Origin of the sequence: Microvirga soli, assembly GCF_016734765.1 — a bacterium.
Classification (GTDB): Bacteria; Pseudomonadota; Alphaproteobacteria; order Rhizobiales; family Beijerinckiaceae; genus Microvirga; species Microvirga soli.
The window spans coordinates 1-98,862 of sequence record NZ_JAERQE010000018.1; the positions used below are offsets into that span (position 1 = coordinate 1).

Genomic DNA, 98,862 nt, shown 5'->3' on the forward strand with positions numbered 1-98,862 from the left:
CGGCTTCGCTCATGGAGCGCATGGAGCAGGAGGGCATCGTCGGTCCCGCAAACCACGCCGGGAAAAGAGAGATTCTGCTTGAATCTCATGGGGCGGGAGAGGATTAACGTCTCGTATCCGGAACCTTGGCCACGCCCCTGCGTCATTGTTGAGCCCTATGCAATGGCCAAGCCGCGGTCATAATCGTTCCGGTCAGGAGATTCTTCGGATGCGTCCCCTCCCTGTTGTCGCTTTGGCCTCGGCCTTGTCCGCGTGTGCGGGTATCCTGCCGGCCATGGGGCAGATGCTTCCGATCGAGATGATCCTCCCACCCGTGCGGCCCGCCGCTCAAGGCTTCAGCCGCACGGCCGCGCCCCTGCCGACCGCCTCCTTCCGTCACGCGGGATCCTCGCACCATGCGGCTCAGCCGGCCCGGCCGCTGATCCCCAGGCCCGCCAACGCGGAGCAGGTTCTCGCCATGACGGCCCCCCTGCCCCCGAGCCGTCCGGTCATGGAGGAGCCCGAAGCGGCTCTTGAGCCCATCGCGATCACGCCGAAGCCCATCGTGACCGCCTCGGCGATTCCGGTGGCCCTCAACCAGCCGCTGCCCAACAGCGTCGTGGTGGAGCGGGCCAATGCGTTCTTCACCAACTTGAGCACCATGGTGGCGGACTTCACGCAGGTCGGCGGCGACGGGCGCCGGCAGGGCGGCACGCTCTATCTGCAGCGGCCCGGCAAGGTGCGCTTCGAGTACGATCCGCCCGCCACCCTGCAGGTGGTCGCCGACGGCCGCTCGGTGGCGGTGCGCGACCGCAAGCTCGCCACCCAGGACCTCTATTCCATTTCGCAGACGCCCCTGAAATTCCTCCTGCGCGAGCGGGTCAATCTCGGCCAGGACATCAAGATCACCGGCATCACCAACGACGGCAACGCGGTGCGGATCAACCTGGAGGATACGTCGACGCTGGGCGGCACCTCGCGGATCACACTCTACTTCGACCCGCAGGTGGAGAGCCTGAACCAGTGGCGCATCATCGACGCGCAAGGGTTCCAGACCGTGGTGGTGCTGGGCAAGGTCGAGCGCGACCGACGCATCGACCAGGACCTGTTCAAGATCCAGTACGAGGTCGTCATCGGCGCGGGCAACAACCGGTAGCCACCGTTTGAAGCGTTATACTTTCTTGTCATGGCCGGGCTTGTCCCGGCCATCTCGATGAGACGAGTGTTGCGCTTGAAGCAGTCGGGATCACCGGCACAAGGCCGGTGATGACGTGAGAAGACTGTATTAATGGATCCTCTTCCCGGTTCTCAGGAACGCCCGGGATGACACGGGGTACCCTTCCCTCCGGGCCGAATCTGTCGTAGCCGAACAGGGTCTTCCAAGGGGCCTATCTCGTGCAACTGACCGTCTCGACCTGGAACATCAATTCCGTTCGCCTACGCATCGATCAGGTGGGCCGCTTCCTGAAGGAGCGCCGCCCCGACATCCTGTGCCTGCAGGAGACCAAATGCCCGAACGACAAGCTGCCCCTGAAGGACCTCCAGGCCTTCGGCTATCCCTTCGTGGTCCATATGGGCCAGAAGGGCTATAACGGCGTCGCCATACTGTCCCGCTATCCATTTGCCGAGACCAGCGTGATGGAGATGTGCGGCCGCCAGGATGCCCGCCACATCACCGTGACCCTGAGCCGCGAGGCCAAGGCCGCCGCGGGGCTGACCATCCATAACTTCTACGTCCCTGCCGGCGGCGACATCCCGGATCCCGAGATCAACGAGAAATTCCGCCACAAGCTCGATTTCATGGCCGAGATGCGCGCATGGGGCAGCAAGGCGAAGCCGACCTTAGGGCCGTCGATCCTCGTCGGCGACCTCAACGTGGCGCCCCTCGAACACGACGTGTGGAGCCACAAGCAGCTCCTCGACGTGGTAAGCCACACCCCGGTGGAAACCGAGATGTTCGAGGAGCTGCGCCAGGAGGCGGAGTGGATCGACGCCATGCGGATCCTGCGCCCCGAGCCCGAAAAGATCTATTCCTGGTGGAGCTACCGCTCGCCGGACTGGGCCGCCGCCGACAAGGGCCGCCGGCTCGACCACATCTGGGTGTCGAAAGGCCTGAAGGATACCTTGCGCACCATCGACGTCACCCGCGACACCCGCGGCTGGGAGCGCCCCTCGGACCATGCCCCCGTGACGGCGGTGCTGGAGCTGTAGGCCACGCGTCCAAACCTCACACCCTCCTGGCGGATTCTTGAATATGTACGGCATTGGAATTGTCGGCCTCGGCACGATGGGGCGGCGCCTCGCGGAAAGCATCAGGGCCAATCCCGCCTTCAGGATCGTGGCCGCCTACGATCCGGCGGCAACGGACATGATAATCCCGATGGCAGGCAGCGTCGCCGAACTCGTCGGCAACCCGTCCGTCGGCTGCGTCTATGTGGCGACGCCTCCCGCGACTCACGAAGAGATCGTCAGGTTAGTAGCGGATGCCGGCAAGGCGCTCCTGTGCGAGAAGCCGCTCGCCGCCTCGCCGGAAGCGGCCCGGGCCTGTGTCGATGCGGTTGCGCGGGCGGGCATTCCGGCCGCCGTCAACTTTCCCTTCGCCACCGCTCCAGCGGCTCTCCGCCTCAAGGAATTGGTCGACACCGGGGCTTTTGGCGAAAACCTGTCGGCCCATCTGACCCTGCGCTTCCGCCAATGGCCCAGGGAGTGGCAGCAGGGCGCCGCCTCATGGCTTGCCGGCCCCGAGCAGGGCGGGTTCACCCGGGAGGTCGTCTCCCATTTTGCTTTTCTGGCCGTGCGCCTGTTCGGCCCGGGGCGCCTCGCGGAATGCACCGTCGAGCGCGGACCCGTGGGCACGGAAACACGGGTCCATGCCGTGCTCCGGTTTGCCTCCGCGACCATGACCATCGACGCCGCCGTGGACGGCGACCAGGACGAGTTCAACCGCTTCGAGGTGAAGGGCTCGAAAAGCGCGGCCGTCATGAGCGAGTGGTACCGCCTGACTCACGAGAGCGGCGACATCGCGCCCGCGCGGGCCGATGCCAACCAGATCGCGGAGCTTGCCCTGCTTCTGGAAGGCCGGCCCCATCGGCTGGCGACGTTTGAGGAAGCAGCCCAGGTCGTTGCGCTCATCGAAGAGATCCTGGGATCGTAGGGTTTCGCGTGCGGTCGCCTTTGACAGGTTATTAACCTTCATTTGCGAAACACGCTGCACAACTTTCCCTAAGGTCAATAGTCGTGCAGTTCCTCGCCAACCGGAAGCTTTCCCATCTCACCACCGCCGCCATGGTGGCCTTCGTCGTGATGACCGCCGCCGCTCTCTTTGCGGTCGTGTCCCTTCAGACCCGCTCTGACGTCCAGAGCAAGGCGCTGGCGCAGCTGCAATCCAATGTGCGGACTTTCGTCGGCATCCTGCGCGGCTCCATCGACAGCCTGACGGTCAAGAAGGACGCCACCGGCGCCGTCACCGGGATCACGGTGAAGGACGATGCGGTGTTCTACAGCGATGAGCTCGCCGACCGGATCGCCGAAGCGACCCAGGCGCCCGCGACCCTGTTCGTGAAGGACAAGGCGAGCGGAGACTTCATCCGCCGCGCCACGAACATGCGCAACCCCGATGGAACGCGCGCGGTCGGCACAGCCATGGACCGCAAGGGCGTGGTCTTCCCCATCGTGTCGGGCGGCGGCACCTATGTGGGCCAAGCCAAGATCCTCGGCGGCGATTACCTCCTGGTGAACCTGCCGGTCTTCGGTCAGAGCGGACAGGTTCTGGGCGTGCTCGGCAGCGGGTTCCAGGTCACGGCGCTCGAGGCTTCGGCCAACCGCCTCATGTGGCAGATGGGCATGGTGTCGCTCGCGGCCGTTCTCGTGCTGACCCTGGCGGCGATCCTCTCGGCCCGGATGCTGTTCCGGCCGATCCCGAAGCTCGCCGCGGCCATGAACGATCTGGCCCATGGCGATACCGCCGTGACGGTGCCCTACCTCGCCTCGAAGAACGAGATCGGCGAAATGGCTCGCGCGGTGGAGGTTTTCCGCGAGAACACGGTCGAGCGTCAGCGGCTTGCGGTTGAGCAGGCCGCCGAGAGCGATGCCAAGATGCAGCGCGCTTTGAGGCTCGATGGCCTGACCCGTCAGTTCGAATCCAATGTGTCGGCCCTGACGCAGGGGCTTGCCGCCGCCGCCTCGCAGATGGAGGCCACTGCCCAGACCATGACGGCCACGGCCGAGCGGACCAACCAGCAATCGGTCAGCGTCGCGGCCGCGGCCGAGCAGACCTCGGGCAGCGTGCAGACGGTGGCGGCCGCCACCGAGGAGATGTCGATCTCGATCCGGGAGATCGCCCGGCAGGTCACCCAGTCGTCGCAGATCTCATTCGAGGCCGTGGAGAGCGCCAAGCGCACCAACGGCATCGTGCAGGCGCTCGCCGACGGCGCGCAGAAGATCGGCGAGGTCGTCGCCCTCATCAACACGATCGCGAGCCAGACCAACCTCCTGGCCCTCAACGCCACCATCGAGGCGGCGCGCGCCGGCGAGGCCGGCAAGGGCTTCGCGGTCGTGGCCTCCGAGGTGAAGAACCTCGCCACCCAGACCGCCAAGGCCACCGAGGAGATCGGCTCGCAGATCGCCCAGATCCAGGGCGCCACGCAGGAAGCCGTGGATGCCATCCACGGGATCCAGACGGTCATCGATCAGATCTCCAACATCTCCACCGGCATCGCCGCCGCCATGGAGCAGCAGGGCGCGACCACAAGCGAGATCTCACGCAGCGTCCAGGAGGCGGCTCATGGCACCGGCCAGGTGACGCAGAGCATCGATAGCGTGAAGCACGGTGCAGGCGAAACCGGCGCTGCGGCGGTTCAGGTGCTGGACGCGGCGCAGGAATTGGCCCGCTACGCCGATAAGCTGAGCCGGGAAGTCGACGTCTTCCTGTCCGACGTCAAGGCGGCGTGAGGGGGGATAAACCCCTTACGCCTCGTCCGGCTGCTCTGGCGGGGTGTTGTCCCCGCCGTCGATGGCGAGAAGCTGCTGGCGCACGCGCTCCAGGCCTTCCGTGAGGCGTGTCAGCTCGTCGGCCATGGCCTCGTGGATCGCCGCGGCGGCGTCCGGGAACTCCTCGAGCACCCGGCGCATGAGGCTGGGCGTCACGCGGACGATCGTGGAGGGCTCCTGCGCGGTGGCGGTGGCGCGGCGCTCGATGCGGGCGAACAGGGCCGCCTGCCCGACCAGCGCGCCGGGTCCGGCCACGAAGGCTGCCGGCGAGCCATCCTCGGCGGCATCGAGCGCGATGGCTCCACGCGTCACCACATAGCCGCCGTCGGAGCGGTCGCCCTTCTTGAACAGCACATCGCCCTCGCGATAGCTGCGGGTTTCCGACGCGAAGGCCACAAGGCGCAGGGCATCCTTCTCCAGCAGGTTGAACAGCGGAGCCTGGCTTAAGATCGCGATGTCGTCTTCGAGCGCCATGGTGGTTGTTTTACGGGATCAGCTTATAGCCGCCCGGCTCCGTCACCAGGATGCTGGCATTCGAGGGATCGGTCTCGATCTTCTGGCGCAGGCGGTAGATATGGGTTTCGAGCGTGTGGGTGGTGACGTTGGAGTTATAGCCCCACACCTCGGTCAGCAGGGTGTCGCGCCCGACCACCGCCTGGCCGGCGCGGTAGAGATAGCGTAGGATCGCCGTCTCCTTTTCCGTCAGCTTGAGCTTGGAGCCCTTCTCGGTGGTGAGCATCTTGGAGCCGGGGCGGAAGATGTAGGGCCCGATCTGGAACACCGCATCCTCGCTCGCCTCGTACTGGCGCAGCTGCGCGCGGATGCGGGCGAGCAGCACGGCGAACTTGAAGGGTTTCACCACATAATCGTTGGCGCCCGCCTCCAGGCCCATCACGGTATCGGTTTCGGAGCCTTGCGCGGTGAGCATGATGATCGGGCTGCGGAAGCCGTTCTGACGCATGAGCTTGACGGCCTCGCGGCCATCCATGTCGGGCAGGCCCACATCCATGATAGCGAGATCGATCCGGTCGCCCTTCACGGCCTCGATGGCGCCATTGGCCGTCTCGGCGATGGTGATCTGGAACTCGTCATGGAATCCGAGCTGTTCGGCTAGGGTGTCGCGCAGATCCTGATCGTCATCGACGACGAGGAGGCGGCTGGCATTCGACATCTGAAACCCTTCACACGATGAACCGCAAAATGGCAGAAGCGGCCTTCCGAAGACGAAAACCCTCAAGCCTGAAGCCGGTTCGTTCGCCCCCTGTCGCCGCTCATGATCCGGATCGAATATCGCCGCCTTGGCTGAATGCCGGCGCGAGCCTTGAGCTGCGGATCATGCTCGACGCATAAGAGTAGTCATTCCCAGCTTGACAACAAGGGGCGTCCGAGGCCCTTCCACTGCCGATGAAACACTCTCGCGTCAATGTTATCCGTGTTTTCCGCTCCCCGCTCGACCACCGGCGCGGACGCCTGCAGGCGGGCAACCTCGCGATTCCTTGCGCGCTCGGCCGCTCCGGCACGCGCCATGCAAAGCGCGAGGGCGACGGCGCCTCGCCGGTGGGACGGTTCAAAATCCTCCAAGCCTTCTACCGGGCCGATCACGGCCCCCGCCCCCGCACCGGCCTGCCCCTGAAGGCGATCCGGCCCGGTGACGGCTGGTCCGACGACGTGCGGGACCGCCGCTACAACCGCCTCGTCCCCCTGCCCTGCCCGACGAGCCACGAAAAGATGTGGCGGGACGACCACCTCTACGACGTGGTGCTCGACATCGCCTGGAACCGCCGCCCCAACATCAAGGGCCGCGGCAGCGCCATCTTCCTGCACCTCGCCCGCCCGGGCTTCCTGCCCACGGAAGGCTGCGTGGCCGTGGAGCGCCGCATGATCTGGCGACTTCTGGAGCGGATCGGGCCGAACACGCGCATCGAGATCGTGGGCTGACCGCATGATACTGGTCGCCACCTGTTCCGAGTACCCGCATCCGACGCCAAACCTTGAGGCCCTGGTGAACAGCTTGAAGGCACAAGGCATGGACGCGGCCTATCTGCCCTGGAAGACGACGCCACTGGAGACCTTCATCGCAACCGACGCGGTGCTTCCCCTGTGCTGCTGGGATTATTACGGCGATCCCGGGCGCTTCCTTGCCTGGATCGATGCGCTGGAGGCCGAGGGCGCCAGGCTGCTCAATCCTCCCGAACTCCTGCGCTGGAATTTCCGCAAGACCTATCTGCTTGAGCTGGCTGCGGCGGGGTTGGCCGTGCCGAAGACCTTCCACTTAGCCGACGCCAGCCGTGAGACGATCGCGCAGCGGATGGAGTCTGAGGGCTGGGGCACCGCCGTGCTCAAACCGGTCTCCAGCCAGAACGGACACGGCATCCAGAAACTGGATCATGCGGAGCGGGCCCAATGGTCGCTCGAGAGCATGCCCGGCGAAGTTCTGCTGCAGGAATTTCAAGCCGATATCGGGGCGCTCGGCGAGACGACCATGACCTTCATCGATGGCGCGTTCTCCCACGCGGTGCGTCGCGTGCTTAAAGCCGGCGAATGGCGGGCCAATCCGCAATACGGCATCACCTATGAGCGCGTCGCGGTAAGCCGCGAGGTGATCGACGCGGCACAGGCCTATATCGATTTTCTGCCGCAAACGCCGCTTTACGCCCGCGTCGACGGGCTTGTTCGATCCAGCGGTTTCACACTGATGGAATTGGAGCTGATCGATCCGTATCTCTACCTCGAATTCGAGCCCGGCAGCGCGGATGTGATGGGGCGGGCAATCCTGCGGCGACTTCGATAGATACCGCATTTCGGTTCGCCATAATGGCCGGACTCGTTCCGGCCATCCACGTTTTAGGAAACACTCACCTGATCCTGAGGAGCCGCTGTAAGCGGCATCTTGAAGGAGGCTTCAGTACACCCTGGATGCTCCTTCGAGACGGATTGCTCACGCAATCCTCCTCAGGATGAGGCCAGAGGGAGACTTGATGGATCCAAGACGTGAATGCCCGGCGCAGGGCCGGGCATAACGGGTTGTGTTCAGTCGCCGTCGATCACCCCTGCATGCTCTCGTAAAACGCCGCCGGCCCGTCGATTTCCCGCAGTCTCCCCTTGTCGATGAGCAGGAAGCGGGTGCCGATGGCGTTGACGAAGCTGCGGTCGTGAGAGACCACGATGCAGGTGGCTTCCGCGTCGAGGATCTCGGCCTCCAGCTGCTCGCGCCCTGGAATGTCCACGTGGTTGGTGGGTTCGTCCATAAGGTAGAAATTCGGCTCGGACAACCGCAGCGCCAGGAGCCCGAGCCGCGCCTTCTGGCCCGGCGACAATCTGGCGATCGGCAGCCCCTGCCGCTCGATGGAAAAGCCCGCCTCCGCCAGAACCGCGCGGCTGCGCTGATCGCCCAGGCGAAACCGCGACAGGATAAAGTCGTGCGCCGTCGCCTTGTCGGGCAATTGCCGCATGTCCTGATCCACGTAGCCGAGAGCGAGGCTCGGGCTCACCCGAATGCCGGGCGAGCCGTCGGGCAACCGCATCGCCCGGTGCAGCAGGCCGATCAGCTGCGACTTGCCGGCGCCGTTGCGGCCCAGCACCACGATGCGGTCGCCCTGCGCCACCTCGAGCTTGGGGATCGTGAAGAGCTTGCGCGCATCGGGCGTGTGCACCGTCACGTTCTCCAGCGCCATGAGCACCCGCGCATGGGTGCCGCGATTGCCGAGCCGGATCTCGCCCGACCGTTCCCTGTGCAGGGAACGCGCGGTTTGCTCCAAAGCGTCGGCCCGGCGCTTGATCTGCGCTGACTTGATCTGCGCAGCATCGCTGCCGCTGTTGATGCCGACATTGCGCAGTTCTTGCGCGCTCTGGCGCAGGCGCTTGACCTCGCGCAGGGTCTTCTCCCGCTGCGCCTGCGCTGCCGCATCGTGCGCCTCCAGCAGATCGCGGGCGCGTCGGTAGGGATGCGCGAAAGCAATGGATTCCTCCGGCCGCACGAAGAGCGTCTTGCTCGTGCAGGCATCGAGAAAGTCGCGGTCGTGGCTCGCCACCACGATGGGCGCGGTATAGCCCGCATTGTTGATCCAGGATTCGAGCTTGAACAGCTTCTCGAGGTCGAGGTGGTTTGTCGGCTCGTCGAGCAGCAGCATGTCGGGCTGGGTGATCCAGGCCCTGGCAATGAGCGCGAGCCGCTGCCAGCCGCCGCTGAGCGCCCGCATGGGGAGGCTGCGCAGATCGGCCGGCGTATCGAACTCGTCGAGCACCATGTCGACGCGCCATTCCTGGGTGACACGCTCATCCGCTGGAAGCGCGGTGAGCAGCATATCGTGCAGCGACAGGTCGAGCAGAGCGGCGGGAACGTCCTGTTCCACCAGCGCGACGCGCAGGCCCCGGGAGCCGATGATGTCTCCCTCGGTCGGCTCCATGTGGCCGGCGAGACATTTGAGAAGCGTGGATTTTCCGGCGCCGTTGGCGGCGACCAGCCCAAGGCGGTCGCCCTCGCCGATGACGAGGTTCAGGTTCTGGAACAGGGGCGTGTGGGCAACGACGCCGACATTGCGAAGGTTCAGGGAAGTCATGGATGGGGTCTCTGGTGCAGCGCGCTCGGGCCTTGGCCTCAAGGAGCGCGAAAATCGTGAACGTGTCAGACGCGCCGGATCCTTGCGGATGTTAGGCACGGAAAGCCGTTCAGAGCTGACCAGAAGAGATGGAGGCGGTGGTTTGAGAGACCGTCAGATCCGTTCGATGGCCGGCCCTGCAACAAGCTGCTGCAGGGCGTGCCCAGGGCCGAACGTGCGTTGATGCATCGCTTCAATCATGCAGCCCTCCCTGGTTCGAACGCGGATCAGTACGTGAGGCTTAATCGGAAAAGGCCGCGGATGCAACGGGAAGCCACCGACTATGCTTTCAGTCCGGTCGGGTTGTGCGCCATCTCACGCATGCCTCCATGTTGGTCGTCTATATTACTGGATAGATTCCTATCAGAGGCTCTGTCCTGATCATGAAACCTCGCACCTTATGTCTGCACGCGTTCCTGAGCATCGGTGCTTTGGGAATGGATGGCTCGGCAGCCCTGGCCCAGAACCTGGGGAATTGGCGCGCACTGACGGCCGAGGAGGAGAAGGCCCGTATTGCGAATGTATCTCCTGAATCGGTCGATCCCGCGATGATCGAAGCCGACTTCGATGGCGATGGACGGAAGGACAAGGCTTTGATCGCTGTCAGGAAATCCGACGGGGTTTTTGGTCTGATCGCAATCCTGAAGGGCCGAATTCATGTGCTCGACACAGATTTGGTGGAGGCATCGGACGGCCTTAGATATGCCGAACCACGCACTTGGGATACCATTTGCGGCATGCCTGCTAGTGCCAACGATGCAAGTTGCGACGAATATCCCAGTCGCGTGATATTGAAAAATCCGGGAATTTTGTGGATCGGCAATGGCCGAACGTCCCTCTATTTCTGGAGCAGGAAAACAAAAAGCTTCGACGTCGTCTTGATGGTTGACTAGCGCCGCCTCAAAGCCCCGGCCGACTCCCGAAAATCGCGCTGCCCACCCGCACATGGGTGGCTCCTAACTGGATCGCCGCGTCGAAGTCCGCGCTCATGCCCATGGACAACAACTTCAAGCCATGACGCTGGGCGATGGTGTTGAGGAGGGCGAAGTGGGGTGACGGCGGGTCCTCGGCCGGCGGGATGCACATGAGGCCCTCGATCGCTAGGCCGTATTTCGTGCGGCAGGCCTCGAGGAAGGCATCGACCTGGGTGGGGATCACCCCGCCCTTCTGCGGCTCCTCGCCGGTATTCACCTGCACGAAGAGGCGCGGCTTCTTCCCCTGCTTGGCGATTTCCTTGGCCAGTGCCTCCGCCAGCGATGGGCGGTCGAGGGTGTGGATCGCGTCGAAGAGCTCCACCGCTTCCCTGGCCTTGTTGGACTGGAGCGGACCGATCATGTGGAGCTCCACGTCCGGGTAACGCTCACGCAGAGCGGGCCACTTGGCTTTGGCTTCCTGCACGTAGTTCTCGCCGAACACCCGCTGGCCTGCGGCAAGCACCGGCTCGATAGCCTCGGCTGGAAAGATTTTTGAAACAGCCACGAGGGTGATGGAGGATGGGTCGCGGTCGTAATCGGAGGCGGAGCGCCGGATGCTCTCCTGCACCTGCTTTAAGCCTTCGACTGCGTCGTTCTCGCTCATGGGACCCTCTCTCGTTCTGCCCTGTCATCCCCGGCCGGAGATGGCGATAGCCATGGCAGGGGAAGGGAATCCACGGTCAGGCGCCGCGCTATGGATCCCCTTCCCGGCCCTTTCGGGCCGCCGGAGATGACACCAGAGCAAAACCTGATCGTCTCCTACACGCGAAACCGTTGACCGCGCGGGAGAGCTGTGTCCTAGTCCGCCGCAACGTGGCGGCGCAAGCCGCTTGAATCCCTAAACGACGGATGATTTGAGAAAAATGAGGCCCGAGCGCTACAACGCCAAGGAAGCCGAGCTGAAATGGCGGAAGGTCTGGAACGACCGCGACCTGTTCAAGACCAACAACGACGATCCGCGTCCGAAATACTACGTGCTCGAGATGTTCCCCTATCCGTCGGGGCGCATCCACATGGGCCACGTGCGCAACTACACCATGGGCGACGTGGTGGCGCGCTACAAGCGCGCCCGCGGCTTCAACGTGCTCCACCCAATGGGCTGGGACGCCTTCGGCATGCCGGCCGAGAACGCCGCTATGCAGAACAAGGTCCACCCCAAGGAATGGACCTATGCCAATATCGCCACCATGCGCGCCCAACTGCAGAGCATGGGCCTGGCCATCGACTGGAGCCGCGAGATCGCCACCTGCGATCCGAGCTATTACCGGCACCAGCAGCGCATGTTCCTGGATTTCCTGGAAGCCGGCCTCGTCGACCGCAAGACCGCGAAGGTCAACTGGGATCCGGTGGACCATACGGTGCTCGCCAACGAGCAGGTGATCGACGGGCGCGGCTGGCGCTCGGGCGCCCTGGTGGAGCAGCGCGAGCTGACCCAGTGGTTTTTGAAGATCACCGATTTCGCCCAGGATCTCGACGAGCGGCTCGACACGCTCGACCGCTGGCCCGAGAAGGTGCGCCTGATGCAGCGCAACTGGATCGGTCGCTCCGAGGGCTTGCTGGTGCGCTTCGCGTTGAAGCCCGACACCGTGCCGAACAACGAGACCGAGCTGCAGATCTATACGACGCGCCCCGACACCCTGTTCGGCGCGAAGTTCATGGCGGTGGCACCCGACCATCCGCTGGCCCGGGCTGCGGCCGAGAAGAACCCGGAGCTTGCCGCCTTCATCGAGGAGTGCAAGCGCGTCGGCACGGCCCAGGAGGCCATCGACAAGGCCGAGAAGCTGGGCTTCGACACCGGCATCCGGGCTGAGCATCCGTTCGACCCGAATTGGACCCTGCCGGTTTACGTCGCGAACTTCATCCTGATGGAATACGGCACCGGCGCCATCTTCGGCTGCCCGGCGCATGACCAGCGCGACCTGGATTTCGTCAACAAATATGGCCTGGGCAACACCCCGGTGGTGTGCCCGCCGGACCAGGACCCGGCTGCCTTCGTGATCACCGACGTGGCCTATGACGGCGAAGGCCGGATGATCAATTCCCGCTTCCTCGATGGCATGACCATCGCCGAAGCCAAGGAGGAGGTCGCCCGTCGCCTGGAAGCCGAGACCCGCGGCAACCGTTCCGTGGCTGAGCGCAAGGTGAATTTCCGCCTGCGCGACTGGGGCATCTCGCGCCAGCGCTACTGGGGCTGCCCGATCCCGGTGATCCATTGCGATGCCTGCGGCGTCGTGCCGGTGCCGAAGGATCAGCTGCCGGTGGTGCTGCCGGAGGACGTGTCCTTCGACGTGCCGGGCAATCCGCTCGACCGTCACGCCAGCTGGAAGAACGTGAGTTGCCCGCAATGCGGCGCCAAGGCCCGGCGCGAGACGGACACCATGGACACCTTCGTGGATTCGTCCTGGTACTTCGCGCGCTTTACCGACCCGACCCTAACCGATCAGCCGACGGATCGCGCGACCGTCGATTCCTGGCTGCCGGTCGATCAGTATATCGGCGGCATCGAGCATGCGATCCTGCACCTGCTCTATTCGCGCTTCTTCACCCGCGCCATGAAGAAGACGGGCCATGCCGGCCTCGACGAGCCCTTCGCCGGCCTGTTCACGCAGGGCATGGTGGTGCACGAGACCTATAAGGACCAGAGCGGCGCTTGGGTGCTGCCCTCCGACGTGCGCTTCGAGACTGAAGGCGGCACGCGCAAGGCCTTCCATGTGGAGACCGGCGCCCCGATCGAAATCGGCTCGATCGAGAAGATGTCGAAGTCGAAGAAGAACACGGTCGATCCCGACGAGATCATCGCGTCCTATGGGGCCGACACGGCCCGCTGGTTCATGCTGTCCGACTCCCCGCCGGAGCGCGACGTGATCTGGACCGAGGAGGGCGTGCAGGGTGCAGGCCGCTTCATCCAGCGCGTGTGGCGCCTGATCGGCGAGATCGCGGACCGTATGGGCAGCGGTAAGGGTGCTGCGGCCGAGGGGCCGATTGCGCTCGCCGTGCGCAAGGCCGCCCACAAGGCGCTCGCCGCCGTGGAAGAAGATGTGGAGCGCTTGCGCTTCAACCGCTGCGTCGCGCATCTCTATGAGCTGGCCAACGCGCTGCAGGATCTGGCGAACCAGGCCAAGAGTGCCGACGAGCCGGGCGTCGGCGCAGCCTTTGTCGAAGCCGGGCGCATCTTCGTGCAGCTGCTCGCTCCCATGATGCCGCATCTGGCGGAGGAATGCTGGGAGGGCTTAGGTCAATCCGGCCTCGTGGCCGATGCCCCCTGGCCGCAGGTGGATCGCTCGCTGCTGGTCGAGGACACGGTCACCCTGCCGGTGCAGGTGAACGGCAAGAAGCGGGCCGACGTGACGGTTGCCCGCGACGCGGATCAGGCTACAGTCGAGGCTGCCGTGCTTGCTCTCGAGGCCGTTCAGAAGGCCATGGAGGGCAAGCCCGCCCGCAAGATTATCGTCGTTCCCCAGAGGATCGTGAATGTCGTCGCTTAACCTGAAGGGCCTTGCCCACTTCGTTGTCGTGGCAGGCCTCTCTCTGGGCCTGTCCGCCTGCTTTCGGCCTCTCCACGGCCCGACGGCGTCCGGGCAATCGCTCCAGACGGAGCTTGCCTCCATCGACGTGCCGGAGGTGGAATGGCCGCCTCAGCTGGCCAATGCGGGCCATTACCTGCGCAGCGAGCTGATCTATGCCCTGAATGGCTCGGGCTCGGCGACACCGAAGCGCTACAACCTGCGTCTTGCCTTCACCAAATCGCAGACGAGCCCGGTTGTCGACACGCAGTACGGCACGGCAAGCTCGGTGATTGTCGGCGGAACGTTGACCTATACGCTCACCAGCCTCGACGGTGCCACGGTGATCACCCAGGGCACCGCCACCTCCAGCGCGAGCTTCGACCGCTTCCCGCAGCGTTTCGCCAATATCCGGGCGGCGCGCGATGCCGAGATCAGGCTGACCAAGGACTTGGCCGATCAGGTGAGAACCCGGCTGTCGGCGGTGCTCGCCACCCGAACCTGACGTCATGGTGGCGGTGAAAGCCGGCGACGTGGAAGGGGCGCTACGGCGTCCCGATCCGCGCATCGGCGTCTTCCTGTTCTACGGGCCCGACATGGGCCTCATCAACGAGCGCGCCCGGATGGTGGCCGAGCGCTCCGTGGACGACGCGTCCGATCCGTTCCAGATGATCCGCATCGACGGCGATGACATCGCGGCCGATCCCGGACGTCTGGCGGACGAAGCCGGCACCATGGGGCTGTTCGGGGGCAAGCGCGCCATCTGGGTGAAATCCACCTCGCGCAACATCGCGCCGGCCGTCGACGCGGTTCTCAAAGGCGAGTTGCAGGACACGGTGATCGTCATTGAAGGCGGCGATCTGCAGAAATCGTCCCCTCTGCGCACCCTTTGCGAGCGCTCTCAGAAGGCACTCGCCCTGCCCTGCTATGCGGACGAGGCGAGAAATCTCGGCGCGGTCGTCGACGAGGCCTTGAAGGCAGGCGGCTTTTCGATCCAGCGCGACGCACGCACGGCCCTGATCGCGAGCCTCGGCGGCGACCGCCTCGCCACCCGCGGCGAACTCAACAAGCTGATGCTCTATGCCCATGGCCAGCGGGAGATTACGCTGGCCGATGTGGACGCCATCATGAGCGACGTGTCGAGCCTTGCCATGGATGCGGTGATCGACGCCGCCTTTGCCGGTGAAGGCACAGGCCTCGAGACCGGCTCCCGTCGTCTCGCGGCCGAAGGCGTGAACGCGAGCGTGCTGCTCGGCGCGGCGCTCCGCCATGCCATGATGCTGCTCACGGCCCGCCTCTCCGTCGAGGAAGGACGCCCGATCCCGGCCGTCATGGAGACCATGCGCAGCCTGCATTTTCGGCGAAAGCCCCTGGTCGAGCGTCATCTCCAGCGGTGGACTGGCGACAGCCTGAAGAACGCGATCACGCTTCTGCAGGCCAATCTGCTCCAGACCCGCCGCATGGCCGATCTCGGCGACACGATCGCGGCCAAGACCCTGCTCGACATCGCCCGAACGGCGCGGCGGTAGATCTGAGCGACTTCTCTTTACAGAAAGTATTGTCCTCATCCTGAGGAGGATTGCGCTAGCAATTCGTCTCGAAGGAGCGTCCAGAGTACACTGGAACCTCGTTCGAGAAGCAGACTGATGTCTGCTCCTCAGGTTGAGGTTGTGCGAGAGAAGGCCGTGTAACAATTACGGATTCAACCGACGGCACAGACCGTCGAGCTGGTCCAAGGTCTTGTACTTGATGCGCAATTCGCCGCCCTGGCCTTTGTGATCGATGCTGACGGTCAGACCGAGCACGTCCTGCAGGGCCTTTTCGAGAGCGCGAGTGTCGGGGTCCTTCTCCGTCGGGCCGGGCTTGGCCGCCTTCGCGGCAGCCTTCGACGCGTTGCCTGAATCTGCCTGAGCGATCTCCTCGACTTGGCGCACGCTCATGCCCTCGTCGACGACGCGCTTGGCCACTTGGACCGGGTCGTTGACGGAGAGCAGGGCGCGGCCGTGGCCGGCGGTGATCTGCCGGTCGATCAGCAGCTTGCGCACGGTCACCGGCAGCTCGGCGAGGCGTAGCATGTTGGCGATGTGGCTGCGGCTCTTGCCGATGATCTTGGAGAGGTTTTCCTGCGTGTAGGAGAACTCGGCCATCAGGCGCGAATAGCCTTCCGCCTCCTCGATGGGGTTGAGGTCGGCGCGCTGGACGTTCTCAAGAATCGCGTATTCGAGCGAGGTCTTGTCGTCGATATGGACGACAACCACCGGAACCCGGTGCAATCCAGCCTTCTGGGCCGCGCGCCAGCGGCGTTCGCCGGCGACGATCTCGTATTGGTCGATGCTGTTGGGGATCGGTCGCACGACGATGGGCTGGATGATGCCGCGATCCTTGATCGACTGGGTCAGCTCGCTCAGATCCGTATCGTCGAAGACCTTGCGCGGGTTGCGCGGGTTTGCGCGCAGGAATTCCACGGGCACGGATTTCGGCACGAAGCCCTTGCGCTCGAGATTGCCCATCTCCTCCCCGACTTCGCCGATGAGGGCAGCCAATCCACGGCCCAGCGATTTCGTCTCTTTAGCCATTGTGGTCTCTCAAGCTCTCAAGCGGCGCGCAGCGCGCGTTCGCGCTGGATGACTTCGGAGGCCAGACGCAGATAAGCCTGCGAGCCGGCGCATTTCAGATCGTAAAGCAGAACCGGCTTGCCGTGGGATGGCGCCTCGGACACGCGCACGTTGCGCGGGATCATGGTCTCGTAGACCTTGGCACCCATGAACTGGCGCACGTCGGCTACGACTTGGCCCGACAGGTTGTTGCGCGGGTCGAACATGGTCAGCACCACCCCGTGAATCGTCAGCTCCGGGTTGAGGGCTGAACGGACCTGTTCAACCGTCTTGAGCAGCTGGCTGAGGCCTTCCAGAGCAAAAAATTCGCATTGCAACGGCACTAGAACTGCGTCAGCAGCGGTCAAGGCGTTGATGGTCAGAAGATTAAGCGATGGCGGGCAATCGATCAAAACATAGGTAAAAGGTTCGCTTACCTCAGAGGCTGAAAGTTCCTGAATGGCCGAGCGGAGGCGGTGAGCCCGGTTCCGCTCGTTGGCGATCTCCAGTTCGATGCCGAGGAGGTCGAGAGTCGACGGTGCGACCGACAATCCGGGCACCACTGTCTCGGTGATGCTCTCCTCTAGGGAGGCTTCGCCGGCAAGCACATGATAGGTCGAGGTCTGCCGGTTCTTCCGGTCAATGCCGAGGCCCGTCGAGGCGTTGCCCTGCGGATCGAGATCGATGATCAGCACCCGCTCGCCGATGGCGGCGAGCGCCGTGCCGAGATTGATCGCCGTCGTGGTCTTGCCGACGCCGCCCTTCTGGTTGGCGAGCACGAGAACGCGCGGCTTCACCCCACGCGCGCCTGCTTCGGGTCCGTTGCGGTCGGTCATCATGAATGGCTCTCAATGGAGGTTATGCGAAGAATCCTGGCGCTGGAATCGGTCGAGCTCGGCAAGGTCTCCGCCTCGAATGTCCACTTTTTCCTGGCCTCGGTCAATTCGATCTCGGCGTCGCGACCCTTGGGAAAGAGGCCGATTGTCCCCGCTTTCAACAACGGCGCGGTCCAATCCAGAAGCTGATCGAGCGCGGCCAGGGCGCGGGCCGAGACCACATCGGCCTTGCCGACGAAGCCTGGAATGACGGTCTCCAGCCGCGCTTCGTGCACCGTCACGGCAGAGCCAGTCAGGCGCGCAATCTGGCGAAGGAAGGCACATTTGCGCGAATTGCTCTCGACGAGATGCACCTTCAGGCCCCTCTCCACCCCCGCAATGGCAAGGACGAGACCCGGGAATCCAGCCCCGGAACCGAGGTCGAGCCATGTCTTCGCCTCAGGGGCGAGGTCAAGAAGCTGGAGCGAATCGACGATGTGACGCTCCCAGATCTGATCGAGCGTGGCTGGGCCGACAAGGTTCTTGATCCCCTGCCAGCGGCGAAGCTCCCGCTCCAGCAGCTCAAGCTTCTCGAATGTTTCACGTGAAACATTCAGGTCAGATGCCGATATCCGGGATGTCATGCCTACACCGGATTGGAAGAACGGGCCGCACGGCCGGGTGCCTTGCGGGCATGGGCAGCCAGGAGAGTCAGAGCTGCGGGCGTGATCCCCTCGATGCGGGCTGCCTGCCCGATGGTTCTGGGACGAACCCGGTCAAGCTTGGCCTTGATCTCGTTCGACAGGCCGGGGAGACCCTGAAAATCGATGCTTTCCTCCAGCACTACACTTTCATCGCGCCGATAAGCGGCAATATCCGCCTGCTGCCGGTCGAGATAGACCGCATAGGTGGCGTCCGTCTCCAGGCGATCGCGAACGGGAGCGCTCACCGCAGCCAGATCCGGCCAGATCCGCCCCAGGTCGGACCAGCCGATGCTGGGATAGGACAGGAGCTGATAAGCTGAGCGGCGGATGCCATCCTGGTTCAACTCCAGCCCATGCCGCGCCGCCTCCTTGGGGGTGAGGGCGAGGGTCTGAAGCTGCTGCCGGGTCTCCCGGATCTCCTCCTGCCCGTTCCGGAAATGCGCCTCGCGTCCTGAGCCGACGCAGCCGATCTCCAGGCCCTTGCCGGTCAGGCGCTCGTCCACATTGTCGATGCGCAGGCTCAACCGATACTCGGACCGGGACGTGAACATGCGGTAGGGCTCGCTCACGCCACGGGTGATCAGGTCGTCGACGAGCACGCCGATATAGGATTCGGCCCGGTCGAATATGATGCCGTCCTGGTCGCAAGCCCGGCGGGCGGCGTTGAGGCCGGCCACCAGCCCTTGAGCGGCCGCTTCCTCATAACCCGTAGTGCCGTTGATCTGGCCGGCGAGAAAGAGCCCCTGCACGGCCTTGGTCTCAAGCCCGGCCGTGAGATTGCGCGGGTCGACATAGTCATATTCGATGGCATAGGCCGGCTGGAGCATGTGCACCTTCTCCAGGCCGGGGATGTGCTTGAGGAATTCAAGCTGCACATCCTCCGGCAGAGAGGTGGAGATGCCATTGGGATAGACGGTGATGTCGTCGAGACCTTCCGGCTCCAGGAAGATCTGGTGGCCATCCCGGTCGCCGAATCGCACCACCTTGTCCTCGATGGAGGGGCAATAGCGCGGCCCGATCCCCTGGATCTCACCCGAATACATGGCCGAGCGGTGCAGATTATCGCGGATTAGGGCGTGCACCTTGGCGGTGGTGCGGGTAACGCCGCATTCGATCTGCGCGTTGGTGATGCGTGTGGTGAGCAGGGAGAACGGCACCGGCTCGTCATCGGCGGCCTGCTTGTCGACACCGGCCCAGTCGATGGTGCGGCCATCGAGGCGGGGCGGGGTTCCGGTCTTCAGGCGGCCAAGCGTGAAACCGAGCCGGGCGAAGGTTTTTGGCAGGCCTAGTGACGGGCGCTCGCCCATCCGTCCGGCCGGGATCTTCTTCTCGCCAATATGAATCAAGCCGGACAGGAAGGTGCCGGTGGTGATGACCACGGCGCCGGCCCCGAGCTGCCGCCCGTCGGTGAGCAGCAGGCCGGCGATCCGGCCCTCCTGAACGACAAGGTCGTCGGCCTCACCTTCAACAATCGTGAGGTTCGGGGTGTTCAGAAGCTCCGCCTGCATGGCGCGGGCATAGAGCTTGCGGTCGGCCTGGGTGCGAGGGCCACGCACGGCTGGGCCCTTGCGGCGGTTGAGAAGACGGAACTGAATTCCGGCCCGGTCGGCGATACGGCCCATGATGCCGTCGAGGGCATCGATCTCACGGACAAGATGACCTTTACCGAGGCCGCCGATGGCCGGGTTGCAGGACATGGCGCCAACGGTCGAGACCTTGTGCGTGACAAGAGCCGTGCGCGCGCCGATACGCGCTGCAGCCGCGGCCGCCTCGGCGCCAGCATGGCCGCCGCCCACGACGATCACATCGAACGAAGAACTCATGATGGTTTCCATGACAAGGGGTCTACGCAGCGCCGGGCACAAGGTCAAAAGGGCAAAATGTTTCACGTGAAACATTTTGAGCGATCCCCAGTCCTGCACAGCTGGTCCACAGCCTGTGCAGGGCGGATTCAGCACCCTTCCACCGATTCGTGAACAGCCGAAATCGGAGGTCTCACAGATTCGCGAAAAGGTTACCGCGCCGGATTACTTGGAGATTTTACTTGCCGATGCAGAAGCTGGAGAAAAGGCGGTCGAGCACATCCTCCACATCCACCCGTCCAGTAATCTCCCCAATGGCACGGACGGCGAGCCTGGCCTCTTCCGCGGCAAGCTCCAGAGGTCCCCGGCTCGTCAGCATATCCCGTGCGCGGATCAGGCATCCTTGGGCGCGGTCCAAGGCTTTTCGATGACGCTCGCGGGTGATCACCGCATCCCCCTGTCCCATCAGGCTCGCGGCTTCCGTCTCAAGGCGTGCGATCAATTCCGGCAGTCCCTCCCCGGTCGCGGCCGCGATCATCACGTCGCAGTCGCTCCGGGCGCCGCCCATATCCGCCTTGGTCCCGACCCTCACGAGGCGCCGCGCCGGAGGAGGTGCACTCTCCTCCCCGTCCGGCGGCACGAGCCACAGCACGAGATCAGCGTCATGTGCGCGGGCGCGGGCGCGGAACACGCCCTCCTGCTCGATCAGGTCGGCGCTTTCCCGCAGGCCCGCCGTGTCGACGATAATCACCGGCAGGCCGCCGAGATCGCAATGGACCTCGATCACGTCCCGGGTGGTGCCGGCGATCGGCGACACGATGGCGACATCCCGTTGGGCGAGCGCATTGAGGAGCGTCGACTTACCGGCATTGGGCGGGCCGGCGAGCACCACGGTGAGACCCTCACGCAAACGCTCGCCGCTCCGGTTGGCCAAGGCCCGGCTGATCTCCCCCTGGATCCGGTCGATCATCCGCAGGATGTCGGCCTCCAGATCCTCCGGAACATCGCCTTCGTCCGAAAAGTCGAGGCTGGCTTCCAGCAGCGCCAGAACCTGCAGGATGTTCTCGCGCCACCCCTCGGCGGCATTGCCGAGACGCCCGCCGAGCTGGAGCATAGCCTGACGGCGCTGGGCCTCCGTCTCGGCATCGATGATGTCGGCGAGCCCCTCCACCTGGGAGAGGTCCATACGCCCATTGAGGAAGGCCCGGCGGGTGAACTCGCCGGCCTCGGCCGCACGACAGTTCTCGATCGAAGAGAGGGCCCGCAGCACGGCGGCCCGGGTGGCGAGACCGCCATGGATGTGCAGCTCGGCCTGGTCTTCGCCGGTAAAGCTCCCCGGCGCCGGCATCCAGAGCACGAGAGCCTGATCGAGAGGATCGCCGGTCCTTGGATCGCGCAGGGTTCTCACCACGGCGCGCCGGGGCTCCGGCAACCCGCCTGTCACCTGCTCAAGGAGGTTACGGCTCTCAGGTCCGCTGATCCGGATCAGGCACACGGCGGACCGGCCGTGACCGGAAGCGATGGCGAAGATCGTATCGTCGGAACGCATGGGCGTGAACCTCGTGAGGAGAACAGGACTTAACTCCGGCAAAGCCCTAACAACAAACAGGCATCCGGAACACGGATCGATCAGCCCGGCCGAGTTACCCCGGAATCAGGAGCAGGATTCATGAACCGCCTCAAGGACGCTTCGTCCCCCTATCTCCTGCAGCACCGGGACAATCCTGTCCATTGGTGGGAGTGGGGACCTGAAGCTCTGGCCGAGGCCAAGCGACAGGGCAAGCCGATCCTGATCTCCATCGGCTATGCCGCCTGCCACTGGTGCCACGTGATGGCGCACGAGAGCTTCGAGGATGCGGGCGTCGCCGAGGTCATGAACGAGCTCTACGTGAATATCAAGGTCGACCGGGAGGAGCGGCCCGACGTCGATCATGTCTATATGAGCGCCCTGCACCTTCTGGGCGAGCCCGGCGGCTGGCCGTTGACCATGTTCCTCACGCCGGAGGGCGAGCCGTTCTGGGGCGGCACCTATTTCCCCAAAGAGCCGCGCTTCGGCCGGCCGGGCTTTGTCCAGGTGCTGCGCGAGATCAACCGCCTCTATCATGCGGAGCCGGAGCGGGTTTCCAAGAACCGGGATGCCATCAAGCAGCACCTCGCCAAGGTCGAGGTGGGCGATGGCGGCGTGCTCGTTCTTGCCGATCTCGACCGGATGGGCTTACGCCTGACGGAGCTGATCGACACGGAACATGGCGGGCTTCAAGGAGCGCCGAAATTTCCCAACCCGCCGATCCTCGAATATCTCCTTCGCTATGCTGGCCGCAGCAATGACGGCGCGGCGCGGCATCGCTTTCTCCTCACCCTGGAGCGCATGGCGCTCGGCGGCATCCAGGATCATCTCGGCGGCGGCTTTGCCCGCTATTCCGTCGACGAGCGCTGGCTCGTGCCGCATTTCGAAAAGATGCTCTACGACAATGCGCAGCTGCTGGAGCTCTACGCCCTGGGGTTTGCGGAGACCGGCCGCCCCCTCTTCCGGCAGGCGGCCGAGGGCATCGTCACCTGGCTCGAGCGGGAGATGGTGACGCCCGAGGGCGCCTTCGCGTCCAGCCTCGATGCGGATTCGGAAGGCGAGGAAGGCCGGTTCTATGTCTGGAGCCTGCCCGAGATCCGCGAGACCTTAAGCGAGGAGGATGCCGCTTTCTTCGCGAAGGTCTACGACATCACGGAAGCGGGCAATTTCGAAGGCCACAATATCCCAAACCGGCTCATCTCCGGCGAAGCGCCGCCCGCGGTCGAAGAGCGAATCGCCGCCATGCGGACGAAGCTGCTGGAGCGTCGCGAGGCGCGGGTCAGGCCCGGCCTGGACGACAAGGTGCTGGCGGATTGGAACGGGCTGATGATCGGGGCTCTCGTGCGCGCCGCTCCCCTGTTCGACCGACCGGATTGGGTCGTCCTTGCGCAACGGGCTTATCGGTTCGTGGCTGAGTCCATGAGCCGGAGCGGTCAGCTCGGTCATTCCTGGCGCGGCGGTTCCCTGATCTTTCCGGGCTTCGCCCTCGACCATGCCGCCATGATGCGAGCCGCGCTCGCGCTCTTCGAGGTGACGTCGGAAGCCTCCTATCTCCGGGATGCGCAAACCTGGCGCGACGTCCTGCTCAACGAGTTTATGATGGAAGAGACCGGCTGCCTCGCCATGACCGCCCAGGGGGCGGACCCTCTCGTTGTGCGACCGCAGCCGACCTATGACGAGGCGGTCCCGAACGCCAACGGCGTCTTCGCCGAGGCCCTCGTCCGGCTGGCGCAGATCACCGAGGCGGCCGACGACATCGAGCGGGCGAGAGACGTCCTGAGCCGGCTCGTGAGCATGGCCCGCGCCTCGCCCCTCGGCCACACCTCGATCCTTAACGCCCTCGACCTGCACCTGAGGGGCTTGAGCATCGTCGTCACGGGAAACAACGCCGAAGCCCTCCATGAGACGGCCCTGCAGATCCCTTACCCGGACCGCAGCGTCCGCCTCCTGCGTGAAGGCGAAGCGCTGGACGACAACCACCCGGCCAAGGCGCTTACCGCTTCAGGCGCGGACGCCCAAGCCCTCGTCTGCGCCGGTCAGCGCTGCTCGTTGCCAGTCAAGGACACGGAAGGGCTGAAGGCGCAGATCCGGAAGATGCTGGCACCGCAATCCGGCAGTCCGGCATGAGAGCCCTGCCTCAGCAATCCGGCTCCGGCTTTGCCCCTTCCCGCCTCAGATGAGTGAGCGGCAGGGCCGCGTCGGATTTCACCCGGGTCAGGGCAAAGTTGGAGCGGATGTCGCCGATCATCGGCAGGGTCAGGAGCTTCTCGGTGAGCAGGCGTTCATAGGCCTTGAGGTTCGGCACCACGATCTCGGCCATGAAGTCGGCGCTGCCGGACACCATGTGGCAGGCGACCACCTCCGGCAGGGCGGTGAGCGCCTCCTGCAAGCCTTTCGCATTCTCGCGGGAATGCTTTTCAACCTTGATGTCCACGAAGACGGTCAGCCCGAGACCGACGGATTCCCGGTCGAGCACCGCCCGGTAGGTACGGATGAAGCCATCGCGTTCGAGGCGTCGCACCCGGCGCAGGCACGGTGAGGGCGAGAGGCCGACCTGATCGGCCAGTTCCTGATTCGTCAGCCTGCCATCGGCCTGCAGGGCCGAGAGGATCCGCAGATCGATACCGTCGAGATCGATATAGGGCATGGACTCACCACAGGGTTACTCTCGCGCAATCTTCTGCCAAGAACAGGCCTCAAGCAAGCTGAACTTCGCAAGGACATGCCCTGCCCCGCAAGCCTATGCTCAAAGGCATCGAAGGAAGCTTGCCATGTCCGATCTCGCCTGCGCATCAGCACGTCCCTCCGCCCGTCCCGCTCTCGTCGACTGGCTGGCGGCGCTCGCCACCGTGACGATCTGGGCCCTGTGGGCCGTCGCCACCCGTCATGCGGTCACGCACGATCTGCCGCCCGCAGCCGTGGGCCTGCTGCGCTTCGGGGTCCCGGCCCTAGTGCTGGCGCCGGTGGTCTGGCGCATCGGTTTCTTCCCGAAAGGCTTGAGTCTGCTGAAGGGCCTTAGCCTTCTCGGCTCCGGTGCTCCGTTCTTTCTCATCGTCGCATTCGGCATGCAGTTTGCGCCTGCGGCGGAGATCGGTCCGCTCCTGCCGGGCACCATGCCGCTTTTCGTGGCCCTCATCGGCTGGCTGGTTTTCGGAGAGCGGCTTGCGGGCGTCCGGATCCTCGGCTTCGCCCTGATCCTGATCGGCATCCTGTCGATCACTGGCTACGGCGTGCTGCTTGCGGGCAATGGTGCCTGGCGCGGCCATCTAATGCTGCTCACCGGCGCTTGTCTGTGGGGTGTCTACACCCATGCCTACCGCCGCTCCGGCTTGTCGGCCCTGCAGGCCGCTGCCCTGATCGGTATGTGGTCGTTCCTCATCCTCCTGCCCCTCGGTGTACCGCCTCTAGTCCACGCGTTCGGCAAAGGTCTGGCGGGGCCGATCATTCTGCAGGCGCTTCTTCAGGGCCTCCTGTCCGGGGTGGCGGGGATCGTCCTCTATGGCATCGCCATCGATCGCCTTGGCGCCTCGCGTGCGGCGGCCGTGTCGCCCCTGTCCATCGTGCTTGCGGCCCTTCTCGCCATCCCGGCTCTGAACGAAACCCCCAGTCCCGCCGCCTGGATCGGTATCATTCTGGCGACCTCAGGCGTTGTGCTGGCGAGCGGCATTCTCAAGCAGGGCGGATCCACCGTCGTGAGATGAGCATGCACGGGTTTCCGTCTGCACAGGAGCGTGGATGTTCTTTTTCTTCTCGAACCGCCTGGGCTGCGGGGGCTCGCTTCTGATTTCCGCCGTGCTGACCGTAATCGTACTGGCGCTCATGGGGGTGTTCTGAGCACAAACAAAAACCCCACCCTCTAGGCCGCAAAGCGGCACCGAGAGGATGGGGCTGATGTGAGAGGCTGCAGACCAGCGACTACGTGTTCATCGAATCGAAGAAGTCGCCGTTCGACTTGGTCTGACGCAGCTTGTCGAGCAGGAACTCGATGGCGTCCACCGTGCCCATCGGGTTGAGGATGCGGCGCAGCACGTACATCTTCTTGAGCGTGTCGGCCGGAACCAGCAGCTCTTCCTTGCGGGTGCCCGAGCGCGTGATGTCGATAGCCGGGAAGGTGCGCTTGTCGGCGACCTTGCGGTCCAGGATGATTTCCGAGTTGCCGGTGCCCTTGAACTCCTCGAAGATCACCTCGTCCATGCGCGATCCGGTGTCGATCAGCGCGGTGGCGATGATGGTGAGCGAACCGCCCTCCTCGATGTTACGCGCCGCACCGAAGAAGCGCTTCGGGCGCTGCAGGGCGTTGGCATCGACACCGCCGGTGAGCACCTTGCCAGAAGACGGCACCACCGTGTTGTAGGCGCGGCCGAGGCGGGTGATCGAATCGAGCAGGATGACCACGTCGCGGCCATGCTCCACGAGGCGCTTGGCCTTCTCGATCACCATCTCGGCCACCTGCACGTGGCGGGTCGCCGGCTCGTCGAAGGTGGAGGCCACGACCTCTCCCTTCACGGAGCGCTGCATGTCGGTGACTTCCTCCGGGCGCTCGTCGATGAGCAGCACGATGAGGTAGCACTCGGGGTGGTTGGTGGTGATCGACTGCGCCACGTTCTGCATCAGCACGGTCTTACCCGTGCGCGGCGGCGCCACGATCAGGGCGCGCTGGCCTTTGCCGATGGGCGACACGATGTCGATGATGCGCGGCGAGAAATCTTTGCGCGTGGGATCGGCGATTTCGAGGTTGAAGCGCTCGTGCGGGAAGAGCGGCGTCAGGTTGTCGAAGTGAACCTTGTGCCGGATCTTCTCGGGATCCTCGAAATTGATCGTGTTGACCTTGAGCAGCGCGAAGTAGCGCTCGCCCTCTTTCGGCCCACGGATCGGGCCGTCCACCGTGTCGCCGGTGCGCAGGCCGAACTTCCTGATCTGCGAGGGCGACACGTAGATGTCGTCGGGACCGGGCAGGTAGTTCGAATCGGCCGAGCGCAGGAAGCCGAAGCCGTCCTGCAGCACCTCGACGACGCCGGCGCCGATGATCTCGACCTCGCGCGCCGCCAGCTGCTTGAGGATCGCGAACATGAGCTCCTGCTTACGCATGGTGCTGGCGTTCTCGACCTCGAGCTCCTCGGCGAAGGCGATGAGTTCGGTCGGCGTCTTGGATTTCAGGTCTTGAAGTTTGATTTCCCTCATCGGGGAACACTCTCGGGGTAAGGTCGCGGGCAGGTTGGGCTGTACGCGGGAGGAGACAGGGAAAACGTTCGACAGGGCCGCCGGGTTCACGAACCGTGACTGAAGAGCCCTGAGGGCCCGTGCAGCGCACCTGACTTGGAGGAAGGAGAATTCTTATTTAGCCGTTTTCTCCGGCGATCACAAGAGCCTTCGTCCCCTGTCTCTGGAACGGAAGGTTCCGGAGGGAGGTTATTGCTGGCCGATTAAGGAGAAAACCGCTGTGAGCCAGCTGACCCTCGCCGACCTGTCCGACAAGATGCGCGACATCGACTTCGCCATGCTCTCCACCCATGCCGAAGGCGGCGAGATCGCGGGCCGGCCCATGAGCAACAACGGCGATGTTGCCTACGAGGGCGATTCGTTTTTCTTCTCCTACGAAGACACGCGGACCGTCGACGACATCAAGCGGGATCCGAAGGTGTCACTGGCCTTCCAGGGCAGCAAGAGCCTCCTCGGCAAACCCCCGATCTTCATTGCCGTCGAAGGGCGCGCCGAGCTGATCCGCGACAGGGGGACCTTCGAGCGGCATTGGACGAAGGATCTCGAAATCTGGTTCAAGGACGGTGTCGACACACCGGGCCTCGTCCTGATCAAGGTTCACGCAACCCGCATCCATTACTGGCACGGCATGGATGAGGGTGAGATCAAGCTCTGACCGGCGTCAGAACGGCTTCACGATCACCAGGATCACGATGCCGATCATCAGCAATGTCGGCACCTCGTTGAGGATGCGATAATATTTCGCCGGGCGCGTGTTCTTGTCGGCGGCGAAGTCCTTCAACCGGCTCACGTAGACGCCGTGCAGGCCCGACATGATCAGCACGAGGGCGAACTTGGCGTGCATCCAGCCGGAGGTGTACCAGCCGCCGTCCCAGACGAGGTAGAGGCCGAGCACCCAGGTGACGATCATGGCCGGGTTGATGATCGCCTTGAGCAGGCGCCGCTCCATGATCTTGAACGTCTCGGACTGGATCGAGCCCTTGGGGGTCTCGCTGTGATAGACGAAGAGACGCGGCAGGTAGAGCATGCCGGCCATCCAGGCGATGACGGCGATGACGTGGAACGCCTTGAGCCACAGATACAACATGTCGTTTAAGCCCCCCGCACGCGGGCGATCATCTGCGCCACGTGCTCGACCGGCGTCTCCGGCAGGATGCCGTGCCCGAGATTGAAGATATGCGGGCGGCCGCGCACCGCGTTCAGGATGTGATCGATCCCCTGCTCCAGCGGAGCACCGCCGGCGATCAGGGCCAGCGGATCGAGGTTGCCCTGCGTGGCAAGCGTATTCGGCAAGGTCGGGAGCACGAGGGCCGGATCGAGGGTCCAGTCGAGCGCCAGCCCGTCGCCGATCCCGGCGGACGCGAAACGGTGGAGATTGGCACCGCCGCCGCGCACGAAGACGATCACCTTGGCGTCGGGCCGCGCCGCTTTGAGACCTTCCACCATGCGGCGGATCGGATTGAGCGACAGCCGGTCGAAGAGAGCGGGCGGCAGGGCGGAGCCGAAGCTCTCGAAAATCTGCACGGCTTCGGCGCCGGCATCGATCTGGCGGATGAGATAGGCCGTGGAGGCCCGCACCAGCCGGTCGATGAGGGCGTCCATGAAAACAGGATCGCGATAGGCGGTGATCCGGGCGGGCGCCTGATCCGGCGTGCCCTTGCCGGCAATCATGTAGCTCGCCACCGTCCAGGGCGCGCCGCAGAAGCCCAGCAGCGTGGTCTCCTTCGGCAGGCTCTTGCTCAGACGATCGAGCGTTTCGAAAACCGGATCGAGCCGCTCCAGGGGCAGCTCGTCGGCAAGCCTGGAAAAATCCTTGTCTGACGTGATCGGCTCGAGCTTGGGTCCCTCGTTCTCGACGAAGCGCACATCCTGGCCGAGCGCGTGGGGAATGACCAGGATGTCGGAGAACAGGATCGAGGCATCGAACCCGAAGCGGCGGATCGGCTGAAGCGTCACCTCCTCGGCGAGCTTCGGGTTGTAGCAGAGGTCGAGGAAGGAGCCCGCCTGCTTGCGGGTCTCCCGGTATTCCGGCAGGTAGCGGCCGGCCTGACGCATGATCCAGATCGGCAGAGGCCAGACCGGCTCGCCATTCAGCACGCGCAAAATCGCCTTGGTGGAACGTGTGCTCACAGGCCCTCTCTTAAAAGAAGAATCTTTGAATCTTAGAATCTGATGTTTCTCTTGGGCCGTGAATCACGAAGCCGCAACCCCGTCCACAGACGGTCCACACACCTCAAGGCTTTAAGGGTTCATTAAGGGATGGGGCGGGGGCGCCACAATCCTTTCCGAAATCTTAAAGCTTAACAGCCCGTTAACGAAGGTTAACCAAACCTGAATCAAATCCTTGGCCCTGATTCGTGCCTGATTCTCCCAGAAGGCTGATTCCAAGCTCACACAACCGGGAGCCCTGTTGATGGTTCGGCCTGAATCCCACAGGGGCTTTTGCTGGACCTCTGACTCCAGGCGTTTTATCCACACTCATCGACTCCCCGTGCATCGGACCCAAAAGTGGTTTCCACTTTTGGGATCCATTCGATGCACTACTCTTAAACGGCACATCGTTCGGAGCGGAAAACCGGGTCCACTTTTCCGCACGATGGGCCAGACGTGGAGACATCGGGCCGTGGGACGCAGCTATTTTCATCTCCATCTCGTCTCCGACTCGACGGGTGAAACCCTGATCACCGTCGCCCGCGCGGTGGTGGCGCAATACGAGGGCGTGGCTGCCATCGAGCATGTCTATCCGCTCGTGCGCTCCAACACCCAGTTGGAGCGGGTGATCCACGAGATCGAGACCGCGCCCGGCATCGTGCTCTACACCCTGGTGGAGCAGGACCTCGCCAGCCGCCTGGAAGAGGTCTGCCGCGCCACCGGCTCGCCGCATCTCTCCGTGCTCGAGCCGGTCCACGCCCTGCTCTCCTCCTATCTCGGCACGCACTCGACCGCGCGGCCCGGCGCCCAGCACATGCTGAACGCCGAGTATTTCAAGCGCATCGACGCCATGAACTTCACGCTCCTGCACGATGACGGACATTTGCCGCACGATCTCGACGACGCGGACGTGATTCTGGTGGGCGTGAGCCGCACCTCGAAGACGCCGACCTCCATCTATCTCGCCAATCGCGGTCTCAAGACCGCCAACATCCCCCTCGTGCCCGGCGTGCCGCCACCGGCGATCCTGGAGACGGCCAAGACCGCGCTGATCGTCGGCCTCGTAGCGACGCCCGAGCGCATCGTGCAGATCCGGCAGAACCGGCTGCTCAGCCTGAACGCCGACGACGACACCTCTTACGTGGACCGCGAGGCCGTGGCCGAGGAGCTGGCGGCCTCCCGGCGGCTCTTTGCCCGCAACGGCTGGCCGGTGATCGACGTGACCCGCCGCTCCATCGAGGAGACGGCGGCCGCGATCATCGATCACTACCGCGACCGCCGCCAGCGCCTGAACGCGAGTTGAGCCATGCCCGCCCTCTGGACCCACTCGGACAAGCTGCTGCTGGCCTCCACCAGCGCCACCCGGCTGACCCTGCTCGTGAGTGCGGGGCTTTTCGTCGAAACGCAGAATTCCAGCATCGATGAGCGGGCGGTCGAGGAGGCCGCCGCGCACGAGGGCCTCGACCCGCCGTCGCTCGCCGCACGGCTTGCGGCCGAGAAGGCCCTGGCGGTCAGCCGCCGCCATCCGGACAGGGTGGTGCTCGGGGCCGACCAGGTGCTTTCCTGCGACGCGCAAGTGTTTCACAAGCCGGCTGATCGCGACGCCGCGCATGCCAAGCTCAAGCGCCTCGCCGGACGGCGGCATTCTCTTCATTCCGCCGGGGCGCTCGCCATCGGCGGGCAGGTGGTCGAGCGCTTCTCAGGCACCGCCCATCTCACCCTGCGGCCCCTGACGGACGAGGCCATTGCGCTCTATCTCGACCTCGCCGGTCCCGATGCGCTCAAAAGCGTCGGCGTTTACCAGCTCGAAGGGTTTGGCATCCATCTGTTCGAAGCGGTCGAGGGAGATCACTCGACGATCCTGGGACTCCCCCTGCTGCCGCTTCTCGCCGCCCTGCGCCGTCTCGGCTGCCTGGCTCTTTAGGACTTGAGAATTCATGACGAAGGCCTTCGTCGTCGGCCACCCGATCAAGCATTCGCGTTCGCCCCTGATCCACGGCCACTGGCTTAAAGCCTACGGTCTCGACGGATCCTATGAGCGCATCGATGTGGCGCCTGTGGATTTCGGGGATTTTTTGACAGGCTTCCACGCGCAGGGCTTCGCGGGCGGGAACGTGACGCTGCCGCACAAAGAGGCAGCCTTCCTCGGCGTCGCCCGCAGGACCGAGCGGGCGCAGCGCGTCGGCGCGGTCAACACCCTCTGGGTTGAGGATGGCGTGCTCTGGGGCGACAACACCGATGCCCTCGGGTTCATCGGCAATCTCGATGCCAGTCTGGGGACAGGCTGGGAACAGGATGTGGAGACCGCCCTCGTGCTCGGCGCCGGCGGTGCCGCCCGCGCCGTGGTGGCGGGCCTTCAGGACCGGCCCCTCAAGCGCATCTTCGTGGCCAACCGCACTGGGTCGAAAGCGGAGGACCTCGCCCGCGATCTCAGGCCGGGCAGCTCGGTGTTGATCGAGACCGCCGCATGGGAAGCGCTCGGGCGCGTAGTCCCCCATGCCCAACTCATCGTCAACACCACGTCGCTCGGCATGGCCGGCCAGCCGCCGCTGGCCATCGACCTGTCCCGCGCGCCCCGCAATGCCGTGGTGACGGACATCGTCTACGTGCCCCTGGAAACCCCTCTCCTGGCTGCCGCTGCAGCACAGAACCTGCGAACCGTCGACGGTCTCGGCATGCTGCTGCACCAGGCCGCCCCCGGCTTCCGGCGCTGGTTCGGCGTCACGCCGGAGGTCACGCCTGCCTTAAGGGCCCTAATCCTCGCCGATATCGAGGGCGCCCGATGACCTTCGTGATCGGGCTCACCGGCTCCATCGGCATGGGCAAGTCGGCCACGGCCGATCTCTTTCGGACACTGGGTGTTCCGGTCCACGATGCCGACGCCACCGTGCACAGGCTCTATCGCGGCCGGGCCGTGCCCCTCATCGGGAAGGCGTTTCCCGGCACGGTGGCGGACGGTGCCGTCGATCGCACCAAGCTCGGAGCGGCGGTTCTCAACAGCCCGGAGCGCATGAAGCAGCTCGAAGCCATCGTGCATCCGCTGGTGCGGGAGGAAGAGGAGAATTTTCTCGCGCGCGTTTCGGCTTCGCCCATCGCCGTGCTCGACATTCCCCTGCTGTTCGAGACCGGAGGTGAAACGCGCTGCGACACCGTCCTCGTGGTCACGGCACCGGCCGAGGTTCAGCGCGAGCGCGTGCTTGCCCGACCTGGCATGACGGCGGAGAAATTTTCTGCCATCCTGGCCAAGCAGATGCCCGACGCGGAAAAGCGTCGGCGCGCACATTTCCTGGTCGACACCAGCCGCGGCTTTTCTTCCGCCGAGGTCCAGGTGCGTTCCATCCTTGCATGCCTCGCCGGCCGTCCCGGACGGCGGCACCGTTTTTGATGAAGAGTTTTTGATGTCACGTGAAATCGTTCTCGATACCGAAACCACCGGCACCAGTCATGCAAGCGGCGACCGGGTGATCGAAATCGGCTGCGTGGAGATGCTCAACCACATCCCGACAGGCAAGAGCTATCACGTCTACATCAACCCGGAACGCCCGGTCTCGGCCGGCGCTTTCGCGGTGCACGGGCTCTCGGACGAGTTCCTGACCGACAAGCCGGTCTTTGCCACGATTGCGGATGAGTTCATGGATTTCGTCGCCGATGCCCGGCTCGTCATCCACAATGCGGCCTTCGATGTCGGCTTCCTGAATGCGGAACTCGCCCGCACCGGGCACCCGCAGTTCAACCTCGCCGACGCAATCGATACGCTCTCGATGGCTCGGCGCAGGCATCCGGGCGCGGCCAATAACCTCGATGCGCTGTGCACCCGCTATGGGATCGACAATTCCCGGCGCACCAAGCACGGGGCGCTCCTCGACGCCGAGATCCTGGCCGAAGTCTATATCGAGCTGATCGGCGGTCGGCAGGTGGGCTTCGACCTGTCGCTACAGCCCTCGGCCCGCCGCAGTGCCGCGGCGGCGGAACGGGCCGCCCGCAATGCTCAGCCACGCACCCTCATCTCCCGCCTGACGGAGGCCGAGCGCGCCGCTCACGACGCCTTCATCCAGTCCATCGGGCCGAGCGCGATCTGGCGCGAGTACCTCGGCGAGACGAAGCCGGAAGCTTCCTCCTAAGAGGATAAAAATCTCACGGCGTAGAGTCACAAAAAATCGGGCGAAGCTTTCGCCTCGCCCGATCTGAAAAACCAATGCTCGCGCGTCAGCTTACGACAGCGTCTGACCGGCGCCGTTCTCCTGGCCCTGCACCTCGGCGGCGCGCTGGCGGTAGAGGGCCACGAAATCGATCGGGTCGATGTAGAGGGGCGGGAAGCCGCCGTTGCGCACCGCATCGGCCACCATCTGGCGGGCGAAGGGGAACAGCAGGCGCGGGCACTCGATCATCACCACCGGGTGCAGCTGCTCCTGCGGGATGTTCTGGATGCGGAACACGCCCGAATAGGTGAGCTCGAAGGCGAACAGCACGTCCTTGCCGCCGATCTTGGCATCGCCCTCGAGGGTGAGGTCGATCTCGAAATCCGCCTCAGCGAGCTGCTTGGCGTTCACGTTGACCTGCAGGTTGATCTGCGGGCCTTCCGTCTGCTGCTGCAGGGAGCGGGGGGCGTTGGGGTTCTCGAAGGAGAAATCCTTGCAGTATTGCGCAAGGGCGTTCAGCAAAGGCGCTGCGTTGTTTGCCGCATTGTCGGCCATGGTGTGGTGCTCCCTAGGGGTGTCTCGTCGGGCCCGGGCGGAACGCCTCGTCAAGCGGAGCGTCTGCGGCGGCGGGCCATGGATCTTCGCGCTACCATGCTTCTCATGAGGGAAGCAAGATTTTGAGCCAACTCATTCGCTTGTCGGGGGCAGAGGTGGATGTTACGACCTCAAGACCCCATATGCGAAGGATGACACCTTCACCTCCTCGACACAACGTCCGGCAGCAACCGGGCGCGGGCAGGCTCACAACGGATCGACGATGCAGGATTCCTTCGACATCACGACCCTCATTTTCATTGTTCTTGCCGTATTCGTAATCTGGCGTCTCCGCTCGGTGCTGGGACAGAAAACCGGAAGCGAACAGCCGCCCTTCGATCCCATGTCACGCCGGGATGCCCCCTTACGCCCAGGCAATGCGCCGGCCGAGCCCGATCACAATGTGGTGCGCCTTCCCGGAGCCAATGGCCCCCGTCCCGCCGCCGAGGTTCCTCCAGCCGAGCGCTGGAAGGGCATTGCCGAGCCCGGCACGCCCACGGCCCAGGCGCTTGACGGCATCGCTCGTATCGAGCCGGCGTTCGATGCCGCCGAATTTTTGGAGGGGGCCAAATCCGCCTACGAGATGATCGTCACGGCTTTCGCCCAGGGCGACCGCAACACCCTCAAGGATCTCCTCTCCCGGGAGGTCTATGAGGGCTTCGAGCGGGCGATCACCGAGCGCGAGCGCCGGGGCGAGACGGTGGAGACCACCTTCGTGTCCATCGACAAGGCCGAGATGGCCGGGGCCGAGCTCCAGGGCAAGAACGCCCAGGTGGTGGTGCGTTTCCTGTCCAAGCTGATCACCGCCACCCGCGATACCTCCGGCGCTGTCGTGGATGGCAGCCTCGAGACCGTGGCCGACGTCACCGACGTGTGGACCTTTGCCCGTACGCTGGGCAGCCGCGACCCGAACTGGCTGCTTGTTGCGACCGAAGCGGGGCAATGAGGGATGCCGGGCGGGTCCTTGTCGCCTGTCTTGCTGCCAGTCTCCTCACCTGGACGCTGAGCATGTCCGATGCCGTGGCCGGACCGTCCCTGAAGGATCACGCGCGCCTGGAGCCCCTCGCCTTCCAGGATCTCTCCGGCTGGGAGGCGGACGATCACGCCGCCGCCTTTCAGGCCTTCCTGCGCTCCTGCCGGGCCCTTGAGGCCGCGTCCGCCGAACTGCGGCCGGCGCAATCGCCTCAAAGGGACCTTCTCGCAGTCTGCCGCGAAGCCCTGAAGACGCCCGAGGCCGGAAAGGCCGAGGCGAAACGCTTCTTCGAGACCTACTTCAGGCCCCATGCGGTGGTGCCCCATACCGGTCAGGGCTTTCTCACCGGCTATTACGAACCCGAGTTTCAGGGCTCGCGCACCCCGGATGCCACCTACCGGGTTCCCCTCCTCGACCGGCCGCAGGATCTCGTCACCATCCCGCAGGGCGAGACCCTACCGGGGATCGAGAAAGGCCTCCAGGCGGCACGGCGCAAGGCCAAGGGCTACGAGCCCTATCCGGACCGCGCCGCCATCGAGGATGGTGCTCTGGGCGATCTCGCCAAACCCATCGTGTACCTTCGCGAGCCGGGCGAAGCCTTCATCATCCATGTGCAGGGCTCGGCCCGCATCCGCCTCACGGACGGCTCCGTGATGCGCGTGGCCTATGCCGGGCGCAATGGACGGCCCTACACGTCCATCGGCCGGGTGCTGGTGCAGCAGGGCGCGATGGACCTGGAATCCATGACGCTCGCAAAGCTCATGGGCTGGCTGAAGGACCATCCGGAGCCGGCCAAGGCCCTGATGCGGCAGAATCGATCCTACATCTTCTTCCGCGAGGCCACGGAGCTGGCGCTCGAAGATGGCCCCATCGGCGGGGCAGGCCACCCGCTCGTGCCCGGCCGGAGCCTTGCCGTCGACCGCTCACTCTGGGCCTATGGTCTGCCGGTCTGGCTCGACGGACAATTGCCCATGACCCTCGACGAGGCGGAGCCGCTTCAACGGCTCATGATCGCCCAGGATACAGGCTCGGCCATCGTCGGGCCGGCCAGGGGTGATTTCTTCTTTGGCAGCGGCGAGGAGGCGGGTCGCCGCGCTGGGCTTCTGCGCCATTCCGTGCGCTTCGTGGTCCTGCAGCCCAAACCCCGTTCATGACCCGCAAAAGCCGCACCCGCCAGCTCAGCCCCGAGGAGAAGCGGCTCTGGTCCCATGTGGCCCGGCATGTGAAGCCCATGCAGGGCAAGGCCCTGCCGCCGGAGCCGGAGCCTGAGGCAGCGCCCGCTCAGCCCCCTGCCCCGCCGAAGACGAAACTCCCACCGGCTCTGCCCCCTCTTCCCCCATCGAAACCTGCCGTGCCGCCCATGGCTCCGGTGGAGCGCAAGACGCTTCAGGCCCTGCGCCGGGGCCGCAAGGATGTGGACAGCGTCATCGATCTGCACGGAATGCGCCAGGAAGAGGCGCATTTCGCCCTGCTGAGCTTCCTGCATCGCGCGCAGGGCTCCGGCCATGCTCTCGTTCTGGTGATCACCGGCAAAGGGGGTGCTGCGGTAAGCAATGGTTTATTCGAGGAGCGCGGCGTGCTGCGGCGCATGGTGCCGCACTGGCTGCGCCTGCCCGATCTGCGCCATCTCGTGATCGGCTTCGAGGAGGCCTCTCCTCAGCATGGCGGATCCGGTGCACTCTATGTCAGGCTCCGCCGGCGGCGGAGTGTGGGGTAAACCAATGACTCCCTTCGGTGAACGGGTGCGGCAGCTGCGCCAGGAGCGCGGACGCATGTTGAAGGACATGGCCGCGCATCTCGGCGTGTCGAGCGCCTATCTCTCGGCGCTGGAGCGCGGCGAGCGCGGCAAGCCCACCTGGACGCTCATCCAGGGCGTGCTGCAGTACTTCCACATCATCTGGGACGAGGCCGACGAGCTCACGCGGCTGGCCGACCTCTCCGATCCCCGGGTAAAGATCGACACGGCCAACACGGATCCCAAGGCCACGCTCCTGGCCAATCGTCTTGCGCGGGAGATCCGGGGCCTGACCCCCGATGAGCTTGATGAGATGCTCGCCGTTCTCGATCGGGTGCAGGAGGGAAAAGTCGCTTGCGCTGTGCCGAGCGATGCCCAGGCACCCGTCTCGCCGCGGTAGGAATCCCATCTCTGAAAGTGGACGGCACTTTCAGGATCCATTTGATGCTCAAAGCCCTAAGAGCTTGACCTCCCCTGCCCCGGATGCGAAAGCGCCCCGTCATTTCATAACCCCGGTGGCTCATGTCCCAGACCCGCATCGACGTTCTTACCCTCGGCAACGCCATCGTTGACGTGCTCGCCCATACGGACGAGGCCTTCCTGCTGCAGAAGAAGGTCCACAAGGGCGCCATGCAGCTCATCGACGAGGCGCGGGCGGAAGAGCTTTACGGCGACATGGGCCCGGCCATCATCGTGTCGGGAGGCTCCGGCGCCAACACGGCTGCGGGCGCGGCTTCCTTCGGGGTAAAGGCGGGCTTCATCGGCAAGGTGAAGAACGACGAGACGGGCCGGCTCTTCGCCCACGACCTCAAGGCCATCGACGTCCATTACGACGTGACACCGGCACAAGAGGGACCGGCCACGGCGCGCAGCTTCATCCTGGTGACGCCGGACGGCGAGCGCACCATGAACACCTATCTCGGCGCCTGCCAGAACCTCACCCCCGACGACGTGAACCCGGACACGGTGCGCGCCTCTCAAATCGTCTATCTCGAAGGCTATCTCTGGGATCCGCCGGCCGCCAAGGAAGCCTTCCGCAAGGCCGTGAAGATTGCCCATGAGGCGGGAAACAAGGTGGCGCTCACCTTGTCCGACGCCTTCTGCGTCGACCGCTACCGCGACGAGTTCCTCGGCCTCATGCGCGACGGCAGCCTCGACATCCTCTTCGCCAACATCCACGAGCTGCAGAGCCTCTACGGCACATCGGATGCCGACACGGCACTGGCGGCGCTGCGTGAGGAAAACGTGCTCGGGGCCATCACCCGCTCAGCCGACGGCGCGCTGATCGTCAGCCGCGGCGAGACGAAGGCCGTGCCGGCCTTCCCCGTGGAGCGCGTGGTCGACACCACCGGCGCCGGCGACCTCTTCGCTTCGGGCTTCCTGGCAGGCCTCGTGAAGAACCTGGATCTCACCGACTGCGCCCGCCTCGGCGGCCTGGCCGCTGCCGAGATCATCAGCCATCTCGGCGCCCGCCCGCAGGTGAGCCTCAAGGAGATGGCTGAGCAGCAGGGACTGTTGGGCTGATACTCACCATCATTCCGGGGCCGCGTAGCGGAGCCCGGAATCCATAAACACGCCAGTCCCGGAAGACGTGAAACTCTGGTCACCTCTTTCGGGACTGGTGTGTTTATGGATCCCCGCCTTCGCGGGGATGACACCGGAGGATAGCGTTGCGGCTCAACCTCCCCCCGTCTGCCCGAACCACAGCCCGAACAGAGCCGCGAGCGAGACGAGGGCGAGAAACCCGTTGAACAGCACGAGCAGGAACGGCGGGATGCGCTGCACGTCCGGGTGCGGCGGCTGGGAGCCGGTGAAGATCTGACGCCAGACGGCGGATGCGAAGCAGAAGGCGCTGAACAGGATCAGCACCGAGCCGGTGGAGATGATCATCCAACCCGGCACCACACCCGCGAGCAGCTTCTGCGCGCCGATGCCCGAGGCAAGCGAGGCTAGCCCCGTACGTACCCAAGCCGCATAGGTGCGCTCGGCGGCAAAGACCGTGCGGTTGGCAGCCAGTTCCGTGCGCCGGTCGGCGCTGTCCTTCAGCTGAACGGTGGCCTTGGCGGTTGTCCTGGCTGCGGTTTGCGTGTGCTCTGCCGCTTCCTGCGTGCTCTCCGCAGCCTCTTGGGTCTGCTCGGCCGCTTCCTTCGCGTGCTCGGCGCTCGCTTTCAGTTTCTCGTCGACGGGCTGCGTGGCCATACATCCTCCGATCATCCGGAGGTTCAACGCTCAAGATTGCGAAATGGTTGGCTTTAGGTGTCTGTGCCGACCAGCAGGGCCAGCGGCCACGCGATTGCGAGCCAGGTAAGACCAGCGAGGACGAACAGGGCACCCGTCGAGATGCCTGAGGCCCTGTCACCCCAGAGCGCGTCCATGATCCGGCTCGGCTGATCCGAGGCACTGGCAGCGATAGCTGTCGATGCGCTCGAGCGGGAGGTCGAGCCAAGGAACATGAGGGATCCGAGTGCACCCATGCCCAATCCCACATAAGTGGCGATATCGAACATCTCGACGGAAGAGCGCCGGTCGAGGAGCCAGACGGTCACGGCCGTTACGACGAAGGCCGTTAGGTTGAGAACGACAAGTCCCTTGGCAAAGCGTTTCACGCCGGACTCACAGCCGCCGCAAAGCCACCGTCTCGATCCGGTGGCTCGCGCCCTTCTTCAGGATCAGGCTCGCGCGCTGGCGGGTCGGGATGATGTTCTCCTGCAGGTTCAGGAGGTTGATGCGGTTCCACAGGCCTTCGGCAATGCCAATCGCCTCGGCCTCCGGCAGCTCCGCATAGCGGCGGAAATAGGAAAGCGGATCGCGGAAGGCCGTGTGGCGCAGGCGCAGGAATCGGTTCACGTACCAGCGGTGCAGGTCCGCCTCGTCGGCATCGATATAGACCGAGAAGTCGAAGAAGTCGGACACGAAGGGAATGGCCGTGCCGTCCTTGGGCATGCGCGCGGGCTGGAGCACGTTGAGGCCCTCGACGATGAGGATGTCCGGCCGGTCGACGTTGGTCTCCTCACCGGGCACTACATCGTAGACGAGGTGGGAATAGAGCGGCGCCTTCACGTTGCGCTTGCCGGCCTTGATGTCGGCGAGGAAGTGCAGCAGCTTGCCGGTGTCATAGCTCTCCGGAAAACCCTTTTTCTCCATCAGGCCAAGCCGCGTCAGCTCCGCATTGGGCAGGAGAAAGCCGTCCGTGGTGACGAGGTCCACCTTCGGGGTGTTGGGCCAGCGGGCGAGGAGCGCCTTGAGCACGCGGGCCGTCGTGGACTTGCCCACCGCCACCGAGCCCGCCACGCCGATGATATAGGGCACCTTCTCCTGATGCTCGGCCAGCAGGAAGCGCTGGGTCGCCTTGAACAGGCCCTGGGTGGCTGCAACGTAGAGGGAGAGCAGGCGCGAGAGCGGCAGGTAGATTGCCGCCACCTCGTCGAGCGAGATCGGATCGTTGCGGGATTGCAGCTGCACCACCTCGTCGGCGGTGAGCGTCATGGGCGCGTCGGCGCGCAGCTTGGCCCATTCGTCGCGGGAGAAGACCCGGTAGGGCGACAACCCGTCATCGTTCTCTGGCGGGGAAACCACGTTGGGCCGGTCCATGCGAACCACCTTTTGTTTAGAGCTTGCGCGCGGCCTTCTCCGCAAGCCCCGACTGCGCCGTGCGGCGCTCCAGTTCGGCCATGACGTCACTTAGAGGAATATCCGCGCCCTGCAACACGACCAAAAGATGATAAAGCACGTCGGCCGCTTCCGCCGTGAGATTCTGCCGGTCCCCCTGCACAGCCGCGATGGCTGCTTCCACTGCCTCCTCGCCGAGCTTCTTGGCGGCTTTCGCCGGGCCGCCGCGGATGAGCTTGGCCGTATAGGACTCGGCCTCAGGCGCGGCGGCGCGCTCAGAGATAATACGGGCGAGATCGTCGAGGTTGAAGGTGGTCATGGATAACTAGCCCGGCAGCGTGACGACAAGGGGACCGTTGCGGGTGGCAACGACGGTGTGTTCGTACTGGACGGTGGGTGCGCGGGGCTCGCTGAACAGGGTCCAGGGATCGTCGCCGTCCTCGGCCCATTCCGCCCCCAGGGACAGGAAGGGCTCGACCGTGAAGACGAGGCCTTCGTTCATGATCCGGCGCTCCGAACGGTCGGGCCACGTCGAAATTTCCTTCGGCTCCTCGTGCAGGGAATGGCCGATGCCGTGGCTCGCGAGATTCCGCACCAGGGTATAGCCGTTCTTCTCGGCAAATTGTCCGATAGCCTGGCCGATCCCCGCAATCGGCTTGTTGGCCCCAACCTGGCGCAACCCGATCCACATGGCGCGCTTGCCATCCCGGCACAGGCGCTTGGTGGCGTTCGTGATCGGCGGAACCGCGAAGGAAGCGCCGGTATCGGCGAACAGGCCGTTCTTTTCCGCCGAAATATCGATGTTGACGAGATCGCCCGCCTCGATCCGCCGGGAGCCCGGAATGCCGTGGGCGACCTCCTCGTTCACGCTGATGCAGGTCGCGCCGGGAAAATCGTAGACGAGCTCCGGGCCGGAGCGAGCCCCAGCCCTTTCGAGAAGCCAGCGCCCGATCTGGTCGAGTTCCGCAGTCGTCATGCCCGGCTCGAGCGCCGCAGCCATAGCCTCAAGAGTATTGGCCACGATCCGGCCGATCTCCTGAAGCTTGTTCAGATCGTCCTCGTTGGAGACCGTCATGGGCTGCGTTCTTTCATACTGTGCGGTTTGAAGCGCCGTGCGCCGGCTCATCCAGCCGCATCTTCAATCCTGCCTTCGCCATGTAGCCCTTGGCTTCCGAGATCGTATGCGTGCCGAAGTGGAAGATCGAGGCAGCCAGCACCGCGCTGGCATGGCCTTGCTCGACGCCATCAACGAGGTGATCGAGGTTGCCGACGCCGCCGGACGCGATGACCGGCACGGAGACAGCGTCCGCGATGGCGCGCACGAGCGCGAGGTCATAGCCGCCCTTGGTGCCGTCCCGGTCCATGGAGGTGACGAGCAGCTCCCCTGCCCCGAGCGCTGCCACCTGCTTGGCGAAGGCGATGGCATCGATGCCGGTGGCGTTGCGCCCGCCATGGGTGAAGATCTCCCAAGCCGTGGGCTCGCCCTCCCCTGAGACTTTCTTCGCATCGATGGCCACGACGATGCATTGCGCGCCGAACTTTTCCGATGCCTCGCGCACGAAATCCGGGTTCTTCACCGCAGCCGTGTTGATCGACACCTTGTCGGCGCCGGCGAGCAGCAAATTGCGTATGTCTTCGACGGTTCGCACACCACCGCCGACGGTCAGGGGCATGAAACAGGCCTCAGCCGTGCGCTGCACGACATCGAGCAGGATCCCCCTAGCCTCGTGGCTGGCGGTGATGTCGAGGAAGCAGAGTTCGTCGGCGCCCGCCGCGTCATAGGCCTTCGCCGCTTCCACCGGATCACCCGCGTCGACAAGATCGACGAACTGCACGCCCTTCACGACGCGCCCGTCCTTGACATCCAAGCAAGGAATAAGGCGAACTTTTAACATAACATAACAACCTGCCCGTGAATGGGAATCGAATGCCATTGTTTTCCGATTATGTCATCTACGTTGATGAGAGTGGTGATCATGATCTCACTTCGATCAATGAAGATTTTCCGCTCTTCGTCCTAGCATTCTGCATATTTAAGAAATCGGATTACGTTAGGGAGATCGTGCCAGCCATTCAAGAATTCAAATTTCGGTGGTTCGGACATGACATGGTCATTCTCCATGAACGGGAAATCAGGAAGCAACAGGCACCTTTTAAATTTCTGCAGAACCAAGAGAACAGACAGAAATTCATGGATGAATTATCAGTGATCATCCAAGGGGCAAACGTTACCCTTATTGCCAGCGTAATCGATAAGAGAAGTCTTACACGCCGGTATGCTTCTCCTGATAATCCTTATCACATCGGGCTGCAGTTTTGCATGGAACGTACGCACGCTTTCCTGCTCGAAAACGGACAGAGCGGCAAGATTGCTCACTGCATGTTCGAGAAGCGAGGAGCAAAAGAAGACAATATGCTGGAACTTGAGTTCAGGCGTATCAAAGATCGTGGAAATTATAACCGCATCAGTATGGGGGAGCTTAATATCTGCTTTGCAGACAAGAAGGCGAACTCATCTGGCCTACAGTTGGCAGATCTGTTTGCTAGGCCGATTGGTCTGGGTGTTTTAAGGCCTGGGCAACCTAACCGAACACGAGAAATCATTGCTGAAAAGTTTCGACGAAGCCCAACTGGTAAGACCTTGGGATGGGGCCTGAAAATCTTCCCCTAAAAAGCGAAAAGCCCCGGACAAAGCCGAGGCTAGACGCCGACCGAGAACATCCCCCAGTCCATTTGCGAATCACTATATGTGAACAAAATGCGAACTGTCAAGAGGAAGACTTGACAGAACCTTCTACGTGAGTCCGTCGAATCGTTTTCAGCAGCGTCAGCGCCTCGACTGGATCGATGCGTCCGTCATACAGCGCACGGCCGGAGATGGCGCCATTGAGGACGGCGCAGTCTGGTGCCGTGAGGCGCTCGATATCGGCCATGGAGGCGAGGCCGCCGGACGCGATGACCGGGATGGAGACGGCGCGGGCGAGGCCTAGAGTCATCGGGAAGTTGAGGCCCTTGAGGATGCCGTCGCGGGCGATGTCCGTGTAGATGATGGCCGCGACGCCCGCATCCTCGAAGCGGCGCCCGAGCTCTTCCGCCGATAGGGTCGAGGTCTGGGCCCAGCCCTCCACGGCCACAAGACCGTCCTTGGCGTCGATGCCCACCGCGATCTTGCCCGGATGGAGGCGGGCGGCCTCGCGCACGAAATCCGGGTCGCGCACGGCTGCCGTGCCGATGATCACGCGGGACACACCCTTCGCCAGCCAGCCCTCGACGGTCTTCATGTCACGAATGCCGCCGCCGAGCTGCACGGGAATTTTGACGCGCTTGAGGATGTTTTCGACCGCTGCCGCATTCATCGGCTTGCCGGCGAACGCTCCGTCGAGATCGACTACGTGCAGCCACTCAAAACCCTGAGCCTCGAAGGTGGCGGCCTGGTCGGCGGGATCGTCGTTGAACACGGTCGCCTGATCCATGTCGCCCTGGATCAGGCGGACGCACAGGCCCTCTTTGAGGTCGATGGCAGGATAGAGGATCACGGGCGCCACCTTAGGAAATTGGCGATGAGCTTGAGGCCGAGGGCCTGGCTCTTCTCGGGATGAAACTGGGCGCCGACGAGGTTGTCGCGCCCGACGATAGCCGTCACCGGCCCGCCGTAATCGGTGGTGGCGACCACGTCGGCCGGATCCGCCGGGGTCAGGGCATAGGAATGCACGAAATAGGCGTGCAGCCCGTCCGGCCCTGTGGGAATGCCGTCGAGCAGCGGATGCGGCTTGGCCAGCTCAAGCGTGTTCCAGCCCATATGCGGGATCTTGAGAGACGGATCGCTCGGTGTGATCGCCTTCACGTCGCCCTTGATCCAGTCGAGGCCATAGCTGGTCGTATGTTCGAGGCCGCGCGTGGCCATGAGCTGCATGCCGACGCAGATGCCGAAGAACGGACGCTTGTCCTCATGGACGCGCCGCTGCAGCGCCTCCACCATGCCGGGCACGGAATCGAGGCCGCGACGGCAATCGGCGAAGGCGCCGACGCCTGGCAGCACGATCCGGTCGGCTTTGGCGACCACATTCGGATTGGACGAGACCGTGATGGGAAGATCAAGCTCCGCCTCGCGCGCCGCCCGCTCGAAGGCCTTGGCGGCGGAGTGCAGGTTGCCGGACCCGTAATCGATGATGACGACGCTCACCGCGGACGCTCCGCATCGGGAAAGAGGCCGATCACCGGCTCGGCGGATCGTCTCGGGGTGGACAGGATCGGCGACGGCGACGAACTGCGGGGCAGGGGTGCCGACCTCGCGTCGAGCCAGCGGGCGAAGGCCTTGGCCTCCGCTTCATCCTGGTCGGCGGCCGTCACCGCATCGACCGCCGGGCGGCCGCGGCGCGCGAGCGTCCAGCGGCGCAGGCTGTTGGCCTCAAGGCCGATCAGGCTCTGCAGCAGGAGCTGGGCGATGGAGCCGGCCAGCGGATGCACGTCCAGCACGGCCATGAGGCCGCCGAAGGCGAGGACGATCAGCAGAATGCCAAGGCCGGCGAGCCACAGGCGATGGACGAAGAACCACAGGAAGGTGAAGAAGAAGGCTCCCCAGGAGAAGCCGTCCTTCACGAGTTCTGATTCGTCCAAAGCGCTCGGATCACCCGGCCGCGCATCGCGCGGGAGGTGCAGGGTATAGGTGGTCATGGCGACGTTTCCTCAGGCCTTGCCCAATGAGGTGACGACAATGATCTCGCCAGGCAAGGTGCCTCTTGAATAGATCTAGAGCGTACCCTTGGTGGAGGGAACGCGGCCCTCTTCCCTTGGGTCCAGTGCCACGGCCTGACGCAAGGCCCGTGCCAAGCCCTTGAAGCAGCTCTCGGCGATATGGTGGCTGTTCTCGCCGTAGAGCGTTTCCACGTGGAGCGTCAGCCCCGACTGGATGGCGAAGGCCTGGAAGAACTCGCGCACCAGCTCGGTGTCGAAGACGCCGATCTTCTCCGTCGGGAAGGTGGTCCGGAACACCAGGAAGGGACGGCCCGAGATGTCGAGGGCGATGCGCGTCAAGGTCTCGTCCATCGGCAGATGGATGTCGGCATAGCGCGTGATGCCCTTTTTATCGCCAAGCGCCTTCAGGATGGCTTGGCCCAGCGCAATCCCGGTGTCCTCGGTGGTATGATGCTGGTCCACATGCAGGTCGCCGGTCACCTTCACGGAGAGGTCGAAGTGACCATGTCGGGCGAACAGTTCGAGCATATGGTCCAGGAAGCCGACGCCGGTGGAGATCTCGGCCTTGCCGGTGCCATCGAGGGCGATCGACAGGACGATATCGGTCTCGGCGGTACGACGGCTGACGCTCGCGGAGCGCATCATCACAATCCTTTGCGGAACAAGAGACGGGGCGTTCTAGCAAGGAGTGCGGAGAAATGCCACCCGCGTTGCTTTTGGGCGATCAATGATTAAGTCAGCCGGATAACGGCCCATGGCCGCCCAGTTCTTTCCCGCCGGAGCCCTTGCCTTGTCCGATGACGCCACCCCTCGCATGCATGCCACCACCATCCTCATGGTCCGAAAGGGCGGCCGCACCGTCATCGGCGGCGACGGGCAGGTGAGCCTCGGCCAGACCGTGGTAAAGGGCAATGCGAAAAAAGTCCGGCGCCTCGCCAAGGGTGGAGTGATCGGCGGCTTTGCCGGCTCGACGGCTGATGCCTTCACCCTGTTCGAGCGCCTCGAGGCCAAGCTCGAGCAATATCCCGGCCAGCTCACCCGCGCCTGCGTCGAGCTCACCAAGGATTGGCGCACGGACCGGTATCTGCGCCGCCTTGAGGCCATGATGCTGGTGGCTGACAAGGAGGTGGGCCTGCTGCTCTCCGGCGCCGGCGACGTGCTGGAGCCGGAAAACGGCATCATGGCCATCGGGTCCGGCGGCAATTACGCGCTCGCAGCCGCCCGCGCTCTGGCCGAATACGAGACGGATCCGGAGACCATCGTGCGCCGCTCGCTCGGCATTGCGGCCGAGATCTGCGTCTACACGAATTCGAATATCGTCATTGAGACCCTGGACAGCTGATGACCACCTTTTCTCCCCGCGAAATCGTTTCCGAACTCGACCGCTACATCGTCGGCCAGAACGACGCCAAGCGCGCGGTCGCCATTGCGCTGCGCAACCGCTGGCGGCGTCAGCAGCTCGAAGGTGCCTTACGCGAAGAAGTGGCGCCCAAGAACATTCTGATGATCGGCCCAACCGGCTGCGGCAAAACCGAGATCTCGCGCCGTCTCGCCAAGCTCGCGGGCGCGCCGTTCCTCAAGGTCGAGGCGACGAAGTTCACGGAAGTGGGCTATGTCGGCCGTGACGTGGAGCAGATCGTGCGCGATCTCATGGAGATCGGCATCGGCCTCGTGAAGGAGGAGCGCCGCCGACAGGTGCAGGCCAAAGCCCATGTGGCGGCAGAAGAGCGCGTGCTCGATGCGCTGGTGGGCAACACCGCGAGTGCCGTGACCCGCGATTCCTTCCGCCGCAAGCTGCGCGCCAACGAACTCGACGACAAGGAGATCGAGATCGAGCTGCAATCTGTGGGCGGGCAGGGGATGCCTATGTTCGAGATCCCCGGGATGCCGGGCGCATCGATGGGCGCGATCAATCTCTCCGACATGTTCGGCAAGGCTTTCGGCGGAAAGCCGAAGACGCGCCGCACCACCGTGCGCGAGGCCTATGACCCGCTCGTCACCGAAGAGGCCGACAAGATGCTCGATCAGGACGCCATCGTGCAGGAGGCCCTGCGCCAGGTGGAGAACAACGGCATCGTGTTCCTCGACGAGATCGACAAGATCGCCGGCCGCGAGGGCCGCACCGGCGCGGATGTTTCACGCGAGGGCGTGCAGCGCGATCTCCTGCCGCTGATCGAGGGCACGACGGTGTCGACGAAATACGGATCGGTGAAGACGGACCACATCCTGTTCATCGCGTCGGGCGCGTTCCACGTGTCGAAGCCGTCGGATCTCTTGCCCGAGCTGCAGGGCCGCCTGCCGATTCGCGTGGAACTCTCGCCGCTCACCGTCGAGGATTTTCGCCGCATCCTCACGGAAACGGAAGCAAGCCTCATCAAGCAATCCGTCGCGCTGATGAAGACGGAAGGTGTCGATCTCGTCTTCACCGACGATGCCATCGACGCGCTGGCTGAAGTCGCCGTCGAGGTGAACAACACCGTCGAGAACATCGGCGCGCGCCGCCTGCAGACAGTCCTGGAGCGCGTGCTCGACGACGTGTCCTACACGGCGCCCGACCGCTCCGGCGAAACGGTGAAAATCGACTCAGCTTATGTGCGTGGCGAGGTGGAGGAACTGGCGAAGAATACGGATCTGAGCCGGTTTATTTTGTAGTTCAACGCTGTCATTCCGGGCTCGTCCTATGGCCGCCCCGGAATGACAGTGCGAGCGGCGTATGGAACCACCCTGCCGATTCGCGACTTGCCTCGGGATGAATCCGGACCTGCAGGATCTGAAAGCGAAGGCGCTCGTCATTCATGAGCGTCTCTGCGCGGTCTATGGCTGTCCAATTCCGTATTTCCATACCCTCGATCCGGTGAGCGAGCTGATCTCCTCGCTCCTGTCGCACCGCACCCGCAACGCGGATTCCGGCCGCGCCTTCAAGGCACTGCGCGCGCGCTATCCCGATTGGCACGCGATGATGCATGCGCCGACAGAGGAGGTCGAGGCGACGATTGAAGGCGTGACCTGGCCCGAGCAGAAGGCACCGCGCCTGCAGGCGGTGCTGCACGCCATCGAAGAACGCCATGGCAGCCTGTCGCTCGACTTCTTGAAGGATATGCCGGTCGAGGAGGCGCGGGCCTGGCTCGAGAGCATTCCGGGCATCGGCCCGAAGACGAGTGCCGCGGTGCTGTCCTTCTCGGTTTTGCGCAAAGCGGCGCTACCGGTGGACAGCCACCATCACCGGGTCGCCCAGCGCACGGCTCTCATCCCGCAATCGACAGCCGTTGGACCATCCCATGCGGTGCTCGCCGCCCTTCTGCCGGAGGATTGGGACGCGCAACAGGTCTACGACAATCATGAAGTCATGATGCTGCATGGCCAGCGCTGCTGCTTCTTCAAGAACCCGGCCTGCGAGCGCTGCGCGGTGCTGGATCTCTGTCCGACCGGGCAGGGGAGGCTTGAGGGAAGGCGGGTTTCGCCGGTCAGATCCGAGGCTGCGTCCGACGAGTTGCGCTCCTCACGTTCCCGCGAGAGATAGTCCGGAATTCCCAAAATAGGGAACGATCTTGCGTCTTTTTGCGTTCGCCTCCCAACCTCGGAGGAGATCCTATGCGTAAATTCTTCATGGCTGTGGCTGCCACGGCCGCTCTTGGCGCCTTCGGTCTTGCTGCTCCGGCTTCCGCAGCCGAGACGCAGACCGCGCCGGTCAATGAACTCGTCGCCGGCATCCAGAACGGCAATGTGAACAGCGACTATGTGCAGTATCGCCGCTATTACGGCGGCAGCCCACGTTATGTGCAGCGGCGCCATTATGTCGATCGCCGATACTACGGGGATCGTCGCTATTATGGTGACCGTCGTTACTATCGCCGTGATTACGGCTCGGCTGCGGCTGCTGGCGCCATCGGTCTCGCCACCGGCGCCATCATCGGCGGCGCGATCGCCCAGTCGCAGGCTCAGGCCGCTCCGGTCTATGCCGGGAACGCGGCTTACTGCGCCCAGCGCTACAAGTCCTACGATCCGCGTTCGGGCACCTATCTCGGCTACGATGGCATGCGCCATCCCTGCCCATAAGCGCAACGCAGCTTAAGATGAACGAAGCGGGCCAACTGGCCCGCTTCTTTTTTGCAGAATTTACTTCGCCGCAATGACGGCGATTTCGACCTTGAAGGCGGGTGTCGCGAGCTTTGCCTCGACGGTTGCGCGGGCAGGGGTGTTGCCGGGGGACACCCAGGCATCCCACACGGCGTTCATCTCCTGGAACGTGCCCATGTCGGTGATCCAGATATTGGCCATCAGGATCTTCGACTTGTCGCTGCCGGCTTCCGCCAGCAGGCTGTCGATGATCGAGAGGATTTCCTTCGTCTGCTCGGTGACGCTCTTGCCTGCGCTCTCCTGAGCGACCTGGCCTGCGAGATAGACGGTGTTGCCGTGAACGACGGCGCCGCTCATGCGCGGGCCGGGCTTGATGCGCTGGATCGTCATGGATTGTCCTTGAGCCTCACTGGTGAAAACAAGACATGCCTTTTCGGGGGCAGGGGGCCGAAGGTCAAGCGCATCGTGCGCAAAAGTGGTCCCGGTTCTGCGCTCCCAACGATGCGCTCAACAAGGAGACCATCAATAAAGCGTGGTGCGCTGCCGCTCGGGCAGAGCCTTGTCGTAGGCCTCGCCGCCCGCCTCGTTGTTGGTAAGCGCCGCCAGCATCTGCCCGGCGCTCGGCAGGCTCTCGCGCGGCACGTGACGCGCCGGGTTCCACAGCTCCGAGCGCAGGATTGCGCGGGCGCATTGGAAGAACACCGAATCGACTGTGATCACGATCACAGACTTTGGCACCTTGCCGTCGACGGAAAAGCTCTCGAGCAGGTCCGGCTCGGTGGAAACCACCGCGCGCCCGTTGACCCTTAAGGTCTCGCCGACCCCGGGAATCAGGAAGAGCAGGGCGACGCTCGGGTCCTGCACGATGTTGCGCAGCGAATCGATCCGGTTGTTGCCGCGCCGGTCGGGCAGGAGCAGTGTCCTGTCGTCCCGGATGCGCACGAAGCCCGGACCGTCGCCGCGGGGGGAGCAATCGAGCCCCTCCGGCCCGCGTGTGGCGAGCGCCGCGAAGGGCGAGGCCTCGATCAGGGCACGGTATTCCGGCACGATGCGGTCCGCCTCCTTGAGGAGCGAGGCCTTGTTGACCTCGCCATAGAGCGCTTCGAGTTCGGACAGGCTGGTGATGGTGTGCGCCATGATTCGGGTTCCGCCGGTGTGGCGCTTAGGAATATACGGTTCGCGGCCCGGGTCCAGGGAAGGTGATTTGACATTGGCCCGTGCGGCTGCACCTCCATAGCTTGAGCCAAACCCCTGAGAGCAGGATCGAAACCGGTCGCCCGCCCATGAAGCAAACCGAGACAAGACCTGCTGCCGAGGCGGCATTAGTCGGCTCCCGCCCTCCCTGGCGGGAGATCCGCCTCGTCTCGGGCCTCGTGCTTGCAACCTTTCTCCTCACCCATTTCGGCAATCACGCCCTGGGCCTCGTCTCCATCGACGCGATGGAAGCGGGCCGCGCCTGGTTCAACCGCTTGTGGCGCAATCCGGTCGGCACAATTCTCCTCTACGGCTCCCTGCTCCTGCACTTCCTGCTCGCCCTGCAGGCCCTCTACCGCCGCCGCACCCTGCGTATGCCTGTCCGCGAGGCGGCACAGCTGACCTTGGGCCTAAGCCTGCCTTTTCTCCTGATCGGGCATGTGACGGGAACCCGCATCGAATGGGCCCTGACCGGCCATGATTCCGGCTATCCCGAAGTGGTCAGGAGCATTTGGCTGCTGAGCCCGGAGATCGGCGCGCGTCAGGCAATCGCGCTCATCATCGCGTGGCTGCACGGCTGTCTCGGCATCTATTTCTGGCTGCGGCCGAAACCCTGGTTTCCGGCCTACGCGCTGCTGCTCTACACGGGAGCCATTCTGGTTCCCATTCTGGCCTTGCTCGGCTTTGCGGAAGCGGGCCGGGAGATCGCCGAGGCGCCGGCGCGGTTTGCCCTGCGGGCACCACCCGCGTCCGATCTCCTGCCCCTGGTCGGCCCGAGCTTGTATGCCTTCTTCGGCGGCCTTCTGGCCCTGACGATTGCCGGCCGCATATTGCGCAGCGCCAATCTGTGGTCGCGCCGGGTCCGCATTCGCTACCCCAGCGATCAGGTCGTGACCGTGCCGGCCGGGTTCAGCGTGCTGGAGGCCAGCCGCACGGCCGGGATCCCGCACATTTCGGTCTGCGGCGGGCGCGGCCGCTGCTCCACATGCCGGGTGAGGGTGATCGACGGCCTGCAGGACCAGCCGGCGCCAACGGCCCAGGAGCGCGGGACACTGGCGCGCATCAAGGCGGGCCCCAATGTGAGGCTCGCCTGCCAGTTCAGGCCGGTCGGCGAGATCGCCGTCGTGCCGATCCTGTCCACCGGGCGCAACGGCGTGACCGCCCTGGTGCGCGGCGGCCGAGCCCAGGGGCAGGAGAGGGAGGTCGCGGTGCTGTTCTGCGACCTGCGCGGCTTCACGAGCCTCACCGAGAAGCGCCTGCCCTTCGACACGGTGTTCATCCTCAACCGCTATTTCGAGGCGGTGGGCGAGGCGGTGGAGGATGCAGGCGGCTATATCGACAAGTTCATCGGCGACGGGGTTCTGGCTCTCTTCGGCCTGCACACGACGCCTCAGGAAGCAGCCCGTCAGGCGCTCGATGCGGCGCTCAGGATCAAGGCGGGGCTCGCCCGCCTCAACGAGGATTACGCCAGCGAGTTCGAGCATCCCTTGCGCATCGCCATGAGCCTTCATGCGGGCCCGGCCATCGTGGGCCAGATGGGCTATGGCCAGGCCACCAGCCTCACAGCGGTGGGCGACACCATCAACGCGGCAAGCCGCCTGGAGGGGCTCGCCAAGGAGCTCGACGTGGAGCTGGTGATCTCCGAGGACCTCGCCACCCGGGCTGGTCTCGACCTCTCCGACCGCAACCGCCAGATCGTCACCATCCGCGGCCGCGCGGCGCCGTTGGGCAGCTGGATCATTCCGGAGGCCGGGAGCCTGGTGCGGTCGTAAAGAATCGCAGGATTTGTCAAAGGCACTCCGCTTAAGGTTGGATCAACAGCCGAAAGACGGATGCCCACGATGGAACAAGCCACCGCAGAGACCTACGCCAGCCGCCTCACGCGGGTCTCCTCCTACATCCACGATCATCTGGACGAGGAACTCAGCCTCGATGTGCTGGCCGGGATCGCGTGCCTGTCGCCCTATCACTGGCATCGCATCTACCACGCCCATTTCGGCGAGACCGTTGCGGCCACCGTCCGGCGTCTGAGGTTGCAGCGGGCCGCTGCCCATCTGGCCCATACCAGCATGCCAATCACAAAAGTGGCGGAACGGGCTGGGTACGACAGTCAAGCCTCGTTCACCCGCGCCTTCAGCGCCGCCTTCGGGCTCCCTCCCGCCACCTACCGCGAGGTCGGCAGCCACTCCGTCTTCAAGGCCCCCACTCACCAAGGAGTTCTCACCATGTATGACGTTGGCATTGATACCATTTCGCCGAAGACCCTGATCGCTGTTGACCATCGCGGTCCCTACATGAACATCGGCAAGAGCTTCGATCTGCTGTTCACGACGTTGGCGCAACGGGGCCTCATTCGGCCGGACCTGCCAATGGTTGGAGTCTATCTCGACGATCCGACGAGCGTTCCCGAGGACGAACTGAGATCGAAGGCCTGTGTTGCCGTCAATGAACCCGTGACGGTCGATGCGCCTCTCGTCAGCACGCAGGTTCGGGGCGGCGATCATGCTGTTCTGAAATATAAAGGGCCCTACGGCGACATGCATGCAGCCTATAGCTGGCTCTATGGTCAGTGGCTCCCCTCGTCCGGGCGGGAGGCCGCCGATGCGCCTGTCTTCGAAGACTATCTCAACAGCCCGCGCGATACGCCTCCCACTGAGTTGCGGACCGACATCTATCTTCCACTGAAGTAAAGTCTTTCATGGAGCCAAAGAAAAAGGCGCGGTTCAAAACCGCGCCTTTTGTTATTCGTCAGGCTTACCGATCTTACTCGCCGGCAGCCTTCTGCTGGTCGCGCTGGGCGCGCTCGGCGTCGCGTTCGGCCTTGAGCTGCTCGGTGATGTCTTCGCCAGTCTCCTGGTTGACCACCTTCATGGAGAGACGGACCTTGCCGCGCTCGTCCATGCCGAGGAACTTCACCTTCACCTTGTCGCCTTCCTTGACCACATCGGTGACCTTGCCGACGCGGTTCTTGGCGAGCTCCGAGATGTGCACGAGGCCGTCGCGGGAACCGAAGAAGTTCACGAAGGCGCCGAACTCCATCACCTTCACGACCGTGCCCTCGTAGATCGTGTTGATCTCGGGCTCGGCCACGATGGAGCGGATCCAGTTGTAGGCCGCCTTGATCGACTTGCCGTCAGCCGACGCGATCTTGATGAGGCCGTCGTCGTTGATGTCGATCTTCGCGCCGGTCTTCTCCACGATCTCGCGGATGACCTTGCCGCCCGAACCGATGACTTCGCGGATCTTGTCGACCGGGATCTGCATGGTCTCGATGCGCGGAGCGTGCTCGCCGAGTTCGGCGCGCGGTGCGGTCAGAGCCTTGTTCATCTCGGCAAGGATGTGCGTGCGGCCGGCCTGAGCCTGGTCCAGGGCCACGCGCATGATCTCTTCCGTGATGCCGGCGATCTTGATGTCCATCTGGAGCGAGGTGATGCCCTGCTCCGTACCGGCCACCTTGAAGTCCATGTCGCCGAGGTGATCCTCGTCGCCGAGAATGTCGGACAGGACTGCATAGCGCTCACCCTCGAGGATGAGGCCCATGGCGATGCCCGCCACCGGACGGCGAAGGGGCACGCCCGCATCCATCAGAGCGAGCGAAGCGCCGCAGACGGAGGCCATGGACGAGGAGCCGTTCGACTCGGTGATCTCGCTGACGACGCGGATCGTATAGGGGAAGTCGTGAGCGGCCGGCAGCATCGGGTGGATGGCGCGCCAGGCAAGCTTGCCGTGGCCGATTTCGCGGCGGCCGGGCGAGCCCATGCGGCCCGTCTCACCGACGGAGTAGGGCGGGAAGTTGTAGTGCAGCAGGAAGGTTTCCTTGCGGGTGCCCTCCAACTGGTCGATGAACTGCTCGTCCTCTCCGGTGCCGAGCGTGGCAACCACGAGAGCCTGTGTCTCGCCGCGGGTGAACACGGCCGAGCCGTGGGTGCGGGGCAGAACGCCGACTTCGGAAACGATCTGGCGAACGGTCTTGAGATCGCGGCCGTCGATGCGCGAGCCGGTGTCGAGGATGTTCCAGCGCACGACCTTGGCCTGCACTTCCTTGAAGGCCGCCTTGACCTTCTCGGGCTCGAACTTCGGCTCACCGTCGGCAGGCAGAAGCTCGGCCATCACCTTCGCCTTCACGGCGTCGACGGCGGTGTAGCGGTCCTGCTTCTTGGTGATCTTGTAGGCTTCGCGCAGTTCGGACTCGGCGATGGCGAGAACGGCCTGCTCGACCTCGGACATATCGGCCGGCTGGTAGTCGCGCGGCTCCTTGGCGGCCTTCTCGGCGAGGCGGATGATGGCCTCGATCACCGGCTGGAAGTGCTTGTGGCCGAACATCACGGCGCCGAGCATCACGTCTTCCGCCAGTTCCTTCGCCTCGGACTCGACCATGAGCACGGCGTCGGCCGTGCCGGCGACCACGAGGTCAAGCGAGGTCTGGTCCATTTCCTGCAGCGGCGGGTTCAGCTTGTACTGACCGCCGATATAGCCGACGCGGGCCGCGCCCACGGGGCCCATGAAGGGAACGCCCGAGAGGGTGAGAGCGGCGGACGCCGCCACCATGCCGACGATGTCAGGATCGTTCTCGAGATCGTGCGAGAGCACGGTCACGACAACCTGGGTGTCGTTCTTGTAGCCCTCGACGAAGAGGGGGCGGATCGGGCGGTCGATGAGGCGGGAGACCAGGGTCTCCTTCTCGGTCGGACGGCCTTCGCGCTTGAAATAGCCGCCCGGGATGCGGCCGGCGGCGTAGGTGCGCTCCTGGTAGTTCACCGTGAGCGGGAAGAAATCGAAACCGGGCTTCGGCTCCTTGGCCGACACGACGGTGGCGAGAACGGTGGTCTCACCGTAGGTGGCGACGACGGCGCCGTCGGCCTGGCGGGCCATCTTGCCCGTCTCGAGCACGAGCTTACGGCCGGCCCAGATCAGTTCTTCGCGTTGAGTATCGAACATGCTTTTTCGTCTTTCATGACAGCAGGAGCGGGGGCTCGATGCCATGAGCAAGACGGCAAGAGACTTGCGAGATACGGCTTAAGGCCGCGCCATCAAGTCCCTTGCGATCCTGCCATGGTCATCGCGTCAACCGCCTCCTCAGAGGACACCGGGACCTCGTGGTCTGAACCGGTGTAGAAACCGTCCGGAGCCGGGCTCCGGACGGAAGTCTTTTGAAGAAGCTTAGCGGCGGATGCCGAGCTTCTCGATCAGCGTGCGGTAGCGGCTCTCGTCCTTCTTCTTCAGATAGTCGAGAAGCGAACGGCGCGACGACACCATCTTCAGGAGGCCACGACGGGAGTGGTTGTCCTTGTTGTGGCTCTTGAAGTGACCGGTCAGGTTGTTGATCCGCTCGGTCAGAATAGCGACCTGCACCTCGGGGGAGCCGGTATCGCCAGCCTTCTGGGCGAATTCCTTTACAAGCGCGTTCTTGCGCTCAGCCGTAATCGACATCGTGTGTCCTTTCAGGTTGGTTTTATAAGGAGACCTTGGCCTTCAGGGCTTCGGGTCCGGGGCATCCGGAAGGGCCGGGCCGGGATGTCGTCCAGCGCGGTCCGAACTCGGACGCGTCTTTCGGGGCATGACCCTCGAAAAGATGGCGCACCATACACGAAATGCCGTGAAGTGCCAGAGAAATCGTTTTTCCCAAGCGGAGCAATAAGATGCGCCGATTCGGCTATTCCTGGCGGAACAAGTTTTCCAGGTCACGGTTGGTGAACAGGACACCCCCAAGATAGGAAATCAGCATCATGACTGCCACGACTGGCATGGCCGACCTTACGTCATCTGAAGACATTCGGAACATCTTCATCACCGGCCTCGAAAACGCCCACGCCCTTGAGAAGCAGGCTATTCAGCTCATGGAGCGGCAGGTCGAGCGGTTCGAGAATTATCCGGAAATGTCGGACCTTCTGCGCCGGCACATCGTGGAAACCGAAGGCCAGATCCGCCGCCTCGACGAGGCCCTGCACAGCTTCGGTGCCGATCGCTCGATCCTGAAGGATATGGCCACCCAGTTCATGGCCAATCTGGCGGCGGCCGGCCACATGCCGATGGCCGACGAGGTTCTGAAGAACACCTTCGCCAATCACGCCTTCGAGAATTTCGAGATTGCGTCCTACAAGTCCCTGATCGCCATGGCTGAAGCCTCTGGAAACCAGAAGTTCATTCCGGCTCTTCAGGAGAGCCTGCGTGAAGAGGAAAAGACCGCCCAGGCGGTTTACGACATGATCGTGCCGATCACCCAGAAGTTCCTGTCGCGCTCGGCGCAGGGGCTGAAGGCCGACCGGTAAAGTCCGATGCGGTCATCCCGGATGGCGCAAGCCGATCCGGGATCGTGGGACGAGACTGGCACTGTATTCGTAAAACGATCCCGGGTTCCGCTGACGCGGCCCCGGGATAACGCATGTCAGACACCCAGGTTGAACACCCGGTGCGGCACGAGTTCGCCGCGTTCCACGTCGCCCACGGCGATGAGCACGCCGTTGCAGGTGGCGTAGACCTTCCCCGACAGGGGCGCCTCGCGCCCGCGCAGGATGATGGACTGGCCGCGCATCAGGCGCCCGGCCATGTCGCGGCTCACCGCGATCGACGGGATCTCGCTGAGCGCCGTTTCCACGGGCCGCAGGGCCGCCGGGTCGGTGGCGACATCATCCACGGTCACAGCATCGTGCTCCGTGAAGGGGCCGACGCGGGTGCGCCTGAGCGCCGCGATGTGGCCCAGGCAGCCGAGGGTCCGGCCCAGATCGCGGGCGATGGCCCGCACATAGGTGCCCTTGCCGCAATCAGCCTCGATGATCGAGCGGTTGCCGTCGTGATGCACGAGCGCAAGCCGGTCGATCTCCACGGTGCGCGCCTGCAGCTCCACCACCTCGCCGTCGCGGGCAAGGTCATAGGCGCGCTCGCCGGCGATCTTGATGGCGGAAAAGCGCGGCGGCACCTGCTGCACCTGACCGGTGAAGCGGGGCAGAAGCGCCTCGATGTCGGCTGGATCGGGCAGCCTGTCGGTCCGCTCGACGATTTCGCCCTCGGTGTCGTCCGTATTCGTTTCCGCACCCCAGGCCACGGTGAACACGTAGGATTTGCGCCCGTCCATGACGAAGGGCACGGTCTTGGTGGCCTCGCCCAGCGCGATCGGCAGGATGCCTGAAGCGAGCGGATCGAGGGTGCCGGCGTGCCCGGCCTTCTTGGCCGAGAGGCCGCGCTTGACCACCGCGACCGCATGGGTCGAGGTCATGCCGACGCCCTTGTCGAGGATGATCCAGCCATTGACGTCGCGCTTCTTCGGTCGGTCCCCGTGGGGCCTCCGCTGCGGGCGTTCTTCGCTCATGAACCCTGCTCGTCGTTCTCGTCGTCGGACACGGCGGGGCCGGCCCTGCCCGTATCGCGGGCCACCCGCTCGGTGCGCAGGAGCGCGTCGATGCGGGCCGCCTCGTCGAAGCTCTCGTCGCGGCGGAAGCGCAGGTCGGGGGCGAATTTCAGGTTCACCCGGCGGGCTACCTCCTGGCGCAGGTGCTTCTTGTTTTTCTCGAGCGCTTTCAGCACCGCGTCCTCATCCTTGCCGCCCAGCGGCATGATGTAGGCGGTGGCGAGCTTGAGATCCGGCGACATGCGCACTTCGGGAATCGTGATGACATTCCGCGTCAGCACGTCATCCTGAAGATCGCCGCGGGAGAGAACTTCTGCGAGCGCATGGCGAATAAGCTCGGCCACGCGCTGCTGGCGCTGGGAGGGTCCAGTGGTTTGTTCGAAACGTTTGGCCATTGTTGAATCTCCGGGGTTGGACCGGACCATTGCGAGAGAGGTGGCCGGATCAACCGACCTTTCGCGAGGGTAAACTTGCGTGCCTCAAAGCGAGATCACCGGGACAAGCCCGGTGATGACGCAATGTTCAGGGACTAAAAGGAGCGAAGCGGCTTACAGCGACCGCTTCACCTCTTCCACGCGGTAGCACTCGATCTGGTCGCCGACGCGCATGTCCTGGTAGTTCTCGAAGGACATACCGCATTCCTGACCCGAGGTGACCTCGCGGGCATCGTCCTTGAAGCGCTTGAGCTGCGAGAGCCTGCCTTCGTGGATGACCACGTTGTCGCGGATCAGGCGGACATGAGCGCCGCGCTGGACCACGCCGTCGAGGACGCGGCAGCCGGCGATCTTGCCGACCTTGGACACGTTGAACACCTCGAGGATCTGCGCCTCGCCGAGCCGCTCCTCGCGGAGTGTCGGAGCGAGCAGACCGGACATAGCCGCCTTCACGTCATCCACGAGGTCGTAGATGATGTTGTAGTAGCGGATCTCGATGCCGGCACGCTCGGCCGCCTCGCGCGCTTCCTTGTGGGCACGCACGTTGAAGGCCAAGATGATGGCGTTCGAGGCTTCCGCCAGGGTGACGTCCGATTCCGAGATGCCGCCAACACCGGCCTGGATGATGCGGGCGGAAACTTCCTCGTTGCCGACCTTCTCGAGAGCGCCCACGATGGCTTCCGCCGAGCCCTGCACGTCGGCCCTGACCACGAGCGGGAATTCCTTGCGGCCCGCTCCGGCCTTGAGGTCTTGCATCATGTCGGCCAGCGTGCGACCGGCCGAGCCCATGCGGGCCGCCTGACGCTCGCGCTTCTGGCGGGTACGGTACTCGGTGACCTCGCGGGCGCGGGCCTCGGACTCGACCACCGCAACGCGGTCGCCGGCCTCAGGCGTGCCGTTGAAGCCCAGCACCTCGACCGGGACGGAGGGACCAGCCTCCTTCACGTTGGCGCCGAGATCGTTGATCAGGGCACGCACGCGGCCCCATTCGGCGCCGGCCACGACGATGTCGCCGGTGCGGAGCGTTCCGCGCTGCACGAGCACGGTCGCCACGGGACCGCGGCCGCGATCGAGCTTCGCCTCGATGACGGTGCCTTCCGCCGAGCGCTCGGTATTGGCCTTGAGATCGAGGATTTCAGCCTGGAGCTGAAGACCTTCGAGCAGGGTCTCGAGGCCGTCGCCGGTTTTGGCCGAGACCTCGAATTCGAGGGTCTCTCCGCCCATCGACTCGACGACGATGGAGTGCTGCAACAGCTCAGTGCGCACCCGCTGCGGGTTCGCGTTCGGCTTGTCGATCTTGTTGATCGCCACGATCAGGGGCACGCTGGCGGCTTGCGCGTGGTTGATCGCCTCGATGGTCTGCGGCATGACGCCGTCGTCAGCCGCCACCACCAGCACGACGATGTCCGTCACCTTGGCGCCGCGGGCACGCATGGCCGTGAAGGCCGCGTGGCCTGGCGTATCGATGAAGGTGATCTTGCCGCCGAGCGGCGAGGTCACCTGATAGGCGCCGATATGCTGGGTGATGCCGCCGGCTTCGCCGGACACCACGTTGGTCTTGCGGATCGCGTCGAGCAGCGAGGTCTTGCCGTGGTCTACGTGGCCCATGATGGTCACGACCGGCGGACGGGTGACGAGGTTGTCATCCACGTCCGGGGTGTCGAACAGGCCTTCCTCGACGTCGGATTCCGCGACGCGCTTCACCGTGTGGCCGAGCTCTTCCGCGATCAGCTGGGCTGAGTCGGAATCGATCACGTCGGTGATCTTGTGCATCTGGCCTTGCTTCATCAGCATCTTGATCACGTCCACGGCGCGTTCCGACATGCGGTTCGCCAGTTCCTGGATCGTGATCGTCTCGGGAATGATCACCTCGCGGGCGATCTTTTCCTTCTGCTCCACCTGGCGGTGGCCCATGAGACGCTGATTGCGGCGACGGAAGGCGGCGAGCGAGCGTGTCCGCTCGTCTTCGCCCGAGGTCGCGTTCGCGAGCGTCAGACGACCGCGGCGCTTCTCCTCGCCGGGAGCCGTCTTGGGGGTCTTGGGCAGGGCTGCGGGCTTGGCCGGGACGCCGGGACGCCGGATGGTGCGTGCACCCTCCTCGTCATCCGCCACGGCAGCGCGGGCTGCGACGGGAGGAGCCGAACGGACATTCGGCTTCGCGGTTTCCGGATCGGGCGCAACGGGTGCGGCCGGACGGGCCATGTGGTTCAGGCTCGGCGGACGGCCACCCATGGTGCCGCCACCGCTGCGCGGGCCACCGAAACCACCCGGACGGGGACCGTCCTGACGCGGGCCGGAGGGACGCGGGCCATCGAAACGGCCGGCTGGACGAGGTCCATCCTGGCGAGGCCGGTCAGAGCGCGGAGCATCGGAGCGCGGGGCCGGTCCACGCCCGGCCGGAGCCGTTGCGGATGCCTGACGCGGGGCTTCCTCCCCGAGACGGCGGCGAGCTTCGTCCTCGGCGCGGCGCTTGCGCTCCTCATCCTGGCGACGGCGATCGTCTTCCTCGCGCTTGCGGGCTTCGGCGGCTTCGCGCTCCTGGGCCTCGGCGGCTTCGCGCTCGGAGCGGCGTGCTGCCTCCTCGGCCTGTCTCTTGCGGTCTTCCTCGTCACGGCGGCGCGCGTCGACGAGCGCGTTCATGCGCGCATCGCGCTCCTGCTCGGAGAGCGTCTGCAGCACCATGCCGCCGGACCGGGGCGTATTGGGAGTGGACCGCGGCGGGCGGGCGCCCTGGGCGGGCGCGGCCGGCTTCGGGGTCGGAGCCGGTGCGGCAGGCTTGGGCGCAGGAACGGGGGCCGCTGCCTGTTGCGGCGCGGGCCTGTCTTCCTTGCCCCCGGTGGGGCCAACGGCAGGGCGACGCTTCACCGTCTCGACCACAACCGACTTGGACCGGCCATGGGAGAAGCTTTGGCGCACCACGCCCTGTTCGACGGGGCGCTTCAGAGAAAGCGTCTTGGACGACACATGAAGAGTCTTGTCGCCCTGGTTTTTCGTATCGGTCATTCCGCCTCAGTTCCTGCGGGTTTCATAGTCGTGGGTTCGCCGGTCTCGTTTCCGAGGCCAGTTTGATCGGCGTCGATGCCGCGAAAGACGCGGTACCGATGCCAGCGGTTCAGAAAGCCGTCGCTCCCAGCGCCCGCGACGAGGGCAGCATGTATCACATTTGACCGGCCTAATGCCAAATCCAATTCGTCGTTCGACAGTTCTTGGATGACCGGAAAGCTAGATATTGCCTCGCCGAAGCGTTTTCGCAACTGGTTTGCCAATTTTCTTCGCCCATCTTCGGCCGCTTCTGCGGCATGAATAAGGGCAACGATGGGCTTATCCGTGATGGTCGACTCGACCTTATGGAAGCCGGTGATCACGGATCCGGCCTTGTTGGCGAGAGCCAGGCCCTGCCGGAGATCGTCCCGGAGAAGACGCTCGATATCCTGGCCTAAGGTCTCCGGAACCTTGGCCTCGGCCTTGAAGGCGCGGGCGAAGAGGCGACGTTTGGCCGCCTCTTCCACCATGCTGGCGCGGGCCGTGACCCAGACGCCGCGGCCCGGCAGCTTCTGTCTGAGATCGGGCACGACCTGGTGGTCGGGCCCGAGGACAAAGCGGATTAGTCCCGCGGGGCCTTTCGCCTCGCGGGTGACGATGCAGGTGCGCTCCGGTTCATGCCGCGGCACGAATGCTGACCTCGCTTTGCCATTGCCGTCAGGACGGCTGAGCTTCGGTCTCGGCCTCTTCGGCCGATCCCTCAGTCTCAACTGTCTCTTCCGGCTGCTCGATCCAGCCCGCCTTCACGCGGGCGGCCATGATCATGTTCTCGGCATCCGCACGGGATACCTCGAAGCCGTCGAGGGCACCCTTGTAGCGGGTGGCCTCGGGGCCGCGGCCTTCCGTCCAGCCGACGAGATCGTCGGTGGCGCAGCCGGCCAAATCCTCGACATTCTTGATGTCGTTCTCGCCGAGAGCCACCATCATGGCGCTGGTGACGCCGTCGATCTCCTTCAGGTCGTCGGAGACGCCCAGTTCCTGGCGGCGGGCGTCGTTCTCGGCCTCGATGCGGGCGAGATATTCCTGCGCCCGGCTCTGGATCTCGGCGGCCGTGTCCTCGTCGAAGCCCTCGATGGCGGCCACTTCGCTGGCATCCACATAGGCGATTTCCTCGACGGAGCGGAAGCCTTCGGAGGCCAGGAGCTGGCCCACGACCTCGTCCACGTCGAGCGCGTTCATGAAGAGTTCGGTGCGCTCGGCGAATTCCTTCTGGCGGCGCTCGGATTCCTCAGCCTCGGTCAGGATGTCGATGTCCCAGCCGGTGAGCTGCGAGGCCAGACGCACGTTCTGGCCGCGGCGGCCGATGGCGAGCGACAGCTGGTCGTCGGGCACCACCACCTCGATGCGGTCGGCTTCCTCGTCGAGCACCACCTTGACCACCTCGGCCGGCTGGAGCGCGTTGACGATGAAGGTCGCCTGGTCGGGAGACCACGGAATGATGTCGATCTTCTCGCCCTGGAGCTCGCCCACCACCGCCTGAACGCGGGAGCCGCGCATGCCCACGCAGGCGCCGACCGGGTCGATGGAGCTGTCGCGCGAGATCACGGCGATCTTGGCGCGCGAGCCCGGATCGCGGGCCACGGCCTGGACCGTAACGATGCCGTCATAGATCTCCGGCACTTCGGACGCGAAGAGCTTTGACATGAACTGCGGATGGGTGCGGGACAGGAAGATCTGCGGGCCGCGCGCTTCGCGGCGCACGTCGAAGAGATAGGCGCGGATGCGGTCGCCCGGGCGGAAGGTCTCGCGCGGGATCAGCTCGTCGCGGCGGATGATCGCCTCGCCGCGGCCGAGATCGACGATCACGTTGCCGTACTCGACGCGCTTGACCGCGCCGTTCACGATCTCGCCGATCCGGTCCTTGTATTCCTGGTACTGGCGGTCGCGCTCGGCGTCGCGCACCTTCTGGACGATCACCTGCTTGGCCGACTGGGCGGCGATGCGGCCGAAATCGAAGGGCGGCAGGGTGTCGGCGATCACGTCGCCCACCTGGGCCGCCGGGTTGTGGCGGGTGCGGGCCTCGGACTGGGTGATCTCGCGGGAGTCGTTCTCCACCGCGCCGTCCTCGACCACGAGGAGATGCCGCGACAGGCGCAGCTCGCCGGTCTTGGAATTGATCTCGGCATGGATGTCGGTCTCGGCCCCGTAGCGGGACCGAGCCGCCTTGGCGATGGCGTCCGCCATGGCGTCGAGGACGATCTGCTTGTCGATCACCTTCTCGCGGGCGACCGCATCGGCAATCTGCAAGAGTTCAAGCCTGTTGGCACTGATAGCCATCGAGGGCGCTCCTTAGTTCGGTTTCGTCTGATCGGAGGGGTCCTGCGCCTCATCGGGCGCTTCGACCATATCCGTGTCTTCATCAAGATCGTCCGTGGTCGGCGCGGTTCCGCGGCGCAGCGATTCACGGATGAGGTCATCGGTCAGAACGAGGTGAGCCTCGCCCAGATCCGTCAGGGGCAGACGCGCGATGGGGTCGAGGCCCTCCTTCACGTCAGGCAACTCGACAACGAGCTTCCCGTTCTCGACGCCCCGGAGAAAACCCCGGAAACGCTTGCGGCCTTCGAGCGGCACGGCCATCTCGATTTTCGCGTCATAGCCGGTCCAGCGCGCGAAATCGCTCTCGCGCACGAGCGGCCGGTCGATCCCCGGGGAGGAGATCTCGAGGTAATAGGCGGTGTCGATGGGATCTTCGAGATCGAGCACCGGCGAAATCGCCCGGCTCACCGTCTCGCAATCGCTCACTGACATGGTGCCGTCCGGCCTCTCGGCCATGATCTGCACCGTGCATCCGTTCTGGCCGGTGACCCGCACCCGCACGAGGTTGAAGCCCAGATCCTCGATCACGGGCTCGACGATCGCCGCCACTCGGGCGGCCACGCCGTTTTCGGTAATCAGCCGCTTGTCGCGTTCGTTTGTCATGGCTCTCCGCACGCTCCGGCATTCAGGCAATAAAAAAGAGCGGACCCGGCGGGGCCCACTCTTGACCAGCAGCTTAACGCTGCAACCAGAGCTGACATCGGCTTTATAGCGATTCAAGCCCAAAAAAGCAAGGGTCCTGCATAAGAGCTGTCGGATCGCGCCATTCGCCGGCTCAGGTCACTTACGGGAAGTTACCTCGGGAGTCATGTCGTGAGGCCGCCACGTCTCGGCGTTCTGCGGCCCGATGTCAGACCCGCACGAAGGTCAGATAGCTCGGCACACGGCCTTCGCGGATGGCTTTGGCCTCGTAGCGGGTGCCCGGCCAGCCCTCATAAGGAACTCGCCAATCATCGGCCCGGGTGGCAGTCCAGCGGAAATGCCGGGAGCGCAGGGTTCGTGCGAGCACCCAGCCGATATAATCGTCGATGTCGCTGGCAAAGCGCAGCTCAGCCCCCGGCTTCATCACGCGGGCGAGCATCTCGAGGGTCTCTTCGGAAACCAGGCGGCGCTTGCGCTGCCGGCGCTTCGGCCAGGGGTCCGGGTAAAGGATGTAGACCCGGTCGAAGGCGGCGTCGGGCAAGGTCGGCAGCAGATCGGTGACGTCATCGTCCCAGACCCGGACGTTGTCGAGATTCTCCTGCTCGATCACGGCCAGAAGCTTGGCCATGCCATTCACGAAGGGCTCGCAGCCGACGATGTTGACGTCACGATGAGCACGGGCCTGCGCTGCAAGGTGTTCGCCGCCGCCGAAGCCGATCTCGAGCCAGGTTTCCCGCGCCTGAGGGCTCGAGAACTGGCCTGGAATGTCGCGGCCCGGGACCACACGGATCGCGGGCAGCAGAGTCTGGACGAGCTCGTCCTGTCCCGCGCGAAGCTTCTTGCCTTTCCGGCGCCCGAAGAAGGCGCCGGCGCGTTCCGAGGCTTCGCTCATAGGACAAATGCTCCTGCAGACGGCACGATATGATTCATGGACTCGGCGTATTTAGGCCGGCTGATGCAGTTAGAGCCGATTCTCCTCACGGGGAACCGGCTCTTTTCAGTGGGTTTGTGCGGCCGAGCTGCTCTCGGCCTGCGGAATGGCCGTTAGCGGAACGCCGCCTTCAGGCGATCGGCGAGATCCGTGCGCTCCCAGGAGAAGCCGCCATCGGCATCCGGCTTGCGGCCGAAATGGCCATAGGCCGAGGTGCGGGCATAGATCGGCCGGTTGAGGCCAAGATGGGTGCGGATGCCGCGGGGCGAGAGGTCCATGGCGTCCATGAGCACGGCCTCGAGCTTGCCCTCGTCCACATGGCCGGTGTCGTGCAGGTCCACGTAGATCGACAGGGGCTTGGCCACGCCGATCGCATAGGAGAGCTGCAGGGTGCAGCGGTCGGCAAGGCCGGCCGCCACCACGTTCTTGGCCAGGTACCGGGCGGCGTAGGCGGCCGAACGGTCCACCTTGGTCGGGTCCTTGCCGGAGAAGGCGCCGCCGCCGTGGGGAGCCGCACCGCCATAGGTGTCGACGATGATCTTGCGGCCGGTAAGACCGCAATCGCCGTCGGGACCGCCGATCACGAACTTGCCCGTGGGGTTCACGTGCCAGATGGTATCGTTCGAGATCCAGCCTTCGGGCAGGGTCTGGCGGATATGGGGCTCGACGATCCTGCGCACGTCCTCGGAGGAGAGGCTCTCGTCGAGGTGCTGGGTGGAGAGAACGATCTGGGTGGCCGAGACGGGCCGGCCGTTCTCGTAGCGCACCGTGACCTGGCTCTTGGCATCCGGGCCGAGCTTGGCGGCATCGCCCACCTTGCCTTTGCGGGCAGCGGTCAGGTTCTCAAGGATCTTGTGGGCGTAGTAGATCGGCGCCGGCATCAGCTCGGGCGTCTCGTTACAGGCATAACCGAACATGATGCCCTGGTCGCCCGCGCCTTCGTCCTTGTTGCCGGAGGCATCGACGCCCTGAGCAATGTGGGCCGACTGGGCGTGCAGGTAGACCTCGACCTCAGCGTTCTTCCAGTGGAAGCCGTCCTGCTCGTAGCCGATGTCCTTGATGGCGTCCCGGGCGAGCTCGATCACTGTGTCCTTGGTGATCGAATCAGGACCGCGCACCTCGCCGGCGATGACGACGCGATTGGTGGTGGCGAGCGTCTCGCAGGCTACCCGGGCCTCCGGCTCGGCGGCCAGGTAGGCATCGACGATGGCATCGGAAATCCGGTCGCAGACCTTGTCCGGATGCCCCTCGGACACCGACTCACTGGTGAAAAGATAGCTCGAACGCCGCACGACGGAATTCCTTCAGGCAATGGAAAAGGGAAGCCCGCGAGTTCCCCGCGGGTCTCAAACCATGCTCATGCCGCAGGCTCAAGGAAAGGTCAAGCGAACGCGTTCTTTATGCCGAACGTTCCGCTACGTCCTGAGCAGCCAGGGAGACGACGAGCTGGACGATGCTTTTACGCACCTTGGGGTTGCTGATCCCGGTGAAATGCCGAACGAGCTGCAGGCCTTCCGGGGTCGACATCATGTCGGCCACATAGGCGGGCGGGTTCTCTTCCGCAAAGCCAGGGGTGGATGTGGTGCTCGTGACCCCATCGAGGAAGAAGTGAATGTCGACGCCGAGGATCTTGGCGATCTCGATGAGGCGGGCGACGCTGATCCGGTTCATGCCCTTTTCGTATTTCTGAACCTGCTGGAAGGTCAGCCCGAGCATGTCGCCAAGCTTCTCCTGGCTCATGCCGATGGACACACGGCGCATGCGCACGCGGCTTCCGACTTCCTTATCGATAGAGCCTGTCGACTTCTTCATAGGGCCCCACTTCCTTCCCAAGGATTATGTATCGTAAGGTCATGGTTTGCTTAGAGAAAAGTTCTTTGATGCCCACGACGTACAATCAAGGTCATAAAGCAGATCAGAAGCGTGGCCGTCAAAGAAAACCTACCCCAATGATCATAAAGAGTGGCCGGTTCCGCAACTGGAAGAGAGGAGTCAATTACATGTTCAACTCCCAGTGGAATCTGCGCCACGACGCGGCCAAAAGGATCGATCACAGCCGAGATACCTGTATTGGCAGCCCGCACCAGCGGCAGGCCTTCCTCGACCGCTCGAAGCCGCGCCTGCGCGAAATGCTGGTAGGGGCCGGGAGTTCGTCCAAACCAGGCATCGTTGGTCACATTCAGGATGAGATTGGGACGCGGGCCGTCGCCAAGGATCTGCCCGGGAAAGATCGCCTCGTAGCAGATCGTCGCAGCGACCGGTGGCAAGCCCGGAATCGCGAGCGTCATGCGTCTTTCGGCAGGCTCGAACCCGCCCGGAATGTGCACGAACTGGCGCAGGCCAATAGCCCGGATCAGGGCATCCAGGGCCCGGGGCACATACTCGCCGAAGGGCACCAGATGCACCTTGTCGTAGGAGCCGAGGATCGTGCCCCGGTCGTCGATGACCTGGATGGCGTTGTAGAACTTGCCGACTGCCTCACCGGGCAGCGGCTCGTCCATGCGGGCCGCCCCCGTGATCAGAACGGAGCCGAGCTCCAGAAGGGCCCCGATCTGAGCCAATGAGGCGGGATCGCGATGGAGCAGGAAGGGAAAGGCCGATTCCGGCCATATGATATGCGTCGGAGCCGATCCATCTTGCGTCGGTCGCGCGCTCAAGGTCAGGTAATGCCGCATGATGGCGTCGCGGTTGTGCGGGTTGAACTTGGCGTCCTGGGCTAAGTTCGGCTGCATGATGCGCAGGCGCACGTCGGGAACCGTGGCGGACGCCTCCGTCGGCACCCGCCAGAAGCCGAAAGCAGCAAGACCGAAGAGCGTTGCCGCCGCCAAGGCCGGGGCCGTCCAGCGGGCACGGACAGTCTGTCCCGTCGGCAGGACAGCCGGAGCAGCCCCGATGCAGAGGCTCAGGAAGGTCAGGCCGTAAAGCCCGACCAGGGAGGCGGATTGCACCAGCCAGAGGTTCTGGCCGAGCGCCATGCCGGGGCTGTTCCAGGGAAAGCCGGTGAAGAGATGCCCGCGCAACCACTCGGCCACGGTAAGGCCGAACGCAAAGGCAAGGATACGCCAGGCGTCGGGAAGCCAGAGCAGGCGGGCGAGCGCGAAGCCGAAGGCCGAGAAGAAGGCCAGTAGCGCCGGCAGGCCCAAAACTCCGAAGGGCATGGCCCAGGCGAACTGGTCGGCCTCCACGAGGAAGGCCGCGCCGAGCCACCACAGGCCAGCAACGAAATAGCCGAAGCCCCAGAACCAACCAAGAAATGCCGCAGCCTTGAACGGAGCCCAGCGGGACGGGCCCTGCCCCATGGTCCCATCGAGAAGCCAGATCGCAGGGACGAGGGACAGGGCGAGCGCCGGCAGAAATCCGAAGGGCGGCATGGCGAGGGCACCGACAGCCCCGGCCGCGAAGGCCGTGAGCCATCGGCGCCAGCCTCGCAGGAGGCTGGTGCGCTTCGCCAGCAGGATCATTCGGCGGCAGCGCTTTCAGGACGCGCGGCGACCGGTTGGCCTTCCGTGATTTCCACCTCCGTGGAGGCGACAGCCCGGCGATGGATGCGCAGCCGCTTCACACGCCGTGGATCGGCATCCAGAACCTCGAATTCGAGGCCAGCCGGGCCCACGATCACCTCGCTGCGGGACGGTACGCGGCCCGCCAGCGTCACGATGAAGCCGCCGATCGTGTCGATGTCCTCGGCGCCCTCTTCCTCAGTGAGGTCGACGCCGAGCGTCTCCTTCACCTCGTCGAGGCTCGCACGGGCATCGGCGATGTAGGTGCCATCGCCCGCCTCCACGATAGTCAGCGTCGCATCTTCGTCGTGCTCGTCCTCGATGTCGCCCACCACCATCTCGACGAGATCCTCGATGGACACGAGCCCGTCGGTTCCACCGTACTCGTCGATCACCAGGGCCATGTGGGTGCGCGTCGCCTGCATCCGCACCAAGAGGTCGATGGCCGGCATGGAGCGTGGCACGAAGAGCACCGGGCGCAGGATATTGGCGGAGGCGAGCGTCATCGACAGGTCGATCTGGCCGAGGCTCGGGGGAGGGGTCTCGTCACCTGCACCCGCTTCCGAGGCGCCGCCATCGGCCCTCATGGCGATGAAGTCGAGGAAGTCCCGGATGTGAACCATGCCCTTGGGGTCGTCCAGGGTCTCGCCATAGACGGGCAGGCGCGAATGGCCGGCGGTGCGGAAGAGGTTCAGGAGCTCGCCGAGATTGGTCTCGGATGCCACCGCCACGATGTCGGCGCGGGGCACCATCACGTCCTCCACCCGGATCCGGTGGAAGGAGAGCACGTTCTTGAGCATCGCCCGCTCCTGGGGCGAGAAGTCCGTGTCTGCAACGGTTTCCGCGAGAACATCCTCCAGATCGTGGCGGATGGATTCGCGGGGTTTCAGGCCGAGACGGGTCAAAACCCGGTCGTACCAGTGGTCGCGTGTGTCGTCTGTCTCGGGAAGGGTTCGGACAGGGCGTTCGCTACGACTTCGATCTTCGTTCATTGCCGTGGGTTGTCAGCGCTTCAAGCTGCCATATCGCGATAGGGATTGGCGATGCCAAGGGTGGCGAGCGCCTTGACTTCGAGACCTTCCATGATCTCCGCCTCCGCCTCGACCTCGTGGTCATAGCCGAGAAGATGCAGAACACCATGAACGATCAAATGGGCGAAATGATGCGCAAGCTCCTTGGATTCCTCCTCGGATTCGCGCACCAGCGTTTCGTACGCTAGAGCAATATCGCCCAAATGGCGAGGGCCGCCTAAGCCCGGCTGCTCCGGCGCCGGGAAGGACAGCACGTTGGTGGGCTTGTCCTTGTTCCGCCAGGTGCGGTTCAGCTCCTGGATCTGCGCATCGTCGGTGAGCATGACGCTCGCCTCGAAATCCCCGTCCGACTCGTAGGTGACGGCGAGCGCGGCTTGCGCCGCCTTCTGAGCCAGAGCCTCTGCGTCTTCGAGGCGGCTCCAGTCGCCCGCCTCGATCATGGTGTCGAGGGTGATCACGGCCTGCGGTCCCGGTAATCCTGGCGCGGCGGCTCCGGCGGCGCTTCGCGGGCAGCCTTGTCGTAGGCGGTCACGATGCGGCGCACGAGGTCGTGGCGCACCACGTCCACTTCCTTGAAGGTCACCCGGGTGATGCCTTCCACCCCGTCGAGAATCCGCACGGCCTCGACAAGACCCGATTTCTGGCCGGGTGGCAGGTCGATCTGCGAGGGGTCGCCAGTGATGATCATGCGCGAGCCCTCGCCGAGGCGGGTCAGGAACATCTTCATCTGCATCGTGGTGGTGTTCTGGGCTTCATCCAGCAGCACCAGGGCATTGGTCAGCGTGCGCCCGCGCATGAAGGCGAGCGGCGCGATCTCGATCATGCCAGTCTGCAGGCCCCGGTCCACGTGGCGCGCTTCCATGAAGTCGTAGAGCGCGTCGTAGATCGGGCGCAGATAGGGATCGACCTTCTCGCGCATGTCGCCGGGCAGGAAGCCGAGGCGCTCGCCCGCTTCCACGGCAGGCCGCGAGATGATCAGGCGGTCCACCTGCCCAGCTTCGAGCAGGGAGACCGCATAGCCCACCGCGAGCCAGGTCTTGCCGGTGCCGGCCGGGCCCTCGGCGAAGACGAGTTCGTTGGTTTTCAGCGCCTTGATATAGGTGTTTTGCGCGGCGTTGCGGGCGCGCACCGCCCCGCGCCGGCGCGTGGAGATCTGGTCGAAGGCGGTGAGCCCCGCTGCCGGCTGCTCTTCGGCGGCCGGGAAGAGGCTGCCCTGGAGGGTGCTCTCCTCGATGGCGCCGTCCACGTCACCCGTTCCGAGGGCTCTGCCCTGGCGGGCGCGCTCGTAGAGGCCTTCCAGCACGCGCCGGGCCATCTCGGAGGCTTCCGGCGTGCCTTTCACGGTGACCCGGTTGCCGTTGGCAATGGCGGTCACGTTGAGACGGCGCTCCAGGTGGGCGAGGTTCTGATCGTATTGTCCGAAAACGAGGCTGGCGAGGCGGTTGTCCTCGAACGTGAGGATGATTTCGGCCTCTTCGACGACGCCGGGGTGCAGGCCGCCGGGGTTACGTCCCTTTTGTGCACGTGCGGTCGCGTTGTCCGCTGGGCTCAAATGCCTCTCCTCTGATGATCCGCTGCCGGTTTGGCGACGGACGAATATGGGGCCTCATAAGGCAATAGACTAGGCGGCAGCCTGACTGCCCGGTCCGATCCATTCCCCGAACAGGCTGTTCGAGCCTGCTCGCATGATCCGCACCGTCACGATCTCGCCGACCGCGTGGCGGTCGCTCTCGAACTGCACCGGCTGCAGGTAGGGCGACTTGCCGGCCATCTGGCCCGGGTGACGACCCGGCTTCTCCAAGAGAACGTCGAGACTCCGCCCGACGGTTCCGTGGTTGAAAGCCTGCCGCTGCATTTCGAGAAGATTTTGCAGCCGTGCCAGACGCTCGGCCTTCACGGCCTCGGAGACCTGAGTTGCGATATCGGCCGCGGGCGTGCCGGGGCGGGGGCTGTATTTGAACGAGAACGAGCTGGCGAAGCCTACATCGGCCACGAGCCGCATGGTGTCTTCGAACTCCGCATCCGTCTCGCCGGGAAAGCCCACGATGAAATCGGACGAGAGCGCCAGATCGGGCTGGGCCGTGCGGATGCGCTCGATCAGGCGGCGGTACTCGTCGCCCGTATGCCGGCGGTTCATGGCGTCGAGAATGCGGTCGGAGCCGGACTGCACGGGCAGGTGCAGGTAGGGCATGACGTCAGGCAGATCGCGATGGGCGGCGATCAGCTCGTCGTCCATATCGCGCGGGTGACTCGTCATGTAGCGAAGCCGTGCGATGCCGGGGATCTCAGCCAGGCGATGCAGCAACCGGCCGAGGGACCAGACGGAGCCGTCAGGCCCCTCGCCGTGATAGGCGTTCACGTTCTGGCCGATGAGCGTCAGCTCGCGCACGCCCGCATCGGCGAGGCGCAGGGCCTCGTCCAGGATCTTGGCCACAGGACGCGAGACCTCGGCGCCGCGGGTATAGGGCACCACGCAGAAGGTGCAGAACTTGTCGCAGCCTTCCTGGATGGTGAGAAACGCCGACACGCCCCGATTGCGGATCGCCGCTTTCGACGGCTTGGGCAGGTGGTCGAACTTGTCCTCGATAGGGAATTCCGTGTCGACCACGCGCTCGGTGCGCGGCTTCTTCAAGAGGCTCGGCAGGTTGTGATAATTTTGGGGGCCCACCACCACGTCGACGGCGGGCGCACGGCGCAGGATCTCCTTGCCTTCAGCCTGGGCGACGCAGCCGGCGACCACGACCTTCGTCTCGTAGCCTGCCGCCTCGCGCTCTTCCTTGAGCTCGCGCACGCGGCCGAGCTCGGAATAGACCTTCTCGGCGGCCTTCTCGCGGATGTGGCAGGTGTTGAGGATGACGAGATCCGCCTCCTCCATGGCCTTGGTTTCGCTATAGCCCTCGGACGTCAGCATGTCGGCCATGCGCTCGGCGTCATAGACGTTCATCTGGCAGCCATAGGATTTGACGAAGACTTTTTTCACGAGGTCGGCCTGTCGGATTAAAAATCGAGCGCCCTTTTAAGCCTTTTCATCACGCAAGAGAATAGCGGCCGTTTGGCTCAAGGATCTATTCGTATGGCATCATCCCGGACGAAGCATAAGCGAAGATCCGGGATCGCGAGCAGAATAAGATGCCGGAGCCTCGACATTGTCATTCCCGCGAAGGCGGGAATCCATACCCGCCGACAGTGCAGGATAGGGCGATGCGATGTTCGAATCGCCTTACACGAATAGACTTGTGTTTATGGATTTCCACGCCTGCGGCGCGGCCCTTCGGGTCGGGCTCCGCTGCGCGGCCTCGGACTGACGGTGCTGGACTGGTTTGAGCGATCCCGGATCGGCTGCGCCGTCCGGGATGACGAGACTGGTCAATCCCGGAACGCGCCCTCAACCGGCGCCGACAATTCCGCGTCTGCTGCGAGGATTTCCGAAACGACCTTCGCGAAGGCCGGGCGCGCGCTGAGCCGATCGTACCAACCGGCTAGGCTCTCATGGCCTCTCAAGGAGGGCCCACCCAGGCGCCGCGTCCAGAACACCGTCATGAACACGGCGATGTCCGCCGCCGAAAATGTGCCGCAGAGATAATCCCGGCCCTGGAGCTGCCGGTCGAGGGTGGCGAAATGGCCAGCCAACGCAGGCTCGGCCTCGCGGGCCTTCAGCTCCTTGGCCTCCCAGCGCTCCAGATCGTCCGGCTTCGGCTCGGTCCGGTGCATGAGGAAGCGCAAAGGCGCCAGCATGATCTCATCGGCGAAGACGTCGAGCAGGCGGCAGCGGGCGCGCTCGCGCGAATCGCCAGGGTAGAGCGCCGACTCAGGGTAAGCGTCTTCCAGATACTCGATGATCACGGTCGAATCGTAGAGGGACAGATCCTCGTCGACGAAAACCGGGACCTGTCCCTTGGGATTGATGGCCAGCACGTCCGGGTGCTTGGGGGCATAGCCCTTCGTCTGGCTGAAGGCGACGCCGATGCGCTCGAAGGCGAGCCCCTTCTCGTAAAGGGCAATCTCGACCTTGCGCGAGAAGAGGCTGACGGGGCCGGAATAGAGCTTCATCGGAGGCTTTCAGAAGGTTAGCGGCTGATCGACGGCGGGAGGTGATCCTGCCAGGAGGCCTCATTCAAGCCCTCCACGTCGGCCCGCGACAACCCGATATCATGCAATGCATGGTCGTCGAGCGCGTAAAGGGTCTTCAAGGTCCTGCGGCGGTCAAGCCAGGCCTCATAGCGCAAAAGCAGGTTCATGAGCGTGCTCCCATGGTTGCGGTGAGTGGTATGAAACCCAAGATTTGCTGTGGCATATCCGGTCGCCATGACGGTTCTCCTTCAATGGCATTTCTCTGGAGATGAATGTGCTCCCGTGGTAGGTTGCAAGCAAACGAGAAGTTCTTGCGTCTTGCCCAAGCAGAACTTGGGCAGAGCACCTCATAGGTCCCCATGTCCCGTCGCCGTCTCCCGCCCCTCAATGCTCTACGCGCCTTCGAGGCCGCAGCCCGTCACCTCAGTTTCGAGAAGGCCGGCGACGAGATCGCCGTGACGGCAAGCGCCGTGGGCCAGCAGGTGAAAGCGCTGGAAGCCTGGATCGGGCGGCCGCTCTTCCTGCGCCAGCCAAGCCGGGGCGTGGTGCTGACGCCCTTGGGCGAGCGCTATGCGGTGTCCGTCACGGAGGCGCTTAACCGGCTCGACGAGGCAACGGCACGGGCCCTGCGTCCGGAGGCTTCCAACGTCATCACCGTCAGCGCCATGCCGAGCCTTGCCTCGAACTGGCTCATCCCGCGGCTCGGCGCCTTTCGGGAGCGTCACCCGGAGCTGGATGTCCGCGTCTCGGTGTCGGGTCACCTCACCGATTTCGATCGCGAGGACGTAGACGTGGCGATCCGCTTCGGGCGCGGCAACTATCCTGGCCTGTGCACGGACCTGCTGATGGAGGAGTTCTTCTTCGCCGTGTGCAGCGCCGGCCTGCTCAACAACCCGGACCGGCCTCTGCGCGAGCCTGCTGATCTGCTGCGTCACACCCTGATCTACGAGGCCGTCGACGGCGTCCCGGACTACACCACCTGGGACCGGTGGCTGGCAGAGGTCGGTGTCTCGGGGATCGATACCTCGCGCAGCCCCCGCTTCACCCACACCTATCTCTGCCTGCAGGCCGCCGCTTCGGGGCAGGGCGTGGCGCTCGCCACCAATGTGCTCATCGGCGATTACCTGAAGGCGGGCCGCCTCGTCCGGCCTTTCCCGCATCAGGTGAAGGGTGCCTACCAGTATTACATCGTCTGCCCCGAGGCGACGGCGGACCGGCCTGCGCTGGCAGCCTTTCGCGCCTGGCTGCTGGACGAGGCGCAGGCGCAGGCGGCGGAGGCCGATGTAGATCGGGATTGATGGTCGACTAGGGGATGATGTCTACTTCAAGTTGGATAGAGGCCAATTCAACTTCCAGCCCTGCTCAGTACGAATGACGCTCGTTTCGAGTTCCTGGGTTGAATCAGTTTCGTTTAAGATTCCGACTTTGAGGTTGATGCGGTCATTGCCGTCCCAACCTAGAACCTCCCAAGATTCCTCAGGGTGACCCTTTGGGGTGCTGTAAAGAAATTCCTGTTTGGGACTATCGGAAGTAAAGGACCAAATTGCGATCTCGTATGCGCGTTCAAAATGGGGGTCGCTGTCGGCAGACACGAAGGATCGACTGTTCGGTGAAAACTCGGGAAGGCTGCTCAGAAACACAGTGTGTCCTGATTGGGCGCTGATAATGTTTGCACCCCCTCCCTCATACAGAGAGTATCCTACAACATACGTTTTCTGATCCTGCCTATAGCCGCGCAACTCATATTTCACGCAATCGGCCGCCACGCCTTTTTCACAGGCTTCGCGGTCGTCCCGGTAGCTTTTGGTTTTTCCAGATTCCAGCTTCAGGATCAGAACATCGCCTTCACGAATGGCGAGGCCGTTCAATTGAGCCAAGCAATCCGCTTCGCGTTCGCATGAGACCGGAGCCGATAAGGGACTCTCTAGAGCCAACAAGGGACTTCCCAGGAGAAGGGCATAGACCAATCCTAGAAAGCGCATTGGCTACTCCGCGTTACTCCGATGTTATTGTTACAACAAAGCGCGATGCTATCCAATCGTCCTAGTTTCGGAAGGTTCTTAAGCCGCCCTCAGCGCCCGCCGCACCTCGGCTTCGGCGAAGGCGGTGGCCTGCTTGCGGTTGCCGTTGAACGGCATCGGCTCGCCCCAGGTCACCACCACGTCGAGCGGGATGCCCTGGATGAACATCCTGAGATGGGACGCGAGATCCATGTCGCCGTACCAGGCGATGAACGGGCGGTCGCGCCGGGTGACGGGCAGGCCGTGGCGATGGGTGTAGGTGATGGCGAGCGGCTGCATGAGCACGCGCTCGACGCTGTCATGCATGAGAGCCGTCTGGGCCGCGCCGACCAGCGAGGAGCGGAAGGGCAGGAGCCGGTTGCCGTCGCTCGTGGTGCCTTCGGCAAACAGCACGACCACCTCGCCCTTCACCAGCCGGTGGGCCAGCGCATCGTTGACCTCCGCCGTCGCCTTGCGGCGCTGCCGGTCGATGAAGACGGAGCGCTGGAGCGTCGCCATGAAGCCCACCACCGGCCAGCCCTCGATCTCGGATTTCGCGATGAACGAAAGCGGGTGCAGGGATCCGATCACCGGAATGTCGAGCCAGGAGACGTGGTTCGACACCACGATGGTGGCCGCCCGGCCCGGCGGCGTGCCGCGCTCGATCACGCGCACGTTGAAGATTTTAAGAAACGCCCGGTGAAACCACGCCGGCAGCACATGCAGAATGGCCGACCAGCCGAGGCGCAGGGCAAGCATCTGCAGCGGCACGAGCACGAGGCTGCACAGGCCGAGCAGCAGAAGCCGGAAGACGACGGCGATTTTCGTCACGCGTCGTCCTTGTCCAGCGGCACTGCATAGAGTTCGAGCCGGTGATAGACCACCTTGTAGCCGAGCCGCCGGGCGATCTCGTTCTGCAGCGCCTCGATTTCCTCGGAGCGGAACTCGATCACGTCGCCGGTTTCGAGATTGATCAGGTGGTCGTGGTGCTCGCGGGCCGCCTGCTCGTAGCGCGAGCGCCCGTCGCGAAAATCGAGCCGCTCCAGAATGCCTTCCGTCTCGAACAGCTTCACCGTGCGATACACGGTGGAGAGCGAAATGCGGTCGTCGACTTCAGCGGCGCGGCGATGCAGCTCCACCACGTCAGGATGATCCTCGGCCGAATCGAGCACCTGCGCGATGATCTTGCGCTGACCCGTCATGCGCAGGCCCTTGTCGCGGCAGGCGCGCTCGATGGCGTCCGACCGGCGCGTTCTGGCGGATGTGCTGTTGCGTGTGGCCAAGGTTAAGCGACTCCCTGAGGAGGCTTATAAGCGAGGTGAGCGGAAGGGGCTATAGGTCGAGCGCCATGGTCAGGGCCGAAGCCTTCGTTCCGTCGGCCTTGTGGTAGTAGCCCGCCCGCCGTCTGGTCTCGCGAAACCCTGCCCGGCGATAGAGGGCGATGGCCGGCCCATTGCCCTCCTCGACCTCCAGGTGCACGCGGGCGACACCCCGGCGGGACAGGGCGTCGAGATGGGGGGTGAGAAGGATGCGGGCATGGCCCTTTCCACGCGCCTCGGGGGCGATCGCCACCGTGATGATCTCCGCTTCGTCGAGCACGATCCGCGACAGCACGAAGCCGGACGGTTTCTTGGCCCGTCCGAGGAAGAGCCCGTCCGCCACGATGCCGCGCTCCCCGAGCATGCGCTCGAAGTCGAGGGTGCCCCACGGCCGTGGGAAGGCCGAGGCGTGGATCGCCGCGAGCCGGGCGGCGGCGGCGGTGCCGACGGGCTCCACATGGGGCGCAGGCGGATGGAGGAAGCGGTCGATAATGCTCATCGCGCGGCTTATGCTGGGAGAGTTCCTATTGCCGTGCGATCCGCGCCCCGTCCTGCGGCTTGGCGTCAGGCTCGCGCAGGTAGAGCGGCTTCGGCAGGGCCTGGGCCGGGTCGGCGAGCGCCCCGAGGCGCGCCACCCAGGCGATATCGGGGAAGGCCGACATGTCGCTGACCTGCGCCTCGACCCCTTGGATCCGGGCCTCTGCCGCCAGCATGGGGGCGGCCGATCCGGCCACGACGATCGGTCCCGAGCCGAGAAGCCGGATCGCCTCGCGATAGGTCATCAGCCCCGGTGGGATGATGGCGCGCCCGCCCGGCGCGACGGCCTGGATGTAGAGGTGTCCGTGCTTGGCATCGATGGCGGCGGTGAAGAGCCCGCGCCTGTCGCCCACCATGAGCGGGGCCAGGAAGGCCGAGAGCGTCGCAACCCCCACGACGGGGATGCCGGCCGCCAGGCCGATGCCGCGGGCGGCGCTGATGCCGACCCTGAGGCCCGTATAGCTGCCGGGCCCGACCGTCACGGCGACCCGGTCGAGACTCTCGAAGCCGCCGTCCACCTGGGCGGAGAGCCGGTCGAGAAGCGGCATCAGGGCCTCCGCGTGGCCGCGCTCCATGGGGATGGTGTCGGCGGCCAGCGGCACGGTCTCTCCGGCCTCGACGATGCAGGCTGAGCAGGCGCCGAGGGCGGTATCGATGGCAAGGACGCGCAACATCTGTCTCCGTCAGGTCGTGACGTTTCTTTAGAGCATGAAGCCGAGGAGAGGGAACCCGATTTGTCGTTTCCTTGGAAATTTGAGCCCGCCCAGCCTCAGGCGGACAGCCAAGGCCCGGATCAAACAAAAAGCGCGGCCCAGAAGAGCCGCGCTCGATCTTTGTACTCTCAGGCTTGTCCGGAGCAGCCCTTTAGACCGCCTGCACCTCGCGCACGTCCGGCAGGAAGTGGCGCAGCAGGTTCTGGATGCCGTGGCGGAGCGTTGCGGTCGAGGATGGGCAGCCGGAGCAGGCGCCCTTCATGACGAGATAGACCGTGCCATCCTTGAAGCCCCGGAAGGTGATGTCGCCGCCGTCCCCGGCCACCGCCGGGCGGATGCGGGTCTCGAGCAGCTCCTTGATGGTCTCGACGGTGGCGGCGTCCGCGTCGTCGAAGAACTCCTCGCCGTCCTCTTGGCTGACGCCGTAGCCGTTGGCGAAGAGGGGCGCGCCGGTCATGAAATGCTCCATGATCGCGCCGAGAATCGCCGGCTTCAGGTGCTGCCACTCGCCATCGGCTTTCGTCACGGTGACGAAGTCGTAGCCGAAGAACACGCCGGTGACGCCTGGCACGGCAAAGAGGCGCTCGGCCAGCGGGGAGACTTCACCCTGCTCGGGATTCTTAGCCTCAAAGGTGCCTTCTGGCATGACCACGCGGCCGGGCAGGAACTTCAAGGTGGCGGGATTGGGGGTGGCTTCGGTCTGAATAAACATCGTCGCGTGTCCTCTGCGCCGGTTCAAGGCCGGCCGAGTGGTGGATTTAGAATTGTTCTAACAGGTTCCTCTCCCAATGTGGATCGAATCGGGGCGGATTCCAAGGGGAGAAGCGATGCTCAAACGTCATCCCGGGGCTGCGCAGCAGAACCCGGGAACGCTGGACGGACATAGCGCCTCATTCGGAGAACGATCCCGGATCGGCTTGCGCCGTTCGGGATGACGGAGACCTTTATCCCGCGAGCGCGTCGATTTCCTCGTCCGACAGGCCACCCGGCACGATCACGATGGGGACCGGAAAGGAGGCGGCGGCGCGCCCGCCCAGAGTCGAGACCAGGGGGCCGGGGCCTTCCTTGCTGCTGCCGGCGCCGAGCACCAGGAACGAGATGTCTTCGTCCTCCTGGATCAGCTTCATGATCTCGTCCGCCCGCGTGCCGACGCGGATGATCTGCTCGGGCTCGACGCCCGCCGCGTTGCGTGCCTCGCGAGCAGCCGTATCGAGAAGCTTCTGGGCTTCCTCGCTCGCCTCCTCGATCATGGCCTCGCCCACGCCGATCCACTCGAAATTATCGGGCGGGTCGACGACCGCGAGCATCACCATGCTGGCGCCCGTGCGGGCCGCGCGGCGGGAGGCGAAATGCACCGCCCGGGCGCATTCCGGGGTCTTGTCGACCACCACCATGAATTTCGGCCTGTGGCCCGATTCGTAAGATCGACGCTTGTCGCTCACGGAACGCTCTCCTGATGACCCGGGATGCTGCCCTGCCTTTGGGGCAAGGGCAAGCGGGTCGCATGCCGCTCTTTTAAGCAGCGCCCGAGGTCAGCGCGACCGTACGAAACCCACGATGTCCTTGACCGAGTCCATGGTGACGGAGGCCAACGCCCGCGCCCGCGCGGAGCCGTCCGACAGCACCGCGTCGATATGGCCGGGATCGCCCATGAGGCGGCGCATTTCGTCGGCAACCGGCGAGAGCTTCGTCACGGCGACATCCACCAGTGCCGCCTTGAAGCCGGAGAACTGCGCGCCGCCATGCTGGCGCAGCACCTCTTCCGGGGTGGTGTCCATGAGGGCCGCATAGATCGCCACGAGGTTCTCGGCCTCGGGCCGGGCCTTCAGGCCCTCGACCTCGGAGGGCAGGGGCTCGGGATCGGTTTTCGCCTTGCGAACCTTCTGGGCGATGGTGTCGGCGTCGTCCGTGAGGTTGATGCGCGAATAATCGGACGGGTCCGACTTCGACATCTTCTTCGAGCCGTCGCGGAGCGACATGACCCGGGTAGCCGGGCCCTGGATCATGGGCTCGGTCAACGGGAAGAAGGCCTCGCCGAAGCCGTGGGCCGCGATCGACTCGGCCCAGTCGTTGTTGAACTTCTGGGCGATGTCGCGGGTGAGCTCCAGATGCTGCTTCTGGTCCTCGCCCACCGGCACATGCGTGGCGCGGTAGACCAGGATGTCGGCCGCCATCAGGCTCGGATAGGCGTAGAGGCCCACAGAGGCGTTCTCCCGGTCCTTGCCGGCCTTGTCCTTGAACTGGGTCATGCGGTTGAGCCAGCCGAGACGGGCGACGCAGTTGAACACCCAGGCGAGCTCAGCGTGCTGCGGCACCTGGGACTGGTTGAAGACGATGTGGCGCTTGGGGTCGATGCCGGCTGCGAGGAACGCGGCGGTCACCTCCCGGATCTGGCGCGTGAGATCACCGGGGTTCTGCGGCACCGTGATCGCATGCATGTCCACGACGCAGTAGATGCAGTCGTGCGTCTCCTGCATGGCCACGAAGCGCTTGATGGCCCCGAGATAATTCCCGAGATGAAGGTTTCCCGTAGGCTGAACGCCCGAGAACACCAGCTCCTTGAACTGCGCCATCGCCTTGAACTCCCGAGGGACACATAGGCGAGCCAGATAACCCGCGCGCTGCCCCAAACTCTTTTTCAATGCATCGTCCTGACGGAAGGCGAAAGACCTGCCTTCCCGGAACGTGCTTCTCTGCGGCGCGGGTTATGACAGGCCCGCGTCGGGACGCAAGGGTTCTGACGATTTTTTCGTGAGGGAGGCCCAATCGTCGCGGGTCACGGCGCCGGTCGCGAGGGCGGCAAGCGCATAAAGAATGAGGCCGCCGAGGCAGAAGGCCGCCAGCACGAGGGGCTCCGCCTCGGGAAGCGCATGTCTGGCGCCCAGGAGCCCCAGGCTCATGACCAGGGTTGCGGCACCTATCCGCACAAGGCGTCCCAGGCCCTGCGCATCCGGCGACCAGAGGCCGATTCGGGACAGCCCCAGGATCACCGCGCCCGTGTGTGCAAGGCAGCCGAGGCTGACCCCGAGCGCAATCCCGGCCGGGCCGAACGGCCCCACGAGCAGGAGGGAGGCGATCACGGTCACTACGAGACCCGCAAAGGCGGTGGCGAGCGCTGTTCTCAAGGAACCCAGGGCGAAGAGAGTCTGGCTCAGAACCTTCGCCAATGTGGCGAAGGGAAGCCCCAGGCTCAGGGCCATGAGCACCAGGGCGGTGCCCTCCGTGTCGGCGGATCCGAAGGCACCGCGCTCGAAGAGAACCGTGCTGATGGGGCGGGCCAGGATGAACAGGGCGGCGCTGGCCGGCAGGGCGAGCAGCAACGCCACTTCCAGGGCCCTTTTCTGCGCATCCACGAGGGTTTGGTGCTCGCCAGCCTGATACCGCCGGGCCAACTCAGGCAGGAGCAGGCTCGCGCTCAAGCCCGCCATCAGCCCGAGCGGCAGCTGCATCACACGCTCGGCGTAGTAGAGCCAGGAAACACCTGAGGGCCAGAACGAGGCGATCTGGGTGGCGGCGAGAAAGTAGATCTGCACCGCGCCGCTCGCTGCCAGCACGGGCAGCCCGGCCAGCAGCAGGCTTTTCAGCACAGGCGACCAGCGCGGTCGGCGAAAACGCACGAGGTGCGAGCCGCCCTGCAGGAGCGCGGCTGCCATGATGGCGAGCTGGATCAGGCCGGCGAGGGATGAGGCGGCGGCAAGCCATGCGGCCTTTTGGGCGAGCGGAAGATCGAACCCGCTCTCGATCACCACGAGCGCCAGGATCAGCCCGCCATTGACTGCGAGCGGCGCAAGGGCCGTTGCGGTGAAGCGCCCGCGCCCGTTGAGAACGGCAGCCCCGATGGAGGCCAGCGTCACGCAGATCACGATGGGAAAGGACAGGCGGGTATAGAGCGCGACCAGCGCCAATGTCTCGCCGTCATCGTGCAGGCCCGGTGCGAGGAGAAGGGCGATGAGGCCCGCGCCGATCTCAATGAGGCCGGTGAGGGCCAGCAGCACAAGGGCGAAGACGCTGAGCGCATCGCCCGCCATTGTCGCTGCCTCGTCTGGCTCCAGGCGGCTCAGGGCCGGTACGAGCACCGGATTGAGACCGCCCTCACCGACAACGCGGCGCACGAGGTTGGGCAGGCGCAACGCCGCGAGAAACGCATCCGCCACCGGGCCGGCGCCCAGAGCCTGGGCGAACAGCACGTCGCGCGCGAAGCCGAGGATGCGCGACACGATGGAGCCGAGGCCGACCAGAAGGGAGGAGCGGAGGAGCGACATGCGTTTCGGACTTAGCCGGATCGCTTCGTCTCGTGCAACTTTCCCTTACGGGTGCGACTGCATGAGACCCTCCCGCAGTGGCCATCCCCGGACTTGATCCATAGATCAGTCGCGGCCATCCACGTTTGAGGAAACACCACACCTCATCCTGAGGAGCAGCCGCAGGCTGCGTCTCGAAGGAGGATCCAGAAACCACTGGAAGCTCCTTCGAGACGGATTGCTGGCGCAATCCTCCTCAGGATGAGGACAGAGGAAATCTAATTGGATTGAATACGTGGATCACCGGCACAAGGCCGGTGATGACGTGAAGGGACAATCGAAAGAGAGCGTTTACCCCCTTGCCTGCGCAATCGCCTCGCGCTTCTGGGCCAGCGTCATGCCACCCCCATAGGATTGCGTCGCGACCAGGAAGGACGGGGTGGCGACGAAGCCGAGCGACTCACCGAGCTTGAGGGTGTCTTTCATCCATTGTGTAGTGCGCTCGCCATTGGCCGCTTCCTCCAGGCGTTGGCGATTGCCGCCGTGGCGCTCGGCTTCCGCGAGCGCCCGCCCCCCATCCACCGCGCCGCGCAGGCGGAAGAGGGCGAGATGCAGGTCGAGATAGCGCTCGGGGCCGTGGAGCTGGAGATAGGCGAGCGCCGCCTTGTGGGCCGTCACCGACGGGATGCCGAGCACGGCGAAATTCACCAGCACGTAGGTGAGGTCCGGCTCCGCCTTCAGGAGCGCCGGCAGGTCCCCGGCCGAGCGTTTGCACCAGGGGCAGTTGTAGTCGAAATACTCCACCATGATCACGTCGCCGTGCTTGTGACCGAGCCGCACGGCGGACGGCAGGGCCAGCGTGTCCTCCACCAGCTCGATGGGAACGAGCTGCGGCTCCGGGGCCGATTGCGCGAAGGCGGGGATGCTGGCGCTGGAGGCGGCAAGGCCGGCCAGAAGGGTGCGGCGGGACAGGATCATGACGAAGTGACTCGGCTGAAGGGAAGCCCGTCCTGACGCCCGATCGTGGCGATGGCAAGGCCAAGGTTTGCGATCTCGCGAGCCTGTGAAAAGCCAGACCCGGTACGAAGCTCGGCTATTCAGTTGCACTTCTCGCCGTTCCTGCGGACAATCGGGCCAAGAGGTGAGGAAAAGCCCGATGAGTTCCGTTTTCAGCCAGGACGAACTGGCCCTAATCCGGCGCGCCTATGCCAAGCAGATTCTCACGCTCTCGGGCATCGCGAATGACCCAAGGTTGGAGGAAGCCTTCGCGGCCGTTCAGCGCGAGCGCTTCCTGGGCGCGCCGCCGTGGCTGATGTCGCGCGGGGCCAGATACGAGGCCGTCGCATCGCACGATCCGGTTGTGATCTATCAGGATGCGCTCTTCGCTCTCGCGTCCGGACAGGGCGTCAACAACGGCAGTCCGTCCCTTCATGCCCACTGCCTTCACGCCCTGTCGCTGTGCGAAGGCGAGCGCGTGGCCCATATCGGCGCGGGCACGGGCTACTACACGGCGCTCATGGCGCATCTCGTCGGCGCAAACGGCCATGTGCTCGCCGTCGAGTTCGACCCTGTTCTGGCCGAGCGCGCCCGGGGCAATCTGGCCGATCTTTCCAATGTCACCGTCGTTCAGGGCGACGGTGCCGAATGGCCGCGCGAGGACGTGGATGCGGTTTATGTGAATTTCGCCGTCGAGCGGCCGGCCGAGGCCTGGATCGAACGCCTCAAACAGAGCGGCCGGCTGATCTTCCCGCTTGGCATTCCACGGCCGAAGCCGAGCTCACGGGGAGGGACGCATTCGCTTCATGGCGCGGGATTGTGCGTGACACGGAAAAGCACCGGCCTTGCCGTGCAATGGCTGGGTCACGTGTCCTTCGTCTGTGCAGAAGGGCGCCTGTCGCAGCCGGGCGAAGACAGGCAGGCGCTGCAGGCCGCCTTCGAGCGCGGCGGCATGGAATTCGTGCGCAGCCTCGTCTGGCGGGAGAGCGCCCCGCCTGGACGATGCTGCTTCACCGGATCGGGCTGGGCCCTGTCCTACGATGAGGTGCCTGAATGAGCAGGGATCACATGCCCTGCCACGATGCGATGAAGGACGGCACGTCGCCCGCCGGCATCGGGCGTCCGAAATGGTAACCCTGGACGAGGTCGCAGCTCATGCGCTGCAGGAGGGAGGCCTGGAAGGCCGTCTCGACGCCCTCGGCGACGATTTCGATCCCGAGATTGTGCCCGAGGCTCACGACGGCCTTCACGATGGCCGTATCCCCGGCATCGGATTCCAGGCCGCTCACGAAGGTTCTGTCGATCTTGAGCGTGTTCACCGGGAAGCGCTTGAGATGGGACAGGGAGGCATAGCCCGTGCCGAAATCGTCGAGCGCGATGGTGACGCCTTCGACGCTCAAGGTCCGCAGAGCCTGTTCCACCAGCTGGGTGCTGGATCCGAGAAACACGCTCTCGGTCACCTCTACCTCGAGGCAGTACGCCGGCACGCCCGCCTGCCGCAGCTCCTCAAGCACGCGCTCGGCGTAATCGCCGCGCCGGAACTCGGCCGCCGACGCGTTGACGGCGATGCGCCCGATGGACAATCCGGCATCGAGCCAGCGGCGCATGTCGGACAATACGCAGGCGCGCATGCGCTCGCCGATAGCGGTGCCGAGTTCGGTATCGTTGAAGGCCGGGGCGATCTTTTCCGGCGACTGGATGCCGCCGCGCGGATGCTGCCAGCGCAGGAGGGCCTCGAAGCCGCCGATGGCGCCTGAGGCCAGCACCACCTTGGGCTGGTAGAACGGCATGATCCAGCGGGATTCCAGGGCTTTCGCCGCTACTTCCAGAGCCGAGGCCGTCCTCTGCGCCTCCTGGCGCAGGGCCGGAACGAACATCTTGAACGCGCCGCGCCCCGAGGTCTTGCTGTAATAGAGCGCCAGATCGGCCTGCTTCTGGAGATCCTCGGGACTGGTTCCTGCCCCGAGCGCGACTGCGCCGCCGATGCTGGTGCGGCAGTCCAGCGCCTTGCCGCTGCGCCTCAGCGGCTCCTGCATCCGCGACAGGATCGCCCGGGCGGTCTCGGAAACCTCCTCTTCGCCGGCGACGTCGGGCAGGATCACGGCGAACTCGTCGCCGCCTAAGCGGGCCACGACCGCATTGGCCTTCACTGTCTCGCGCAGACGCTGGGCGAACTCCTTCAGGAGATCGTCGCCGGCATCGTGGCCGAACCGGTCGTTGATCTGCTTCAGGTGGTCGAGATCCATGACCAGGAGGCCGACGGCATGGGACTTGGCTGGCGCCTCATCCAGAACCTGCTTGAGGCGCTCGCGGAAGAACCTCCGGTTGGCAAGCCCGGTGAGGTCGTCATGATAGGCCGCCCGGTGCAGCTGCTCCTCGGCGAGCTTGCGGTCGTGGATGTCCTCGACGGTCCCGTACCAGCGGATCACCGTGCCGTCCTCGGCAAAACGCGGGATCGCTCTGCTCCGGAACCAGCGGTAGCTTCCATCCGCAAGGCTCCCGCGGCATTCCACGTCCAGGGGTTCCTGCGTACGAACAGCTTCGATCCATTTCTGCTTCACGTTCGACCGATCGTCGGGGTGCAGCACCGTGGCCCAGCCCAAGCCGACTGTATCTTCATGGGGGATTCCCATCAGCTCGTTCCAGCGCGTGGAGGTGCTGAGGACATGGCCTTCAGCGTCAGCCGTCCAGGGGATCTGCGGGTTCAGCTCGACCGAATAGCGGTAGTGCTCCTCGCTCTCGCGCAGGGCCGCCTCGCTCCGTTGCCGTTCGATGGCCAGGGCCGCCAGATGCGATACGGCGTCGATGCTCGCCATCTCTCCTTCATTCGGAGAACGCGGCTCGTCATAATAGAAGCCGAAGGTGCCGAGCACATCGCCGGAACGCGACAGAATCGGCTTCGACCAGCACGCCCGCAGGCTGTGCTTCAGGGCGAGATCGCGCCAGGGAGCCCAGAGCGGATCGCTGGCGATATCCGACACGATGACGCTGCTGCGGGTATAGGCGGCCGTGCCGCAGGACCCGACCGACGGCCCGATGGGCAAGGGGTCGATGGCCGCGTTGTAGGCCGGGGGAAGGTTGGGGGCAGCTCCTTGCCTGAGCAGCCCGCGCTCAGGATCGAAGAGAAGGATCGAGCAGCGAGCCCCGGCAATCTGGTCTTCGGCTAGACGGCAGAGAGCTGTCAGCACCTCGGCGAGCGGTCGTCCGGCAGCGATCATCTCCAGGACCCGCGTCTGCCCCTGGTGGGTCAGTTCGGCAAGCTTGCGGTCTTGGATGTCCTGGGTGGTGCCGTACCAGAGAATGACCGCCCCGGCCTCGTTCCGGCGCGCTCCCGCGCTGGAGCGGAACCACCGGTAGCTGCCGTCGGCTGTCTTGATCCGGTACTCGCATTCGTAGGACGCACCGGATGTCAGGGTCTCGCGCCGGGCCTGCTTCAGGCGGGCGGCGTCGTCCGGATGCACGAATTGCAGCCAGCCATACCCCAGAAGGTCTTCGAGGGGATAGCCGATCATCTCCGCCCAGCCAGGCCCGATATAGAGGATATTGCCCTCCATATCCGAAACCCAGGGGATCTGGTGGCTCAGCTCAATGGCGTAACGGTATAAACTCTCTTTTTCGTAGAAAACATTGCAGGCATCATCGAATACCGTCTCTCGATAAAGACTACCTCCTTCAAAGGGAGAGCTGGACCGGTTGCGATGCATTGAACGAACTTGATAATACTACAAGATGAAGACAAAAATCTTGGCCGACATAGCTCCATCTGTCCATCCGGCAAAAGACATCTTGCCGTTGCAAGGGTTAATTAAGTTGACGTTCGGGCTTTCCCTTACGGCATTCCGAAGGCTTGTGATGCTCGCCTGCAGAGGGAACGCAGGGCAGAAGCGGCTTCGTTAAGGACATCTGCAGAATTTCAGATGGCGGCCGGATCGCATGCGAAAAGGCCGGCCGTCTTGCAACGGCCGGCCCCAACATCTTCAGGGATCGATCAGTAGCGGCGGGAAAGTCCGGCTTTAGCCTTCTTCGCCCGTCACGCCGGCGGCGTCCTGCGCTTTCAGCACCTCGGGACGCGGCATGGAGATGATGTTGTAGCCGGAATCCACGTAGTGGATCTCGCCGGTCACACCCCTGGAAAGGTCGGAGAGCATATAGAGGGCAGCGCCGCCCACATCCTCGATGGTGATGTTCTGGCGCAGGGGCGAATGGGCCTTCTGGTAGGTGAACATGAGGCGCGCGTCAGCAATGCCCGCGCCTGCGAGCGTCCGTACGGGGCCAGCCGAGATGGCGTTGCAGCGGATGCCGGCGGGGCCGAGATCGTTGGCGATGTAGCGCACGGAAGCCTCGAGCGCCGCCTTGGCCACGCCCATGACGTTGTAGTTCGGCATGACTCGGGTCGAGCCGCCATAGGTCAGCGTCAGGATCGATCCGCCCTGGCGCATGCGCTTGGCGGCGCGCTGGGCGATCTCCGTGAAGGAGAAGCAGGAGATCACCATGGTGCGCGAGAAGTTCTCGCGGGTGGTGACGTCCACATAAGGGCCCTTGAGCTGCGACTTGTCGGAAAAGCCGATGGCGTGGACCACGAAGTCGAGGCCGTCCCAGGCCTTGTCGAGGGTGTCGAACACCGCGTCCACGGAGGCGAGATCCTCCACGTCGCAGGGGATAACCAGGTTGGAGCCGAGCGACTGCGCCAGGGGCGTCACGCGCTTGCCGAGCGCCTCGCCCTGATAGGTGAAGGCGAGCTCCGCCCCTTGCTGGGCCACGGCCTTGGCGATGCCCCAGGCAATGGAGTGATCGTTCGCGACGCCCATGATGAGGCCGCGCTTTCCTTGCATCAGACCGCTCACGTGGGTCCCCCTCTGCATCGGCTCCAGGGTGCGACGCCAATTGTTATGAAAGTGTGCATCGCGAGCCGGAATTATGGTGTCGATGAGCATGTCCATGCGATGTCCCCCTTGGAATCACCGGGGCATCGCACGGACCTGTCTCAGGTTGATGACTCAGTCTTACCCGTTGTGACGGCTGAAGACGAGTGTGGCATTGGTGCCGCCGAAGCCGAAGGAGTTCGACAGGACCGTGTCGATCCTGGCGTCGTCGACGCGCTTGCGCACGATGTTCATGTCGGCGAATTCCGGATCGATCTCGTCGATATGAGCGCTCTCGCAGATGAAGCCGTTCTGCATCATCAGCAGAGAATAAATCGCCTCCTGGACGCCGGTGGCGCCGAGCGAGTGGCCGGTGAGCGATTTCGTGGCAGAAATCGGCGGGCACTTGTCGCCCGAGCCGAAGACCGTGCGGATCGCCTCGATCTCTTTCTGGTCGCCCACGGGGGTCGAGGTGGCGTGCGGGTTGATGTAGTCGACCGGGTTGTGCACGTCCTTCAGGGCCATGCGCATGCAGCGGATCGCGCCCTCACCGGACGGCGCCACCATGTCGTACCCGTCCGAAGTCATGCCGTAGCCGACGATCTCGCCGTAGATCTTGGCCCCGCGGGCCTTGGCGTGCTCCAGCTCCTCCAGAACCAGTACGCCAGCGCCGCCGGCGATGACGAAGCCATCGCGGTTGACGTCATAGGCGCGCGAGGCGCGCGACGGGGTGTCGTTGTACTTGGTGGACATGGCCCCCATGGCGTCGAAGAGGTTGGACATGCTCCAGTCCAGGTCCTCGCAGCCGCCGGCGAACATCACGTCCTGCTTGCCGTACTGGATCATCTCGTAGGCATTGCCGACGCAATGGTTCGAGGTCGCGCAGGCCGACGAGATGGAATAGTTCACGCCCTTGATCTTGAACCAGGTGGCGAGCGTCGCGGATGCCGTTGAGGACATGGCCTTGGGCACTGCGAACGGACCGATGCGCTTGGGGCCCTTCTCGCGGGTGATGTCGCCGGCTTCCAGGATGATGCGGGTGGACGGACCGCCCGAACCCATGATGATGCCCGTGCGCTCGTTGGAGATCTCGCTCTCCTCAAGGCCGGAATCCCGGATCGCCTGATCCATGGCCACATGGTTCCAGGCCGTGCCTTTGGCGTGGAATCGCATGGCGCGGCGATCGACGAGCTCCTCCGGGTTGAGGGTCGGAGCGCCCTGCACCTGGCAGCGGAAGCCGTATTTCGCGAAATCCTCAGCCTTGCTGATGCCGGATTTCGCTTCGCGCAGGGAGGCCAGCACCTCCTGCGTGTTGTTGCCGATGGACGACACGATGCCCATTCCGGTGACGACGACGCGCCTCATAGCCTACCTCTTCAAAGGACCTTCACGGCCGGTCTTAACGCTTCAACACGTAAGGCCGACGACGCGCATTCTCAACAGTGAGCCATGCGAATGGGATAAAGCGTGATCCCAAGAACGAAGGCCCTGTCGTGGAACGACAGGGCCGGTTCTTTAAAAAAGATTGCGCTTTGTCAACAGTTTGGATCGGAACTACCCGCCGGCGGGCGTTTCGGCCTGGAACAGCCCGACGCGCATGTCCTTGGCCTCATAGATCCGGCGCCCGTCGGCCTCGAGCCAGCCGTCGGCGATGCCGAGCACCAGCTTGGAGCGGAACACGCGCTTGAGATCGACCCCGTAGACCACCTTCTTGACGGTGGGCAGCACCTGATCGGAGAACTTCACCTCGCCGACGCCGAGCGCCCGGCCGCGGCCCGGGGAGCCGCCCCAGCCGAGGAAGAAGCCGGTCATCTGCCAGAGGGCGTCGAGGCCGAGGCAGCCCGGCATCACCGGATCGCCCTTGAAGTGGCAGGGGAAGAACCAGAGGTCCGGCCGCACGTCGAGTTCCGCCACCACATGGCCCTTGCCATAGGCGCCGCCATCCTCGCCGATGGAGGTGATGCGGTCGAACATCAGCATGGGCGGGAGCGGCAACTGCGCATTGCCGGGACCGAACAATTCTCCGCGCCCGCAGGCAAGGAGCTCTTCATAATTAAAGCTGGACTGGCGGGCCATGCCGGGTGCCGATCCTTTCCCTAGCGTCTCAAAAAGGGCCTCAAGAAAGCCTCGGGGCCTCGGTGCGGCTCTGGTAGCACAGGCTTGGCCGTCCATCAAAGGGACCCCGGCCGGGATTTTTCGATCCTTGAGAACTCTGCAAGATCCCTGTCGCTCCAAAAGCCGCCCCTTGGGGCCTTGGGGTGTGCCTTGCGGCAACCCTCTCGCTTTCTTATTATCGTGATGGTAGAAGCCCGCATTCGTCCATTCAGTTCCGTGATATGACCGATCCTTTGTCTGCCTACATCGCATCCACGACCGCTCCAGTGAGCCGGAGGGGCTGTCCCGTATCCGAGCTGCGGGACAAGCTGCGCCGCGTGGGCCTGCGCCCGACCCGGCAGCGCGTGTCCCTGGGCTGGCTTCTGTTCGGCAAGGGCGACCGGCACCTCACGGCCGAGATGCTGTTCGACGAGGCAACCCGCGCCCGCGTGCCGGTGTCCCTGGCCACCGTCTACAACACCCTGCACCAGTTTACGGAAGCCGGCCTCCTGCGTCAGCTCGCGGTGGATGGCGCCAAGGCCTATTTCGACACCAACCCCACCGAGCACCACCACTTCTTCCTGGAGGAAGAGGGCGAGATCGTGGATATGCCGGCCTCGGGAATCAGCGTCGCCGACCTGCCTCAGCCGCCCGAGGGCATGGAAGTGGCGGGCGTCGAGGTGATCGTGCGCCTGCGCCGCAAGAGCGCGTAAGACTCCTAAGTCCTTCTCGGGAGAGCGGCGCGCCCGTTTAGCGCATCGAGCGAAAAGTGGCCCCGGTTTTCCGCATTCAACGATGGGCCGCTTAAAGGATTGAGCATCGGATCAATCCCAAAAGTGCCTTCCACTTTGGGGTCCGATGCTCCAGATGCCGCTCAGCCACAGCCTTGCCGCCCTTCTCGTCACGGTCATCTGGGGCCTGAGCTTCGTCGTGATCAAGCTCGGTGTCGGCACCACGCCGCCCCTGCTGCTGGCAGCCCTTCGTTTCCTCTTCGCCGCCATTCCGGCGATCTTCTTCGTCCCACGCCCGAAAGCCCGCTGGACGAATGTCGTGGCCTTCGGCGTCGCGCAGTTCGGGCTCCTCTTTGCCGCCATCGCGTTCGGCATGCCGGCAAGCCTCGCCTCCGTGGTCATGCAGGCGCAGGTCTTCTTCACGATCCTCTTCGCCGCCGTCCTTATGAACGAACGGCCCGGGCCGCATCAGATCGTCGGCGGCATCGTGGCCGGCCTGGGCCTCGTCCTCATCGCCTGGCCGCGCATGACCGGCGGAGGCGCTGGGCCCTTCCTCATGACGGTGATCGCCGCCGTGTGCTGGGGCGTGGCCAACATCGTGTCCAAGCGGGCCGGCCGGGTCGACATGCTGGGCTACATCGTCTGGTCGAGCCTGGTCGCGCCGCTGCCGCTTCTGGGGCTGTCCCTGTGGCTCGATGGTCCGGATCAGGTGCTCGCCGCGCTGACCCGCATGGACGGCGGGACCCTCGCGGCCGTGGCCTATCTTGCCTATCCGACCACGATCTTCGCCTTCGGGATCTGGGCCTATCTGCTCTCCCGCCACCCGGCCGCCACGGTGACGCCCTTCGCGCTCTTCGTGCCGGTCGCCGGGATCCTGGGCTCAGTCCTCATCCTGGGCGAGGCCGTACACCCGATCGAGGCCGCCGGCGGGGCCGTGATCGTGCTGGGTCTCGCCTTCAACGTGTTCGGCCCGCGCCTCATGGGGCGCCGGACGGTTTAGGACGGGCCGTAGCCCTCAGCGGATGAAGCCGAAGCCCACGAGGCCGTAGACGATCAGGAAGATCGCCACGAAGACGTTGAGAAAACGGGGTGCCACCAGGGAGGCGATGCCGAGCACGATGGCCAGGATCGGGAGCAGCTTGAAGCTCAGGTTCAGACTCATGGGAGAAGGCTTCCATCGATCGGGTTACGATGTTGCCTTCTAGCTCTGTAATTCTTGAAAAATCGGTAAAGCCCTATTCCACCGTCTCGTTGGGATAAACGCCCCACAGCTTCTCCTGCTGGATGTAGCCGTCCACGTCCCGGGCGCCGTCCATGCTGATCATCACCCGGCACCACCGGCCGTCGCAGCCGTTCACGTTGGTGATCACGCCTGGCTGAAGATGGGCCACAACGCCGCTCTTCTCGTCGGCGCGGTCGAACAGGCTGATCGGGGGCTGATTACCCTTGGCCCAAGGCATGGCCAAGGCGGTGCGACGTCCCGACAGGAGCGAATGGAGAACCCAACCCTCGGTGCCTTCCGAATCGCGGATGCGCCGCCAGGTCTCGTATTCGGCGATGATCTCTACGGGAAGGCCCGCGCGCTGGAACACCCAGGCGGTCCGGTGGTCCTTGGAGGGACCTTCGCGCAGGTTCACCCGGTCGGTCTTGAGGCTGACATAGCGGGGCACGGGCAGGCCGGTGCCCAGGCGTCCGCCCGGAGACTGCTGCGCCAGGGCTGCGCCGGTGCTCAGGCTCACGACAGCAAGGGCAAGGATGATCTTGCGCATGGTTCTTCCGATCATGACTTTGTCTTGGATGGCCGGCTCTGGTAGAGAAGCTTGACGTAGGCCGCCGCGCGGCGGGTCGTCCTCTTTGATGACTGAGCCAGGGTTAAGAGAGCGTGAAACTCATTACAGTTCGCGGTTTTTTCAGTGTTAGGGGCTTCTGAGCCGATGAAAAAAAGACCCTTGGTCGTTGTCACCCGCCGCCTGCCCGACGTGATCGAGACGCGCCTGCGCGAATTGTTCGACACGCGCCTTAACCTCGAGGACAAGCCGCTCTCAGCCGAAGAGCTCGCGGAGGCGGTCAGGGCGGCCGACGTGCTGGTTCCCACCATCACCGACGAGATCGATGCGGGCATTATCGGACAGGCCGGTCCGAACCTGAAGCTCATCGCCAATTTCGGCAACGGCGTCGACAACATCGACGTGTCGGCCGCGGTCGCCAAGGGTATCACCGTCACCAACACCCCCGGCGTGCTCACCGAGGACACGGCGGACATGACCATGGCGCTGATCCTGGCGGTGGCCCGGCGTCTTCCAGAGGGAACCCGCGTGATCCCCGAAGGCGAATGGTCCGGCTGGTCGCCCACCTGGATGCTCGGGCGGCGCATCACGGGCAAGCGCCTCGGCATCGTCGGCATGGGCCGCATCGGCCAAGCACTGGCCCGGCGTGCGAAAGCCTTCGGGCTGTCGATCCACTACCACAACCGCCGCCACGTGCCGCCGAAGATCGAGGCGGAGCTCGAGGCGACCTATTGGGAATCCCTCGACCAGATGCTGGCCCGCATGGACATCGTGTCCGTGAACTGCCCGCATACGCCCGCCACCTATCACCTGCTCTCCGCGCGGCGCCTGAAGCTCATGAAGCCCGACGCGATCCTGGTGAACACCGCCCGCGGCGAGATCATCGACGAGGGGGCGCTGACCAAGCTCATCGAGGCCGGCGCCATCGCGGGCGCGGGCCTCGACGTGTTCGAGGAGGAGCCCGCCGTCAATCCGCGCCTCGTACGGCTCGCCAAGCAGGGCAAGGTGGTGCTCCTGCCCCATATGGGCTCGGCGACGCATGAGGGGCGCGTCGCCATGGGCGAGAAGGTGATCGTCAACATCCGCGCCTTTGTCGACGGCCACAAGCCGCCGGACCGCGTGCTGCCGAGCATGCTCTGAGCCTGTTCCGAGGCGAGTGGAAAGCTTGGGACGGTTAATTTTCCGGTCTCGACCCTTGCTCTCATGATGCTCTAACATATGTTAATCGAGACGAATCGCGTGAGCCGATCCACGCCACTCCGACCCGCGTTCTTGGCGCGAGAAATCAGTTTTGATGGACGGCCATGCAATCCCCTCACGTCCTGTGGTTCTTCTCGTCGAGGATGAGCTCTTCGTTCGCATGGCAACCGCCGATGCCCTTACGGATGCCGGGTTCGAAGTGATCGAGACTGCCAATGCCCAGGCCGCCCACGAGGCTCTTAAGGATCGCACCGATATCCGCATTCTCTTCACGGACGTGCAGATGCCGGGGTCTATGAATGGGCTGGAACTCGCATCCCTCGTGCGCCGTGAATGGCCCCATATTGCGGTCGTCATCACGTCAGGTCATTTGCATCCGGAGAGCGGCCACCTGCCGGAAGAGGCGGTCTTCATCGCCAAGCCTTATAGCGAGCAGGCTCCCGCGAAGGTAATTCAGTCCTTGCTGTTTTAGGCCCGATAGAAGCTGAACCCCTCACCTGCTTCATGAGCAATGCGCATGATCGGCCCCGAGAGCCCACGAGGACGTGAAGGTGTGGGCCGCGACATTGTGAAACCAAAATCAAACTCAAGCATAAACATATGTGAGTGCGGCTAAGAACGGAGTTTGGCCAGTACAGGGCTGTTCCTACCCCCAGCTATGACCCGTATGACCAACCCCCTGATCTTAAAGCTCGAACAGCGCGACCAGCTCTCTGATGCCGAGAAGAGAGCTCTGGAAACCGCGATTTCGCGTGTCAGGGTTGTCGAAGCCGATGAAGACATCGTGCGGGAGGGAGACCGCCCAAACGAGAGCTCCCTGCTCCTGGATGGCTTTGCCGCCCGCTACAAGATCGTGTCGAACGGCCGCCGGCAGATATCCGCCCTCCACGTTCCAGGCGACTTCCTCGATCTGCACAGCTTCCTCTTGAAGACGATGGATCATGGCGTCCTGGCGCTCACCACCTGCCGCATCGCGGCCGTTCCGCATGCGACGCTGGAGAAGATCACCGACGAGTATCCGCACCTCACCCGGATGCTCTGGCTGAACACGCTGATCGACGGCGCCATCCACCGGGAATGGCTCACCGCCATGGGACGACTCTCGGCGACCGCCCACATGGCGCACCTGATCTGCGAGCTTTATCTGCGTCTCAAGCTGGTCGGCCGTGCCGAAGGCGATACGGTCCAACTGCCCATCACGCAGGCCGAGCTCGGCGACACGCTCGGGCTCTCGACCGTCCACGTGAACCGCGTGCTGCAGGAACTGCGCAAGGAAGGGCTGATCCGTTTCCAGGGCGATGCGCTGACAATCCTCGACTGGGAGCGGCTGAAGACAGTGGGTGAGTTCACCTCCACCTATCTCAGCCTCCAGAACGAGGACCGGTAAGCTTAGCGAGAATCTCGCCGGCAGCACGCTCGCCTTCCTCCCAGGCACCGCCCGCCGTGCCCCATTGCGCCCGCGACAGCGCCTCTCCGGCAAACCAGATCATCTCGCCGACCGGCGCCTTCAGCGCATCGCGAACCGCAGAGAGCCCCGGCGGCACCACCGCCCAGGAGGCGCGCGACCAGGGGTCGTTGCGCCAGGCGGTGCTGTGCAAGGCCGAGAGATTGCGGATGGCTTGGTGGCCGAAATGCTCCGCCAGCACCATGCGCGCATAGCGGTGCGGCGCGTGAGCGTCCCGCCGGTCGAAGCTTGCAGCGATGGGCTGGTCGAGCTCGAAGAAGTGGAACGGCGTGTTGTCGATGCGGGTAAGAAGCCCCGGCGGCTCCCGATGCCGGCCGGTGAGGCTGGCCAAGCGGTCGGCGCCGCGAAACGGCGAATCCGGCCAGTGCAGCACCACATGCTCGTAGACGCCCTGGGTGAAGCCGTGGATTGCCTCCTGGACGGCGTTCGGCAAGGCAGGCGCGAAGCGGATCGTGTCCTGCTGCAGCACCGCCATAGGGGTCGTCACAACGACGGCTTTCCCGCGCATCGTTCCGGCGCTGCTCTCGACCCGCACACCTTCCGCCGACCAGTTGATGGACCGGACGATGACCCCGAGACGGATCGGCAGACCTCGTGCCAAGCGGCGAACATAGGCGCCGAGCCCGCCGGCGATGAAGAGGTTGTCGGCATATTCCATGCTCGGGAAATCGTGCAGGCTGACTTCGTCGAGCGGCCTTCCTGAGACCAGCCCATGAATGGCGGCAACCCGCCGCCCCTGCGGGCCCATCGGGGGCAGGGCTCTTGCGGCCGCCTGGTCTTCGCGGGCCTTCGCCGCTTGCGTCATGGCCCGGTCGGCCATGGCAAACGCTCGGTCAAGCGCCGCGCTCTCGGCCGGGCGCCCCGGCCGGCCGCGCACGAAAAAATGCCCGTCGACAGGTGCCCGGCGCAGGGGCTCGCGCCGCACGCGACCGAGCTTCACCAGCGGATTGATCGGGCCCGCATGAAGCCAATGGGCGCCGAGATCGAGTGGATGGCCCTTGAAGCTCCGCGTGAGCGTGCGCCCGCCGATGCGGTCTCTGGCCTCAAGGATCGTGACAGTCAGCCCATGGGCGAGGAGATGCCGGGCCGCCGCGATGCCGGCGCTGCCTGCGCCGACGATGATCACGTCCGGATCCGCCGCAGGCGTAGTCGACGATTCGGTTTTCAACGGCACAGGCTCCCCACCCCTCGCTTTGCAGCGGCTTCGTTCATAAGTAAGCTCCGCACCACGCATCAAGCGTGGCCGTAAATTCTCCTGGAGACGAACGACAGATGCTCATCCAATCGGTTTTCGCGGCAGCCCGCGAGGTCTTCTCGCCCGCGCTGCGGCGCATCCTCTGGAAATCGATCGGATTGACCCTGGCGCTGCTCGTCCTGGTCTGGCTCGGCCTGACGAAGCTCTTCGACATCTTTCTCACCAATCACGATCTCAGCGCCAGCTACCCGATCATCGACAGCTTCGCGTTCTTCCTCGCGGGCTTCGGGCTCTTCGTGGCGCTGATCTATCTGCTGCCGGCGGTCTCGGCCATCGTGGCGGGCTACTTTCTCGACGACGTCGCCGAGGTGGTGGAGCACAAGGATTATCCGGCCGATGAGCCGGGCCGGGCGCTGCCCTTCGGCAAGGCCATTCTCTACGGCATCCGCTTTGCCGGCCTGTCGCTGCTTGTGAACCTCGTCGCCCTGCTGCTGTTCTTCATTCCCGGCATCAATATCGGGGCGTTTTTCGTCGCCAACGCCTATCTGCTCGGACGCGAATATTTCGAGCTGGCGGCGGGCCGCTTCTGGCCTGCGGAGGACGTGGCGCGCCTGCGCACCGAGCACCGGGGCACGGTGCTGGCCGCCGGTGCCGTGCTGGCCGGCCTGGTGCTTGTGCCGGTGGTGAACCTCATCACGCCGGTCTTCGGTGCCGTGATGATGGTTCACCTGCACAAGAGACTCACCCGCGGCCGGGCGGTGATCCCGGATCGCCGGGAGGGCCAAGCCTCCCTCGGGAACCGTTAAGGGGCCAAGCCGCTCAGCGGCTCGCCTGCTGGCCGATGGCCGGGCCGGACGCCCGCTCCGGATGGAAGTCGGATTCAGCTCCTCCTGACCGGGGAGCGAGCAGGTCCGGCATCGTCTGCGTGGCGTTGCGCTTGAGGTCGAACTGGCCGGTCTTGCGGAAACGCACCAGGTAGCTCGGCACGATGGCCTCGATGGTAGTGGGCGTGATGCCCATTCCCTGAAGCGTGCGGCCCTCCGTAACGGCGCTGTCCGACACCACGTTGTCGCTCTCGAGCAGGATCGCCTGGTCGCGCGTGGTGACGAGCTCGTTCGGCAGGAGGCCGAGGGTCAGCCAGTCGAGGGCGCCCATGACGCTGCCCATGGCCCTGGCGGCCTTTGCCGGCACGGGCACGATGGCGCGCTTGCGCTCGGTGACCTCGAAAACGAGCTCCATCATCTGGCGCAGGGTGCGGATCTCGGGCCCGCCGAGCTCATAAACCCGACCGGTCGGCACCTGGCCGTCCACCGCCGCCACGATGGCCGCGGCCACATCGCCCGCATAGATCGGCTGGAAGCGGGTCTCGGCTCCGGGCAAAGGCAGCACCGGCAGCATGCGGGCCAGTGTCGCGAAGCGGTTGAAGGAGCCGTCGCCCGGGCCGAACAGCAGGGAGGGGCGCAGGATCACCGCATCCGGGCGCTCCCGAAGCAGAGCGGCCTCGCCTTCGGCCTTGGAACGGGCATAGTCCGATTCCGAGTTGGCGTCCGCCCCGATGGCCGAGACATGAGTGATCGAGACCGCCTTCTTGGCCAGCCGCGCGATCATGGCGGGCGCCTGGGCCTGAAGGGTGTCGAAGCGCTGGCGGCCCGTCTCCTGCAGGATGCCCACGAGATTGATCACGTGATCGGCCCGGGCCACCGCATGGGCGACCGAATCCTCATGGCGCAGATTGGCATGGATCGGCGCGATCTGGCCGACCTTCCCCAAGGGAAGAAAGTTCGCCATGTTGGGCTGCCGGGTCGGCACGAGCACCCGATAGCCGCGCTGGGCCAGACAGCTCACCACATAGCGGCCGAGAAAGCCTGACCCGCCGAAGACGGTGACGATTTGCTGCTCAGGCGTGCGAAGGGCACCGATCATGAAACTCTCCTGCCCGGCAAGGGACTTGCATGGAGCTTGGGTGGGAAATGTAGAACGTCTCTAGTCAAACGCCGCTGCCCTGTGAAGAGGTGCAGCTTCAAGAAAGCGCATCCGTCGCATTTTCAACGATTGACGAAGCCTGCGAACCACCGTAAACGAAGCCTCGCCGAACAGGCAGGCCCAGGTGGCGGAATTGGTAGACGCACTGCTTTCAGGTAGCAGCGGGTAACACCGTGGAGGTTCGAGTCCTCTCCTGGGCACCATCTTTCTTAGATGGTCCAACGCCTTTCTGATCAACGACTTTTCTAATCCTTCAACGCTCTTGAAGGTCCCTTGTCTCACACAGGGATCTCACCCATTACGTTCACGATGGCTCGTCCGTAAAAGGGCAAGAAGACGGCCAAGCCCCACTTTCGGCAAGGTACCCCCCACCGATTGATGGGGTGCAGTAGGCTGCGCTGCGCTGCTATCGCCTCCATGTGCATTGTGTCCGGCGCACTAAAGCGCTTTTGGTCTCAGTGTAGGGCATAGCCGGCATGCCTGATCCAGCCTTTGGCATCTTTTGCCGTGATGGT

The 98,862-nt window shown here is 64.5% G+C and carries 102 protein-coding genes and 1 tRNA gene; 41 read left to right on the forward strand and 62 right to left on the reverse strand.

What is annotated here, in order from left to right; genetic code table 11:
• From JKL45_RS30815 to JKL45_RS15940, 5 genes are all read left to right on the forward strand, one after another.
• Positions 1–107, forward strand: a 107-nt coding sequence (locus JKL45_RS30815) for a DNA translocase FtsK (RefSeq protein ID WP_376771045.1), incomplete at its 5' end; no start/stop codon positions are given.
• A 101-nt stretch (positions 108–208) separates the two neighbouring features.
• Entirely contained in the window at positions 209–1,135 is a 927-nt protein-coding gene (locus JKL45_RS15925; RefSeq protein WP_201862543.1) for an outer-membrane lipoprotein carrier protein LolA, read from the forward strand.
• Between the two features lie 239 nt (positions 1,136–1,374).
• Positions 1,375–2,190 carry an exodeoxyribonuclease III gene (gene xth / locus JKL45_RS15930; RefSeq protein WP_201862544.1) on the forward strand — a complete coding sequence of 272 codons (816 nt, stop codon included), beginning with the start codon at positions 1,375–1,377 and terminating at the stop codon, positions 2,188–2,190.
• Between the two features lie 43 nt (positions 2,191–2,233).
• Positions 2,234–3,133 (forward strand): Gfo/Idh/MocA family protein, encoded by a 900-nt coding sequence (locus tag JKL45_RS15935; protein WP_201862545.1) that lies wholly within the window; start codon positions 2,234–2,236, stop codon positions 3,131–3,133.
• Positions 3,134–3,216: 83 nt separating this feature from the next.
• Positions 3,217–4,929, forward strand: a complete 1,713-nt coding sequence (locus JKL45_RS15940) for a methyl-accepting chemotaxis protein (protein WP_201862546.1) — start codon at positions 3,217–3,219, stop codon at positions 4,927–4,929.
• Positions 4,930–4,944: 15 nt separating this feature from the next.
• Here the strand turns inward: JKL45_RS15940 and JKL45_RS15945 are convergent, their stop codons facing one another.
• Together JKL45_RS15945 and JKL45_RS15950 are read right to left on the reverse strand one after the other, a co-directional pair.
• Complete coding sequence (locus JKL45_RS15945) at positions 4,945–5,442, reverse strand: cyclic nucleotide-binding domain-containing protein (RefSeq protein ID WP_201862548.1); 498 nt, start codon at positions 5,440–5,442, stop codon at positions 4,945–4,947.
• Between the two features lie 10 nt (positions 5,443–5,452).
• On the reverse strand, positions 5,453–6,139 hold the full coding sequence (locus JKL45_RS15950; RefSeq protein WP_201862550.1) for a response regulator transcription factor: 687 nt from the start codon (positions 6,137–6,139) through the stop codon (positions 5,453–5,455).
• A gap of 233 nt (positions 6,140–6,372) precedes the next feature.
• On the opposite strand from JKL45_RS15950, the gene JKL45_RS15955 reads away from it, so the two are divergent.
• Entirely contained in the window at positions 6,373–6,906 is a 534-nt protein-coding gene (locus JKL45_RS15955) for a L,D-transpeptidase family protein (RefSeq protein ID WP_201862552.1), read from the forward strand.
• Positions 6,907–6,910: 4 nt separating this feature from the next.
• On the forward strand, positions 6,911–7,759 hold the full coding sequence (locus JKL45_RS15960; protein ID WP_512699582.1) for an ATP-grasp domain-containing protein: 849 nt from the start codon (positions 6,911–6,913) through the stop codon (positions 7,757–7,759).
• 253 nt (positions 7,760–8,012) lie between these two features.
• Here JKL45_RS15960 and JKL45_RS15965 read toward each other — a convergent pair whose 3' ends face one another.
• Positions 8,013–9,527, reverse strand: coding sequence for an ABC-F family ATP-binding cassette domain-containing protein (locus JKL45_RS15965; RefSeq protein ID WP_201862556.1), 1,515 nt, complete (start codon positions 9,525–9,527; stop codon positions 8,013–8,015).
• A 422-nt stretch (positions 9,528–9,949) separates the two neighbouring features.
• Here JKL45_RS15965 and JKL45_RS15970 point away from each other — a divergent pair, with 422 nt between their 5' ends.
• A complete protein-coding gene (locus JKL45_RS15970; protein WP_201862558.1) occupies positions 9,950–10,459 on the forward strand; it encodes a hypothetical protein in 510 nt (169 codons plus the stop codon).
• Between the two features lie 7 nt (positions 10,460–10,466).
• Here the strand turns inward: JKL45_RS15970 and JKL45_RS15975 are convergent, their stop codons facing one another.
• Positions 10,467–11,144, reverse strand: a complete 678-nt coding sequence (locus JKL45_RS15975) for a YggS family pyridoxal phosphate-dependent enzyme (protein WP_201862565.1) — start codon at positions 11,142–11,144, stop codon at positions 10,467–10,469.
• 259 nt (positions 11,145–11,403) lie between these two features.
• On the opposite strand from JKL45_RS15975, the gene leuS reads away from it, so the two are divergent.
• The 3 genes from leuS to holA are packed head-to-tail and all read left to right on the forward strand — an operon-like array spanning position 11,404 to position 15,572.
• On the forward strand, positions 11,404–14,025 hold the full coding sequence (gene leuS, locus JKL45_RS15980; RefSeq protein ID WP_201862567.1) for a leucine--tRNA ligase: 2,622 nt from the start codon (positions 11,404–11,406) through the stop codon (positions 14,023–14,025).
• Positions 14,012–14,548, forward strand: coding sequence for an LPS assembly lipoprotein LptE (gene lptE, locus JKL45_RS15985; RefSeq protein ID WP_201862569.1), 537 nt, complete (start codon positions 14,012–14,014; stop codon positions 14,546–14,548). Before leuS ends, lptE begins: the two co-directional genes overlap by 14 nt.
• Before the next feature lie 4 nt (positions 14,549–14,552).
• Positions 14,553–15,572, forward strand: coding sequence for a DNA polymerase III subunit delta (holA, locus tag JKL45_RS15990; protein ID WP_201862570.1), 1,020 nt, complete (start codon positions 14,553–14,555; stop codon positions 15,570–15,572).
• A gap of 165 nt (positions 15,573–15,737) precedes the next feature.
• Here the strand turns inward: holA and JKL45_RS15995 are convergent, their stop codons facing one another.
• From JKL45_RS15995 to mnmE, 5 genes are all read right to left on the reverse strand, one after another.
• The gene (locus JKL45_RS15995; protein WP_201862571.1) at positions 15,738–16,619 is read right to left on the reverse strand and encodes a ParB/RepB/Spo0J family partition protein; all 882 of its coding nucleotides are present in this window, start codon (positions 16,617–16,619) and stop codon (positions 15,738–15,740) included.
• Positions 16,620–16,636: 17 nt separating this feature from the next.
• Entirely contained in the window at positions 16,637–17,476 is an 840-nt protein-coding gene (locus JKL45_RS16000; protein ID WP_201862572.1) for a ParA family protein, read from the reverse strand.
• Positions 17,473–18,096 carry a 16S rRNA (guanine(527)-N(7))-methyltransferase RsmG gene (rsmG, locus tag JKL45_RS16005; protein WP_201862573.1) on the reverse strand — a complete coding sequence of 208 codons (624 nt, stop codon included), beginning with the start codon at positions 18,094–18,096 and terminating at the stop codon, positions 17,473–17,475. Before rsmG ends, JKL45_RS16000 begins: the two co-directional genes overlap by 4 nt.
• 2 nt (positions 18,097–18,098) lie before the next feature.
• A complete protein-coding gene (gene mnmG / locus JKL45_RS16010) occupies positions 18,099–19,979 on the reverse strand; it encodes a tRNA uridine-5-carboxymethylaminomethyl(34) synthesis enzyme MnmG (protein WP_246498574.1) in 1,881 nt (626 codons plus the stop codon).
• A gap of 217 nt (positions 19,980–20,196) precedes the next feature.
• Entirely contained in the window at positions 20,197–21,507 is a 1,311-nt protein-coding gene (gene mnmE / locus JKL45_RS16015) for a tRNA uridine-5-carboxymethylaminomethyl(34) synthesis GTPase MnmE (protein WP_201862575.1), read from the reverse strand.
• 120 nt (positions 21,508–21,627) lie between these two features.
• Between mnmE and JKL45_RS16020 the strand changes: the two genes are divergently transcribed.
• A complete protein-coding gene (locus JKL45_RS16020) occupies positions 21,628–23,652 on the forward strand; it encodes a thioredoxin domain-containing protein (protein WP_201862577.1) in 2,025 nt (674 codons plus the stop codon).
• A 10-nt stretch (positions 23,653–23,662) separates the two neighbouring features.
• On the opposite strand, the gene JKL45_RS16025 is transcribed toward JKL45_RS16020, so the two are convergent.
• The gene (locus JKL45_RS16025; RefSeq protein ID WP_201862578.1) at positions 23,663–24,172 is read right to left on the reverse strand and encodes an Lrp/AsnC family transcriptional regulator; all 510 of its coding nucleotides are present in this window, start codon (positions 24,170–24,172) and stop codon (positions 23,663–23,665) included.
• Positions 24,173–24,296: 124 nt separating this feature from the next.
• On the opposite strand from JKL45_RS16025, the gene JKL45_RS16030 reads away from it, so the two are divergent.
• A complete protein-coding gene (locus JKL45_RS16030; protein ID WP_201862579.1) occupies positions 24,297–25,226 on the forward strand; it encodes a DMT family transporter in 930 nt (309 codons plus the stop codon).
• A gap of 214 nt (positions 25,227–25,440) precedes the next feature.
• Here the strand turns inward: JKL45_RS16030 and rho are convergent, their stop codons facing one another.
• Positions 25,441–26,706 carry a transcription termination factor Rho gene (rho, locus tag JKL45_RS16035; protein WP_081928863.1) on the reverse strand — a complete coding sequence of 422 codons (1,266 nt, stop codon included), beginning with the start codon at positions 26,704–26,706 and terminating at the stop codon, positions 25,441–25,443.
• A gap of 259 nt (positions 26,707–26,965) precedes the next feature.
• Here rho and JKL45_RS16040 point away from each other — a divergent pair, with 259 nt between their 5' ends.
• The gene (locus JKL45_RS16040) at positions 26,966–27,400 is read left to right on the forward strand and encodes a pyridoxamine 5'-phosphate oxidase family protein (RefSeq protein ID WP_201862580.1); all 435 of its coding nucleotides are present in this window, start codon (positions 26,966–26,968) and stop codon (positions 27,398–27,400) included.
• Between the two features lie 6 nt (positions 27,401–27,406).
• On the opposite strand, the gene hemJ is transcribed toward JKL45_RS16040, so the two are convergent.
• On the reverse strand, positions 27,407–27,832 hold the full coding sequence (gene hemJ, locus JKL45_RS16045; RefSeq protein ID WP_376771042.1) for a protoporphyrinogen oxidase HemJ: 426 nt from the start codon (positions 27,830–27,832) through the stop codon (positions 27,407–27,409).
• A 5-nt stretch (positions 27,833–27,837) separates the two neighbouring features.
• Positions 27,838–28,875: a uroporphyrinogen decarboxylase gene (gene hemE / locus JKL45_RS16050; RefSeq protein ID WP_312896971.1), complete on the reverse strand. Its 1,038-nt coding sequence runs from the start codon at positions 28,873–28,875 to the stop codon at positions 27,838–27,840.
• Between the two features lie 493 nt (positions 28,876–29,368).
• On the opposite strand from hemE, the gene JKL45_RS16055 reads away from it, so the two are divergent.
• Genes JKL45_RS16055 through dnaQ form a run of 5 tightly spaced genes read left to right on the forward strand, consistent with a single transcriptional unit; the run spans position 29,369 to position 33,017 of the window.
• On the forward strand, positions 29,369–30,199 hold the full coding sequence (locus JKL45_RS16055) for a pyruvate, water dikinase regulatory protein (RefSeq protein ID WP_201862581.1): 831 nt from the start codon (positions 29,369–29,371) through the stop codon (positions 30,197–30,199).
• Between the two features lie 3 nt (positions 30,200–30,202).
• Positions 30,203–30,820 carry a Maf family protein gene (locus tag JKL45_RS16060; RefSeq protein WP_201862582.1) on the forward strand — a complete coding sequence of 206 codons (618 nt, stop codon included), beginning with the start codon at positions 30,203–30,205 and terminating at the stop codon, positions 30,818–30,820.
• 13 nt (positions 30,821–30,833) lie between these two features.
• The gene (locus JKL45_RS16065) at positions 30,834–31,682 is read left to right on the forward strand and encodes a shikimate dehydrogenase (RefSeq protein WP_201862584.1); all 849 of its coding nucleotides are present in this window, start codon (positions 30,834–30,836) and stop codon (positions 31,680–31,682) included.
• Entirely contained in the window at positions 31,679–32,281 is a 603-nt protein-coding gene (gene coaE, locus JKL45_RS16070; RefSeq protein WP_201862587.1) for a dephospho-CoA kinase, read from the forward strand. The genes JKL45_RS16065 and coaE overlap by 4 nt, the downstream gene beginning before the upstream one ends.
• 13 nt (positions 32,282–32,294) lie before the next feature.
• Positions 32,295–33,017, forward strand: a complete 723-nt coding sequence (dnaQ, locus tag JKL45_RS16075; RefSeq protein WP_201862588.1) for a DNA polymerase III subunit epsilon — start codon at positions 32,295–32,297, stop codon at positions 33,015–33,017.
• A 90-nt stretch (positions 33,018–33,107) separates the two neighbouring features.
• Here the strand turns inward: dnaQ and secB are convergent, their stop codons facing one another.
• On the reverse strand, positions 33,108–33,590 hold the full coding sequence (gene secB, locus JKL45_RS16080; protein ID WP_201862590.1) for a protein-export chaperone SecB: 483 nt from the start codon (positions 33,588–33,590) through the stop codon (positions 33,108–33,110).
• Between the two features lie 262 nt (positions 33,591–33,852).
• Here secB and JKL45_RS16085 point away from each other — a divergent pair, with 262 nt between their 5' ends.
• The 5 genes from JKL45_RS16085 to JKL45_RS16105 all read left to right on the forward strand — a co-directional run bounded on the left by JKL45_RS16085 (position 33,853) and on the right by JKL45_RS16105 (position 37,861).
• A complete protein-coding gene (locus JKL45_RS16085) occupies positions 33,853–34,575 on the forward strand; it encodes a Tim44/TimA family putative adaptor protein (protein ID WP_201862592.1) in 723 nt (240 codons plus the stop codon).
• Between the two features lie 62 nt (positions 34,576–34,637).
• The gene (mltA, locus tag JKL45_RS16090; protein ID WP_246498576.1) at positions 34,638–35,756 is read left to right on the forward strand and encodes a murein transglycosylase A; all 1,119 of its coding nucleotides are present in this window, start codon (positions 34,638–34,640) and stop codon (positions 35,754–35,756) included.
• Entirely contained in the window at positions 35,753–36,319 is a 567-nt protein-coding gene (locus JKL45_RS16095; protein WP_201862596.1) for a Smr/MutS family protein, read from the forward strand. Before mltA ends, JKL45_RS16095 begins: the two co-directional genes overlap by 4 nt.
• 4 nt (positions 36,320–36,323) lie before the next feature.
• On the forward strand, positions 36,324–36,737 hold the full coding sequence (locus JKL45_RS16100; protein ID WP_201862598.1) for a helix-turn-helix domain-containing protein: 414 nt from the start codon (positions 36,324–36,326) through the stop codon (positions 36,735–36,737).
• Between the two features lie 122 nt (positions 36,738–36,859).
• Positions 36,860–37,861: an adenosine kinase gene (locus JKL45_RS16105; RefSeq protein ID WP_201862600.1), complete on the forward strand. Its 1,002-nt coding sequence runs from the start codon at positions 36,860–36,862 to the stop codon at positions 37,859–37,861.
• 153 nt (positions 37,862–38,014) lie between these two features.
• Here the strand turns inward: JKL45_RS16105 and JKL45_RS16110 are convergent, their stop codons facing one another.
• From JKL45_RS16110 to hisF, 6 genes are read right to left on the reverse strand one after another with little or no spacing between them, the layout of a single operon-like run.
• Positions 38,015–38,536 (reverse strand): YidH family protein, encoded by a 522-nt coding sequence (locus JKL45_RS16110; protein WP_201862602.1) that lies wholly within the window; start codon positions 38,534–38,536, stop codon positions 38,015–38,017.
• A gap of 53 nt (positions 38,537–38,589) precedes the next feature.
• Complete coding sequence (locus JKL45_RS16115; protein WP_201862604.1) at positions 38,590–38,943, reverse strand: hypothetical protein; 354 nt, start codon at positions 38,941–38,943, stop codon at positions 38,590–38,592.
• Positions 38,944–38,950: 7 nt separating this feature from the next.
• Positions 38,951–39,928: a type I pantothenate kinase gene (gene coaA / locus JKL45_RS16120; RefSeq protein WP_201862606.1), complete on the reverse strand. Its 978-nt coding sequence runs from the start codon at positions 39,926–39,928 to the stop codon at positions 38,951–38,953.
• Positions 39,929–39,944: 16 nt separating this feature from the next.
• A complete protein-coding gene (locus JKL45_RS16125; RefSeq protein ID WP_201862608.1) occupies positions 39,945–40,265 on the reverse strand; it encodes a phosphoribosyl-ATP diphosphatase in 321 nt (106 codons plus the stop codon).
• A gap of 6 nt (positions 40,266–40,271) precedes the next feature.
• Entirely contained in the window at positions 40,272–41,021 is a 750-nt protein-coding gene (gene map / locus JKL45_RS16130; protein WP_201862609.1) for a type I methionyl aminopeptidase, read from the reverse strand.
• A gap of 13 nt (positions 41,022–41,034) precedes the next feature.
• A complete protein-coding gene (hisF, locus tag JKL45_RS16135) occupies positions 41,035–41,841 on the reverse strand; it encodes an imidazole glycerol phosphate synthase subunit HisF (protein ID WP_201862610.1) in 807 nt (268 codons plus the stop codon).
• A 32-nt stretch (positions 41,842–41,873) separates the two neighbouring features.
• Here hisF and JKL45_RS16140 point away from each other — a divergent pair, with 32 nt between their 5' ends.
• Positions 41,874–42,617 (forward strand): DUF3800 domain-containing protein, encoded by a 744-nt coding sequence (locus JKL45_RS16140; RefSeq protein ID WP_201862611.1) that lies wholly within the window; start codon positions 41,874–41,876, stop codon positions 42,615–42,617.
• A gap of 97 nt (positions 42,618–42,714) precedes the next feature.
• Here JKL45_RS16140 and hisA read toward each other — a convergent pair whose 3' ends face one another.
• The 4 genes from hisA to hisB form a co-directional block, all read right to left on the reverse strand.
• Entirely contained in the window at positions 42,715–43,491 is a 777-nt protein-coding gene (gene hisA, locus JKL45_RS16145) for a 1-(5-phosphoribosyl)-5-[(5-phosphoribosylamino)methylideneamino]imidazole-4-carboxamide isomerase (protein WP_201862612.1), read from the reverse strand.
• The gene (gene hisH, locus JKL45_RS16150) at positions 43,479–44,129 is read right to left on the reverse strand and encodes an imidazole glycerol phosphate synthase subunit HisH (RefSeq protein ID WP_201862613.1); all 651 of its coding nucleotides are present in this window, start codon (positions 44,127–44,129) and stop codon (positions 43,479–43,481) included. Before hisH ends, hisA begins: the two co-directional genes overlap by 13 nt.
• On the reverse strand, positions 44,126–44,620 hold the full coding sequence (locus JKL45_RS16155; protein WP_201862615.1) for a DUF2628 domain-containing protein: 495 nt from the start codon (positions 44,618–44,620) through the stop codon (positions 44,126–44,128). The genes hisH and JKL45_RS16155 overlap by 4 nt, the downstream gene beginning before the upstream one ends.
• A 75-nt stretch (positions 44,621–44,695) precedes the next feature.
• The gene (hisB, locus tag JKL45_RS16160) at positions 44,696–45,283 is read right to left on the reverse strand and encodes an imidazoleglycerol-phosphate dehydratase HisB (RefSeq protein ID WP_201862657.1); all 588 of its coding nucleotides are present in this window, start codon (positions 45,281–45,283) and stop codon (positions 44,696–44,698) included.
• Positions 45,284–45,395: 112 nt separating this feature from the next.
• Between hisB and hslV the strand changes: the two genes are divergently transcribed.
• From hslV to JKL45_RS16180, 4 genes are all read left to right on the forward strand, one after another.
• The gene (hslV, locus tag JKL45_RS16165) at positions 45,396–45,983 is read left to right on the forward strand and encodes an ATP-dependent protease subunit HslV (protein WP_281401769.1); all 588 of its coding nucleotides are present in this window, start codon (positions 45,396–45,398) and stop codon (positions 45,981–45,983) included.
• Positions 45,983–47,293, forward strand: a complete 1,311-nt coding sequence (gene hslU / locus JKL45_RS16170; RefSeq protein ID WP_201862617.1) for an ATP-dependent protease ATPase subunit HslU — start codon at positions 45,983–45,985, stop codon at positions 47,291–47,293. The genes hslV and hslU overlap by 1 nt, the downstream gene beginning before the upstream one ends.
• Positions 47,294–47,390: 97 nt before the next feature.
• Complete coding sequence (locus tag JKL45_RS16175) at positions 47,391–48,161, forward strand: endonuclease III domain-containing protein (protein ID WP_201862618.1); 771 nt, start codon at positions 47,391–47,393, stop codon at positions 48,159–48,161.
• 71 nt (positions 48,162–48,232) lie between these two features.
• Positions 48,233–48,697 (forward strand): BA14K family protein, encoded by a 465-nt coding sequence (locus tag JKL45_RS16180; RefSeq protein WP_246498577.1) that lies wholly within the window; start codon positions 48,233–48,235, stop codon positions 48,695–48,697.
• Positions 48,698–48,757: 60 nt separating this feature from the next.
• Here JKL45_RS16180 and JKL45_RS16185 read toward each other — a convergent pair whose 3' ends face one another.
• Both JKL45_RS16185 and JKL45_RS16190 read right to left on the reverse strand, forming a co-directional pair.
• Complete coding sequence (locus JKL45_RS16185) at positions 48,758–49,108, reverse strand: RidA family protein (protein ID WP_196263928.1); 351 nt, start codon at positions 49,106–49,108, stop codon at positions 48,758–48,760.
• Positions 49,109–49,240: 132 nt separating this feature from the next.
• The gene (locus JKL45_RS16190) at positions 49,241–49,855 is read right to left on the reverse strand and encodes a pyridoxamine 5'-phosphate oxidase family protein (protein ID WP_201862619.1); all 615 of its coding nucleotides are present in this window, start codon (positions 49,853–49,855) and stop codon (positions 49,241–49,243) included.
• Between the two features lie 146 nt (positions 49,856–50,001).
• On the opposite strand from JKL45_RS16190, the gene JKL45_RS16195 reads away from it, so the two are divergent.
• Entirely contained in the window at positions 50,002–51,684 is a 1,683-nt protein-coding gene (locus JKL45_RS16195) for an adenylate/guanylate cyclase domain-containing protein (protein ID WP_201862620.1), read from the forward strand.
• Positions 51,685–51,753: 69 nt separating this feature from the next.
• Positions 51,754–52,602, forward strand: a complete 849-nt coding sequence (locus tag JKL45_RS16200) for an AraC family transcriptional regulator (RefSeq protein WP_201862621.1) — start codon at positions 51,754–51,756, stop codon at positions 52,600–52,602.
• A 73-nt stretch (positions 52,603–52,675) separates the two neighbouring features.
• On the opposite strand, the gene pnp is transcribed toward JKL45_RS16200, so the two are convergent.
• Both pnp and rpsO read right to left on the reverse strand, forming a co-directional pair.
• The gene (gene pnp, locus JKL45_RS16205) at positions 52,676–54,850 is read right to left on the reverse strand and encodes a polyribonucleotide nucleotidyltransferase (protein ID WP_201862622.1); all 2,175 of its coding nucleotides are present in this window, start codon (positions 54,848–54,850) and stop codon (positions 52,676–52,678) included.
• Between the two features lie 222 nt (positions 54,851–55,072).
• Positions 55,073–55,342 (reverse strand): 30S ribosomal protein S15, encoded by a 270-nt coding sequence (rpsO, locus tag JKL45_RS16210; RefSeq protein WP_036349523.1) that lies wholly within the window; start codon positions 55,340–55,342, stop codon positions 55,073–55,075.
• A 296-nt stretch (positions 55,343–55,638) separates the two neighbouring features.
• Here rpsO and JKL45_RS16215 point away from each other — a divergent pair, with 296 nt between their 5' ends.
• The gene (locus tag JKL45_RS16215) at positions 55,639–56,181 is read left to right on the forward strand and encodes a ferritin-like domain-containing protein (RefSeq protein WP_201862623.1); all 543 of its coding nucleotides are present in this window, start codon (positions 55,639–55,641) and stop codon (positions 56,179–56,181) included.
• A 116-nt stretch (positions 56,182–56,297) separates the two neighbouring features.
• Here JKL45_RS16215 and truB read toward each other — a convergent pair whose 3' ends face one another.
• The 16 genes from truB to JKL45_RS16295 form a co-directional block, all read right to left on the reverse strand.
• Positions 56,298–57,218, reverse strand: coding sequence for a tRNA pseudouridine(55) synthase TruB (gene truB, locus JKL45_RS16220; RefSeq protein ID WP_201862624.1), 921 nt, complete (start codon positions 57,216–57,218; stop codon positions 56,298–56,300).
• Positions 57,215–57,652: a 30S ribosome-binding factor RbfA gene (gene rbfA, locus JKL45_RS16225; protein WP_201862625.1), complete on the reverse strand. Its 438-nt coding sequence runs from the start codon at positions 57,650–57,652 to the stop codon at positions 57,215–57,217. The genes truB and rbfA overlap by 4 nt, the downstream gene beginning before the upstream one ends.
• Positions 57,653–57,805: 153 nt before the next feature.
• Positions 57,806–60,694 carry a translation initiation factor IF-2 gene (infB, locus tag JKL45_RS16230; RefSeq protein ID WP_201862626.1) on the reverse strand — a complete coding sequence of 963 codons (2,889 nt, stop codon included), beginning with the start codon at positions 60,692–60,694 and terminating at the stop codon, positions 57,806–57,808.
• Positions 60,691–61,362 carry an RNA-binding protein gene (locus tag JKL45_RS16235; protein ID WP_201862627.1) on the reverse strand — a complete coding sequence of 224 codons (672 nt, stop codon included), beginning with the start codon at positions 61,360–61,362 and terminating at the stop codon, positions 60,691–60,693. The genes infB and JKL45_RS16235 overlap by 4 nt, the downstream gene beginning before the upstream one ends.
• 28 nt (positions 61,363–61,390) lie before the next feature.
• Positions 61,391–63,010, reverse strand: coding sequence for a transcription termination factor NusA (gene nusA, locus JKL45_RS16240; protein WP_201862628.1), 1,620 nt, complete (start codon positions 63,008–63,010; stop codon positions 61,391–61,393).
• Positions 63,011–63,022: 12 nt separating this feature from the next.
• A complete protein-coding gene (rimP, locus tag JKL45_RS16245) occupies positions 63,023–63,652 on the reverse strand; it encodes a ribosome maturation factor RimP (RefSeq protein ID WP_201862629.1) in 630 nt (209 codons plus the stop codon).
• 247 nt (positions 63,653–63,899) lie between these two features.
• A complete protein-coding gene (trmB, locus tag JKL45_RS16250; RefSeq protein WP_201862630.1) occupies positions 63,900–64,583 on the reverse strand; it encodes a tRNA (guanine(46)-N(7))-methyltransferase TrmB in 684 nt (227 codons plus the stop codon).
• Positions 64,584–64,735: 152 nt separating this feature from the next.
• Positions 64,736–65,914: a methionine adenosyltransferase gene (metK, locus tag JKL45_RS16255; protein ID WP_201862631.1), complete on the reverse strand. Its 1,179-nt coding sequence runs from the start codon at positions 65,912–65,914 to the stop codon at positions 64,736–64,738.
• 106 nt (positions 65,915–66,020) lie between these two features.
• Positions 66,021–66,434: a helix-turn-helix domain-containing protein gene (locus JKL45_RS16260; RefSeq protein WP_201862632.1), complete on the reverse strand. Its 414-nt coding sequence runs from the start codon at positions 66,432–66,434 to the stop codon at positions 66,021–66,023.
• A gap of 50 nt (positions 66,435–66,484) precedes the next feature.
• Positions 66,485–68,083, reverse strand: coding sequence for an apolipoprotein N-acyltransferase (gene lnt, locus JKL45_RS16265; protein WP_201862633.1), 1,599 nt, complete (start codon positions 68,081–68,083; stop codon positions 66,485–66,487).
• Entirely contained in the window at positions 68,080–69,114 is a 1,035-nt protein-coding gene (locus JKL45_RS16270) for a hemolysin family protein (protein WP_201862634.1), read from the reverse strand. Before JKL45_RS16270 ends, lnt begins: the two co-directional genes overlap by 4 nt.
• Before the next feature lie 20 nt (positions 69,115–69,134).
• A complete protein-coding gene (ybeY, locus tag JKL45_RS16275) occupies positions 69,135–69,611 on the reverse strand; it encodes an rRNA maturation RNase YbeY (RefSeq protein ID WP_376771043.1) in 477 nt (158 codons plus the stop codon).
• A complete protein-coding gene (locus tag JKL45_RS16280; RefSeq protein ID WP_201862635.1) occupies positions 69,608–70,705 on the reverse strand; it encodes a PhoH family protein in 1,098 nt (365 codons plus the stop codon). The genes ybeY and JKL45_RS16280 overlap by 4 nt, the downstream gene beginning before the upstream one ends.
• 69 nt (positions 70,706–70,774) lie before the next feature.
• Positions 70,775–72,133, reverse strand: coding sequence for a tRNA (N6-isopentenyl adenosine(37)-C2)-methylthiotransferase MiaB (gene miaB, locus JKL45_RS16285; RefSeq protein WP_201862636.1), 1,359 nt, complete (start codon positions 72,131–72,133; stop codon positions 70,775–70,777).
• A 386-nt stretch (positions 72,134–72,519) separates the two neighbouring features.
• Positions 72,520–73,203 carry a glutathione S-transferase family protein gene (locus JKL45_RS16290; protein WP_201862637.1) on the reverse strand — a complete coding sequence of 228 codons (684 nt, stop codon included), beginning with the start codon at positions 73,201–73,203 and terminating at the stop codon, positions 72,520–72,522.
• 17 nt (positions 73,204–73,220) lie between these two features.
• The gene (locus tag JKL45_RS16295) at positions 73,221–73,391 is read right to left on the reverse strand and encodes a DUF1127 domain-containing protein (protein ID WP_201862638.1); all 171 of its coding nucleotides are present in this window, start codon (positions 73,389–73,391) and stop codon (positions 73,221–73,223) included.
• Positions 73,392–73,583: 192 nt separating this feature from the next.
• Here JKL45_RS16295 and gcvA point away from each other — a divergent pair, with 192 nt between their 5' ends.
• Positions 73,584–74,522 (forward strand): transcriptional regulator GcvA, encoded by a 939-nt coding sequence (gene gcvA, locus JKL45_RS16300; RefSeq protein WP_201862639.1) that lies wholly within the window; start codon positions 73,584–73,586, stop codon positions 74,520–74,522.
• A 21-nt stretch (positions 74,523–74,543) separates the two neighbouring features.
• Here the strand turns inward: gcvA and JKL45_RS16305 are convergent, their stop codons facing one another.
• From JKL45_RS16305 to JKL45_RS16350, 10 genes are all read right to left on the reverse strand, one after another.
• Positions 74,544–75,101 (reverse strand): hypothetical protein, encoded by a 558-nt coding sequence (locus JKL45_RS16305; protein WP_201862640.1) that lies wholly within the window; start codon positions 75,099–75,101, stop codon positions 74,544–74,546.
• A gap of 183 nt (positions 75,102–75,284) precedes the next feature.
• Complete coding sequence (locus tag JKL45_RS16310) at positions 75,285–76,055, reverse strand: lysophospholipid acyltransferase family protein (RefSeq protein WP_201862641.1); 771 nt, start codon at positions 76,053–76,055, stop codon at positions 75,285–75,287.
• Positions 76,052–76,426, reverse strand: coding sequence for a Fur family transcriptional regulator (locus JKL45_RS16315; RefSeq protein ID WP_201862661.1), 375 nt, complete (start codon positions 76,424–76,426; stop codon positions 76,052–76,054). The genes JKL45_RS16310 and JKL45_RS16315 overlap by 4 nt, the downstream gene beginning before the upstream one ends.
• A gap of 130 nt (positions 76,427–76,556) precedes the next feature.
• Positions 76,557–77,042 (reverse strand): GNAT family N-acetyltransferase, encoded by a 486-nt coding sequence (locus tag JKL45_RS16320; RefSeq protein ID WP_201862642.1) that lies wholly within the window; start codon positions 77,040–77,042, stop codon positions 76,557–76,559.
• A gap of 25 nt (positions 77,043–77,067) precedes the next feature.
• Positions 77,068–77,751, reverse strand: coding sequence for a tRNA (adenosine(37)-N6)-threonylcarbamoyltransferase complex dimerization subunit type 1 TsaB (gene tsaB, locus JKL45_RS16325; RefSeq protein ID WP_201862662.1), 684 nt, complete (start codon positions 77,749–77,751; stop codon positions 77,068–77,070).
• 193 nt (positions 77,752–77,944) lie between these two features.
• A complete protein-coding gene (locus tag JKL45_RS16330; RefSeq protein ID WP_190845328.1) occupies positions 77,945–78,505 on the reverse strand; it encodes a NifU family protein in 561 nt (186 codons plus the stop codon).
• 232 nt (positions 78,506–78,737) lie between these two features.
• Positions 78,738–79,235: a universal stress protein gene (locus JKL45_RS16335; RefSeq protein WP_196263899.1), complete on the reverse strand. Its 498-nt coding sequence runs from the start codon at positions 79,233–79,235 to the stop codon at positions 78,738–78,740.
• 90 nt (positions 79,236–79,325) lie between these two features.
• Positions 79,326–80,366, reverse strand: coding sequence for a tryptophan--tRNA ligase (gene trpS / locus JKL45_RS16340; protein WP_201862643.1), 1,041 nt, complete (start codon positions 80,364–80,366; stop codon positions 79,326–79,328).
• A gap of 132 nt (positions 80,367–80,498) precedes the next feature.
• On the reverse strand, positions 80,499–82,055 hold the full coding sequence (gene murJ, locus JKL45_RS16345) for a murein biosynthesis integral membrane protein MurJ (RefSeq protein ID WP_201862644.1): 1,557 nt from the start codon (positions 82,053–82,055) through the stop codon (positions 80,499–80,501).
• A 330-nt stretch (positions 82,056–82,385) separates the two neighbouring features.
• Positions 82,386–83,012 (reverse strand): DsbA family protein, encoded by a 627-nt coding sequence (locus tag JKL45_RS16350; RefSeq protein ID WP_201862645.1) that lies wholly within the window; start codon positions 83,010–83,012, stop codon positions 82,386–82,388.
• A 178-nt stretch (positions 83,013–83,190) separates the two neighbouring features.
• On the opposite strand from JKL45_RS16350, the gene JKL45_RS16355 reads away from it, so the two are divergent.
• On the forward strand, positions 83,191–84,087 hold the full coding sequence (locus JKL45_RS16355) for a protein-L-isoaspartate O-methyltransferase family protein (RefSeq protein ID WP_201862646.1): 897 nt from the start codon (positions 83,191–83,193) through the stop codon (positions 84,085–84,087).
• 7 nt (positions 84,088–84,094) lie between these two features.
• On the opposite strand, the gene JKL45_RS16360 is transcribed toward JKL45_RS16355, so the two are convergent.
• The 4 genes from JKL45_RS16360 to fabA form a co-directional block, all read right to left on the reverse strand.
• On the reverse strand, positions 84,095–86,734 hold the full coding sequence (locus JKL45_RS16360; protein WP_201862647.1) for a GGDEF domain-containing phosphodiesterase: 2,640 nt from the start codon (positions 86,732–86,734) through the stop codon (positions 84,095–84,097).
• 309 nt (positions 86,735–87,043) lie between these two features.
• Positions 87,044–87,874: an enoyl-ACP reductase FabI gene (fabI, locus tag JKL45_RS16365; RefSeq protein WP_312896973.1), complete on the reverse strand. Its 831-nt coding sequence runs from the start codon at positions 87,872–87,874 to the stop codon at positions 87,044–87,046.
• 159 nt (positions 87,875–88,033) lie between these two features.
• A complete protein-coding gene (gene fabB, locus JKL45_RS16370) occupies positions 88,034–89,257 on the reverse strand; it encodes a beta-ketoacyl-ACP synthase I (protein ID WP_201862648.1) in 1,224 nt (407 codons plus the stop codon).
• Positions 89,258–89,446: 189 nt separating this feature from the next.
• Positions 89,447–89,968, reverse strand: a complete 522-nt coding sequence (fabA, locus tag JKL45_RS16375; RefSeq protein WP_190845321.1) for a 3-hydroxyacyl-[acyl-carrier-protein] dehydratase FabA — start codon at positions 89,966–89,968, stop codon at positions 89,447–89,449.
• Positions 89,969–90,228: 260 nt separating this feature from the next.
• Between fabA and irrA the strand changes: the two genes are divergently transcribed.
• Complete coding sequence (gene irrA, locus JKL45_RS16380; protein ID WP_246498578.1) at positions 90,229–90,699, forward strand: iron response transcriptional regulator IrrA; 471 nt, start codon at positions 90,229–90,231, stop codon at positions 90,697–90,699.
• Between the two features lie 154 nt (positions 90,700–90,853).
• Positions 90,854–91,717 (forward strand): EamA family transporter, encoded by an 864-nt coding sequence (locus JKL45_RS16385; protein WP_201862649.1) that lies wholly within the window; start codon positions 90,854–90,856, stop codon positions 91,715–91,717.
• Positions 91,718–91,732: 15 nt separating this feature from the next.
• On the opposite strand, the gene JKL45_RS16390 is transcribed toward JKL45_RS16385, so the two are convergent.
• Together JKL45_RS16390 and JKL45_RS16395 are read right to left on the reverse strand one after the other, a co-directional pair.
• Positions 91,733–91,879: a DUF3096 domain-containing protein gene (locus JKL45_RS16390; protein ID WP_081929037.1), complete on the reverse strand. Its 147-nt coding sequence runs from the start codon at positions 91,877–91,879 to the stop codon at positions 91,733–91,735.
• Between the two features lie 73 nt (positions 91,880–91,952).
• Positions 91,953–92,501, reverse strand: coding sequence for an SH3 domain-containing protein (locus tag JKL45_RS16395; RefSeq protein WP_376771044.1), 549 nt, complete (start codon positions 92,499–92,501; stop codon positions 91,953–91,955).
• Positions 92,502–92,651: 150 nt separating this feature from the next.
• Between JKL45_RS16395 and JKL45_RS16400 the strand changes: the two genes are divergently transcribed.
• The 3 genes from JKL45_RS16400 (at position 92,652) to JKL45_RS16410 (ending at position 95,091) form a co-directional block, all read left to right on the forward strand.
• On the forward strand, positions 92,652–93,644 hold the full coding sequence (locus tag JKL45_RS16400; RefSeq protein WP_201862650.1) for a 2-hydroxyacid dehydrogenase: 993 nt from the start codon (positions 92,652–92,654) through the stop codon (positions 93,642–93,644).
• A gap of 154 nt (positions 93,645–93,798) precedes the next feature.
• On the forward strand, positions 93,799–94,176 hold the full coding sequence (locus JKL45_RS16405) for a response regulator (protein WP_201862651.1): 378 nt from the start codon (positions 93,799–93,801) through the stop codon (positions 94,174–94,176).
• Positions 94,177–94,371: 195 nt separating this feature from the next.
• Positions 94,372–95,091, forward strand: coding sequence for a Crp/Fnr family transcriptional regulator (locus JKL45_RS16410; protein WP_201862652.1), 720 nt, complete (start codon positions 94,372–94,374; stop codon positions 95,089–95,091).
• On the opposite strand, the gene JKL45_RS16415 is transcribed toward JKL45_RS16410, so the two are convergent.
• The gene (locus tag JKL45_RS16415; RefSeq protein ID WP_246498579.1) at positions 95,066–96,337 is read right to left on the reverse strand and encodes a flavin monoamine oxidase family protein; all 1,272 of its coding nucleotides are present in this window, start codon (positions 96,335–96,337) and stop codon (positions 95,066–95,068) included. The two genes, JKL45_RS16410 and JKL45_RS16415, sit on opposite strands and share 26 nt — an antisense overlap.
• Positions 96,338–96,441: 104 nt before the next feature.
• Between JKL45_RS16415 and JKL45_RS16420 the strand changes: the two genes are divergently transcribed.
• Positions 96,442–97,170: a sulfate transporter family protein gene (locus JKL45_RS16420; protein ID WP_201862653.1), complete on the forward strand. Its 729-nt coding sequence runs from the start codon at positions 96,442–96,444 to the stop codon at positions 97,168–97,170.
• Positions 97,171–97,183: 13 nt separating this feature from the next.
• Here JKL45_RS16420 and JKL45_RS16425 read toward each other — a convergent pair whose 3' ends face one another.
• On the reverse strand, positions 97,184–98,287 hold the full coding sequence (locus JKL45_RS16425; RefSeq protein WP_201862654.1) for a complex I NDUFA9 subunit family protein: 1,104 nt from the start codon (positions 98,285–98,287) through the stop codon (positions 97,184–97,186).
• Between the two features lie 178 nt (positions 98,288–98,465).
• Here JKL45_RS16425 and JKL45_RS16430 point away from each other — a divergent pair.
• Positions 98,466–98,550 (forward strand) — tRNA-Leu (locus tag JKL45_RS16430).
• The last annotated feature ends 312 nt before the right edge of the window (positions 98,551–98,862 follow it).

Excerpts from the sequence above, each read along its gene's own strand:
- JKL45_RS15925 (WP_201862543.1), top strand. The coding sequence starts at position 209 with ATGCGTCCCCTCCCTGTTGTCGCTTTGGCCTCGGCCTTGTCCGCGTGT.
- JKL45_RS15935 (WP_201862545.1), top strand. The coding sequence starts at position 2,234 with ATGTACGGCATTGGAATTGTCGGCCTCGGCACGATGGGGCGGCGCCTC.
- JKL45_RS15945 (WP_201862548.1), bottom strand. The coding sequence starts at position 5,442 with ATGGCGCTCGAAGACGACATCGCGATCTTAAGCCAGGCTCCGCTGTTC.
- JKL45_RS15950 (WP_201862550.1), bottom strand. The coding sequence starts at position 6,139 with ATGTCGAATGCCAGCCGCCTCCTCGTCGTCGATGACGATCAGGATCTG.
- JKL45_RS15955 (WP_201862552.1), top strand. The coding sequence starts at position 6,373 with ATGAAACACTCTCGCGTCAATGTTATCCGTGTTTTCCGCTCCCCGCTC.
- JKL45_RS15960 (WP_512699582.1), top strand. The coding sequence starts at position 6,911 with ATGATACTGGTCGCCACCTGTTCCGAGTACCCGCATCCGACGCCAAAC.
- JKL45_RS15965 (WP_201862556.1), bottom strand. The coding sequence starts at position 9,527 with ATGACTTCCCTGAACCTTCGCAATGTCGGCGTCGTTGCCCACACGCCC.
- JKL45_RS15970 (WP_201862558.1), top strand. The coding sequence starts at position 9,950 with ATGAAACCTCGCACCTTATGTCTGCACGCGTTCCTGAGCATCGGTGCT.
- JKL45_RS15975 (WP_201862565.1), bottom strand. The coding sequence starts at position 11,144 with ATGAGCGAGAACGACGCAGTCGAAGGCTTAAAGCAGGTGCAGGAGAGC.
- leuS (WP_201862567.1), top strand. The coding sequence starts at position 11,404 with ATGAGGCCCGAGCGCTACAACGCCAAGGAAGCCGAGCTGAAATGGCGG.
- lptE (WP_201862569.1), top strand. The coding sequence starts at position 14,012 with ATGTCGTCGCTTAACCTGAAGGGCCTTGCCCACTTCGTTGTCGTGGCA.
- holA (WP_201862570.1), top strand. The coding sequence starts at position 14,553 with ATGGTGGCGGTGAAAGCCGGCGACGTGGAAGGGGCGCTACGGCGTCCC.
- JKL45_RS15995 (WP_201862571.1), bottom strand. The coding sequence starts at position 16,619 with ATGGCTAAAGAGACGAAATCGCTGGGCCGTGGATTGGCTGCCCTCATC.
- JKL45_RS16000 (WP_201862572.1), bottom strand. The coding sequence starts at position 17,476 with ATGATGACCGACCGCAACGGACCCGAAGCAGGCGCGCGTGGGGTGAAG.
- rsmG (WP_201862573.1), bottom strand. The coding sequence starts at position 18,096 with ATGACATCCCGGATATCGGCATCTGACCTGAATGTTTCACGTGAAACA.
- mnmG (WP_246498574.1), bottom strand. The coding sequence starts at position 19,979 with ATGAGTTCTTCGTTCGATGTGATCGTCGTGGGCGGCGGCCATGCTGGC.
- mnmE (WP_201862575.1), bottom strand. The coding sequence starts at position 21,507 with ATGCGTTCCGACGATACGATCTTCGCCATCGCTTCCGGTCACGGCCGG.
- JKL45_RS16020 (WP_201862577.1), top strand. The coding sequence starts at position 21,628 with ATGAACCGCCTCAAGGACGCTTCGTCCCCCTATCTCCTGCAGCACCGG.
- JKL45_RS16025 (WP_201862578.1), bottom strand. The coding sequence starts at position 24,172 with ATGCCCTATATCGATCTCGACGGTATCGATCTGCGGATCCTCTCGGCC.
- JKL45_RS16030 (WP_201862579.1), top strand. The coding sequence starts at position 24,297 with ATGTCCGATCTCGCCTGCGCATCAGCACGTCCCTCCGCCCGTCCCGCT.
- rho (WP_081928863.1), bottom strand. The coding sequence starts at position 26,706 with ATGAGGGAAATCAAACTTCAAGACCTGAAATCCAAGACGCCGACCGAA.
- hemJ (WP_376771042.1), bottom strand. The coding sequence starts at position 27,832 with ATGTTGTATCTGTGGCTCAAGGCGTTCCACGTCATCGCCGTCATCGCC.
- JKL45_RS16060 (WP_201862582.1), top strand. The coding sequence starts at position 30,203 with ATGCCCGCCCTCTGGACCCACTCGGACAAGCTGCTGCTGGCCTCCACC.
- JKL45_RS16065 (WP_201862584.1), top strand. The coding sequence starts at position 30,834 with ATGACGAAGGCCTTCGTCGTCGGCCACCCGATCAAGCATTCGCGTTCG.
- coaE (WP_201862587.1), top strand. The coding sequence starts at position 31,679 with ATGACCTTCGTGATCGGGCTCACCGGCTCCATCGGCATGGGCAAGTCG.
- dnaQ (WP_201862588.1), top strand. The coding sequence starts at position 32,295 with ATGTCACGTGAAATCGTTCTCGATACCGAAACCACCGGCACCAGTCAT.
- secB (WP_201862590.1), bottom strand. The coding sequence starts at position 33,590 with ATGGCCGACAATGCGGCAAACAACGCAGCGCCTTTGCTGAACGCCCTT.
- JKL45_RS16085 (WP_201862592.1), top strand. The coding sequence starts at position 33,853 with ATGCAGGATTCCTTCGACATCACGACCCTCATTTTCATTGTTCTTGCC.
- mltA (WP_246498576.1), top strand. The coding sequence starts at position 34,638 with ATGTCCGATGCCGTGGCCGGACCGTCCCTGAAGGATCACGCGCGCCTG.
- JKL45_RS16095 (WP_201862596.1), top strand. The coding sequence starts at position 35,753 with ATGACCCGCAAAAGCCGCACCCGCCAGCTCAGCCCCGAGGAGAAGCGG.
- JKL45_RS16100 (WP_201862598.1), top strand. The coding sequence starts at position 36,324 with ATGACTCCCTTCGGTGAACGGGTGCGGCAGCTGCGCCAGGAGCGCGGA.
- JKL45_RS16105 (WP_201862600.1), top strand. The coding sequence starts at position 36,860 with ATGTCCCAGACCCGCATCGACGTTCTTACCCTCGGCAACGCCATCGTT.
- JKL45_RS16110 (WP_201862602.1), bottom strand. The coding sequence starts at position 38,536 with ATGGCCACGCAGCCCGTCGACGAGAAACTGAAAGCGAGCGCCGAGCAC.
- coaA (WP_201862606.1), bottom strand. The coding sequence starts at position 39,928 with ATGGACCGGCCCAACGTGGTTTCCCCGCCAGAGAACGATGACGGGTTG.
- JKL45_RS16125 (WP_201862608.1), bottom strand. The coding sequence starts at position 40,265 with ATGACCACCTTCAACCTCGACGATCTCGCCCGTATTATCTCTGAGCGC.
- map (WP_201862609.1), bottom strand. The coding sequence starts at position 41,021 with ATGACGGTCTCCAACGAGGACGATCTGAACAAGCTTCAGGAGATCGGC.
- hisF (WP_201862610.1), bottom strand. The coding sequence starts at position 41,841 with ATGTTAAAAGTTCGCCTTATTCCTTGCTTGGATGTCAAGGACGGGCGC.
- JKL45_RS16140 (WP_201862611.1), top strand. The coding sequence starts at position 41,874 with ATGCCATTGTTTTCCGATTATGTCATCTACGTTGATGAGAGTGGTGAT.
- JKL45_RS16155 (WP_201862615.1), bottom strand. The coding sequence starts at position 44,620 with ATGACCACCTATACCCTGCACCTCCCGCGCGATGCGCGGCCGGGTGAT.
- hisB (WP_201862657.1), bottom strand. The coding sequence starts at position 45,283 with ATGCGCTCCGCGAGCGTCAGCCGTCGTACCGCCGAGACCGATATCGTC.
- hslV (WP_281401769.1), top strand. The coding sequence starts at position 45,396 with ATGGCCGCCCAGTTCTTTCCCGCCGGAGCCCTTGCCTTGTCCGATGAC.
- hslU (WP_201862617.1), top strand. The coding sequence starts at position 45,983 with ATGACCACCTTTTCTCCCCGCGAAATCGTTTCCGAACTCGACCGCTAC.
- JKL45_RS16175 (WP_201862618.1), top strand. The coding sequence starts at position 47,391 with ATGAATCCGGACCTGCAGGATCTGAAAGCGAAGGCGCTCGTCATTCAT.
- JKL45_RS16180 (WP_246498577.1), top strand. The coding sequence starts at position 48,233 with ATGCGTAAATTCTTCATGGCTGTGGCTGCCACGGCCGCTCTTGGCGCC.
- JKL45_RS16185 (WP_196263928.1), bottom strand. The coding sequence starts at position 49,108 with ATGACGATCCAGCGCATCAAGCCCGGCCCGCGCATGAGCGGCGCCGTC.
- JKL45_RS16190 (WP_201862619.1), bottom strand. The coding sequence starts at position 49,855 with ATGGCGCACACCATCACCAGCCTGTCCGAACTCGAAGCGCTCTATGGC.
- JKL45_RS16195 (WP_201862620.1), top strand. The coding sequence starts at position 50,002 with ATGAAGCAAACCGAGACAAGACCTGCTGCCGAGGCGGCATTAGTCGGC.
- JKL45_RS16200 (WP_201862621.1), top strand. The coding sequence starts at position 51,754 with ATGGAACAAGCCACCGCAGAGACCTACGCCAGCCGCCTCACGCGGGTC.
- pnp (WP_201862622.1), bottom strand. The coding sequence starts at position 54,850 with ATGTTCGATACTCAACGCGAAGAACTGATCTGGGCCGGCCGTAAGCTC.
- rpsO (WP_036349523.1), bottom strand. The coding sequence starts at position 55,342 with ATGTCGATTACGGCTGAGCGCAAGAACGCGCTTGTAAAGGAATTCGCC.
- JKL45_RS16215 (WP_201862623.1), top strand. The coding sequence starts at position 55,639 with ATGACTGCCACGACTGGCATGGCCGACCTTACGTCATCTGAAGACATT.
- truB (WP_201862624.1), bottom strand. The coding sequence starts at position 57,218 with ATGAGCGAAGAACGCCCGCAGCGGAGGCCCCACGGGGACCGACCGAAG.
- rbfA (WP_201862625.1), bottom strand. The coding sequence starts at position 57,652 with ATGGCCAAACGTTTCGAACAAACCACTGGACCCTCCCAGCGCCAGCAG.
- infB (WP_201862626.1), bottom strand. The coding sequence starts at position 60,694 with ATGACCGATACGAAAAACCAGGGCGACAAGACTCTTCATGTGTCGTCC.
- nusA (WP_201862628.1), bottom strand. The coding sequence starts at position 63,010 with ATGGCTATCAGTGCCAACAGGCTTGAACTCTTGCAGATTGCCGATGCG.
- rimP (WP_201862629.1), bottom strand. The coding sequence starts at position 63,652 with ATGACAAACGAACGCGACAAGCGGCTGATTACCGAAAACGGCGTGGCC.
- trmB (WP_201862630.1), bottom strand. The coding sequence starts at position 64,583 with ATGAGCGAAGCCTCGGAACGCGCCGGCGCCTTCTTCGGGCGCCGGAAA.
- JKL45_RS16260 (WP_201862632.1), bottom strand. The coding sequence starts at position 66,434 with ATGAAGAAGTCGACAGGCTCTATCGATAAGGAAGTCGGAAGCCGCGTG.
- lnt (WP_201862633.1), bottom strand. The coding sequence starts at position 68,083 with ATGATCCTGCTGGCGAAGCGCACCAGCCTCCTGCGAGGCTGGCGCCGA.
- JKL45_RS16270 (WP_201862634.1), bottom strand. The coding sequence starts at position 69,114 with ATGAACGAAGATCGAAGTCGTAGCGAACGCCCTGTCCGAACCCTTCCC.
- JKL45_RS16290 (WP_201862637.1), bottom strand. The coding sequence starts at position 73,203 with ATGAAGCTCTATTCCGGCCCCGTCAGCCTCTTCTCGCGCAAGGTCGAG.
- JKL45_RS16295 (WP_201862638.1), bottom strand. The coding sequence starts at position 73,391 with ATGAACCTGCTTTTGCGCTATGAGGCCTGGCTTGACCGCCGCAGGACC.
- gcvA (WP_201862639.1), top strand. The coding sequence starts at position 73,584 with ATGTCCCGTCGCCGTCTCCCGCCCCTCAATGCTCTACGCGCCTTCGAG.
- JKL45_RS16315 (WP_201862661.1), bottom strand. The coding sequence starts at position 76,426 with ATGACGGGTCAGCGCAAGATCATCGCGCAGGTGCTCGATTCGGCCGAG.
- JKL45_RS16320 (WP_201862642.1), bottom strand. The coding sequence starts at position 77,042 with ATGAGCATTATCGACCGCTTCCTCCATCCGCCTGCGCCCCATGTGGAG.
- JKL45_RS16330 (WP_190845328.1), bottom strand. The coding sequence starts at position 78,505 with ATGTTTATTCAGACCGAAGCCACCCCCAATCCCGCCACCTTGAAGTTC.
- trpS (WP_201862643.1), bottom strand. The coding sequence starts at position 80,366 with ATGGCGCAGTTCAAGGAGCTGGTGTTCTCGGGCGTTCAGCCTACGGGA.
- murJ (WP_201862644.1), bottom strand. The coding sequence starts at position 82,055 with ATGTCGCTCCTCCGCTCCTCCCTTCTGGTCGGCCTCGGCTCCATCGTG.
- JKL45_RS16350 (WP_201862645.1), bottom strand. The coding sequence starts at position 83,012 with ATGATCCTGTCCCGCCGCACCCTTCTGGCCGGCCTTGCCGCCTCCAGC.
- JKL45_RS16355 (WP_201862646.1), top strand. The coding sequence starts at position 83,191 with ATGAGTTCCGTTTTCAGCCAGGACGAACTGGCCCTAATCCGGCGCGCC.
- JKL45_RS16360 (WP_201862647.1), bottom strand. The coding sequence starts at position 86,734 with ATGCATCGCAACCGGTCCAGCTCTCCCTTTGAAGGAGGTAGTCTTTAT.
- fabB (WP_201862648.1), bottom strand. The coding sequence starts at position 89,257 with ATGAGGCGCGTCGTCGTCACCGGAATGGGCATCGTGTCGTCCATCGGC.
- fabA (WP_190845321.1), bottom strand. The coding sequence starts at position 89,968 with ATGGCCCGCCAGTCCAGCTTTAATTATGAAGAGCTCCTTGCCTGCGGG.
- irrA (WP_246498578.1), top strand. The coding sequence starts at position 90,229 with ATGACCGATCCTTTGTCTGCCTACATCGCATCCACGACCGCTCCAGTG.
- JKL45_RS16385 (WP_201862649.1), top strand. The coding sequence starts at position 90,854 with ATGCCGCTCAGCCACAGCCTTGCCGCCCTTCTCGTCACGGTCATCTGG.
- JKL45_RS16390 (WP_081929037.1), bottom strand. The coding sequence starts at position 91,879 with ATGAGTCTGAACCTGAGCTTCAAGCTGCTCCCGATCCTGGCCATCGTG.
- JKL45_RS16395 (WP_376771044.1), bottom strand. The coding sequence starts at position 92,501 with ATGATCGGAAGAACCATGCGCAAGATCATCCTTGCCCTTGCTGTCGTG.
- JKL45_RS16400 (WP_201862650.1), top strand. The coding sequence starts at position 92,652 with ATGAAAAAAAGACCCTTGGTCGTTGTCACCCGCCGCCTGCCCGACGTG.
- JKL45_RS16405 (WP_201862651.1), top strand. The coding sequence starts at position 93,799 with ATGGACGGCCATGCAATCCCCTCACGTCCTGTGGTTCTTCTCGTCGAG.
- JKL45_RS16410 (WP_201862652.1), top strand. The coding sequence starts at position 94,372 with ATGACCAACCCCCTGATCTTAAAGCTCGAACAGCGCGACCAGCTCTCT.
- JKL45_RS16420 (WP_201862653.1), top strand. The coding sequence starts at position 96,442 with ATGCTCATCCAATCGGTTTTCGCGGCAGCCCGCGAGGTCTTCTCGCCC.
- JKL45_RS16425 (WP_201862654.1), bottom strand. The coding sequence starts at position 98,287 with ATGATCGGTGCCCTTCGCACGCCTGAGCAGCAAATCGTCACCGTCTTC.